88 protein-coding genes, 4 tRNA genes and 7 pseudogenes (2 of these 99 running past the window's edge) are annotated in these 115,343 nt (G+C 42.7%); 45 read left to right on the plus strand and 54 right to left on the minus strand.

What is annotated here, in order from left to right; all coding sequences use genetic code 11:
• The 7 genes from HMPREF9145_RS08140 to HMPREF9145_RS08165 all read right to left on the minus strand — a co-directional run.
• On the minus strand, nucleotides 1-2,371 hold the 5' portion of the coding sequence (locus tag HMPREF9145_RS08140) for a C10 family peptidase (protein ID WP_036907093.1). Its footprint begins 56 nt before the window's first position; the window shows 2,371 of its 2,427 coding nt (coding positions 1-2,371); its start codon is at nucleotides 2,369-2,371; its stop codon lies off the left edge, out of view.
• 173 nt (nucleotides 2,372-2,544) lie between these two features.
• Nucleotides 2,545-2,892: a hypothetical protein gene (locus HMPREF9145_RS13950; RefSeq protein WP_231369776.1), complete on the minus strand. Its 348-nt coding sequence runs from the start codon at nucleotides 2,890-2,892 to the stop codon at nucleotides 2,545-2,547.
• 17 nt (nucleotides 2,893-2,909) lie between these two features.
• Nucleotides 2,910-3,971, minus strand: a complete 1,062-nt coding sequence (locus tag HMPREF9145_RS08145) for a relaxase/mobilization nuclease domain-containing protein (RefSeq protein WP_021825847.1) — start codon at nucleotides 3,969-3,971, stop codon at nucleotides 2,910-2,912.
• Nucleotides 3,961-4,386 (minus strand): plasmid mobilization protein, encoded by a 426-nt coding sequence (locus HMPREF9145_RS08150; protein WP_036907095.1) that lies wholly within the window; start codon nucleotides 4,384-4,386, stop codon nucleotides 3,961-3,963. The genes HMPREF9145_RS08145 and HMPREF9145_RS08150 overlap by 11 nt, the downstream gene beginning before the upstream one ends.
• A 338-nt stretch (nucleotides 4,387-4,724) precedes the next feature.
• Entirely contained in the window at nucleotides 4,725-5,159 is a 435-nt protein-coding gene (locus tag HMPREF9145_RS08155) for a DUF3408 domain-containing protein (protein ID WP_021825819.1), read from the minus strand.
• Nucleotides 5,160-5,163: 4 nt separating this feature from the next.
• The gene (locus HMPREF9145_RS08160) at nucleotides 5,164-6,168 is read right to left on the minus strand and encodes a toprim domain-containing protein (RefSeq protein WP_021825861.1); all 1,005 of its coding nucleotides are present in this window, start codon (nucleotides 6,166-6,168) and stop codon (nucleotides 5,164-5,166) included.
• Between the two features lie 182 nt (nucleotides 6,169-6,350).
• Nucleotides 6,351-7,616 (minus strand): virulence-associated E family protein, encoded by a 1,266-nt coding sequence (locus tag HMPREF9145_RS08165; RefSeq protein ID WP_021825922.1) that lies wholly within the window; start codon nucleotides 7,614-7,616, stop codon nucleotides 6,351-6,353.
• 456 nt (nucleotides 7,617-8,072) lie between these two features.
• Here HMPREF9145_RS08165 and HMPREF9145_RS12905 point away from each other — a divergent pair, with 456 nt between their 5' ends.
• From HMPREF9145_RS12905 to HMPREF9145_RS08190, 6 genes and pseudogenes are all read left to right on the plus strand, one after another.
• Complete coding sequence (locus HMPREF9145_RS12905) at nucleotides 8,073-8,357, plus strand: helix-turn-helix domain-containing protein (RefSeq protein ID WP_081697712.1); 285 nt, start codon at nucleotides 8,073-8,075, stop codon at nucleotides 8,355-8,357.
• A 69-nt stretch (nucleotides 8,358-8,426) separates the two neighbouring features.
• Nucleotides 8,427-8,678, plus strand: coding sequence for a helix-turn-helix domain-containing protein (locus tag HMPREF9145_RS12910; protein WP_231369784.1), 252 nt, complete (start codon nucleotides 8,427-8,429; stop codon nucleotides 8,676-8,678).
• Nucleotides 8,679-8,766: 88 nt separating this feature from the next.
• Nucleotides 8,767-9,186 carry a VOC family protein gene (locus HMPREF9145_RS08175; RefSeq protein ID WP_007574371.1) on the plus strand — a complete coding sequence of 140 codons (420 nt, stop codon included), beginning with the start codon at nucleotides 8,767-8,769 and terminating at the stop codon, nucleotides 9,184-9,186.
• A gap of 13 nt (nucleotides 9,187-9,199) precedes the next feature.
• Nucleotides 9,200-9,469, plus strand: coding sequence for a helix-hairpin-helix domain-containing protein (locus tag HMPREF9145_RS08180; RefSeq protein ID WP_007574372.1), 270 nt, complete (start codon nucleotides 9,200-9,202; stop codon nucleotides 9,467-9,469).
• A 178-nt stretch (nucleotides 9,470-9,647) separates the two neighbouring features.
• A complete protein-coding gene (locus HMPREF9145_RS08185; RefSeq protein ID WP_021825926.1) occupies nucleotides 9,648-10,079 on the plus strand; it encodes an HU family DNA-binding protein in 432 nt (143 codons plus the stop codon).
• 108 nt (nucleotides 10,080-10,187) lie between these two features.
• Nucleotides 10,188-10,801, plus strand: a pseudogene (locus HMPREF9145_RS08190) (DNA alkylation repair protein).
• Nucleotides 10,802-11,063: 262 nt separating this feature from the next.
• Here the strand turns inward: HMPREF9145_RS08190 and HMPREF9145_RS08195 are convergent.
• Both HMPREF9145_RS08195 and HMPREF9145_RS08200 read right to left on the minus strand, forming a co-directional pair.
• A pseudogene (locus tag HMPREF9145_RS08195) lies at nucleotides 11,064-11,465 on the minus strand (hypothetical protein).
• Nucleotides 11,462-12,151, minus strand: a pseudogene (locus HMPREF9145_RS08200) (site-specific integrase); the annotation flags it as partial. The pseudogenes HMPREF9145_RS08195 and HMPREF9145_RS08200, both read right to left, overlap by 4 nt.
• A gap of 758 nt (nucleotides 12,152-12,909) precedes the next feature.
• Here HMPREF9145_RS08200 and HMPREF9145_RS08210 point away from each other — a divergent pair.
• Genes HMPREF9145_RS08210 through HMPREF9145_RS08225 form a run of 4 tightly spaced genes read left to right on the plus strand, consistent with a single transcriptional unit; the run spans nucleotide 12,910 to nucleotide 16,745 of the window.
• A complete protein-coding gene (locus tag HMPREF9145_RS08210; RefSeq protein WP_021825892.1) occupies nucleotides 12,910-14,286 on the plus strand; it encodes an AAA family ATPase in 1,377 nt (458 codons plus the stop codon).
• A 13-nt stretch (nucleotides 14,287-14,299) separates the two neighbouring features.
• Complete coding sequence (locus HMPREF9145_RS08215) at nucleotides 14,300-14,890, plus strand: hypothetical protein (RefSeq protein WP_021825876.1); 591 nt, start codon at nucleotides 14,300-14,302, stop codon at nucleotides 14,888-14,890.
• 2 nt (nucleotides 14,891-14,892) lie between these two features.
• A complete protein-coding gene (locus HMPREF9145_RS08220; protein ID WP_021825836.1) occupies nucleotides 14,893-15,744 on the plus strand; it encodes a hypothetical protein in 852 nt (283 codons plus the stop codon).
• Nucleotides 15,745-15,746: 2 nt separating this feature from the next.
• Nucleotides 15,747-16,745, plus strand: coding sequence for a virulence RhuM family protein (locus HMPREF9145_RS08225; RefSeq protein ID WP_021826017.1), 999 nt, complete (start codon nucleotides 15,747-15,749; stop codon nucleotides 16,743-16,745).
• Between the two features lie 212 nt (nucleotides 16,746-16,957).
• On the opposite strand, the pseudogene HMPREF9145_RS08230 reads toward HMPREF9145_RS08225, so the two are convergent.
• The 3 genes and pseudogenes from HMPREF9145_RS08230 to HMPREF9145_RS08240 all read right to left on the minus strand — a co-directional run.
• Nucleotides 16,958-17,218 (minus strand): annotated as a pseudogene (locus tag HMPREF9145_RS08230) (hypothetical protein); the annotation flags it as partial.
• Nucleotides 17,215-18,480 (minus strand): site-specific integrase, encoded by a 1,266-nt coding sequence (locus HMPREF9145_RS08235; protein ID WP_021825955.1) that lies wholly within the window; start codon nucleotides 18,478-18,480, stop codon nucleotides 17,215-17,217. The gene HMPREF9145_RS08235 and the pseudogene HMPREF9145_RS08230, both read right to left, overlap by 4 nt.
• A gap of 60 nt (nucleotides 18,481-18,540) precedes the next feature.
• Complete coding sequence (locus HMPREF9145_RS08240; protein ID WP_021825828.1) at nucleotides 18,541-19,770, minus strand: site-specific integrase; 1,230 nt, start codon at nucleotides 19,768-19,770, stop codon at nucleotides 18,541-18,543.
• A 939-nt stretch (nucleotides 19,771-20,709) separates the two neighbouring features.
• Here HMPREF9145_RS08240 and HMPREF9145_RS08245 point away from each other — a divergent pair.
• The 6 genes from HMPREF9145_RS08245 to HMPREF9145_RS08270 all read left to right on the plus strand — a co-directional run bounded on the left by HMPREF9145_RS08245 (nucleotide 20,710) and on the right by HMPREF9145_RS08270 (nucleotide 26,962).
• Nucleotides 20,710-21,933, plus strand: coding sequence for a site-specific integrase (locus HMPREF9145_RS08245; RefSeq protein ID WP_004354475.1), 1,224 nt, complete (start codon nucleotides 20,710-20,712; stop codon nucleotides 21,931-21,933).
• Between the two features lie 116 nt (nucleotides 21,934-22,049).
• Entirely contained in the window at nucleotides 22,050-22,253 is a 204-nt protein-coding gene (locus HMPREF9145_RS08250; protein WP_004354390.1) for a helix-turn-helix transcriptional regulator, read from the plus strand.
• Nucleotides 22,254-22,345: 92 nt separating this feature from the next.
• Complete coding sequence (locus HMPREF9145_RS08255) at nucleotides 22,346-23,950, plus strand: AAA family ATPase (protein ID WP_021825772.1); 1,605 nt, start codon at nucleotides 22,346-22,348, stop codon at nucleotides 23,948-23,950.
• A 24-nt stretch (nucleotides 23,951-23,974) separates the two neighbouring features.
• On the plus strand, nucleotides 23,975-24,802 hold the full coding sequence (locus tag HMPREF9145_RS08260; protein ID WP_021825849.1) for a GIY-YIG nuclease family protein: 828 nt from the start codon (nucleotides 23,975-23,977) through the stop codon (nucleotides 24,800-24,802).
• Nucleotides 24,803-24,817: 15 nt separating this feature from the next.
• Nucleotides 24,818-25,300, plus strand: coding sequence for a hypothetical protein (locus tag HMPREF9145_RS08265; RefSeq protein WP_004354433.1), 483 nt, complete (start codon nucleotides 24,818-24,820; stop codon nucleotides 25,298-25,300).
• Between the two features lie 117 nt (nucleotides 25,301-25,417).
• Nucleotides 25,418-26,962, plus strand: coding sequence for an RNA-binding domain-containing protein (locus HMPREF9145_RS08270; protein WP_021825953.1), 1,545 nt, complete (start codon nucleotides 25,418-25,420; stop codon nucleotides 26,960-26,962).
• 57 nt (nucleotides 26,963-27,019) lie between these two features.
• On the opposite strand, the gene mobV is transcribed toward HMPREF9145_RS08270, so the two are convergent.
• From mobV to HMPREF9145_RS08300, 6 genes are all read right to left on the minus strand, one after another.
• Nucleotides 27,020-28,336, minus strand: a complete 1,317-nt coding sequence (gene mobV, locus HMPREF9145_RS08275; protein WP_021825776.1) for a MobV family relaxase — start codon at nucleotides 28,334-28,336, stop codon at nucleotides 27,020-27,022.
• Between the two features lie 217 nt (nucleotides 28,337-28,553).
• Nucleotides 28,554-29,465, minus strand: a complete 912-nt coding sequence (locus HMPREF9145_RS08280) for a toprim domain-containing protein (RefSeq protein ID WP_021825885.1) — start codon at nucleotides 29,463-29,465, stop codon at nucleotides 28,554-28,556.
• A gap of 268 nt (nucleotides 29,466-29,733) precedes the next feature.
• On the minus strand, nucleotides 29,734-30,924 hold the full coding sequence (locus HMPREF9145_RS08285) for a primase-helicase family protein (protein ID WP_021825848.1): 1,191 nt from the start codon (nucleotides 30,922-30,924) through the stop codon (nucleotides 29,734-29,736).
• Nucleotides 30,925-30,928: 4 nt separating this feature from the next.
• Nucleotides 30,929-31,222 carry a helix-turn-helix domain-containing protein gene (locus HMPREF9145_RS08290; RefSeq protein WP_021825999.1) on the minus strand — a complete coding sequence of 98 codons (294 nt, stop codon included), beginning with the start codon at nucleotides 31,220-31,222 and terminating at the stop codon, nucleotides 30,929-30,931.
• A gap of 124 nt (nucleotides 31,223-31,346) precedes the next feature.
• The gene (locus tag HMPREF9145_RS08295) at nucleotides 31,347-32,267 is read right to left on the minus strand and encodes a hypothetical protein (protein ID WP_021825805.1); all 921 of its coding nucleotides are present in this window, start codon (nucleotides 32,265-32,267) and stop codon (nucleotides 31,347-31,349) included.
• Between the two features lie 235 nt (nucleotides 32,268-32,502).
• Nucleotides 32,503-32,587: transfer RNA gene (locus HMPREF9145_RS08300), tRNA-Leu, on the minus strand.
• A gap of 163 nt (nucleotides 32,588-32,750) precedes the next feature.
• On the opposite strand from HMPREF9145_RS08300, the gene HMPREF9145_RS08305 reads away from it, so the two are divergent.
• The 4 genes from HMPREF9145_RS08305 to HMPREF9145_RS13490 all read left to right on the plus strand — a co-directional run bounded on the left by HMPREF9145_RS08305 (nucleotide 32,751) and on the right by HMPREF9145_RS13490 (nucleotide 34,920).
• Nucleotides 32,751-33,845 carry a mannose-1-phosphate guanylyltransferase gene (locus HMPREF9145_RS08305; RefSeq protein WP_021825965.1) on the plus strand — a complete coding sequence of 365 codons (1,095 nt, stop codon included), beginning with the start codon at nucleotides 32,751-32,753 and terminating at the stop codon, nucleotides 33,843-33,845.
• Between the two features lie 34 nt (nucleotides 33,846-33,879).
• Nucleotides 33,880-34,332, plus strand: coding sequence for a hypothetical protein (locus HMPREF9145_RS08310; protein WP_021825902.1), 453 nt, complete (start codon nucleotides 33,880-33,882; stop codon nucleotides 34,330-34,332).
• A gap of 139 nt (nucleotides 34,333-34,471) precedes the next feature.
• Entirely contained in the window at nucleotides 34,472-34,606 is a 135-nt protein-coding gene (locus tag HMPREF9145_RS14140) for a hypothetical protein (RefSeq protein ID WP_021825815.1), read from the plus strand.
• A gap of 53 nt (nucleotides 34,607-34,659) precedes the next feature.
• Nucleotides 34,660-34,920 (plus strand): tetrahydrofolate synthase, encoded by a 261-nt coding sequence (locus HMPREF9145_RS13490; protein ID WP_155945291.1) that lies wholly within the window; start codon nucleotides 34,660-34,662, stop codon nucleotides 34,918-34,920.
• A 573-nt stretch (nucleotides 34,921-35,493) separates the two neighbouring features.
• Here HMPREF9145_RS13490 and HMPREF9145_RS14145 read toward each other — a convergent pair.
• Nucleotides 35,494-35,616: a hypothetical protein gene (locus tag HMPREF9145_RS14145; RefSeq protein ID WP_262502506.1), complete on the minus strand. Its 123-nt coding sequence runs from the start codon at nucleotides 35,614-35,616 to the stop codon at nucleotides 35,494-35,496.
• 126 nt (nucleotides 35,617-35,742) lie between these two features.
• Here HMPREF9145_RS14145 and HMPREF9145_RS08320 point away from each other — a divergent pair, with 126 nt between their 5' ends.
• A complete protein-coding gene (locus HMPREF9145_RS08320) occupies nucleotides 35,743-38,076 on the plus strand; it encodes a glycoside hydrolase family 3 C-terminal domain-containing protein (protein WP_021825976.1) in 2,334 nt (777 codons plus the stop codon).
• Between the two features lie 255 nt (nucleotides 38,077-38,331).
• Complete coding sequence (locus HMPREF9145_RS08325) at nucleotides 38,332-41,148, plus strand: M16 family metallopeptidase (RefSeq protein ID WP_021825907.1); 2,817 nt, start codon at nucleotides 38,332-38,334, stop codon at nucleotides 41,146-41,148.
• Between the two features lie 808 nt (nucleotides 41,149-41,956).
• Here the strand turns inward: HMPREF9145_RS08325 and HMPREF9145_RS12930 are convergent.
• The 9 genes from HMPREF9145_RS12930 to HMPREF9145_RS08360 all read right to left on the minus strand — a co-directional run bounded on the left by HMPREF9145_RS12930 (nucleotide 41,957) and on the right by HMPREF9145_RS08360 (nucleotide 50,298).
• Nucleotides 41,957-42,232 carry a tetrahydrofolate synthase gene (locus tag HMPREF9145_RS12930; RefSeq protein WP_155945292.1) on the minus strand — a complete coding sequence of 92 codons (276 nt, stop codon included), beginning with the start codon at nucleotides 42,230-42,232 and terminating at the stop codon, nucleotides 41,957-41,959.
• 229 nt (nucleotides 42,233-42,461) lie between these two features.
• A complete protein-coding gene (locus HMPREF9145_RS14150) occupies nucleotides 42,462-42,590 on the minus strand; it encodes a hypothetical protein (RefSeq protein WP_262502507.1) in 129 nt (42 codons plus the stop codon).
• A gap of 354 nt (nucleotides 42,591-42,944) precedes the next feature.
• On the minus strand, nucleotides 42,945-43,199 hold the full coding sequence (locus HMPREF9145_RS13735) for a hypothetical protein (RefSeq protein ID WP_196809765.1): 255 nt from the start codon (nucleotides 43,197-43,199) through the stop codon (nucleotides 42,945-42,947).
• 360 nt (nucleotides 43,200-43,559) lie between these two features.
• Nucleotides 43,560-44,477, minus strand: coding sequence for a hypothetical protein (locus HMPREF9145_RS08335; protein ID WP_155945294.1), 918 nt, complete (start codon nucleotides 44,475-44,477; stop codon nucleotides 43,560-43,562).
• A 77-nt stretch (nucleotides 44,478-44,554) separates the two neighbouring features.
• Nucleotides 44,555-45,562 carry a hypothetical protein gene (locus HMPREF9145_RS08340; protein ID WP_231369777.1) on the minus strand — a complete coding sequence of 336 codons (1,008 nt, stop codon included), beginning with the start codon at nucleotides 45,560-45,562 and terminating at the stop codon, nucleotides 44,555-44,557.
• 111 nt (nucleotides 45,563-45,673) lie between these two features.
• The gene (locus HMPREF9145_RS08345) at nucleotides 45,674-46,462 is read right to left on the minus strand and encodes an ADP-ribosylglycohydrolase family protein (RefSeq protein ID WP_021825837.1); all 789 of its coding nucleotides are present in this window, start codon (nucleotides 46,460-46,462) and stop codon (nucleotides 45,674-45,676) included.
• 54 nt (nucleotides 46,463-46,516) lie between these two features.
• Nucleotides 46,517-46,588: transfer RNA gene (locus HMPREF9145_RS08350), tRNA-Arg, on the minus strand.
• A 285-nt stretch (nucleotides 46,589-46,873) separates the two neighbouring features.
• Nucleotides 46,874-48,166 carry an L-cysteine desulfidase family protein gene (locus HMPREF9145_RS08355; RefSeq protein ID WP_007135067.1) on the minus strand — a complete coding sequence of 431 codons (1,293 nt, stop codon included), beginning with the start codon at nucleotides 48,164-48,166 and terminating at the stop codon, nucleotides 46,874-46,876.
• A 2-nt stretch (nucleotides 48,167-48,168) separates the two neighbouring features.
• Nucleotides 48,169-50,298, minus strand: coding sequence for a protein-disulfide reductase DsbD family protein (locus HMPREF9145_RS08360; protein WP_036907106.1), 2,130 nt, complete (start codon nucleotides 50,296-50,298; stop codon nucleotides 48,169-48,171).
• Between the two features lie 483 nt (nucleotides 50,299-50,781).
• Here HMPREF9145_RS08360 and HMPREF9145_RS13955 point away from each other — a divergent pair.
• The 3 genes and pseudogenes from HMPREF9145_RS13955 to HMPREF9145_RS12955 form a co-directional block, all read left to right on the plus strand.
• Nucleotides 50,782-50,889: pseudogene (locus HMPREF9145_RS13955) on the plus strand (tetrahydrofolate synthase); the annotation flags it as partial.
• Between the two features lie 141 nt (nucleotides 50,890-51,030).
• Entirely contained in the window at nucleotides 51,031-51,168 is a 138-nt protein-coding gene (locus HMPREF9145_RS13740) for a hypothetical protein (protein WP_196809757.1), read from the plus strand.
• 54 nt (nucleotides 51,169-51,222) lie between these two features.
• Entirely contained in the window at nucleotides 51,223-51,483 is a 261-nt protein-coding gene (locus HMPREF9145_RS12955; protein ID WP_081697716.1) for a tetrahydrofolate synthase, read from the plus strand.
• Between the two features lie 555 nt (nucleotides 51,484-52,038).
• Here the strand turns inward: HMPREF9145_RS12955 and HMPREF9145_RS08370 are convergent.
• From HMPREF9145_RS08370 to HMPREF9145_RS08400, 7 genes are all read right to left on the minus strand, one after another.
• On the minus strand, nucleotides 52,039-52,890 hold the full coding sequence (locus HMPREF9145_RS08370; RefSeq protein ID WP_021825846.1) for an endonuclease/exonuclease/phosphatase family protein: 852 nt from the start codon (nucleotides 52,888-52,890) through the stop codon (nucleotides 52,039-52,041).
• A 147-nt stretch (nucleotides 52,891-53,037) separates the two neighbouring features.
• Entirely contained in the window at nucleotides 53,038-53,937 is a 900-nt protein-coding gene (locus HMPREF9145_RS08375) for an alkaline phosphatase (protein ID WP_007135062.1), read from the minus strand.
• Nucleotides 53,938-53,976: 39 nt separating this feature from the next.
• On the minus strand, nucleotides 53,977-54,804 hold the full coding sequence (locus HMPREF9145_RS08380; protein ID WP_007135061.1) for an ROK family protein: 828 nt from the start codon (nucleotides 54,802-54,804) through the stop codon (nucleotides 53,977-53,979).
• Nucleotides 54,805-54,845: 41 nt separating this feature from the next.
• Nucleotides 54,846-56,450, minus strand: a complete 1,605-nt coding sequence (locus tag HMPREF9145_RS08385; protein WP_021826009.1) for an MGH1-like glycoside hydrolase domain-containing protein — start codon at nucleotides 56,448-56,450, stop codon at nucleotides 54,846-54,848.
• A 16-nt stretch (nucleotides 56,451-56,466) separates the two neighbouring features.
• Nucleotides 56,467-57,597: an alkaline phosphatase gene (locus tag HMPREF9145_RS08390; protein ID WP_081697730.1), complete on the minus strand. Its 1,131-nt coding sequence runs from the start codon at nucleotides 57,595-57,597 to the stop codon at nucleotides 56,467-56,469.
• Nucleotides 57,598-57,904: 307 nt separating this feature from the next.
• Nucleotides 57,905-59,638 carry a RagB/SusD family nutrient uptake outer membrane protein gene (locus HMPREF9145_RS08395; RefSeq protein WP_021825842.1) on the minus strand — a complete coding sequence of 578 codons (1,734 nt, stop codon included), beginning with the start codon at nucleotides 59,636-59,638 and terminating at the stop codon, nucleotides 57,905-57,907.
• Nucleotides 59,639-59,659: 21 nt separating this feature from the next.
• Nucleotides 59,660-62,842, minus strand: a complete 3,183-nt coding sequence (locus HMPREF9145_RS08400; RefSeq protein ID WP_231369778.1) for a SusC/RagA family TonB-linked outer membrane protein — start codon at nucleotides 62,840-62,842, stop codon at nucleotides 59,660-59,662.
• A gap of 866 nt (nucleotides 62,843-63,708) precedes the next feature.
• Here HMPREF9145_RS08400 and HMPREF9145_RS13960 point away from each other — a divergent pair.
• Nucleotides 63,709-63,813 (plus strand): annotated as a pseudogene (locus HMPREF9145_RS13960) (tetrahydrofolate synthase); the annotation flags it as partial.
• Nucleotides 63,814-63,979: 166 nt separating this feature from the next.
• On the opposite strand, the gene HMPREF9145_RS13500 reads toward HMPREF9145_RS13960, so the two are convergent.
• Nucleotides 63,980-64,093, minus strand: a complete 114-nt coding sequence (locus HMPREF9145_RS13500; protein ID WP_155945295.1) for a DNA-directed RNA polymerase — start codon at nucleotides 64,091-64,093, stop codon at nucleotides 63,980-63,982.
• A gap of 316 nt (nucleotides 64,094-64,409) precedes the next feature.
• On the opposite strand from HMPREF9145_RS13500, the gene HMPREF9145_RS08405 reads away from it, so the two are divergent.
• The 5 genes from HMPREF9145_RS08405 to metG all read left to right on the plus strand — a co-directional run bounded on the left by HMPREF9145_RS08405 (nucleotide 64,410) and on the right by metG (nucleotide 72,706).
• Nucleotides 64,410-66,482 (plus strand): TonB-dependent receptor, encoded by a 2,073-nt coding sequence (locus HMPREF9145_RS08405; protein WP_021825945.1) that lies wholly within the window; start codon nucleotides 64,410-64,412, stop codon nucleotides 66,480-66,482.
• Between the two features lie 19 nt (nucleotides 66,483-66,501).
• The gene (locus HMPREF9145_RS08410) at nucleotides 66,502-67,749 is read left to right on the plus strand and encodes an MFS transporter (protein ID WP_021825884.1); all 1,248 of its coding nucleotides are present in this window, start codon (nucleotides 66,502-66,504) and stop codon (nucleotides 67,747-67,749) included.
• Entirely contained in the window at nucleotides 67,721-69,085 is a 1,365-nt protein-coding gene (gene hemN / locus HMPREF9145_RS08415; protein WP_036907163.1) for an oxygen-independent coproporphyrinogen III oxidase, read from the plus strand. The genes HMPREF9145_RS08410 and hemN overlap by 29 nt, the downstream gene beginning before the upstream one ends.
• Before the next feature lie 20 nt (nucleotides 69,086-69,105).
• Nucleotides 69,106-70,491, plus strand: coding sequence for a protoporphyrinogen oxidase (hemG, locus tag HMPREF9145_RS08420; protein ID WP_021825981.1), 1,386 nt, complete (start codon nucleotides 69,106-69,108; stop codon nucleotides 70,489-70,491).
• Between the two features lie 151 nt (nucleotides 70,492-70,642).
• Nucleotides 70,643-72,706, plus strand: coding sequence for a methionine--tRNA ligase (metG, locus tag HMPREF9145_RS08425; protein ID WP_021825775.1), 2,064 nt, complete (start codon nucleotides 70,643-70,645; stop codon nucleotides 72,704-72,706).
• Nucleotides 72,707-73,409: 703 nt separating this feature from the next.
• Here the strand turns inward: metG and HMPREF9145_RS08430 are convergent.
• The 8 genes from HMPREF9145_RS08430 to pyrE form a co-directional block, all read right to left on the minus strand.
• Nucleotides 73,410-74,951 (minus strand): YifB family Mg chelatase-like AAA ATPase, encoded by a 1,542-nt coding sequence (locus HMPREF9145_RS08430; protein WP_021825967.1) that lies wholly within the window; start codon nucleotides 74,949-74,951, stop codon nucleotides 73,410-73,412.
• Between the two features lie 48 nt (nucleotides 74,952-74,999).
• Nucleotides 75,000-75,995, minus strand: coding sequence for a DUF4369 domain-containing protein (locus HMPREF9145_RS08435; RefSeq protein ID WP_021825865.1), 996 nt, complete (start codon nucleotides 75,993-75,995; stop codon nucleotides 75,000-75,002).
• On the minus strand, nucleotides 75,992-77,665 hold the full coding sequence (locus tag HMPREF9145_RS08440) for a tetratricopeptide repeat protein (protein WP_021825788.1): 1,674 nt from the start codon (nucleotides 77,663-77,665) through the stop codon (nucleotides 75,992-75,994). The genes HMPREF9145_RS08435 and HMPREF9145_RS08440 overlap by 4 nt, the downstream gene beginning before the upstream one ends.
• Nucleotides 77,666-77,688: 23 nt before the next feature.
• A tRNA-Leu gene (locus tag HMPREF9145_RS08445) sits at nucleotides 77,689-77,774 on the minus strand.
• Nucleotides 77,775-77,805: 31 nt separating this feature from the next.
• Nucleotides 77,806-77,878: transfer RNA gene (locus HMPREF9145_RS08450), tRNA-Gly, on the minus strand.
• A gap of 173 nt (nucleotides 77,879-78,051) precedes the next feature.
• A complete protein-coding gene (locus HMPREF9145_RS08455) occupies nucleotides 78,052-78,627 on the minus strand; it encodes a hypothetical protein (protein ID WP_036907166.1) in 576 nt (191 codons plus the stop codon).
• Nucleotides 78,628-78,673: 46 nt separating this feature from the next.
• Complete coding sequence (locus tag HMPREF9145_RS08460) at nucleotides 78,674-79,084, minus strand: SRPBCC family protein (protein ID WP_021825900.1); 411 nt, start codon at nucleotides 79,082-79,084, stop codon at nucleotides 78,674-78,676.
• Between the two features lie 247 nt (nucleotides 79,085-79,331).
• Nucleotides 79,332-79,964: an orotate phosphoribosyltransferase gene (gene pyrE / locus HMPREF9145_RS08465; protein ID WP_007135043.1), complete on the minus strand. Its 633-nt coding sequence runs from the start codon at nucleotides 79,962-79,964 to the stop codon at nucleotides 79,332-79,334.
• 566 nt (nucleotides 79,965-80,530) lie between these two features.
• On the opposite strand from pyrE, the pseudogene HMPREF9145_RS14305 reads away from it, so the two are divergent.
• From HMPREF9145_RS14305 to HMPREF9145_RS12975, 3 genes and pseudogenes are all read left to right on the plus strand, one after another.
• Nucleotides 80,531-80,614 (plus strand): annotated as a pseudogene (locus HMPREF9145_RS14305) (tetrahydrofolate synthase); the annotation flags it as partial.
• 221 nt (nucleotides 80,615-80,835) lie between these two features.
• Nucleotides 80,836-81,054: a tetrahydrofolate synthase gene (locus tag HMPREF9145_RS12970; protein WP_231369779.1), complete on the plus strand. Its 219-nt coding sequence runs from the start codon at nucleotides 80,836-80,838 to the stop codon at nucleotides 81,052-81,054.
• A 221-nt stretch (nucleotides 81,055-81,275) separates the two neighbouring features.
• Nucleotides 81,276-81,428: a hypothetical protein gene (locus tag HMPREF9145_RS12975; protein WP_155945296.1), complete on the plus strand. Its 153-nt coding sequence runs from the start codon at nucleotides 81,276-81,278 to the stop codon at nucleotides 81,426-81,428.
• Nucleotides 81,429-81,698: 270 nt separating this feature from the next.
• On the opposite strand, the gene HMPREF9145_RS08475 is transcribed toward HMPREF9145_RS12975, so the two are convergent.
• The 4 genes from HMPREF9145_RS08475 to pckA all read right to left on the minus strand — a co-directional run bounded on the left by HMPREF9145_RS08475 (nucleotide 81,699) and on the right by pckA (nucleotide 89,699).
• Nucleotides 81,699-83,657, minus strand: coding sequence for an alpha-L-arabinofuranosidase C-terminal domain-containing protein (locus tag HMPREF9145_RS08475; RefSeq protein ID WP_021825873.1), 1,959 nt, complete (start codon nucleotides 83,655-83,657; stop codon nucleotides 81,699-81,701).
• Between the two features lie 102 nt (nucleotides 83,658-83,759).
• The gene (locus HMPREF9145_RS08480; RefSeq protein ID WP_036907168.1) at nucleotides 83,760-86,945 is read right to left on the minus strand and encodes a glycoside hydrolase family 2 TIM barrel-domain containing protein; all 3,186 of its coding nucleotides are present in this window, start codon (nucleotides 86,943-86,945) and stop codon (nucleotides 83,760-83,762) included.
• 561 nt (nucleotides 86,946-87,506) lie between these two features.
• On the minus strand, nucleotides 87,507-87,707 hold the full coding sequence (locus HMPREF9145_RS08485; RefSeq protein WP_021825789.1) for a hypothetical protein: 201 nt from the start codon (nucleotides 87,705-87,707) through the stop codon (nucleotides 87,507-87,509).
• Between the two features lie 378 nt (nucleotides 87,708-88,085).
• Nucleotides 88,086-89,699 (minus strand): phosphoenolpyruvate carboxykinase (ATP), encoded by a 1,614-nt coding sequence (gene pckA / locus HMPREF9145_RS08490; RefSeq protein WP_007135031.1) that lies wholly within the window; start codon nucleotides 89,697-89,699, stop codon nucleotides 88,086-88,088.
• 243 nt (nucleotides 89,700-89,942) lie between these two features.
• Here pckA and upp point away from each other — a divergent pair, with 243 nt between their 5' ends.
• The 3 genes from upp (at nucleotide 89,943) to HMPREF9145_RS08505 (ending at nucleotide 92,771) form a co-directional block, all read left to right on the plus strand.
• Nucleotides 89,943-90,602, plus strand: coding sequence for a uracil phosphoribosyltransferase (upp, locus tag HMPREF9145_RS08495; RefSeq protein WP_021825790.1), 660 nt, complete (start codon nucleotides 89,943-89,945; stop codon nucleotides 90,600-90,602).
• Between the two features lie 417 nt (nucleotides 90,603-91,019).
• Complete coding sequence (rbfA, locus tag HMPREF9145_RS08500) at nucleotides 91,020-91,355, plus strand: 30S ribosome-binding factor RbfA (RefSeq protein WP_007135025.1); 336 nt, start codon at nucleotides 91,020-91,022, stop codon at nucleotides 91,353-91,355.
• A gap of 171 nt (nucleotides 91,356-91,526) precedes the next feature.
• Complete coding sequence (locus HMPREF9145_RS08505; RefSeq protein ID WP_021825832.1) at nucleotides 91,527-92,771, plus strand: FtsX-like permease family protein; 1,245 nt, start codon at nucleotides 91,527-91,529, stop codon at nucleotides 92,769-92,771.
• Nucleotides 92,772-92,874: 103 nt separating this feature from the next.
• Here HMPREF9145_RS08505 and HMPREF9145_RS08510 read toward each other — a convergent pair whose 3' ends face one another.
• From HMPREF9145_RS08510 to HMPREF9145_RS08525, 4 genes are all read right to left on the minus strand, one after another.
• Nucleotides 92,875-93,945, minus strand: coding sequence for a bifunctional methionine sulfoxide reductase B/A protein (locus tag HMPREF9145_RS08510; RefSeq protein WP_036907125.1), 1,071 nt, complete (start codon nucleotides 93,943-93,945; stop codon nucleotides 92,875-92,877).
• Nucleotides 93,946-94,012: 67 nt separating this feature from the next.
• On the minus strand, nucleotides 94,013-94,564 hold the full coding sequence (locus HMPREF9145_RS08515; protein WP_196809758.1) for an RNA methyltransferase: 552 nt from the start codon (nucleotides 94,562-94,564) through the stop codon (nucleotides 94,013-94,015).
• Nucleotides 94,551-94,967, minus strand: coding sequence for a SufE family protein (locus HMPREF9145_RS08520; protein WP_021825874.1), 417 nt, complete (start codon nucleotides 94,965-94,967; stop codon nucleotides 94,551-94,553). Before HMPREF9145_RS08520 ends, HMPREF9145_RS08515 begins: the two co-directional genes overlap by 14 nt.
• 88 nt (nucleotides 94,968-95,055) lie before the next feature.
• A complete protein-coding gene (locus HMPREF9145_RS08525; RefSeq protein WP_036907172.1) occupies nucleotides 95,056-96,318 on the minus strand; it encodes a peptidase U32 family protein in 1,263 nt (420 codons plus the stop codon).
• Here HMPREF9145_RS08525 and HMPREF9145_RS08530 point away from each other — a divergent pair.
• From HMPREF9145_RS08530 to HMPREF9145_RS08545, 4 genes are all read left to right on the plus strand, one after another.
• Nucleotides 96,317-97,363, plus strand: a complete 1,047-nt coding sequence (locus HMPREF9145_RS08530) for a C1 family peptidase (protein WP_081697718.1) — start codon at nucleotides 96,317-96,319, stop codon at nucleotides 97,361-97,363. The two genes, HMPREF9145_RS08525 and HMPREF9145_RS08530, sit on opposite strands and share 2 nt — an antisense overlap.
• Nucleotides 97,364-97,630: 267 nt before the next feature.
• A complete protein-coding gene (locus HMPREF9145_RS08535) occupies nucleotides 97,631-98,857 on the plus strand; it encodes a nucleoside recognition domain-containing protein (RefSeq protein WP_007135016.1) in 1,227 nt (408 codons plus the stop codon).
• 140 nt (nucleotides 98,858-98,997) lie between these two features.
• The gene (locus HMPREF9145_RS08540; RefSeq protein WP_021825980.1) at nucleotides 98,998-100,491 is read left to right on the plus strand and encodes an oligosaccharide flippase family protein; all 1,494 of its coding nucleotides are present in this window, start codon (nucleotides 98,998-99,000) and stop codon (nucleotides 100,489-100,491) included.
• 19 nt (nucleotides 100,492-100,510) lie between these two features.
• On the plus strand, nucleotides 100,511-102,622 hold the full coding sequence (locus HMPREF9145_RS08545) for a S46 family peptidase (protein ID WP_021825934.1): 2,112 nt from the start codon (nucleotides 100,511-100,513) through the stop codon (nucleotides 102,620-102,622).
• Nucleotides 102,623-103,334: 712 nt separating this feature from the next.
• On the opposite strand, the gene HMPREF9145_RS08550 is transcribed toward HMPREF9145_RS08545, so the two are convergent.
• Complete coding sequence (locus tag HMPREF9145_RS08550) at nucleotides 103,335-104,996, minus strand: nucleoside kinase (protein WP_036907128.1); 1,662 nt, start codon at nucleotides 104,994-104,996, stop codon at nucleotides 103,335-103,337.
• 128 nt (nucleotides 104,997-105,124) lie between these two features.
• Here HMPREF9145_RS08550 and HMPREF9145_RS08555 point away from each other — a divergent pair, with 128 nt between their 5' ends.
• Nucleotides 105,125-106,834 (plus strand): Na/Pi cotransporter family protein, encoded by a 1,710-nt coding sequence (locus tag HMPREF9145_RS08555; protein ID WP_021825792.1) that lies wholly within the window; start codon nucleotides 105,125-105,127, stop codon nucleotides 106,832-106,834.
• Nucleotides 106,835-107,266: 432 nt separating this feature from the next.
• Here the strand turns inward: HMPREF9145_RS08555 and aspA are convergent, their stop codons facing one another.
• A complete protein-coding gene (aspA, locus tag HMPREF9145_RS08560; RefSeq protein WP_007135010.1) occupies nucleotides 107,267-108,679 on the minus strand; it encodes an aspartate ammonia-lyase in 1,413 nt (470 codons plus the stop codon).
• An 871-nt stretch (nucleotides 108,680-109,550) separates the two neighbouring features.
• On the opposite strand from aspA, the gene HMPREF9145_RS08565 reads away from it, so the two are divergent.
• The 3 genes from HMPREF9145_RS08565 to HMPREF9145_RS08575 all read left to right on the plus strand — a co-directional run.
• Nucleotides 109,551-110,630: an efflux RND transporter periplasmic adaptor subunit gene (locus HMPREF9145_RS08565; RefSeq protein ID WP_021825841.1), complete on the plus strand. Its 1,080-nt coding sequence runs from the start codon at nucleotides 109,551-109,553 to the stop codon at nucleotides 110,628-110,630.
• 117 nt (nucleotides 110,631-110,747) lie between these two features.
• Nucleotides 110,748-113,936, plus strand: coding sequence for an efflux RND transporter permease subunit (locus HMPREF9145_RS08570; protein ID WP_021825784.1), 3,189 nt, complete (start codon nucleotides 110,748-110,750; stop codon nucleotides 113,934-113,936).
• Nucleotides 113,920-115,343, plus strand: the 5' portion of a protein-coding gene (locus HMPREF9145_RS08575; RefSeq protein WP_036907130.1) for a TolC family protein. Its footprint extends 1 nt past the window's final position; only the first 1,424 of its 1,425 coding nucleotides appear in the window; its start codon is at nucleotides 113,920-113,922; the stop codon is cut by the window's right edge — 2 of its three bases fall inside, at nucleotides 115,342-115,343. Before HMPREF9145_RS08570 ends, HMPREF9145_RS08575 begins: the two co-directional genes overlap by 17 nt.

Genomic DNA, 115,343 nt, shown 5'->3' on the forward strand with positions numbered 1-115,343 from the left:
TAGGACTGGCCATACGAATGCCTTGAAGATTATAAATTACAGGGACTTTTGAGTTTTTTTCCGTCACCGGAACAACCGCATCGGCAGACGAGGCAACAGCAAACTGCACACGAGGAGTTACATTATTCCACACATCTACACGTTGTCCATCTTTCATTATCTCTACATGTATCTCATAAGTATGGTTTAGTTTCAAACGATTGAGTGGGAATTCAACGAGCGTTGTCTTGGGGTTTATGTAGCTAAAGCGAGGGAAAGAAACATAAGATTTAGAACCAACGTCGACATATTTCCCCTCAGAAAGGTCCATCACACAATAATAAAGTGGACCTGAATAGCCTGTACTGCCACGCAATTCTGCCATTACCATCAGCCCCAACTTTGTTATTTTTTGCGGGTTAAACACTTGTAATTCGGTCTTCTTTCCATCAGAAAGGAAGTCAATTCCATTGATATTGAGTTTGAAAGGAGCTGTATTTGGCAGCACATTAACCTCAATCGGTGTATCCGTTGTAATGGGAATCTTCTCAAAAGTCTTGTTTCCTTTATCTACATTAATAAAGAAGTGCACTGCATAACGGCCTGCAAGAAGAGCATTACTGACGCCATTTGTAGCATAAGATGTTAATACTGGAGCCCGCATCGCAGTCGTTTCGAGCCGCTGAGCACATACAAACTCTGAGTTAGGAGCAGTGTATTTAATGCCATTCTCTTTGCCTTCAAACTCTACAATGAGGTTTCCGCGCACCTCTTCCCAGCCATCATTGCGGACAACTAAGCCTAAAACTCCTTGGTCTCCACTACCTTGATACAAGGGAGCAAGCTGATCTGGTTGCCCAACTAAAGAGAGAGGAACGCGTGCTGCAATATCTTTCACGAGGACTCTATTGTCAGTTAGTTCTACGGTTTGCGTGTTAGCATAAGCTATTGGCTGCCATCCTGAGTAGGTAGAAGGCTGCTTTATAAGCTCATTTGATAGTGGTTTAAGCGTATAAGTGCCATTGGGAAGTCCTGCAAAATCAAGGTTATTGAAATCTACCATGGTAGTAGTAAAGATGCTACTAAGACTGGTTTCTTTTTGAGAAGAACTGAAAAGCTTCACTTGTTCACCTTTATTATTATAGAGACCAAGCCCAACCTTTCCCGTAAAACGCCCAAGACTGCCATTAATTGGGCTATTGCTGCCCAACTTTTCTATCTTTGCATTCAACACCGTTCCACGCTCAACATCTTGTTCTTCGATAGTAAAAGCGTGCATACTTCGCGTTTCAAGTCCTCGTGTTTCGGCAAATTCTTTATGCTGACCATCCTTTGGATGCGCAAAAACGACTTCTATTTCTTCATAGAACTTGCCTTCTCTTAATCCAAAACCACTAACATTAAGGTAGATAGTATTAAGGTCAAAATAGCCATCAAACGCACCACCCCAGCCCCAATTAGCATGTACATAGCCGCGTCTATCATATCCATCGAAGACAAAAACGTGTGAACCTCCACAAACAAGTACAGGATATCCATCGGCAAGTTCATTGAGAAGTATTTCATGAAAGGTGCTTGCCAGCATATAATCTTTATATACATGGCGCACAGAATACCCAAATTTATTGCGCAAAGCCTCCATAGCGTAGTGTAGATTTGAACTACTTCCCAACTTAAAATAAGTCATATGAACAGCCTTACCAACGTCTCTCATCAGCACACCTACAGCGTCTCCGCCTCTTGCATCCATTTCACTTGCTTGGTCTCGCATGTCTTTCCATAGATAATCGGCACTCTGTTGTGCCTCCGAACCATCTGGATTAACATAAGAAGATGGGCGCTCTTTCGGCCACTTATGATGGTATAAGAGTTGTGCCGTGGCTGTAGCGACACAGCCAGTTGGCGTATTTACCCCATCCTGTTTAGGCGTATACTGATTAAACGGATAGCTCTGCTCCCAATGACACGTGAGTAACGGCAGCACTTCTCGCTTCTTAGGAAGTTTCACCGAGGGCACCGTGACCTCCCCAGCACGTACTGCCAACACCACATTTTCATAGTGTTGAAGCATTGCTTTGAATTCTTTGGGGATAGGTTGGTGGGCATTCTTTGAGTTCAAAGTGCCATAACCAACCACTTCATTGAGTTTACTTTCTCCTGAAACAACAACAAATCGGTTGTCGTTTGCATTTGTAAAGAGATAATAAGCAGGCTGCTTTTCAGCCCCTGTTGCACGTGTCAAGGCTGTGGTCGACTGCAATTCAGGATTTGAAAGATACTTCGATGCTATCAATTTTGCGGCATTCTGTCCCACAGGTTCTGCCCACATTAAAGATGTTGCGGCGCAAAACACCCCAAGCAACGACATCCTAAGGATATAATTCTGTTTCACTTTTGTATTTAGGTTTAATGCTTTAGATTCTTGTTTTGTTATAAGGTAGCTAAATCTATGATGTGCAAAGGTACGTGTTTTATTTGTAAAAAAAGAATTAAATCATTCTAAAGTTAAATTAAAGGATAGCCCAACCGCCTTTAATATCCTTTGAATAGTCGTGAAAAACATTTCTAACAGCGTTCTAAACTCCTTGCCTTTCTGAAACTATCCGTGGTCAATGAGCGTGAAGGATGAGGAAGATAGTTTGAGGACTCATTAGGAAGGGCAATGTTGTTGATAATAAAGAGCAAAATGAATTGCGTCAATTTACACGATAAGATAATTATTAAAATGTATCTAATTGAAAATAAAGAAGTTACATTGTTTGTCCAACTAAGCTGGTAACGATTTAGAAACGAGCGAGCTACTTGGCTTCGCTGTTTTCTGCCTGACAAAGAACGCTTGTTATTCTGTTTGCAAAGATAATACTTTGTTACCGAATAACAAGCGTTCTTGATGAGATATCCTTCTTTCTGCATTTTTTCTTAGGCGTGAGTTATAATCCTCTTCCACGTTTTTTCTTTCTGTTGGCTTGGTTCCTGAGCTTGCGCTGCCACGCTGTTTCAGCATAGTCATTGCCCTGTGTGGATGGTGTAATCAAATCACCTAACCCTTCCACAACTTCACCGGCTGCACTAACAATGGTGTCTGCCACTGCACCAATGGAGTTCTGCGCTCGTGGAGTATCATTGTCTCGTAAGACAGTGAAACGGCTTTTGGGTACAAGCTGATAACCTGTATCAGGCTGTTCTTTCTTTTCAGTTGCCTCCTGCATTGCTTGGTGTGGTTTCTTTGGTTCTTTCCTGTTGGTTCCTTCAAAGTTCTTCTGCAAGGAGCGGTAGCCGAACTCCCTGCCAATTTCGGAAGTCTTGAACGATTGTCCACCAAATGAGAACCTCAAGCCATAGACATTACCTTGCTTGTTCTTCATACGCTCTATAATAATGCTCTTCTTGTTCAACTCGTAAAGGAACATGGAGTATCCCGTGATACCTCTACCTTTGTATTTTTCAAGTAGGGCATAGCAAATCTTCTGTATCTGTTGCTTGGTCTGTTCTCTCGTAGGATTGGTCTTTGCTTTTTGGTGTTGTCTTTCCGCCTTTACTTCCTTTGCGATGGTCAAGCCTTTCTCTCTGCTTATTTCCTCCGCCACTCTTGCTGCCCTGTTGCTCACAAAAGTGGTATCATAGACCTCTCCGCAGAGGCTGATACGGTTAGCAATGATGTGAATGTGTCTGTTGTCGGTGTCCTTGTGCGTTACCGCCACCCATTGGTGGTTGTCAAGTCCCATTCGCTTGGCAAACAGATGAGCTATTCCCATAAGCTCGGATACAGGCAGTCTTTTCTCGTCTTGTGGTGCGATGCCTATTTCGATACGGAGGAACTTGTTCCTGCAACGGCTGTTATGGTCGCTGACCACTTTCATTTCTTCATAAATCGTCTTTGCCTCCCTGCTGCAAAGATTGTGAAAAGCAAGCCGATAACCGAGTTTGCCTTCCCTAAATATATAGTCCAGAGCTGTGCTTCCATGCGCTATTGCTTTGCATTTACCTATCATCTCTCTTCATATTTAAGACCTTATATATTTCATCGTTCACACGAAAATGAGGGTCGTAGAATCTCTTAAATGCCTCTTTGGCACATAGGGAAAGGTTCTTTGTGATATGTACCCACCTTTCATCCTTAACCTTGATAAGGTTGGAAACCTGCCCATAGAACCGTCCTGTATGCTGAAGAATGGTAATGGCTTCCCTCTCGTTGTCGGTCATCTTGGGGACGGCTATTATCTCGCCGTTAAGGAGTATCTCACGGCAGTAATCCGAGAACTTACGCCCCGCGCTTTCCGCCTTTGATTTGATACGCAGCTTTTCCTCTAAGGTGCATCTTACCTTGATGAACTCCGTCTTGTTCATCTTCTGTTCTTTCTTATCCTTTGGCTGCCATCGGGCAGCTTTTCCTTTGTATCTATTCATATAAGTTTCCTTTGAAAGTTAATCATTGCAGATGATTCGTTGTTGCTTAATTCCCGAACACTGACCGATGAGAACGGAGTGATTACGGTCTTATCTCCCCGATAGTCTGACGAGGGGAGCAAGAGCAGTTTGTGGGTACAAACTGACGTCTTGCAATGTCAGCTAACGAAACGTTTACGTACAAGGCGTTTTACAGCCGAAAAGTGAGTGCCGTGCATTCTATGACTAACTGCATTCGTGGCATTCTCATAGAGAACTAAGTCGAAGAAGAAAAGGTAGACCTATTTTGAAGAAAGGGTAGACCTTTTTCCAGAAAACCGTCTACCTTTTCTTACGGCTTACAGTCTTCTCCATTTCTCTATGTCCTCACCATATTCCTCCAGATGCTGACGCACGATGTTCTCCACAAAGCTTGAAAGGTTGCTACCCCTGTCGCCTAATCTACGCACAATAAAGTCGGCACGCTCCTGTGTCTCCCTGCTCAGATAGACCGCCTTTCGGTTGCTCAATTTTATCGGGACAAGGTAGGCTTGCTTGTAGGCTTCGAGCGTTTCCTTTCTCATCTTGGCACTGATGCGCCTTTGAACGGTTGCGTTCTCGGTGTGCTGTGCAGGTTCAGAGTGCTCGCTACTCTCTGTTTCCTGTTCGATAGTTGGACTTTCCGTTTCAGGAACCGCAGTTTCCTCTTGTGAAATAGATTCGCCCTCTGTTTCATCTTCCATACCCAAATACCATGAAAAGTCTTTGTCTATTATCTTTGTTTTCTTTTCCATATCTTTATTTCCTTTTATATTTAAATTGTTTTGATTTCTTGCTCTCATTTTGTTCAGTAACTGGTATCAATGTCTGTTCTTGTGCTTTTTGCTTCTTCTGCTCACGCACACGACAAATATGAAACTCGTTGAGGTCTTTGAAGTTCTTGTAATATATGGACATATCTTCTACCTTGAAACCTGCTCTGATAAGTTCCCCAACTGCTTTTCTTCCAGCATCGTCATTGTCAAGGAAAGCACGAATATGAGTTAGGTGTCGATCGTTCAGATAGCGGACAGCCCTTGCCACATTGCTCACAGAGTTCATTACAAGGCAGTGGAAAGTGATTTCCTCTTTCATTGAAAGGAAAGAAAGAAAATCTATGAAGCCCTCAAACACACATACAGGCTGCCTTTTGTCTGTTGTGTGTTCTGATTGTTTGTTCGTAAATATCGGAGTAATATCCTTTGGTGCTATCGTCCCCTTGAACGAACCGCTATCCCGAAGCTCATAGCCGCCAGAGAGATTGGCAAAGCCAATGGCTTGATAGCGCCTGCCCCTTACCTCATAGCTGATACATTTGAGGAAAGGCATAGCCTTTTCCAAGTTGATGCAACGCACCTTTGTAAGGTACTCCTGAAAATGTGGTGGCAGAGTGTCTGATATTTCTATCAGTCTCCTTGCTCCATTTACAGCCATCACAGGCTGGGAATTATTTGGCACGAAGTCATTAAGAAAACTATATGTGCCATTATCGGAAGCGTTCTGTCCCAAACGACGGATAGCTTCCGATAGCGTGCATCCCTCCATACGCATACAGAGGTCGATGATGCTTCCGCCCCTGCCTTCGGCATAGTCTATCCAAAGGTTCTTCTCAGTGTCCACCTTAAAACTCGGATGCGTTTCCTCTCTGAGTGGTGAGCGGTACAGCGCATAGGAAGGTGTCCTACGTACAGGCTTGATACCCCTCCTTTCGAGATACTCCACAATGGGGTATCGCTTGATAAGTGATAAATCTTCTTCTTTCATTGTTTTGATACTTTAATGGGTTGAATGATAATTATTTATGTTTGTCTGTTTTTATGGTTTTACCTTTTCCAAAGTTTTTCCCCTCCAAACTTTTTCATCTTTCTTCTTACTACATACTATTCTGTGATAAGTGATTGATAATCAGTGTTATTTTGTAGTATAAGGCAATACTACACATTCTACTACATTTGGCTACTACAAGTTTGAAGGAGCGGGCATGGCAAGATTTTCCTAATCTTATAGACATAGATGGGCCTACCACCATTTCTTCGTTTGCTCACCTTTATGTATCCTGCTTTCTTCAAGGCTTCACCCATACGCTTGGCAACAAGTGGATGGTGAGTATAAATACCCAAATAAGTGAGTATCTCCGTAGTGGTCATTAACGAATAACTTTCATTCTCCGTTGGCTTTTCAAAACAACGCAACAAAAGCTCCATCTCTGCAGTCTGTACTTGAAAGTCCTCACTCTCTCTGTATAGTTCGGCAATCTCATCATCATCAAACCAATAGCGAAAGTCTGACTTTAACAGGGCTTTGGCTTCCGCATAAACATTGTTCATCGAGATCGCTTTTGCTCTCTCAATATCTATGGAAAGCACTTCAAAGGGCAGGAAGCGTCTGCTTCCTGTAGGGTCTGTAAGAAAGTCATTGCCGTTCACTGATTCCACAAAGCTTGCCAAGTGGGGATGCTCCTCTACATACTTGTCGTAGGGCATACGGTACTTGACCATCGGACAGGTGATGAGGTTTTTGAGTTCGTTCTCGTCCCGCTTATTGAGGGCTTTGAGCTGGTCATCTATGTTTACGATAAGGTTCTGACCGATATAGGTGAGCGTGTCCTTCTCCTGCGGATATATCTTGCCCGTGTAGCTATAGCCATGTAATGCAGGTGGGCAGAGCAAATCCAAAAACGTGGTCTTGAACTTGCCCTGCTCGCCCGTCAGCACGAGGCAGGTGTGGTTACGGCACTCACGGTCGTCCATTGCGTTGGCAACTACTGCCACGAGCCACTTAGTAAGATACGGCAACCATTTGTCGGAGTTGCGCACGACCACGCAACTTGCCAAGTGGGGAATGGCTTTCAGTGAAAAGGAGGAGCTGCTACTTACATCCACCAATGGCAATCCCTTGAAATACTCCTGTATGGGGTTGATGCGTGGAGAGAAGCTACTCTCGATGATAGAGTATAGATTTTCCGATGAGGTTATTATCCCGATGTCGTTGTCTATCTCTCTGCGGAGCGTGTTGATTTCATAGCGACCCACCTTTGTGAAATCGCTGCTATTCATTCTACGGTATTCGGTTCGTCCCAATACCATGTTGTATCTGAACTCATAGCGAGAGGAGAGATAGGTTTCTATCTCTGAGTTCTTGGAGGAAGCCTTTCTCGGTCTGAGTGTGCTGTACCCACCCTCCAATTTGCCTTTATCTGCGCTTGTTTTCATTATATGCTTGGTTTGGTTTCTGAGAGTGAAGTTATCAAGAGAATGTCAAAGTGCCAAGCATTCAAAGAGTGCTTGCATGATGTTGCGCACATTGGCAATGAATTTCTCACGGATTTCAGGTAGGAAACTGTCGGAAAGCATGGATTTAAGCCCCAAACAAGAGGATAAGTATAGAAACGATGCAAGAAAGGAATGTGTTTATTTGCTCCAATCCGAATAGCATTGCGTCAGATAAAACGGATATGATAAAATGGAGTATGGAGGCAAAGAAAGAGAGCGACAATCCTTTTGTCTTTTCCTTGTTTTTCCCTGTATTTCCTTGCTGCTCTCTCGTGCTTTGAAGTATGGCAAACACATCATATTTTTGCAGGCAGAAACGTGCGATGAAACGCAGAACAGACAAAGGTATTGTCAATACTAATAAGACAGAATTACAAACAAAACAATAATAAAACTATGGGATATTTTATCATTACGGATTCAAATTGGACAAGGCTCAGGAATGAGATTCTCAGCCTTGCCGAGACCTGCCACAAGACATTCGGGGAACAGAGCAAGCACACGGACTGGCTGCACAATGGTGATGTGTGCAAATTGCTTAACATCAGTAAGCGTACCTTGCAGCATTATCGTGATACAGGCGTGCTGCCATTCTCCCAAATCGGGCATAAGTGCTATTACAGGCGTGAGGATTTGGAGCTATTGCTCCAAATCAAATCAGAGAAATCAAAAAACGGATAAAACTAAAATCAACAGATAAATAGGAAGATTATGGAATAGGTAAGAGACTTGAACATAGAGGCGGACGATATGCAGGTGGTGCTGTCCGCTATCAGCAGTGTAAGTAGAAGGATAAAGGAAGTAGCACAAACCCACAAACCGTTGTTTGGTGGAGAACATTTCCTAACGGGCAAGGAGGTGTGCGAGCTGCTGTATATCAGTCCCCGTACCTTGCAGGACTATCGCGACCGAAAGGTTATCCCCTACACGCAGATTGCAGGGAAGATACTTTACCGATTGTCTGACCTACAGCGAATTTTGAAGGAGAATTATCGGAGATAAAGCATTTGCAAGAGATGTTTTTTGCCGTTTTCTTTGCCTTCCTCCCTATAAATGAGTAACTTTGTGCAAATTTTATAATGTATAACTTATGAGACAGAAATTCACTTTAATCACATTGGGAGTAAAAGACTTTCAAAAGGCATTGGCTTTCTACGAGGGCTTAGGCTGGAAGAAATCGCAACAAAGTCAAGAAGCCTACGCATTGTTTCCTTTGGGTGGGATAGTTTTAGGATTATATCCACTACAAGAATTGGAAAAAGATACAACGCTGAATTATCAGCAGGCATCCTTTTCGGGCATGACAATCAGCTATAATGCCACATCGGAGGAAGAAGTCAATGCTGTGATGCAGGAAGCCGAACGGTTCGGGGCAACCATTGTAAAGCCTGCGCAAAAAGTGTTCTGGGGCGGTTACAGCGGCTATTTCAAGGATTTGGACGGCTATGTGTTCGAGGTAGCCTACAATCCTTTTTGGAAGATTGACAATGAGGGCAACCTTGTCATGTAATTCGTCAGACGCAATGACCAAAGAGCAGACCATTAAGGAACTGACGATAATACCCGGAATAGGGAAATCGCTTGCAACCGACTTATGGAATATAGGGATAACCTCCATTGACGACTTGAAAGGCAAAGACCCCGAAGTTCTCTTTACTTTGTCCAACGACTATGCCAGAGTGGTGCAAGACCGTTGTGTGCTGTATGCTTTCAGATGTGCGGTTTATTTTGCACAGACGCCGCCAGAGCATCGGGAAGAAGAAAAACTTAACTGGTGGTTTTGGAAAGACTGAAAAAACAGACGTCATATTCTCGCAAATATGATGTCATATTTTATTGGGAATGACATCATATTTTTGTATCTTTGTCCGTGAAAGCCTAAAAGCATGCCAGCCGACAAGGAAAAGCCCCTCGCCTTGACGGACTGTAAAGCAATAAAACAGAGGAGCAAAACTAAAAACCAAACAAACCATGGCAAACAGACCTTTAGCCTACACGCTCACCGAGCGCAAGGCAACCATCGGAGCGATGGCAGGAAAAAAAGTGCTTCAGGCACGTCCCACAGGGCGCAAACGCATCGACCATCGCAGTTTCTGTGACGAGATGGGACACGCAACGACATTCACTGGTGCCGAAGTGGAAGCCGTACTGCGACTTGCCGCCGAAATTGCGAAACTACATGTGGAAAACGGCGACATCGTAGAGTTTGGCGACATCGGTACGCTCACGCCATCTTTCCAGAGCAAAATCGTGGAGAAGGGTAAGACGGAGTTCAACCCCAACATCCACATCACCAAGCCCATTGTCCGCCTATCTCCCTCGAAGAAGTACTTCACGCTCTCGGGTGTAAGCTATGAACGTGTGGAAGCACCGGCGAAGAAAACGGCGAAGCCTAAACCGTAGGTGGTGGCGGAGGAAACGTAAATCCGTAAAATATCCAGTTCCTGATTACTTGGCTGCGACGGGTTAAGCCTGTCGCAGCGATTGTTAAAAAGAAACAGTTGTTTAAGTATGAATGTAGATAATATTTTAAGTAGGATTTTAGAAATCGAACACGGTTTTCAGCATATTCTTGGTGGGGCTGATGAGGTATTTTCGGCATACTCAAAGGGACAATGTTTTGAACTTGCCCTCACGTTGTTTGAGCACGAAGCCTATCAAGCCCGAATGTTGGCGACAACGATATTGGGCAGATTGGCAATAACGAATAATAATGCACTTCGTTTTCTGAAAGAACAAGTAAGCACCGACGAAAATTGGCGTGTGCAGGAAATGCTTGCAAAGGCTTTTGATGAGGTCTGCAAACACAGTGGATATGAAACGTCCTTGCCACTTATCGAAGAGTGGATAAATGACAATAATCCGAATGTAATCCGTGCTGTAACGGAGGGATTGAGGATTTGGACAAGTCGCCCATACTTCAAGGAAAATCCATCGGTGGCTATTGCTCTAATTGCTAAGCACAAGGCACACAAAGCGAATATCTTCGGAAATCCGTAGGAAACGCTTTAAGGGATATAAGCAAGAAGCACGCAGAGTTGGTTCAAAGCGAAGTCCAAACATGGGACTTGTCTAATTCAAAAGTTCTGTTTACTTACAAACTAGCAACGAAGTTGTTGAAATAAAAGTTCGCACTATACACTTGGTGCTCTTTTCCGATACTCAAAATGAAGTTGTAATGTAAGAAGACAAAGTTAAATCACAAGAAACAAACGATGTTTTCTGTTTTTGCTGTGAAAAACCTGCAAGAAGATGGTAGCGTGTAGTCAGACTGTAGTAATAGCGATTTCTACTTCCTGACTACATGCTTAACCTTTTCCTTTCACCGTATTCCCTCTTTTTGTAGTTATGTAGTAAGATAATATCGGTGAAAGAGAAAGAAATGTTTCAGCTATTCGTCTTGTCGGTTAAGAATATCGGTGTTATGATGTTTGCCGGGCGGCATTTTTCCCTGCAAATGTACTTTCTGAACAGATAGGCTTCCGTGCTGTCCAACTGATAAGACAAGGCAATGATGATTGAAAGCGGATAAAGCAGTGTATAGCCTTTTGGTCATCCGTTCACAAAAACTTCTTCCTCACCTGCATTCCTTTCGTCAGGGTGCAGATGAGATGTTTTCAGAAGCAGTTGCAGGTGATAATTGAGTTTCTTCCATGTTACACCGAAGAAATCTACGAGTTCACTCTCCGTCATGGCTATATCGCCATTTCCCTTGCGAACGATTTGTATATTGTCGCTCCATTCAAAATAGCTGCGGTCTCTTTTTGCTTGATGATGATTGACGTTCATATCGCTTCCTCCTTTTGATATTTCCTAATCAGCCTGTCCATATCCTCTGAAATCTTATTGTCAGTTACTTGCGCATAGATTTGTGTGCTGGCGATAGATGCGTGTCCCATCATCTTGGCAATGCTCTCAATGGGAATACCGGCACTCAGACTCATCGTGCCGAACGTATGCCTTGCCATATGGTAGGATAACCTTTCTCTAATGCCGCAAGCTTTGCCCACGATGCTTAGCTTTGCACTCATTACACTTCGGCTGCAATCACAGGGAAAGACAAGGTGATCTGTCATTGTTTCAGTTTTACCTTCTTCTTTCACCGATTGCCCTCCTCCGTTTCTCTCCTGTTCGGCCTTGCAATGTTTGATAATGACTTCGGCTATCGGATGCAGGGGTACGACAAACTCCACCTTTGTCTTCTGCCGTTCCTTGCGGATATACTTCTGCCCGTCCGCTGCCGTTTGGATATGTCCATATTGCAGGCATTCCATGTCGGCAATAGCTAAACTTGTAAAGCAAGCGAAGATGAACATCAGCCTTGCCTGTTCTGCTTCCTTGTCGTTTACTTTCAAAACCATGAGTCTGGCCACATCGTTCTTTTGCAGAAAGCGTATCTTCTGTTCCGTTTTCTCGTACTTGGCATTTTCAAAGGGATTACAACGAATGAGCCTTTGGCAGACTGCACGGAACATCGATATATCTGGCCGACATATGCCTTTATCATCTGCCTGTTGATATGGAATATATAATGAGGGTGTGTCAAAATAGGCACACCCTCACATCCTAAAGCTTCAAAATTACTTCCTGTGCTTTGTCGGGCCAACTTTGACCTTTTCTACTATAGTTGTGCTCGGGTGCTTTTGTGCATATTCGATAGATACAAATTGCCCCGTTTTAGCACTTCTTCCTTTTTCTATTGTCTTAGCCATCTTTTGATTTTTTTAGTTAATACTATGCGGTAATCTTCCGTTTCCGCTACGGTACACTTAGGTGTTGCATACCATTCACCGTTCATTCCATCAAGTGTTTACCTTGTATGTGCCTCAGGGCAGCAAAAGAAACATCCGTCAACATTGCTATAGTGTTTCTTTGCCTCTCTTACAGCATCCTTGCCATTTGCAAAGAAACCTAAACAAATTCGGTTTTCTACCGATGGCAAATATCTACAACTCGATGCATGAACTTCATGTTCCCCCGTAGGCTGGGCAATTTTGTTTACGTAGTAAAAGTCACTCATAATAAAGATTGTCAACTCTCTGGTCCATTATCCAGGGTCTTAATTTCGAATTGACGCAGCAAAGATATGAACTTTTTCTCTTTAAACAAGAGTAAATGTGAAAAAAACTCATTTTATAGCATAAAAAGCTGGATTTGCATCGAATTATTTTGTTTTATTGAGAATTTATCTCTATATTTGCACAAGTTTATTGTATAATCAATGAGATAGTATATGTTACAGCAATTTATAGTTGAGAATTTCCTCTCATTTAAAAACAGGGAAATCTTTTCTCTTCAACCCAGCAAGGGTACTTTGAAAAAAGAGCATAAGATAGAACCCATTAAAGGACAGTGGGTATTAAAGTCTGCTGCAATGTTTGGAGCAAATGCTGGCGGAAAAAGTAATTTCGTCAAAGCAATTGACTTAGGGAAAAAACTTGTTTTAAGAGGGACAAGAACAGGTGACTTAATAGACTTCTACCCTTTTCGGTTGAGTTCCGAAAATAAAAAAAAGGATACAACTATTATTTATCGTATGCTCTGTGGTAACAAAAAGTATGAATATGGGTTTAGCTACAATGCAGAGCAGATAAGTACGGAATGGCTAAAACAAATAAACAAAAACAGCGACAGCGTTATTTTTGAAAGGGAAACAGAAAAATCGAAATTCGAAATTTCATATCTTCTTAAACTCAATCCCAAAGAAGAAGAATCACTGTTCTTGTCTTTCCTAGCAAAGGCAACGCCACAAAGGCAATTGTTTCTTCATGAGGTTATGAGTCGTAACATTCATGAGAATGTATCAAATATTGAAGATTTGGATATTGTTATTAACTGGTTTGTAAACTCTCTAAAAATTATATTTCCTGATACACCGTACAAGCAGGGTGTGCTACTTAAAGCGGCGGATGATGATGACCTCAAACGCGGTTTCGGGGCACTTTTAAGGTACTTCAATACAGGAGTTGATGGCGTAAAATTAATTGAAGTACAATTTGAAAAACTTGGAATTTCTCAGGATTTACAACGTGCAATAAAAACAGATTTGTCAAAATCCAATACCGACGAGGCTTTTGGAGCATTGCATTTTGATGATAATTTGTATTTAATCAACTTGATTAATGGCGAAATTAAAGCCAAAAAATTAATGACCGTTCATAAAAAAATCGATGATACAGATGTAGAATTTTTCTCTCTTGGCGATGAGAGTGATGGTACAAAACGTTTATTTGATTATATTCCACTTATCTTGGATTTGATTCAAGGGGGAAAAGTTTTTGTTGTTGATGAAATGGAACGTAGTTTACATCCTTCACTTATTCAGCAAATAATTATATTGTTTTATAAGTATTCAAAAGATGTGTTCAGTCAACTCATTTTTACCACTCATGAGAGTTCCTTAATGAGTCAAAAAATATTCAGAAGGGATGAAATATGGTTGATGAAAAAAAATAATAAAGGAATTAGTTCATTTGGAAGGATGGATGGTTCGTATAATGTGCGTTTTGATAAGATGCTCCAAAATAGTTACCTCAATGGTGAGTATGGAGCAACACCCATATTTGAAACAGAAGAGGAGATAAATAAATTATTTTCATCTTTTAAATAACTGGCGATACAACATGGTAAGTTTTGTTTCTAAATTTTTGTTTACAGCTACGGTAACGGCACCAGTATTCTTGTCACTTGGATTAATTGGCATCATAAAGGATAGTAAGAATTATTTTCAATATTGGAATAAGCTGCTAGAAAATAACATAATCCCTAATAGTTTTGAATGGTGGAGCATAAATATAAGTTTTGCATTTATGCTAATATGCCTTATTGGCATTAAGATATTCCTTCGCAAAAAATCTTGTAAATGTGGGAAAGGAAAAACGATTAAGGCACAGTTTTATTCAAATCTGTCTCAAAACAGTGCTGAGCAGGTAATATCATCAATAATTCCTTGGCTGACTATATTTGCTGACAGACTTGATTTTATGGTATTATTTGTGTGTATAATACTTCAATGTTGTTTTATTGCAATTGCAAGTTATAATAACAATAACTATAATTTACTGTGTTCAATATGGGGATATCGTTATTATGAGGTAAAAACGGAAGAAAATACATATATTCTTATTTCCCAAAAATGTATTAGAAATAAGAATGAAATCAAAACGTTTGTTGAGTTGACAGATTATATGGGTCTAATCATTAATGACAAATAATTATGAGTCAATTTTACGCATTGATGCACGACAATACTGTAAAGTATATATCTCTAAAAGAAGAGATTGTAACCGATGTTAGAAATCTCTTTATAAACGGAGGTGCTATATTAAAACCTGAAGGTATAGAAGAGGATGTATTTGATGGTAATATCTTAAGCCGAAATGGAGAAAATATTACGTATGTCAATTATAACTTACCAGAAGATTTTATTCATATACCAGATAATCAAGCTGACATGTCTGAATATAATATAAATGAGGACATACCTAAAAGTATATTTTATTACAATGACGGGAAAATTTATTTTCAGGTTTTTAACAAGAAGAATATGTTACAACGTAAAATGGTCTTACAGTTTGAGCATGGGAACGTATTTACTAAAATGAATAACACAGCTTTTATTGTTGAGGATAAAGTTCATGCTATATACGAGGATGGGAAGTTGTATTTCCAGAATTATACAATTGCAAATCAGATATTCTCATTAATAGATTTCATCACCGAAGCCACAAATACTGAAATTGAATCCTTTGGAGAGATAGAAGGCATCAATGTAAGTACAGAAAACATAAAACATATTGCGAATATAAAGACTCGTCGACTTATAAAATTATTATCCAATACAGATAATATTGCAACTTTTATGAGAAAGGCATCTCGAACAAGAACTAGTCTTTTAAGGAAATATGGAGTAAACGCACAAATCAACGAAAACAATGAATTAGTATTACTAACTAATAATGTTGCAGATTTGAATCGCGTCTTGGAATTTCTTAATGAAGATATATTTAGAGGAGTAATCACCGATAGCCTTTACCGATCAAATTCAAAGAAAAAAGATAATCATTAACTATGATCGATGAGAATAAGATAATACTCTATCAGGACGATAACGAAATAACTCGTGTATCGGTACGTTTTGCTGATAAAGATCTGTGGCTTACACAGAATCAGTTGGCGGAAATTTATTGCACTACACAACAAAACATTAGCCAACATGTGGACAATATATATAAGGACGGAGAACTTGCCATAGAAGCAACTAACAAGAAATTCTTGTTAGTTCGACAAGAGGGAAATCGTCAGGTAAAACGTAACATTGACCACTATAATCTTGATATGATAATTGCCCTTGGCTATCGTATTCAATCGCAAGTGGCTACTCGTTTCCGCCGCTGGGCAACACAGCGGCTTCACGAATACATTCAAAAGGGATTCACTATGGACGATGAGCGGTTGAAACAAGGAGGCAACCGCTACTTCCGTGAATTATTGCAACGTATTAGGGATATTCGTAGCAGTGAGCGCAACTTCTACCAACAAATTACAGATATTTACGCCACAGCCACAGACTATGATTCTCGTGACGAGATGACAAAGATGTTCTTTGCTACCGTGCAAAACAAGTTGCACTATGCAGTTCATGAGAATACGGCCGCGGAAGTTATCTACAATCGGGTGGACAATGAAAAGCCGTTTGTCGGCATGACAAACTTCAAAGGTTACTATGTAACTAAGGACGATGTGAAAATCGCTAAAAACTACCTGTCTGAGATTGAACTCCAACGTTTGAATCTGCTTGTTTCCGGGTTCTTGGATTTTGCAGAGTTCCAAGCATTGGAAATGAATCCCATGACAATGAAAGATTGGATAGAAGCATTGGATAACCAGATTATTGCTCATAAACGGAAGGTTTTGATTGGCAAGGGAAACATTTCGCATAAACAGGCGATTGAAAAAGCAGAAAAGGAGTTTGCCATCTATCGCAAACGCGAAATGGATTTGCTTGAAAGCGATTTTGATAGGGAAATCAAAAAATTGAAAGACAATGATGGCACTAGTTCAAAATAATTTTTTAAATTTGTATCAAGAAATCATCTGCTTCCACGATGTGCAAAACGCAGAAGTCTGACGGTAGAGCAATAAGAGGAGAATACTGTTAGGGTGATTCTGAAAAGTAATGATATTGAGCTACTTGGGAAGAGATTACGATTCATGGTGGCACCACAAATGAAAATTCATAAAAGAGGTTGTCCGGTTTTTAGGATAACCTCTTTCTTTTTATACTCTCGCGCATAGCCTTTTGGTCTTCCGTTCACAAAAATTTCTTCCTCACCTGCATCCCTTTCGTCAGGGTGCAGATGAGATGTTTTCAGAAGCAGTTGCAGGTGATAATTGAGTTTCTTCCATGTTACACCGAAGAAATCTACGAGTTTACTCTCCGTCATGACTATATCGCCATTTCCCTTGCGAACGATTTGCATCTTGTCGCTCCATTCAAAATAGCTGCGGTTTCTTTTTGCTTGATGATGATTGACGTTCATATCGCTCCCTCCTTTACTTTCTCCTTTTGATGTTTCCTTATCAATCTGTCCATATCCTCCGAAATCTTATTATCGGTTACTTGCGCATAGATTTGTGTGCTGGCGATAGATGCGTGTCCCATCATCTTGGCAATGCTCTCTATGGGAATGCCAGCACTCAGACTCATCGTGCCGAACGTATGTCGCGCCATATGGTAGGATAACCGCTCTCTAATGCCGCAAGCTTTGCCCACAATGCTTAGCTTTGCACTCATTACGCTTCGGCTGCAATCACAGGGAAAGACAAGGTTATCTGTCCTTGTTTCAGTTTCACCTTTTTCTTTCACCGATTGCATTATTCCTCCATTTCTTTCCAGTTCAGCCTTGCAATGTTCGATGATGGCTTCCGCTATCGGATGTAAGGGCACGACAAACTCCATCTTTGTCTTCTGCCGTTCCTTACGGATGTACTTCTGTCCGCCCACTGCCGTTTGGATATGTCCATATTGCAGATGCTCCATGTCGGCAATAGCCAAGCCGGTAAAGCAAGCGAAGACGAACATCAGCCTTGCCTGTTCTGCCTCCTTGTCGTTTACTTTCAAAGTCATGAGTTTGGTCACATCCTTCTTTTGCAGAAAGCGTATCTTCTGCTCCGTTTTCTCGTACTTGGCATTTTCAAAGGGATTACAACGAATAAGCCTTTGGCTGACCGCACGGTACATCAACCTGCTTAGCCAGCAAAGATAGCGGTTGATGGTTGCAGCTGCCAGCTCTTGCTTTTTAAGAAAGAAACGATATTCTTCAAACAGATCTTCCGTAATGACAGTAATGGGTATATCCTCGTTTCCTCTGTCCTTGACAAACTCCGTGAGCATCTTGGCAGAGTAATACAGGTTCTGATAAGTTCTCTCCGTCTTTGACTTCCCCACGCATTCTTTGACGGATTGCAGTTCTACCCTGCTCATGGCAAGCAGCGTTGTCGGATGGGTGGCAATGCCCTGCAAGCAGTTCTTGATTAGCTCCACGCTGACCACTCCGCCCCTCGTCAGTAAATCCTGATAAGTCTTTTCTACAAGTTCTTTGAACTCTGCAAGCCTTTTGTTTATTCTTTTGTCGGTAGCCTGTCCTTGTTTGGCGTTCCACTCTGCCAGCGGACATTCCTCTCCTGTGGTTATAGCGGAACTCTTCCCATCTATGGTAATACGGCAGAGAATGGTAGTCCTTCCGTCTGACTTTGTCTTCTGTCTGTTGATATAGAACAATATCTTGAATGTACTCCTCATTGTCTTGATGGTTTTGTATGTATATTTTTATCCAAAACGATGTCGAATGAAAGCAATTGGTCAAATCACCAACTGCATATCTTCTGTGAAAGAAAGGAAACGGTTAAACTCCTCAAAGAGTTTCTGCGGTGTTACCTTTGCATAACGTTCGGTCATACTTACGTTCGTATGTCCAAGCATCTTACTGACTGTTTCAATAGGAACGCCCTGCTCCAAGGTGATAAGCGTGGCAAAGGTATGTCTTGCAGTATGCGATGTAAATGGAAAAGAAATACCTGCCCGTAATCGCAAGGCTTTAAGACAGGACTGATAAGTGGGATATTTGATGAAAGGCAGCAGTGTTTCCCTTTCATCGCTGTGCATCTTCTCTATTAACCGAACAGCTTCCGGCAACAGCTTGATACGACAAAGCACACCCGTCTTCTGCCGGTTGAACTTCAACCACAAACTGCCTGCATCAGCACGGACAAGATGCTTCTTGCTTAGCTCCATCAAATCGCAATAGGCTGCACCGGTATAACAGGCAAAGAGAAACACATCACGAACTGTTTCCATTGCCTCTTCTAACTCATCAAAGCAGATTGCCTTCAACTTGTCCAATGCCTCTTTGTCAAGTGCCTTGGGTGTTTTCTTGTCTCCTCGTTCTATATGGACTTTATCAAACAGAAGCGTATCAGCCAACCCCTCACGATAAGCCAACCTGCAGACAGTCTTCAAATCTGCTGCAACTCTGAAAAATGTGCTTTGCTGATGACCGAGTTCGCCAAGACAAAATGCTTGTAATTCGTAGATAAAGTTTTCTGTCAACAGTGAGAAAGCCAAGTCCGAAACATGGTATTTCTTCTGAATGAACTCCTGTAATCGTTTCCGAGTGGAATGATAGGCGGACATAGACTCTTCCTTGATGTCTATACCGATATGGCTTTCTTTCTCCTTGATGAGCATATCCAACCTTTCGATGAGCCTGCATCTTGCCTGTACGCTGCCTTGAAACAGTTCCTTTACATCGGTTGCATCAAATGGCTGTCCTTTGGCAATCAACGACTGATAGGCAGATTGAATGGAAAGCAACAGGTTCTCCAACTTGCCGTTAATTTCCACCGCCTCACGGCTCTTGCCGTCCATCCTGCTCTCACGTGAATTCCATAAGTCAGGATTGCAGGAGAGTTTACAACTAAACTGAGCAATGGAACGCTCAATGGTAATACGCCCCATAATCGGAGCTCTCCCCGACTTGTCCAGACCGCTCTTTTTAAGGTAGAGCAACACCTTCATTTTCTCTGTTTTCATACGCTTTAATATTTGTGGGTAAAATTACCCGAATTAAAGCGTTCCTCACATACGCAGAAAACTGCCGACCAAAGCAACAGCCACACGAGCGAAAATAATTCAGTTACCGAATACTGCACCATCGTTACCTACATCAAAACAAGGTAACACTCTGGTAACTGAACCTCTGCCTAAATCTGCATATTTCTGCCCTTTACAAATAGAGCAGTATTATGCAAATCTATTTCTTTTCCCTCTCATTATCAGTTAGTTTACATCAACCTCAACATTTCTTCATTTTCAGCTATTAGTTACACGATGATTTGCCGTATTTTATGCCATGAAATGACGCAGTTTATCACGTAAAGTGACGCTGTTTGCAACACAAAGTGATATATACTACTTTGCGGATGATTTGAGTCTATGTCGTAGTCCGTGTATTTCCTTTGCGCAATCTGTTAATAGTCTCATTCTGAAAGCAGTTTCATCTTCTTCAACTTCATATGATAATAAATCCCAATTCTTCACAATTCATCAGACAAAATCCAAGAGAGCATCCTTCCAAACACATTGAAACAACTCAATATCTCTCCCACTTTAACGATAGAAGTTCAACAAAGTAAGAATCAATTTGATTTAACGAGGAAGTCAATAAAAAAGGAAAAGCCAAGCAATGAATAATCATCCGCTCAGCTTTTCCTTTGTACCCAGACCCGGTACAGAGTGGGTAAAACAAGAGAAATGAAAAGAATATATTATATTGATAATCAGCTATTTATAATTTTCTTATATTTGGCTACTTTGCCCATTTTTACCTGTTTTTAGTTAGATAGTACACTTTTAGTACACTTTGGCATTCGGAACTTTTTAGTATCTTTGCAAAATAAGAAAACATCTGAAAATAAACGAGTTAATGATTTTACTCGGTTTGATACACATTTAGGTACATAACTATCAATTATGGCAAAATTAGAAAATAAAGCAAAAGAAAACCCGAAATTGGAGCAAAATGTGCTATCTGATGGTCGGATAAGTCTTTATCTGGAGTATTATCTCGGTAGAGAAGAAACACCGGTTTTAGACGAAAACGGCAAGCCCGTTTTGTACGAAACAGGCAAGATGATGGGCAAGCCAAAAGTACATATTAAGCACAACAGGCGAAAAGAAAATTTGCAGTTGTACTTGATAGCTAAGCCTCGTACTCCAGCGGAACGACAACAGAACAAGGAAACACTTAAATTGGCTGCCAAAATTCGTGCAGAGCGGGAACAACAGTTTAAGGAGAGTATGCTTGGTTATCGCCTGAAGAAAGACAGAAATGTCAATTTCTTGGACTATTATCAGGCTTACATAGACAGTTATACGAAGAAAGACTTGCGGATGATAAAGATAGCCTTGAATCGTTTTAAAGATTTTCTGAAAGAGCAATATCCAGTTTATGAGTTTGGCATTAAGCCCGACTTGATAACCAAGGATATGATGGAACAATTTGTTGAATACCTACAATCGAGAAGTGTCGGCGAAGGAGCAAAGAGTATCTATCAGCGTTTCAAGAAAGTTGTTCGTTATGCCATCGATCACGAAGTGATGTTGAAAGACCCTTGTAAGGGAGTAGTGTGCAAGGTGGATGAGCAGATTTTACGCAAAGATGTGTTGTCAATGGATGAGATTCAATCACTGATTCAATGCCATTATGATAATGAAAATCCCAATGTCAGGCGAGCCTTTATCCTTTGTCTGTATTGTGGTCTGCGCTTCTGTGATGTAAAAGACCTTACCTATAAGAATGTAGATTATACCAATCGCCTACTGAAGTTTGAACAGAATAAGACCAAAGGACATTCTGCACATAGTGGTGTTATTATTCCTCTCAATGACGGCTTACTCTCTTTAATTGGCGAAGCTCCTGAAGATTTAAATTCTTCTATCTTCAACCTCCCCTCGTATGAGAGTTGCAGCAAATCTGTGAAACGATGGATAAAGCGTGCAGGTATCAATAAACACATTAGTTGGCATTGTGCTCGCCACAGTTTTGCTGTGAATATTCTGAATAATGGTGCCAACATCAAGACCGTTGCCAGCCTATTGGGGCATAGCGGATTGAAACATACCGAGAAATACACTCGGGCGGTGGATAAGTTGAAGTCGGAGGCAATCAATAGTTTGCCAGAATTGAACATTTAAGATGAAAAATGAATTGAAAAACATTTTTTTGATTGAATAAGACAGTTTTTTGCTTGAAAAAGCATGTGCTTTAAGAAATAATGAATAACTTTATAGCGTAATCAAGTTACATAAGCATGGAACGGAAGAAAATCAATCGCCTAAAGGTGGTACTTGCCGAAAAAGGTATGACAAATAAACAACTGGCAGAAATCCTTGACAAAGACCCTGCCGTTATATCAAAGTGGGTTACAAATGTTGCTCAGCCCAATGTTGAAATGTTCATCCAGTTGGCAAAGATATTGGGAGTGAGAGTTGATGATTTGTTGTGGATAAAATAGAACTGCCAAATATTATTACATCTATGGATATCCACGTTAACTCTATATGTTAGTTGTCATTTTATTATAAAATTTTAATTTTTTAGGAATATATGAAGATTAAGGAAATAAAACTAAATAAATTTAAGCGTTTTACAGATTTAACAATTACGGAACTACCTGAAACTGCAAAACTTGTTATACTTGTAGGTCCTAACGGCTGTGGGAAGACTTCCGTTTTTGAAGGTCTTTACTATTGGTATAGATATTATGGGTTCAATACTCTTTGGGAAAAAGACTATTATATAAAAGTCGCAAATAAAAACGAAGCAGGCAGTAGCTGGTTTCGAGATTTAGTTACTCTTTCTACCTATGACACAAATCTTAATAGTAGTAATGAAATCCATGGTCGTTTTTATTTTAGAACTGCACATAGAAATGAACCAGATTTTACAACATCTAGTCTTTCAAGGCAAAATGACCCTAAAGAAGTTACTAAATATAATTCTTTAATGCAAACGGATACAGTCGTATCTGAAAATTATCAAAGATTAATTTCTAGTACTTTATCAAGTCTTTTTGACAATCAAAATAATGATAAATCTGTCAAAGATTTAAGGGAAGAGCTAATTGGTAAAATACAGACTTCTTTAAGTCACGTTTTTGATGATTTAAAACTATCCAGCATAGGTGACCCATTAGTAAATGGTTGCTTTTATTTCACAAAGGGGGAGTCAGAAAACTTCCATTATAGAAATCTATCGGCAGGAGAAAAATCAGCCTTTGATTTACTTTTGGATATGATTATCAAGTCTGTTTATTTAAATAATACAATTTATTGCATAGATGAACCTGAAACTCATATGCATACAGCTTTGCAATCCAAGCTAATAGCTGAAATGTATAATTTGGTTCCTGATAACGGGCAACTTTGGCTTACAACTCACTCTATCGGTATGCTGAAGGAAGCAAAGAAGATTGAAGAGCAACACCCTAACACTGTATGTTTCCTTAATTTCACGGATATAGATTTTGATGTACCAGTGATAATAAAACCTTCAACTATAGACTCTACTATTTGGAATAAGTTTTTAGAACTAGCATTTGGAGATTTTTCAAAGTTAATTGCTCCAGAAAGAGTTGTGTTTTGTGAAGGTTCTGTAAATGGAGCTTCTCGCAAAAATTTTGATGCCGATATCTATACTAAAATCTTTTCTGCAAAATATCCTGGGACGTCTTTTGTTTCTATTGGTTCGTGTTCTGAGATTGAAGATGAAAGCAATATTAGCATGCAGATTATTTCTCGTGTTCTAGAACATTCAAATATAATAAAGTTAGTAGACCGCGATGACAAGAGTGAAGAAGAAGTAAGCAGCCTTCACGATAGAGGTATTAAGGTATTAGCCAAGCGCCATATTGAATGTTATCTTCTTGATGATGAAATAATAACTAAATTATGTATAGTGCAGGGAAAAAGAGATAAAATAGAAGAATGTTTAACTGCTAAAAAGACAGAGATTGATCGAAGTATTAGCCGTGGAAACCCCAAAGATGATATAAAATCAGCAAGTGGACAAATATATACGGATCTTAAGCGTATATTATCACTTACTCAATGTGGAAATGACACTGCTTCTTTTCTAAAATTTACAATGTCCCCTCTGATAACACAGGATACTAAAATATATACGGAATTAGAAAGTAATATTTTTGCTTAACAAATTATTTTTTTAATTATTTCTATGGGAAAAACTGTAACAACATATTTATTAGATGCTGATCCGAAAGGAACACAGTATGTTTTTATCAGTAATAAGATTTGTCAAATGTATGTAATTCCTCGCTCACATCTTTCAATCTTGAATGAGCGATACGAGTTACAGACACCAGCTTTTTACATTCTATTGGGTGAAGACGAAGAGACGAAACCGAAAGCATATATTGGAGAGACTGAAAACTTTCGTGAACGAGTGAGAGACCATGAGAGCAAAAAAGCTTTTTGGCAAAAAGCCTTGCTTTTTATTTCTAAAGATGCAGCAATGACTAAAGCCGATGTGCAATACTTAGAGCATAAAGCGATAGCGGAAGCGAAAGTTTCAAATTCTTTCGTATTAAATGAAAATAAGCAAACGTCTAAAGCACCTAATCTTCCGGAATATCGTAAGGATGATATGGACGAATTTTTCGAGGATGTAAAATTTCTCACATCTTTCATTGGTTGTGGTATATTTGATATTGCCAAACCAAAAGAAGAACATCTTTTCTTTACAAAGGGACGTGGTTGTGATGCAAAAGGTTTTTATCATAGTAAAGGCTTTACTGTGCTGAAAGGAAGCACGATAGTGAGTTCTTCTTCTCCTTCCTTTAAATGGAAAAATAAACGTGAAAAGATGTTGAGCGAATATACGCACTCTTCTAAAGGGAAATTAGAATTGAGTTCAGATACAACTTTTAATAGCCCGAGTACTGCTGCTGATTTCTGTATAGGGAGTAGTAATAATGGTTGGCTTGTTTGGAAAGATAAAGATGGAAACACTTTAGATTCTGTGTATAGAAAACAATTAGAGTAATATAAAACTATCGGAATGGACGTGAATGTTATATTAGGTTTTATAAGTATAGTAGTTACTTTGCTGTGTGCCTACTTAGGTGCTTTACTTCATCGTAAAACAGAAAGAATAAAAATCATGGAGGGGCAATTATCTGAAAAAAGATACTCTGCTTATGAGAAACTTTATGATTTCTTTTATGATATGTTTAAAAATGCGAAGGATAACAAGACTGTTAATAATAGAGAAATGCGTAATAGACTTCTTGAAGCAAAAAAGGAGTTGATTATGTATGGGACAGACGAGGTTGTTTTTGCATTAAATAGTTATTTAAGTTCTCTTACTGAAGAGAATATCTATAAACAAGTTGATAGTTTCTTGGATGTTATGTTATTGGCAAGGAAAGATATGTGTGGAGAAACAAAGATAAATAGAGATGAAATTTTGTTAAATATAATGCAGGATAAGACGGAAGTACAAAAATTTAAATATATGAAATTAAATAACTTAGAACTGTAGAGAATCTGTAAAAGTACCATAATATAATGATATATAATAGATCTTTATCAAAATCTCATTTCTCGTTTAGTATAATCTACTAAAATTATTTCTTAAAGCATCTAACAATCGAATAATATGACCATACAAGAAATAACAACTCGCAAGGAAGACCAGACTTTTGATTGCAAAAGCATTCAAGTTGATCCGAAAGCATTGGCTATTACCATTGTGGCGTTTGCTAATGCTGACGGTGGTGCTATTGCTATCGGTGTGTCTGACAAGACAAGGAAGACAGAAGGAGTTGACCAGCATGCGGAAAAGTTGAATGAGTTGCTTCGTGTTCCTTTGGATTTCTGTAATCCTTCTGTGTCTATTACCAGCGACTTGTTACCATGCACGGATAAAGATGGAAACGAAAATCATATTTTATTGATGCATATTCCTGCAAGTTCTGAACTACATGCTAATCAGGCAGACGAAGCCTATATGCGTGTTGGCGATAAAAGTAGAAAATTGTCTTTTGAAGAACGCATACAATTGATGTACGATAAGGGAGAGCGCTACTATGAGGATACGGCTGTGTATGGTGCTACGGTAGATGATATTGATATGACCGCTGTCGAAAGATATACAGAATTGATTGGTTATGCCAAGTCTGCCAAGCAATATCTACATGAGAATAATAACTTCATAACTACCAATGCAAAGGGAGAGGAGCAGGTTAGTGTAGCTTGTATTCTGTTGTTTGGTAAATATCCTCAAAAATTCTTTCCTCGTGGGCGTACTCGCTTTATCCGTTATAAAGGTACAGAAGAGAGAGTGGGTGCAGAAATGAACGTGATTAAGGACGTAACCTTTGAAGGAACCATACTTGATCAGGTGAAGGCCACGATAGCTTATCTTGAAACCCAAGTGGAGGAACACACTTTCCTAGGACAGCATGGGCAGTTTGTAACCAACAGAGATTATCCAAAGTTTGTTATTCAAGAAATGGTTGTCAACGCTTGCTGTCACCGCGCCTACAATATTAAGGGTACGGAAATCCAAATAAAGATGCTTGACGATCGTCTTGTATTCGAGTCGCCCGGTAGATTACCCGGAACAGTCAAGCCTTCTAATATTCGTCATACCCATTTTTCACGGAATCCTAAAATTGCTCAATTCTTAAAAGCATACGACTTTGTAAAGGAGTTTGGCGAAGGGGTAGATCGTGTGTGCAGGGAATTGGAAGCTAATGGTACACCACATTTATCCCTTCATCTTGATGATTTTATTTTGAAAATTACAGTACCAAAGGTTAAGTCAGTACAAGAGAAATCTGTGAAAGGGAATGAGGATAACGTTACTGATAACCACTTAAAGGTATCTGAAAAGGTGACTGATAGCCAGTCAAAGGTATCTGACAGGGTGTCTGATATGCAAACTAAGGTGACTGATAGGCGAAAAGAAATAATAGAAAAAGTAGTAGAAAAGGCATTAGAAAATGGTGATAAATTAACGTCAAATCGTATTACCATCTTGCAATTAATGGCTGAAAATCCTTATATTACCAAGATAGAACTTGCTGCTGCCGTAGGAATCAGTGCCACCTCTATCATGCGTAATATCGAATATATGCGTAATAAGTACCTCCGTCGTGTTGGACCAGATAATGGCGGATTTTGGGAAATTATAGAATAGACAATATAACAAGCCCAACCAAATTTATGATTGGCTGGGCTTGTACGTTCTAATATTTTACATTCTCCTTCCTCTCGAAGTCCTCTGCGCTCGTTCAAGGGCTTCTCTCTGTTTCCTGTCAAGATACCATTGATTACGCCTGTTCCGTATCATATCATCGATGGATACGTCATTGATAAACAACTCACGGTAGCCTTGCTTCACCTTTCGGGAAGAGAATATGGCAGAATCGAACTCAAACGGGACTTTCTCACCCATTGGCGTGAACTTACCTGAACATACCACTCTTTTGTCATTCAATAACTGTCTGACGATCTCATCGCTGATCCGATAAGTATGTGAACACCTATTGGCAAAAGCCACATTCATACAAGTATCAGGATACCATTTCTCAATATCCCGCTTGAACTGCTCCAAATCCTTTTCTGCTGATTCCACGTTTTCTCTCTCCGTTTCAATCACAGCTTCACGTTCACGGATGGTATTCTTAAGCGTAGTGATTACTGCGTTTTTCTCGAAGAGCTGTTTGTTAAGGTCCGCTATTACCTGTTGGTCTTTGCTTGTGAAAAGAGAACCAATGGCTCGGGCTACATGGGAACCTGCATTGCTGATGTCTTTCTTCAACGTAGCTTGTTTGAGTTCAGACTTCGCCTTTGAAAGGTCTTCTGCTGCTTGCTCCTTCTGCTCTGCCAAAAGTACAATATCCTCCTTGAGATTCTCTGCCTTGCGGTATTGCTCGGTATAATACTCACGAGTAGAGATATGTCTTGCTTCCGACCCGTCAATACCACGTTCCAAACCAAAGGACTGCATCGCCTCGGCATACGATGATTGATAGTTCTTGAGTTTTGCCTGTGTCATTACATCATCGGCACACAGACGGGAGCCTTCGGCTTTCTTGCGATAGTGCTTCTTCACGCTGTCCTCTGATTTCTTCTTTCTGCGTGCAGCGGTGACGATAGGAACTACCGTTGCATGGATATGAGGAGTCTGTTCGTCCATGTGTAGAACAGCAGAGACCAGATTCTCTATCCCAAAGGTATCCTGCATCCACTTCACCGACTGCTCACACCAATCGTCAAGCCTTCCTTCGTGCTGTATCCTTTCCATTGCTTCGGGACTTGCTGAAAGCATCACGCGGATGGCATGCACTTGGTTCTTTCCCACTTTGCGCTTGAGGTGCGCATTCTCTATTCGATGCTCAATAGCTGCCGATCGTGATTTCACACCTTCGGGAAAAGCAATCATTTCTCGGTCGAGGTGTATGCGACTTTCATCCACGTTGCCTGCAATGAAAGTGCGTTCAATATGGGCAGACATCTTGGTATCTGCCCCCTTTGCTTTCTCCAGATGGAGAACTACAAAATTTGCCATATCATGAAAACTTTTAGTTCATTGTAGAGGTACTTGCATCATCCACTTGACAAGATGATGTAAGTACCGATTTTTGAAACAGGGAGTCCAGAGGGGTGTAACGCCCTTGGCTCATTGGGAATTTTTAGCATTACTTGTATTGCAGCTCGAAAAATTCCCTAATGAGCTATGGCATTTTATTGCCATAAAAACTCCGTAGGCAAGAGGAACGAAAGTCTCAAGGCTTGAGCCCTCTTCGTTGTTCCCTAACAGGCTTCTGCAGGAGACTGTCCTGACGGCAAAGGAACTCGTTGAGATCCTTGCAGTCAGCGTATAGACCTGAAGAGTCAATGACGGGTATTTTTAGTTCCGTGAGCAACTCTTGGTATGCCTTCCGTCCTGCATCATCATTATCCAAGAAGCATTGTACTTTGTCATAGTGCGACAAACGCTCTAATGACTTACGGACATTCGCCACAGAATTGAGCACCATATAGTCCTGGCGTATCAGTCCGTTGTTCTCCCTTCTTCGAATCGTAAGGAATGATAGGAAGTCCATAAACCCCTCGAAAAGAAAACATACATTCTTCTGCTCTCCCATACAGAAATGACTGATATCTTTTGGCGTCATGCATCCCTTGAAGAATGGATTGCGCAATTCATACCCACCAGAGATATTGGGCAAACCAATAGCAAAGTAATGTTTACCTCTAATATCAAAGTGCATTTCCTTGCACACCGTTTTGGCCATTTCTATGTTGATGCATCTTTTCTCAAGATATTGGATAAGGGCAGGATGCGTGAGAGGAAGTACTTGTAGATGCTCAAAGGAGTTCTGTGGTGTAGTCGACTTGACTATGGGCTGACAGACCGACGCACAGCTTGGCGCATTGCGTTCTATCTGATGAATAAGATACGACACGTCCGAAAAGTTGTAGAGCAACGCTGCAAGGTCGATGATGTTGCCACCTTTGCCAATGCCGAAGTCGTACCATAGATTGAGTTCGGTGTTTACCTTAAACGATGCGTGCTTTTCCGTTCTGAGTGGAGAGAGGTACATGAGGTTGACACCATACTGTTTTACAGGCTTACAGCCCATTGCTGCAAGAAAGTCCTGCAACTTTATCTGTTTTATTTTTTCAGTATTCATGATTATGTAAAATTTAAATTGATAATAAATTTGATGAACTGATGAAATTGCTTTTATCTATATGGTTATCAGAGAGTTGAAAACTCATCATGCCCTCATCATACTACTTTTCAAAATGGAATCGCTGACAAAAAGAAAAATACCTTCCTTTTCTTTTTTCATCAGTAGTATATTAACGATGAGTAAAAGATGAGAACACAAATGACTTGTACTGAATACTTTATATAGCTTATTCATCATTTCATCAAAATAATGGATATAAAATTGTTTATAAACTCTTGAGCTGCTCCTTGGTGATTGTATAAAACCGTCCTGTCCTTCGGATGGGAGAATAATACTGCGGAGTATTGTAGCTGAGTTGATAGGTAGTGTAAGTCAGCGTATTGGACGCTGGAGTCAGTTTCCAAATATCCTGTACGATTCTCCTAATCTGTCCCTTGTCGTATTTGCACTGCGTATTACTCATGAGCGGCATCATGTCATTGATGCAGAAGGACAATTCCTCTACATTGTTCATTTCCATGATGTCAAGACAGAGTTCAGCCAACTCAAGCTCCAACTTGTTGCGATTGCTGCGGATGATGCGCTGCAGAGCTGGCGTAAAGGTCAGTTGAGGCGCAAACCACATGCGACTTTCCTTTTGGGTAGATAAGGGGCGGTGCTGCAGGAAATAGAGAAAGGCTGGAATTTCGGCTTTCAGCTTTTGCAGAAAGTCGGTATCATCGCTTTTAAGGCGTTCTATCTTCCTAACCCAATATCGGGTTTCTCCCACGTCTATAATGACAGGGAGCAACTCGTTATTGGAACACAGCACGAACTTGGCAAAGAAGGAGATTTCGTCTCGGTCTTTTCCCTTGGCTTCCACCTTGTAAGAAAGCGTTGTGCTGAGATTCTTCAATCGTTCACTGTCTTCTCTGCGGTTGAGCAATACTTCGTCCACAACGATAAGCAGTTTACCTGCCCAATCTGCATTGAACTGACTACGGAAGTCCTCGTTGGTGTTGAAGGTTACGTTGTTCTGGAAAACGGCTTTGAGAAAGTTTAGGAACGTACTCTTGCCTGTATTGCGCTCTTCAGATACCATCAGTAGGATGGGTAGTTTCTGAACAGGGTCAAGGTAGAGTAGTTCCAGATAGTCCATGCCCATTTCATACTGTTCCCCGAAGATGTGGCGTATCAATGAGTCCACATGAGGGAAAGCTCCCTCGACAGGCTGATGGTCTATCGGCTCATAGAGATTAAGGAACTTATCAACGATAGGTTGATAGTTCACATGACTTGGTACGGTGCAGAAACCGTCATACTTGGGTACGGTGGCAATAAAATCCTTGCCATAGTCCTGTCGTAGCGTTTCATTGTTCCATACGATACGCTTCTTGACAAAACCACCATTAAGCCGAGGTTGGTTCACAATCTTGTACAAGGTTGTGCCAACTCGAATGAATTTCTCGTTCTCCATAACCTTACTTCTGCATTAATGGTTTATTACCCATAATGTATCGCTGGGCTTCTTGGGCTATTTGTGCCGAAGTTTTGATTGGATTCTGCCGTAGCCACGCCTCAAGCTCAGCTTTCTCAAAGTAAAGCATCTTTCCCTGTGGCTTGTAATGCGGTATCAGATTGCCTGATGTGAGTTTGTAGAGATAACTCTTAGAGAGGTTTAAGAACCTGCTGGCTTCTTCGAAGCTCAACACATTCTTATTCATGAAAACCATTTGTTCGAGTTCTTCAACTCGAGTTTCTAATGTCTTGCTCATATTGAAAACATTTTAAATTAAACAATATGAAGGTGCACCTTCGTTAATTATTTGTTAACGAGGGCAAAATTAGAAACGATAAAAGTAAATGACGTTGAGCAATGTTTGAGGTATCAACCTATGCTCAACCTTTTTTCAGTTGTTTGATGTAGTTATCAATGGTTTCCCATCCTTTCGGTTGCTTCATATTGATTTGGTCTGTTGCGGTGGAAAGGTCGGTGCGTGTCAGTGGTGTATCTTTTGTTTTCCCCAAGACAAGTTCATTACGAGCAATCGCAGATTGCCATTCATCAGTAATGAACCTTCGAAGATTAAGGCTTTGCATGAGATATGCCAACTGGCGGTTGTTATTTGATTTTAGAACACCTTTTAGCTTACAAGCAAAGAAGTCTTTGAGTATCTTGGAAGATATGCAAGTTGTAAATAATTGAATTTCGTTGATGCAAGCGGTAAGAATCTCAATTTGCTCGTCTGTAAAATCAGATTGAAATAGATTTGTTCCTTTACCAACGATGACAGGTTTCTTTTTCTGCTCACATGGTTCATCGTTTACCAAGACAGAAGAGCGAGACCGATCGGTTTGTACCTCTGTCAATTCAATTCGTTCTATTTCTGCCATGAGATATTTTGCGTATCGTTCATATAGAATTGCATCAACAAGATACGAGAACATCGGCAGGACATCATTATATAAGGTGTGTGTCTCAATGTATTTCGCATATTCAAATGAAGATACGGAGAAGGAGATATATTTCTGTTTTTGTTCTTTGGTCAGTGATTCAAAGAAAGTACTTTCCCACAAAAAGTCATCATCGTTGTAATATTCCTCTACACATGCAAGAGCAGGATGATTCAGATAAATGGAAGATAGTTCATCGGTTATTCGGATATATTCTTTTTGCAAAATCTCTTTGAACTGTATATTGTTGATGCAACCTTTCTTCCTCAGAATATTTCCAATGAGCACATCGTTGGTCTGAGTAATGCAATAGCTTAATATTCGTTGAATACTGTCAAGCTGTATCTTTAGATTGTCATTTTCCATTTTTACAATTTTCTAAGATAGGTATTGTTTACAAAGATAGGGCATTCGTTGGAGAAAAAGCCAAGAAAGGGAAATAAACAGAATAAAAGGGAAGAGTTGTCGTTAATTAAATATAAATCTGAGTGGCGAGAAACTATAAAAGTATACCTTTCTCATTATATTGTTATATAGTACACTTTTAGTACATGCTGAAAAAGAAAAATCCCTTATAAATCAAAGACTTACAAGGGATTTGTGGTACCCAGACCCGGGATCGAACCGGGATGGATTGCTCCACTGGTGTTTGAGACCAGCGCGTCTACCGATTCCGCCATCTGGGCATGGCCATTTTATAAGACGATGCAAAGGTACATATAATTTCGAAACTACCAAATATTTTGGTTATAAAAGTGTTCTTTTTGTGTAAGGAATCCATAAAAAAGTAAAAAGGCTTTGTCGTTCTGTTTTAATTTCATATCTTCGTAGGAGATAAAGAAACTGACAATGCACAATACCTTAACCGACTTCTACTGTGTTATTCTTGCAGGTGGTAAAGGACGTAGACTCTGGCCATGCAGTAGAGAGCACCTTCCGAAACAATTCATTGATTTTTTTGGCGTGGGACGTACACAGCTTCAACAAGCTTACGACCGCTTTTCAAAGATACTTCCTCAAGCAAATATCTTCATCAACACCAACGAAACCTATCTTGATTTGGTTCATCAGCAATTGCCACATGTATCTGATGACCACATCATGGCAGAGCCAATCTATCGCAATACAGCACCAAGTGTGGCATGGGCCAACCACAGAATTGCTCACATTAACCCTAAAGCTTGCTTGGTTGTTGCACCATCTGACCAGACCGTTCTTAACGAAGAAGTGTTTAAAAACGACCTCTTGGAGGCCTTGTCTTTTGTTCGTGACAACGACTGTTTATTGACTATGGGCGTTAAACCCTCACGACCCGAACCAGGATATGGCTACGTTCAAATTGGTGAACACAGCGGACAAGACGATATTTTCAATGTAAAATCGTTTATAGAAAAGCCAGAACGCGAGTTTGCTCATATGTTAATGGAGAGTGGGGAATGGTATTGGAACACGGGAATCTTCCTTTCTAACGTCAAATTCTTAAAGGAAAGTCTTTGTCAACACCTACCGGCTGTGCTGCGAAACTTTGATAAAGATAACCCCGAATGGACCATTTCTGCCGAAGACGCCTATATGAAAGAGAACTTTCCCTCCTATCCTAACGTCTCAATTGATTACAGTATACTCGAAAAGTCGGACCATGTTTACCTGAAAAAATGTGATTTTGGCTGGGCCGATATGGGCACTTGGCACGGCATTTACGAAGCCATGCAGAAGGCAGATGACGATAACGTGGTCATCAACTCCGACGTTCACTTAGAAAATTCGCATAATAACATTATCAAAGTCCCCAAAGATCGATTTGCTGTTGTCAGTGGATTGGATGGTTATATCGTTGCAGAAGAGGGAAATGTATTGCTCATTTGCAAGAAAGAAGACTCTTCGGCACTCATCCGAAAGTATGTTGCCGAAGTGCAAATCAAGAAGGGAAACGACTTCATCTAAGCCATTCCATTCATCGATATCCATTCTTCTACAAATGATTTCAACGTTTCTTTCATCCATCTTTTGGCTTTTCATCCGCCTGATTACTATTCATACAGGAGCCACATGGCGCTATTTCATCCACCGATTCCTATTGAATGAGCCGTATAGCTATCATGCATTCATGGTCAATGCCCCATTGCTCGACCATGCGAACAGGCCTTACAGAGAGGCTTTTATCACATGGAAAAATCAACAAGATGAACGCAATCGCAAGGCCTTTACACACTTAAATGCGCATCAACAGCATATTCTTGAAATGCTGAAAGCTGAAGGATGTTCCCACGAAGAGGCCATTCAAGACATGGTTTCCGCTGAAGATATCAAAGTTATAGATACAGATGTCTTCCCACGTAACCCCGAATATTTTAGCAATCGGGCTCTCAATGCGGTCATTGGCCTACTCTTTTGGCTCATCCTTTTAGTGATAACAATTTCTATGTGCTAAGCATTCAGCCTCTCATCTCCTCTCCATTTGAGCCTAAAACATGCTTTCAAACCATAGTAAATTAATAGAAAAACAAAGTATTTTTCAAATGGTTATTAGCAAGAAACATAAATATAACAACGAATTTAACGGCTGAATAGTGAAAGAAAGCGCAACACCTACGGCGTTGTTCCCCGCACAACATACGTTAACGCAGGGTAGCCTGCACTATGGTTTGGCAACCCTGGGCTATCAAAGGCGCAACACCTACGGCGTTGAAACGTGCATTTCATAATACAATTAACGCCAACATACGAATAATAAAGAGCAAAATATGCCAATATTTCAATGGATATATCCACTATGATGAGTGCGCTCATCATGCAACGCCGTAGGTGTTATGTCTATCTTCTAATGAGCGTATTTGTCATTATGAATATTTCCAACCCGCAACATCGTATGTATTATGATGCTTACTCGATGAATGTGTTTAACATTGTGAATGTTCTCATCTCGCAACTCGGTACGAGTTGTGTTTTTGATAGCCCGGGGTTAGCGAGGAACGAGCCTACCCCGGGTGAGCGTTCGCAAGGAGATTCAACGCCGTAGGTGTTGAGCTTTTTCTATGAAGGCATTGTTATAATGAAACATTTCATGGTGGATTACGCTTAGAAAGCGTAACACCTACGGCGTTGTTCCCCGCAAACCATACGTTAACCCAGGGTAGCCTGCACTATCGTTTGGCAACCCTGGGCTATCAAAAGCGCAACACCTACGGCGTTGAAATATGCATTTTTCGATACGATTTGTTTCGTCTTACAACTTGATTTAATAGCTTGTCACGCGGAAATAACCATTATCTACGACGTTGATTCAAATAATTTGTGAAACAATATGTATCGGGGCGTAATTTAATATCCAATACCTCGTGCAACAATTTGCACCATTTCACGCGATAATCTGCGTCATTTCATCGTGTAAAATGCGGCAAATTACGCAATGATTTGCCTCAAATCATTTTACCCTTCATTATCAACAACATCACCACCCCTAAATAACCCCATAACCAATTCCTCCATTTCCATGGCTAACCACTCCCCTCTCTCTTCGGAGAGGGGCTGGGGGTGAGGCTTTGTTTCCCATTCTCTATTCTGCAAAAGGGCTGGGGGTGAGGCTTTATTTCTATGCAAGCAATCCATCAATAACCTCACCTTGCGCGCTAATAAAGGGGAAATGGAGGATAACATGAATAGCATAAGTGTAAGGTTTGTTATTTTCTATGGCATAATATGTTATTGAAGGCATAGAATTTAACGTTTGGTTGTAGGATTGCTTCATAAGAATTTTATATCTTTGTCATACGAAATAAATTGCGGATAGATTGGATTATCCCCGCTGAATGAAACGAAACAAACCTAATAACAGCCTAATATGAAAATTAAAACGTTAGCATTAGCAATGACAATGAGCATTACAGCAACGGCACAAACACCGAAGTTGTCGAAAGACAACATTGAGAAGGTGTTGCAAGCCATGACACTTGAAGAGAAAGCCTCACTACTTGTAGGAGGCGAATACGACTTTTGGTCGACCACAGCTGTGGCGGGTAACTCCTCGCATACAGTGCCGGGAGCGGCAGGTTCGACGATAGCTATCCCGCGACTTGGTATTCCTGAGACCATTCTTACAGACGGACCGGCTGGTGTTCGCATTAATCCCACGAGGCCAGAAACCAACAAAACGTTCTATGCAACGGGCTTTCCTGTGGGCTCATGTATTGCTGCTACGTGGAACACGGAACTCGCTTTTAAGGTTGGAAAGGCTATAGGCAGCGAAGTAAAAGCCTATAATTGTGATGTGATTCTTGGTCCGGGAATGAACATTCACCGTAATCCTTTGTGCGGAAGAAACTTTGAATACTACAGCGAAGACCCTCTTTTGACGGGTAAAATCGCTTCGGGCTATGTCAAAGGTGTGCAGAATGAGGGTGCAGGAGTAAGCATAAAGCACTTCGCAGTGAACTCACAAGAGACGAACAGAACGTTTGTTGACGAGATTGTTTCACCGCGTGCAGCTCGCGAAATCTATCTACGTGGCTTTGAAATTGCCGTGAGAGAGAGTCATCCTTGGACTGTAATGTCATCGTATAATCGCATTAATGGGGTCTTCGCTCAAGCCAATCATGACCTCCTAACCAAAGTACTTCGCGACGATTGGGGCTTTAAAGGCATCGTCATGACAGACTGGTGTGGTAAGCGAGAGCAGGCAGGTCTCTACACAATTAATGAGGTAAAGGCTGGTAACGACTTGTTAGAGCCGGGGAGTAAAGAGCAGATTACGGATATTGTTGAAGGCGTAAAGCAAGGTAAACTGAGTATGGAAGACGTGGATAAGTGCGTGCGTCGCATGCTCGAATATATTGTTTTGACTCCTCATTTCAATGGGTATAAGGCCGATAACAACCCAAATCTCAAGGCGAACGCTATCGTAAGCCGAGAAGTTGCAGATGAAGGCATGGTGTTGTTGAAGAACAATGGTGTGCTGCCTCTTGGGGGAAAGACGAAGAAACCGACGCGCGTGTCACTCTATGGCACAGGCTCTTATAACTTCCTTTCAGGCGGAGTAGGTTCTGGTTGCGTGCATACACCTTATATTATAGACCTTGTTCAGGGGCTGAAGAATGTTGGAATCGAAACTACTTCCGACCTAACGGAGATCTATAAAAAGTATATTGACTATGCAAAACTTAAGTTTGAAGCCGATCGTTCGGGTTATCGTTGGTTCGAAGCACCATTGATGGGCGACCAAAAGATGCCCGAAATAGACATCACTCACGAGCTTTTGAAGAAACAACTAAAGCAGTCTGACATGGCAATCATCACGATTTCGCGTCAGGCAGGAGAGGGAATCGACCGAAAGATAGACGGAGAATTTAACCTCACCCCACAGGAAATGAAGATGATTCAGGATGTTTCTACCGCCTATCATGGCGAAAATAAGCCTGTGATTGTTGTCATAAACTCAGGTTCGGTGATAGAAACAACAAGCTGGAGTGCCTATCCAGACGCCATTCTTTTAGCATGGCAGCCTGGCGAAGAGGGTGGAAACAGCGTGGCAGATATATTGACTGGTAAGATATGTCCATCTGGAAGACTCACTATGACCTGGCCTCTTGCAGCCACAGATCACCCATCTACGAAGAACTTTCCACAGGATATAGACCTCTTTACGTATGAAAACCTGGGCTCTGGTGGGGCACCTATTCCTACAAGAAGCTTCACAAAGCACGAAGAAGGCATTTGGATTGGCTACCGATTCTTCGACACTTTCCATCGTCAAGTGGCTTATCCTTTCGGGTATGGACTTAGTTATACGACGTTCGAATATCATGGAATGACCGTGAAACGCAATGGAAACAAGCTCGTGGTTTCAGTCAATGTGAAGAACACCGGCAGTGTAGCGGGAAAGGAAGTTGCCCAAGTTTATGTCGCAGCTCCTAAGGGACGACTCGAAAAACCGGCCAAAGAGCTCAAGGCGTTTGCCAAGACACGTGTGTTGAAGCCCGGCGAATCGCAGACGCTGCAAATGGTGCTTGAGGTGAGAGATCTTGCAAGTTATGATGAAACGAACAATCAATGGTTGGCTGATGCAGGCACTTACACCTTCTTTGTAGGTAGTAATGTTGAGGATATCAAAGGCAAGTCAACCATCAATTTACCACAATATACAGAGAAAACCAGTGCAGCGCTGGCGATGAAAAAATAAGTTTCTTTTACGAAACAAAATCAAAATATAATCCTTTATCCCACCTTTTCTTATTCAATATGAATGGAGAAGTGGGATGAAGGATTTTTATTTACTTACAAAAATCAAAAAAAATCTTTATAAATTGTACAACGATACATTATTTATACTATCTTTGTACTGATTTTCTACAATGGAGTTAATCGGCAAAACGATTCACATCAGCTCGTCGGTTGACTTGACATATCGATTATTTATTAACAAAAACACTTATAAATGAAACTTAAGAATTTATTGGTTGCAGTGCTGTTAACGCTCGCTGGCAATGCTCAGGCGCAGCTACAGATGGCGATTCCAGTAGACAAAGATGTCAGAATAGGTAAGCTTTCGAATGGACTTACCTATTACATCCGCCACAACAACTGGCCGGAAAACCGCGCAAACTTCTACATTGCGCAAAAGGTTGGCTCGATACAAGAGGAAGAAAGCCAGAGAGGTTTAGCCCATTTCTTAGAGCATATGGCTTTTAATGGCTCGGATCACTTTAAGGGTAACAGCCTCATTGAATGGTGTCGGGCAAATGGAATAGAATTCGGTGCAGACTTAAATGCCTATACCAGTATTGATCAAACAGTCTATAATATAGACAATGTGCCTACACAAAGACCCGGAGCTATTGATACTTGTCTTATCATTCTACGCGACTGGTCTACTGGTTTGACACTCGATCAGAAGGAAATCGAAAATGAACGTGGTGTTATTCATGAGGAATGGCGTCTCCGTACAAGTGCTTCGAGTCGAATGTTTGAGCGTAACTTACCCGCTCTTTACCCTGGAAGTAAATATGGTTTGCGTTATCCTATAGGACTAATGAGCGTCGTAGATAACTTTAAACGCAAAGAACTTGTCGACTATTATCATAAGTGGTACCATCCTGATCACCAAGGTTTGATCATCATAGGTAATGTAGATGTTGACAAGGTTGAAGCCCAAATAAAGAAACTTTTCGGTGGAATTAAGAACCCAGATAACGAAGCTCCTATCATAGAAGAGCCTGTTCCAGACAACGCAGAGCCTATAGTTGTTATAGACAAAGATAAGGAAGAGCAAAGCTCCAGCGTTGAAGTGATGTTCAAACATGACGTATTCCCCGATTCACTTAAAGGCACAGTGAACTATCTTGTCTATGGTTTTGTGAACGCAGCTGTAGCTACTATGCTGAACAATCGATACGCAGAAGCCGCTCAAAAGGCTGATTGTCCATTCATAGGTGCCCAAGCTGGTGATGGAGATTATATCTTTGCTAAGACTAAAGACGCTTTTTCCATCAGCGCTTCTCCTAAAGATATTAGCCAAACGGCAGACGCTTTGAAGGCTGCAATGATAGTAGCGCGCCGCGCAGCGGAGTTTGGTTTCACTCCAACAGAATACAATCGATTCAAAGAAAGCTATCTAAGTGGCTTGGATAAGCAATATAGTAACAAGGACAAACGATACAATTCACACTTCTTTTCACAGTATCTTGGCAACTTCTTAAACAACGAACCAATCCCTGATATCGATTATACATATCAGACAATGAAGCAACTTGTGCCGATGATTCCACTCGAAGCAGTGAACCAACAGATTAAAGAACTCATCCCAAGTAACGACAGTAACATGGTCATTATCAACTTTAACAACGAGAAAGAAGGTAATGTTTATCCAACAAAACAACAGTTACTCGGCGCTATAAAGGCTGCACGTGCAGAACAAATCACGGCATACGTTGACAATGTTAAGAACGAACCGCTCATCAAACAATTGCCTCAAGCTGGTAAAATCAAAAAAGAAACCAAGAGCAAGAAGTTTGATTACACTACACTTGAACTCTCCAATGGCGTGAAAGTCATTCTAAAGAAGACCGACTTCAAGAAAGATCAGGTGCTCTTGAATGGCAATGGAGGCAGTGGTTCAACCACCTATGGCTTGAAAGACTTTGCAAACTTCACTACATTTAATGACGTTATAGGCATCAGTGGCCTTGGAAACTTCTCAAGTACTGAACTCCAAAAGGCACTCGCAGGCAAGATTGCAAACGCTAATCTGACTATGGGCGAACGCAAAATGGGCATCAGTGGTAGTGCAACACCTAAGGATGTAGAAACCATGTTGCAAATGGTTTATCTCTATTTCACTAATATAAAGAAGGACAACGATGCCTATAATACGCTCATTCAGCAATATGAAGTAGGATTAAAGAATAGAGATCTCTCTCCCGAAACAGCCTTTAGTGACTCTCTTACGGCTACACTCTACGGACATAATCCAAGACTTGCCCCGCTGGTTTACAAGGATTTGAAAGACATTAACTATGACCGCATCCTGCAAATGGCTAAAGAACGCACCGCAAGTGCACGTGGATGGGAGTTCATGATCATAGGAAACTACGACGAGAATACTATCCGTCCGCTCATCTGTAAGTATCTCGGCGCCTTGCCAGCAAAGGCAAACAATGTCGCTTCTAAACGTGAAAGTAAGATGGTAACTGGCCAGATTGAGAACATCTTTACACGTAAGATGGAGACACCAAAGGCCAATGCTTACATGGTATGGCATAACGAAAACCTTCCGTTTACACTTGAAAAGAGCATCCAAATGGATATGGCTGGTCAGGTGCTTTCAATGATTTATTTGAAAGAAATACGTGAAGAAGCGAGCGCAGCTTACTCATGTGGTGCATATTCTGGAGCCTCTTTATCAGATGATGGCTATAAGTCTTACCAGATGATTGGTGTTTGCCCAATGAAGCCAGAGAAGCGAGAGATTGCCTTAAAGATTATGACTGACGAGGCAAACAAGCTTGCAACGTCTTGCAATCCAGAGATGTTGGCAAAGGTAAAGACCTTGATGTTGAAGCAAATCGACGACAAAGTAAAGACCAACGGCTTCTGGAATGGCACAATTCATAACTATGATAAGCTCGGAATTGATACTTATACAGACTATAAGAAACTTGTCGAGGCACAGACGCCTGAAAGTGTTTCTGCATTCGTTAAAGCTTTCTTAGCATCTGGAAGCAAGATTACCGTTGTGATGTTGCCACAAGAATAAACCATTCTTTCATAGATATAACAAAAGGTCGGGCATGAAAATGCCCGACCTTTCCTTTTTGTTGGGGGGATGGAATGGGAGAAATAAAGCCTCTCCCCCAACCCCTCTCCGAAGAGAGAGGGGAGTAATTAGCCATGGAAATGAAGGGAGTTGTTTGGGGGTTATTTAGGAGTGACGATGATGTTGATAATAAAGCGTAAAATAATGTAAGGCAAACAAAGCCGAGACACCAGCGCCTTTCAGCCTCACCCCCAGCCCTTTGCTTTCCTCGTTTCGCAAGCTTCACGAACAGCGACCTATGGTTCCCCGAAGAGGGAGGGGAGTAATTAGCCATGGAAATGGAGGAGGTTATTTGAGGGTTGATTGTGGATGGTGATATGGTTGATAATAAAGCGTAAAATGATTCAATGTAAATCATCGCGTAATATGCCGCGTTTTACACGATGAAATGACATGAATTATCGTATAAAATGGTACAAATTGTTGCATAAGGTATTGGATATTGAATTATGCCTCGATGCATATCGTTTGACAAATCATTTAACCCCATGTTGTTGATAATGTTTATTTCCACGTGACAAGCCCGTAAATCATGTTGTAATACGAAAGAAATTGTATCGGAAAATACATGTTTCAACGCCGTAGGTGTTGCGCTTTTGATAGCCCAGGGTTGCCAAACGATAGTGCAGGCTACCCTGGGTTAGTGTGTGGTTTGTGGGGAACAACGCCGTAGGTGTTGAGTTTTTTCGGATTAATCCGCCATAAAAAGTTTCATTGGTAGCATGCCTTCACAGAAAAAGCTCAACACCTACGGCGTTGAATCTCCTTGCGGTCGTTTACCTGGGGTAGGCTCGTTCCTTGCTAACCCCGGGCTATCAAAAACACAACTCGTACCGAGTTGCGAGATGAGAACATTCACAATGTTAAACACATTCATTGAGTAATCATCATTATACACACGATGTTGCGGGTTGGAAATATTCATAATGACAAATACGCTCATTAGAAGATAGACATAACAACTACGGCGTTGCATGGTGAGCGCATTCATATGGTAGATGTATCCATTGAAATAATGGTACATTTGGGCATTTATTTATTCGCATATTGGCATCAATTGTTTTACAAAATGCACGTTTCAACGCCGTAGGTGTTGCGCTTTTGATAGCCCAGGGTTGCCAAACGATAGTGTAGGCTACCCTGGGTTAACGTATGTTGTGCGTGGAACAACGCCATAGGTGTTGTGCTTTTTTTGATTAATCCGCCATAAAAGGTTTCATTATAAGCGTGCCTTCATAGAAAAAGCTCAACACCTACGGCGCTGAATCTCCTTGCGAACGTTGACCTGGGGTAGGCTCGTCCCTCGCCAACCCCGGGCTATCAAAAACACAACTCGTACCGAGTTGCCCCATGAGAACAGTCACAATGTTAAACACATTCATTGAGTAATCATCATAATACATACGATGTCACGGGTTGGAAATATTCATAATGACAAATACGCTCATTAGAAGATAGACATAACACCGACGGAGTTGCGTGGTGAGAGCATTCATCATAGTAGATGTATCCATTGAAATATTGGTGCATTTTAGCGTTAATTGTATTATGAAATGAACGTTTCAACGCCGTAGGTGTTGCGTTTTTGATAGCCCAGGGTTGCCAAACGATAGCGCAGGCTACCCTGGGTTAGCGTATAATTTGTGGGAACAACGCCATAGGTGTTACGCTTTCTAAGCGTAATCCGCCATGAAATGTTTCATTATAACAATGCCTTCATAGAAAAAGCTCAACACCTACGGCGTTGAATCTCCATGCAAATGTTTACCCGGGGTAGGCTCGTTCCTCGCCAACCCCGGGCTATCAAAGGAACAACTCGTACCGAGTTGCAACATGAGGGCATTTATATTGCGAAATTCATCCATTGGGATAATGGCGCAATACCAACGCAGTTGCGAGATGAAACAATTGTGAGGGTGGCGTGGTTGATAGTGAAAGGGGAAATGGTGTAAGGCAAACAAAGCCGAGACACCAGCGATTTTCAGCCTCATCCGCAGTTACTTCGTGGAATGGGGAGAGGGAAATAAAGCCTCACCCCCAGCCCTTTGCTTTCCTCGTTTCGCAGACTTCACGAACAGCGACCTATGGTTCTCCGAAGAGAGAGGGAAATAGTTAGCCGTGGAAATGAAGCGAGTAGTTTTAGGATTATTTAGGGGCAATGATGTTGTTGCTAATTAAATGTAAAATGATTTGCGTCATTTCATTGTGTAAAATACGGCAAAACACAGGGTCATTTGACGCAAATTACCGCCTAAAATGACGCAAATCACAAGGCGAAATGGCGCAGATGGCGAGGCTTATTGTGTCACTTTGCGTTCTCTTTTGCCTTTACTCATGTAACAATCTGATTCTCAATCTGATATAGAATAAAAGATTCCGCGTCTGAATTGAATGTTCTTCTTACTGATAACGACTTCCTTTCCGTTGTGAACGATTGTTTTATTGAGCGTGATTTGACCGCCTTTATTGACCTTGAAATGTAGAAAGCTGTTCTCTTCTTTACCTTTCCACAGGATGGTTTGGGCCGAGTAAATAAGTAAATTCTCTGTAAGTTTGCCTTGCTTATCTATCGAACATAAGAAGAAACGCCCCTCGCCAACCGCATTATTGCCACAAACCAGGAGGAGACGATAGCCATCTACCGCAGGCAGTTGAGCCACATGGCAGTTTGAAAGGTCTGTTTCGGCGTCGACATAGGTCTTTAACAACGGCATAAGCGCCTTGTCGGGAGTGGCTGTTCCGTTCATATCCATGATGAAATCATAGCTATATTCTAATGGAAGCGATAGCATTGGAAGCTGTGAGAGCAGTTTTTCTGCACGCTCATGTTGGGCAGCTGTAGACTTTATTCCTAAGCAGTTGGTCACATAGTCCTCATATTTTGCCTTGTCATATCGCAATAAAGTGGGCGTGTCGGGGTCGTTAGTGATATCCTTTAAGCATCTGTTCTTCGTGTCAAGCAATAGCCAACCTTGCGTGCTTTCGCTGTTCGCGCCGTGTTCTTTGGCATATAAGCGGATGGCATAAACACCATTTTGTCGCTTTTCGGCTATCTCGGCATGCATCGTTTTCTTGTTGAAAGGCGTGTTGAAATTGGGACATGAGCGCACCAACTGCATGAGTTTTTCGTCACAAGAGAGAGGTTTTGCTGTTTGTTGCTGCACCTTTGGTGTGCTTGGTGCAGTCGTATTTTGCCCTAAGTCCATACAGGTGGCGCTTAGGAATAGCACTGAAAGTGAAATCAATCCCATCATTTTATAAGCTATCATAAGTTTATTTTAGGCTTTGTTTTATACTATATGGCTTACGTTTACAGGCTTATCATGGTTTCATAAGCCCTCATTCACTACTTCAACATATAGAAATCTCCCTGTTTGTTGAGGCGATAAACGAGGATTTTAGCTTTCTTTCCTTCAGTTGTTTTAATGTAAATAGTGCCATCAGAGAAGATAGCGAAGTCTTCTTTTGTGTCATTATACGAACAGAAAGCGTCGACTTGAAGACAATTGTCATAATCTATCACACCACGTTTCATGGCATAAATCAAGAACTCATCATCCTCATTATAGTTGTAACAAGCAAAGATGGGGAAGCTGTTAAAGCCGGGTAACTTCTCAAAGAAGAAGCCGCCATCGACTGGCATGTCTTCAATTCGGTCGAAAGATGCCATTTTCAGAGGCTCTTTCCATTGGCGAATGTGGTATGTTTTGGCACGTTCGCTACTGCCTTCTTTTTCAAAATCCTTATACATGTCGGCCATTGTATAGACCAATTTAGCCTTAGCATCGGGCTTTCCCTGGTCTTTTTGCCGAATATATTTATAGATAGCAATCGACCCTTTGTGGTAGAGTGTGAGATAATCTCCCGTGTAAACATATTGCAGTTTGTCGCTATAAAGGTCGTGCTTTGAGGCCTTTAATTGCAACACAGGCATCGTTTTAGAAAATTGAAGGCCTCGATAGGTGAGATACTTATACAGGAAGTTGAAGCAAGAAGACTGCTTATTCATCGTTTGCAGACTGCATTCTGCACGCTTCACCCTAAACTTTCGTCCATTCAGGAAAAGCAAACTATCGCCTGAAAGCTGAATCTTCATGTTTTGAAATAAGCGTGTTGTCGCCTCGTTTGCTTTATCGTTAGGCGAATAATCGGTAATAAAGTTCCAACAATCTTTAGGTTGATAGGTTTTAAGGGCATAGGCTGCATGCACCTTTTCCCATTGTTTGGCTGTCATGTAATGCTGTTGTTGCTGTGGGGTTTCAGCCTTCTTTGCGGTTGAAATCATATTCTTTCCATGACCAACCCATGGCATAAAAAGGCTCACAAGGAGCAAAATAATACTTTTTCTTATCATGTTTGTTGAGTAAAAATTAATATTCAAGTTCATAAAATTATGTGTTTCATCTCCTGTTTAACGTCAAACGAGGGCATTGAAGAGATGAGTTGATGCGCGAAAGCTATGATTTTAGAGTTCACTTTGTATTCTATCATAAAACTGTGTGATGACATCCAGCATGTCATCCGGTAGATACGAGTAGGCCTTTTCTATCATTTCTTCTGGTATTTCATAGTAAGATTCCGCGATGGATCCACATATATTTGCCTTGGTATCTGTATCTCCTCCCACGGCAACGGCATAGCGAATAGCGTCTTCAAAGCTATTACTTTCGAGGAAACAACGTATGGCATAGGGCACCGTTTCATTGCAAAGACCGTCAAAGTGGTTTTCACTTCCAATCTTATAGATGTCTTTTAACGGCATCATTCGATAGCCGAAGTTACGCTTTACGGCACTTTCTATCTCGTCTTTTGTAATGCGACACGTGCGAAGCCAATAGATTAAAGTCGCTACACACTGTGCTCCGTTGATGCCATCTGGGTGATTATGCGACACGGCGGCACATGCTTCGGCCTCGCGAAGTACGTCTTTGTATTCGTCAAAGAGCCAGCCAACAGGACTCACTCTCATAGCCGATCCATTGCCACTACTGCCATATGGTTGCGGATTTTCACTATCAATCCAGCGCTGAAACAGGCTTCCATAGCCTCCCTTTGGCGTTGGATAACGTCGACACCACTCATGAATCGTTTCACGATATGGCTTATTATTGAGGATAGCATCAGCCACTGCTACGGTACAAATTGTGTCATCTGTGAAGTCACAATCAGGCGTAAATAATTCAAAATCGAATGTAGTTTGCTTTGAAAACTCAAAGCGTGAACCAACAATATCACCTATAATAGCTCCAAGCATGATATTAATGATTGTTTGGATTAAACTGATTTATAGAGCCAAGGCTCAAGAAAGTGGTCTCACCGAGAATCGAACTCGGATCTAATCTTTAGGAGAGACTTGTTCTATCCATTGAACTATGAGACCCCATTACCTTTTATTCATGGTGCAAAGAGATTGCCAATGAGTGCAGAGTGAACTTGTTCAACTATGCCGAGTGCAGCTATCTCTTATGCAAAGAGATTGCCAATGAGCGCAGAGTGAACTTGTTCAACTATGCCGAGTGCAGCTATCTCTTATGCAAAGGTACAATAATTTGGAAAAAGAATGCCACTTTCAAGCTATTAATTTGCACTTTCCCATGATCAAATCCCTTCTTTATGATTGAATGTTTGGTATGATATCGCACTATATGTGCTTTGCCTTTACCACCTAACAGCCTTGCTTACTCGTCATGATTCGAAGCACCATATCGTCTGTTGTGCACATAGCTTCCTTGCCAATACTGGTTAAATTATGGATGCTTCGGTCCACACATTCGTCAATAATGCCTTCAGCGGCGGTGACATGTCGGCCTTCTCGTGCTAAGAGAGCACTCAAAAGAGCCGTACTTACGCCTGAACATATCTTCAAAGAACAGCTTGGTTTCGCTCCATCGCATATCATTCCAGTAAGATTTGCAATCATATTCTTCACGGCATGGCATACATCTTGGTAGGTGCCTCCCATGAGATAAGTGATTCCACAGCTACTACCTATACTGGCAACTACGCATCCACATAACGCACTTAGCTTGCCAAGACTTTGTTTTATGTATATAGCGGTGAGGTGACTTAACGTCAAAGCACGAATCAATTCCTCTTCCGTGTTCTCGTTTTCTTCGGCATATATGGCCACGGGATTAGTTGCACAGATGCCTTGATTGCCTGAACCTGAGTTACTCATCACGGGAATCATCGCCCCACCCATACGCGCATCACAAGCTGAAGCGGTTGTAGCGATGATGTGAGAAAAGATACTATTGCCGAAGATTCCATGGCTTAGAGGACGATCCATGGTCTTACCGAGGCAATGACCATAGTTCCCTTTGCGGCTCTCTTGAGCCGCACGAAGGTTATATTCCTTTGTCTTTAGGATGAAACTCAATTCATTTATGGGGCTCGTCATAGCGAAATCCCACACCAATTTCATGTTAAGTTGGATGTCGTTTTCTTCGCTTTCGTCTCCACTTTTGTGGCGTTTGTCAAACAAGACTTCATCATCTTTCGATGCAAAGACAAAGCAGGTATGTGCTCCCGAGATAATGGTTGTAGCTTGATGTCCTTCACTTTCTACTGTCACTTCCACATAAAGTTTCTCTGTATTGTTCTCTTTCAGCCCAATACAAATGCGGTTTTCGGCCACAAACTGCTTGCCGGCTGCGAGTGATTCGGGTGTAAGGTCCTTGATAACTTCAAGCTGATAGGCGCTCTTTCCTATCAAACTACCGAGTGAAACAGCGATAGGTAACCCTATCATTCCAGTGCCGGGAATCCCCACTCCCATTGCGTTTTTCAGGATGTTTGCGCTTAACAACACCTTGATGTGTGTGGGCTTGCACCCCAAAAGCTCTGTAGCCTTCGCCGTACATAAGGCAACTGACATTGGCTCTGTACACCCAACAGCCGGTACAACCTCACGATTGATGAGGTCAAGGATAGCTTTACGCGTTTCGTTTTCAAGCATATTTAATTGTTTTTCTGCTCTTTTTTGTAAGCGTCAAGACCCTTTTGCAGGAACTTTATGTATGCAGGTATGTCCTCATTATATGAATAACTGCCCACAAGAGGATTGCCTTCGTTGTCTACTGGCACATAGAATGGTTGCGTGTTTGCACCGAACTTACTGCGTTGTAGATAGCTCCACTTGTCGGCAATCGTACGGAGTATGCGTGTCTCTCCATTCTCTTTGACACTTATTTCTTCAGGAAGTTTCGTGTGATCATCTACATAAAGTGAGATAAGCACATAGTCTTTCTCCAACAATTCCATAACGCGTGGGTCGGTCCAAACGGCAGATTCCATCTTACGACAATTCGTACAACCATATCCTGTGAAGTCAATTAGCACGGGTTTATGCATGGCTTTCGCCGCCGCCATACCTGCTTCATAATCTGTATACTGTGCCTTTACCACCTTAGTATTAAGATTAAAGTCCTGAGTTTCCATTGGAGGAGCGAACGCACTGGCTGCCTTGACGGGCGCACCCCATAGTCCCGGCACCAAATATACAGAGAAAGCAAGTGAACAAAGGCCCAACATGATGCAAGGAACTGGCATTGGTTTTTGAATATCTCCACCGATTGCATCGCTTTGGAACTTAAGTTTTCCAATGAGATATAGGCCAAGTGCGGCGAAGAGTACTATCCAAATAGCCAGGAAAGCCTCACGACTTAGCAGGTGCCAATGCGATGCCATGTCGGCAACGCTTAGGAATTTAAGAGAGAAAGCCAATTCAATGAAACCGAGAACTATCTTGATAGTGTTCATCCATGAACCCGACTTTGGAGCGCTTTTCAGCCAACTTGGGAACATGGCAAATAGTGTAAACGGCAAAGCTAAAGCCACTGCAAAGCCAAACATGCCAAAGGCTGGACCAAGAATCGAACCAGATGTGGTAGAGGCTACAAGCAAAAAGCCGATGATTGGGCCTGTACATGAGAAGCTAACCAACGTCAATGTGAACGCCATTAGAAAGATAGAGAGCAGTCCTGTGGTTGAAGATGCCTTCGAATCAACCGCATTTCCCCACTTCTCGGGTAGCTTAATCTCAAACCATCCGAAGAAACTGAGGGCGAAAACCACAAGCATCAAGAAGAAGAACACATTGAAGAAGGGCTTTGTTGACCATGCATTCAGCGCCGAAGCACCAAAGAGTTTCGTCACCGCTAAACCCAAAATGAGATAGATAACGACTATAGATATACCATAAGTGATGGCATCTCGTATGCCTTTTCGACGGTCGTCTTTTGCTCGTTTGAGGAAGAAACTCACGGTCATCGGTATAATCGGCCACACACAAGGCGTGAACAAAGCGAGCAATCCGCCCAAAAAGCCCATCATAAAGATATAGGCCCAGCTCTGGTTTTCAACGCCTTTGTCTCCGTTTAACGCCTGAATCTCCTTGATAACAGGCTTCCACAATGCTGCTTTATCAGCCTTAGTGAGCGACGAAGAGGCTGCAGCAGCTACACGAGCCGCACTATCTTGCTGCATCTGTGCAATGCTATTAACCTGCGATTCGGCCACATTGCCCATCTCTTCTGCCTTTCCTGGGTCTGCAGTTTTTGACATATCACTCAAAGCTTCTCCTTGAGTAGCTCCCTTTTCTGCTTCAGCTTTGGCATCTTTTCCTGCTGCTACAGCCGGACTTTTGCCCGATTTTGAAATGTCAACACTTGTTGGTGGCATGCAGTTTTGGTCGTTACAAGCCCCATATTCCAAGTAACCTTTCAGCACAAAGTCAGGCTTTGTAAACCTCACTTTCTGTGTAAAAGTCACGCTATGTTCAAAATATCGCAGCGTCGTTTCAAAGTTCTTGTCGTATGCAGAGATTTCATTTCCGTGGGCTTGAAGCTTTCCTACAAGCTCAACGCCATCCATTTTGGTCGCTGTATACGTAGCCGATGTCGGTCCATCTGCCCCAAGTCGCGTGGAGTATACATGCCAACCGGCTGCTATTTTCGCTGTAAACACAATCTCAGCTTCAGCCGTTTTGCCCGTCTTTAGTTGTGCGGTGAACTTCACGGGAGACTGAATCTGCGCACTCGCTACAATGACCATCAGTAGCAAAATGCCTGTAGATAATATTCTTCTCATATCATTTTTCAATCTAAGTATATTGTGCAAATATAATAAAATTTTTTCAATTGTTCTTCAAAACCAATTCTTTTTCATGAGATAAAGTCTTTTTTCGCTTTCTTGACAGACTTAAAAGGTGAAATCATCTGTTTGCAAGTAGAGTATGTGTTGAAGCCTATCGTGAATATTTACATATCAAGTTGCATGACGAAACGAATTGAAAACCATCGGACAATCACTTCCCCTACTTTCTATTTTTTATCCTCTCACAAATTATTGTCCGTCAGACGATTAGCCGCTTCCTATCCATCCACGCCATAATTTCATATTCATGGCGCTGTGAAATGCGTCAAACAACGCCACAATCTGCGTCATTTTACCCAATGATTTGCGTCATTTTACGCGGTAAAATGCGTCAAATGACCGTGTGTTTTGCCGTGTTTTACACGATGACATGCCATAAACCATTTTAACTTTAATTATTAACAACGCCACCCTCATAATTGTTTCACCATGCAACTCGGTACGAGTTGTGTTTTTGGTAGCCCGGGGTTGGCGAGGAACGAGCCTACCCCGGGTAAACGTTCACAAGGAGATTCAACGCCATAGGTGTTGAGCTTTTTTTGAGAAAACATGGTTATAGTGAGGGGATTCATGGTGGATTACGCTTAGAAAGCGTAACACCGATGGTGTTGATACGTTCTTTTTATATCATGATTGTCGTTTTTTTATGCCAAAATTTATGGCAAATTGCGCCGAAAAAGCGCAACACCTACGGCGTTGTTCCCCACACAACATACATTAACCCAGGGTAGCCTGCACTATCGTTTGGCAACCCTGGGCTATCAAAAGCGCAACACCTATGGCGTTGAAACGTTTATTTTATAATACAATTAATGCCAACATACGAATAAATAAACGCCAAAATGCACTAATATTTCAATGGATATATCCACCATTATAAATGTTGTAACGACGCAACGCCATAGGTGTCATGCTGGTATTCCAATGAACGTGTTTGGCAATATAAATTTGCTCATGGCGCAACGCCATAGGTTTTATGCCGGTATTCCCATGAATGTATTTGGCAATTGCAATGCCCGCATGGTGCAACTCGGTACGAGTTGTTCTTTTGATAGCCCGAGGTTGGCGAGGAACGAGCCTACCCCGGGTGAGCGTTCGCAAGGAGATTCAACGCCATAGGTGTTGAGCTTTTTCTATAAAGACACGCTTATAATGAACTCTTTTATGGCGAATTAATCAAAAAAAGCGCAACACCTACGGCGTTGTTCCCCACACAACATACCCTAACCCAGGGTAGCCTGCACTATCGTTTGGCAACCCTGGGCTATCAAAAACGCAACACCTCCGGCGTTGAAACATGCATTTTTTGATACGATTTCTTTCGTTTTTCAACATGATTTAATGACCTGTCACACGGAAATAACCATTATCAACGACGTTGATTCAAATAATTTGTGAAACAATATGTATCGTGGCATAATTCGACATTAAATATATTATGTCACAATTTGTGTCATTTCATGCGATAATCCGCGTCATTTTGTTGTGTAAAACGCGACATATTACGCGATGATTTGCATCAAATCATTTTACGCTTCATAATCAACGACATCACCACCCACAATTAACTCTCAAACAACTTCCTCCATTTCCATAGCTAACTACTCCCCTCCCTCTTCGGGGAGGGGCTGGGGGTGAGGCTGAAAGATGCTGGTGTCTCGGCTTTATATCCCTTTATTTCATCTGCAATTTCACCATAACGGGGTAGTGATCAGAGATGTTTCGGCGTGTTTTTCCAAGCCAATAGCTGTTTGTAAAGATGCCATAGTGCTCGATGTTAAAGTCATTTGAGACAAAGATATGGTCGATACGAGCCATATCCCGATAGTCTTGCATGTAGTCGTTCCATGTTCCTATGGGCGCCATTCGTTGCTTGGCATTGGCATAACAGTCGCGTAAGAAGCCCGAATCTGAAAAGATTTTATAGATTTCATCCGTCTGATCAACGTTAAAGTCGCCTGTAAAGATGACATGATTGTTTTTGGCTATGGCTTTGATTTGATTGAGAATGAGGTGTGCACTCTCTCTTCTTGCCTTCGTTCCAACGTGATCCATGTGGGTATTAAAGAAGAAGAACGTCTTCTTTGAAGCCTTATCTTCAAACTTTCCCCATGTACAGATGCGGATACATGCCGCATCCCAGCCGAGAGATGGCTTATTTGGCGTCTCAGAAAGCCAGAAATAACCGCTATCCAAGCATTTAAGTGCATCGCTCTTAAAGAAGATTGCCGCATATTCTCCTGCCTCTTTACCATCTTCTCTGCCTACTCCTAACGTGCTGTAATGGTCTAATCCTTTTTGTAAGTCATGGAGTTGGTCGACCAACACCTCTTGCGCGCCGAAGATAACAGGCTGTTCAAAGTTGATGAAGTCGCAGAGATGAGGGCATCGTTGCTTCCAAGCGTTGCCTTCAGCAATATCATCTGGGGTGTTATAACGAATGTTATAAGTACCTACATAGAATGATTGTGCCATGAGATTACAGCCTAACAGCAGTGTGATAGCGAGGAAAGTGATTCTTTTCATTGGTTGTTTTGTGTTTATGTTTTATTCGATTTACGTTGTTGTTTATTTGTGTTTATTTCTTAATCCGATAGATGTCAAACCATTATTTGCTTTGAACAGGCGCACAAGATTCTTACTGTGGTCTATTCACGGCATTGTAGCGAGCTTTTATTTTTTAAAGACCTGCGTCATGGATTGACCGCGCCAACACTGTGGCATCTTAAGAGAGAAGATGTCAGCAATAGTTGCTGCGGTGTCAAACTGCATCATTGTTTGTTTGAATTCGCCTGTGTTTTTGACGTTCTTACCAAAGATAATGAATGGAATCTCAAGCTCAACGAGAGATTTTCCGCCATGTTTCTTGCCTATTCCCCCATGATCTGCGGTGACAATGATAATGGAATCGTCGTATATTCCGGCATCTTTCAGCGCCTGAATGATTTGTCCTATGTAGCCATCTACACGGCTTAAAGTCTCATAATAGGCTGGAGTGTCGTGGCCAATAGCGTGCCCCGTGTGGTCAATCTGGTCGAAAATGATAGCCATTAAGTTAGGTTTCTTTGCCTTAATATAGTCTACTGACATGCGACATAGCTGCCCATTGTCTTTCTCATAGTTAGAAGCTACGGCCTCATAGTCTACAGAAAGCGTATCAACAAGGTAGCGTATGCCGTCCCATTCGGCAAGACAACCGATGACAGCCTTAGGATATTGGCGCCGAAGTTCATAGAAAACAGTTGGGAAAACGCCATGTTCGTTGAGCTCCATTGACGGGATTTCGGGCACGCGTGAATTCCAATTGGTGTATCCATGCATTTCAGGTGTTGCGCCACAAAACATAGTATACCAATTAACGGCAGACTCAGAGGGCAACACACTGCGTTTCTTCAAGGTGTAACATCCCCCTTTCATTAAGCTTTGTAGATTGGGAATGTTGGATGCTTTGGCTACACTGTAGGCGCCCCAACCATCAAGTCCGATGAGAAAAACATGGTTAGCTTTCCATTTTCCCCATGTAGTCAGACAGCATAATAAAGCTATCGACAGCATAATTAGTTTCTTTTTCATAGTTTCTTGGTTTGTGTTTTTATTCTATGTGCAATTCATTTATAATCGAGAAGCACCCAAAAGGCCACAATCTTCGAGTGTAGAGAAGTGGACATGGATATGCTCTATCTCTTTCGGATAAGGGAAATTACTCGCCATCGACTGCATCATTGCGGTCTTAAAGAAGTCAGATCCGCCCGTGATTCCACCGCCAATGATGATTGCTTCGGGGTCGTAGGTGAGCAAAATTGCCTGTAACAGTTTGCCAAGATGCCTGCCAAACTCTTCCCAAATGGCTATAGCCTCAACGTCGTTCCTTTGTGCCCGTTCAGACAACTCAAGCGCATTGAGCCCTCGTTTGTTCATCCATTGGCAGGAACAATAGTGCTCATAGTCGGAGTTTAGATAGGGAAGACATCCTATTTCGCCTGCTCCCGTGTTACTTCCACGGTAGAGTTTGCCATCAATAACAATGCCTGCACCAATCCCTGTGCCTATCGTTATGCCTACAAAATTACGATATTGTTTTCCAATTCCAAAATGTTTTTCGCCTAAAGCGAAACAATTGACATCATTATCTACTGCCGATGGGAGGCTAAACTCTTTCTCCATGAGTGCTTTTATCGGTACAATGTCCCAGGAAGGAATGTTTTGTACGTCGTAGACTACACCCTTTTCATGGTCTATAATCGATGGAACGCCGATACCAATCTTTTCAGTTTCTGGCGTCATTAGTTGTCGAACGAGGTCGAAAAGCTGTTGAACAACGTCGTGTTTCTGGCCATTAGCCTTACACTTTACGGCTATTTTCTGTTTTATTTCATAGCCTTCTATCCTGGCAGCTCTTATGTTTGTTCCGCCAAGGTCTATTGCAATTGTCGTAGACATGATATTAATGGTTGCTTTATTTGTTTTGTTTTGAATGAAGATTAGAGGGTGGTGGTGCCCGACTTTACCTTAGTTGTCTGCTCCTTTTCACCCCACATAAGCTGCACTTCCACAGGTTTATTCGTCTTGATTGTTACCTTTGGCTTCTCGTTTTGTGATGTTCGCTTAGCCACTTTGATATCCATCAGCCCGTCTTGTCCAAAGGGATAGCGGCTAATGCCATAGCCGTCGGTCAGGTTTACATCAATAGTTAGCTTATTATCTGCGGCATTTGCGCGGATGCCAAAGATGTATTCTATCAGTATTGCAATAGGAGGAAGTCCGGTCCATCCTACGAAATCACGGCGTGCCATGAAGCCCGGTGCAGCGTCTTCTGGGGCATAATATTCCCAAAAGGTATTCGTTTTCTGAAACACTTTGAATACATTTTGATAATGATTCAGGGCAATATCCCACGCCAACCGGCGGTAACCTTTCTCTACAAGACCCGAGATGACCATATAGTTTGTGCCAGGCCATACGCCGCCGAGCCAGTAACGACCATTCGCTTTGTATTTAGGATGGCTGTAAGATAAGGAAGGTATGCGATGAGGACGATTGAATTTGGTAGTATCTTTGAGGTGGTTCACGAGCCGATCAAGCCTATCTTTAGAGAGAACATCAGTGTGAAGAGCCCAAAAAGCGTATATACCTTGCGTGGAACTAAGGCTATCATTGGCGAACAAATCATAGAGAAAACCATCTTTTTCGCTCCACATGTGCCGGTTGATATAGTCAGAAAGGCTCCTAATATCATCTTCAAATTCTTCTATTTCCTGCCAACGCTCTAAGTAAAAGCCCATTTTCAAGAGGATGTTTGCAACCATAATCTGTTGTAAACAGGCATCAAGCCAGACCATATGTCCATTACTATAGATGGTGTTATAGCCCTCGGGAACGCGTGGCATGTTATCCATTCCCGTGCCCCAACCGCTACTCCAGTAAGTGCCATTACGCCAAGTGCGGTTCAATTTCAGCCATTTGTAGTAGGCAGCAAGCACAGGAAACACCATGTTTAGACGCGAGTCGTCGCCAAACTGAATGTAATAGAGCCATTCCGACCATGGAAGTAGGTTGGGACCTGTACTGGTTGGGTCGTAACGTCCAAAGCAATCGCTGCCATCGGCACGTATTTCACGACATATAAAGCCATCAGGATGCTGCTTAGAATAGAAGTTATTGAGGGTGTTTTGAAAGGGAAAGTAACGCCGTCCGTAGCGACAGAACATCGTAATAAAGGCATCATCCCACATGAAGATATTGCCATTATAAGCCGGAGCGATATAACTGGAGACGAAACCTGACTCATCTAAGGGTTGACATACATTCTTAATACCGAGTTGCCAGGCTTTCCAATACATGTCAATCTCCTTAGAATGGCCCTCCCAATAAGGCTCTGGAAGCACTCTTTTGGCGTGTTCAAACGACTCGGGGATTTGTTTTTTGGGCTTCATTGTACGGAAAGCGTTCTCTGCAACGAGGGTTTCCATGACATAAGTATTCTTATAAGGCAACTTATAAAGCGGCGAACCAGACGGCATTAGGTTTTGTCCTGTTGCAGTGATTGCCATGAATGACGCGATGAAGCCAATGGTTTTTCTGTGCATTTGGTTTGTAATGGTTTTATATTTTCAGTAGTTTCTTAATCTTCCAGAATATCTCTGTGTTGTCCATAAAGCCTGTAAAGTCTTGCGATCCCGGTCCAAAGGCATAGACAGGGACAATAGTTCCCGTGTGGTCTTTTGTCGAAAAGTTGGCTGTTACGGTTCCCGTTGCCAAGTCACCTCCATGGATTGTCATGCCGCCTGTCTCGTGATCAGCCGTAATTATGACAAGCGTTTCACCATCCTTTGCTGCCCACTGCATGACCTTTCCAATCGTTTGGTCGAAGTCTAAGGTTTCTTTCATCAGCATATCCAACTGATTAAAGTGTCCATAATCATCGAGTTGAGACCCTTCTATCATCATAAAGAAGCCATTCTTATTTTGATTTAACAGCGTGATTCCAGTCAAAGAAGCACGTGCAAGCAGGTCACCTCGTTCGTCGGGTAGTGGCGTATCGACCTCAAAAGGCACACAATAAACCTTACCGTTTTTTACGTTTTGCTGAACGTCTTCAAGCGAACGGGCGATGTAGTAGCCTTTCTTCTGAAGCTCATCAAAGAGGTTTCGTTTGTCCTTTCGATGCTCAAAATACTTTGATCCGCCTCCAAAGACAAAGTCAACTGGGCTGTTTATCATCTCCGAAACAAGCTCTTGTTCGTTATTTCTGTCGTGATTATGGCTGATGAAATCACAGGGAGTAGCATCCCAAAGACGGCAAGTTACGGCAATGCCAGCACTCTTTCCCGACGCTTTTGCATAGTCAACGAGCGACTTTAACGGTCGCCCTTCGTCATCAACTCCCACAGCATGATAGGCCGTTTTATAGCCTGTAGCCAATGAAGTGCCTCCTGAGCCCGAGTCAGTAATAAGCCGATTGCTCGCAGGAGTAAAGGAAAGACCCGTCGTTTGAGCGTTCTCTATCCATAGATGGCCTCTGTTCACGGTCCAGGCTGCCTGAATATGCATCAAACTCATGCCGTCTCCAATCATCAAAATAACATTTTTCACCTTCTTACCCTTGGGAGGTTGAATCCTCTCTACGCTGTAAGGGTGGGCTAAAGTGAACGTCTGTAGTGCGCTGTTCTGGGCATATACGACAAAGGTATTCAACAGAACGGCAGCAGAAATAAAGCATTTTCTTATCATCATGGATTGTAATTTATAAACTTTCTGGGCTATGTCATCTAAGTGTTTGATTTCTAACATCTTGTAATTTGCGGCATCTCACTTGATGATTTGCGTCAAAACATGCGGTGATTTGCATCGAATTGTAACATCATTTGCGTCAAAACACATTATCAAAAGCACCATCCTATTCAACTAACTGACTCTTAACACGTTACGAGTTGTTTCGATTGAAGAGCAAACGCATTCATGCAGAGGTAATGTTTTGACGCATTACACTCTGCATGTTGGTTTTTAATGCTTTATGTTTTGAGGCGCATCACTTGCTGCATCAGAAGTTAGAAGCATATCCTTTGTTTTGTTTTAACTTGCCATTCGACTTAATCACCTGGTTGATTTCATACGGCAAAACGCTGTAAGTGCCCCCCGGTTCATAGTCTTTGGCATCACCTTGCCCCGCCCCTATGGTGATAACACCATGATAAGTCTTTCCGTTTATCGTGAGCGTAGTGCCATTTGTCACATCAACGGGCGAGTCGGGATTAGTTCTATCCACGTGCTTGATGCCGTGTTTTGCCCCTCTTATCTTTGCAAGTGCATCGAGATTCCAAGCCGCATTGCCTCCTGCTGCCCATCGTTTGAGGTCCATCAGTCGGTCGGTCCATTCAAAAGCCAACTCACAACGACGCTCATGCATGAGTTCTATCATTGTAGGTGCAGTGTAAGTAACGCCTTCCTGAGCGCGGTTTGCAATCCTGTTGAGCACAACGGCAGCCGCATTGTTCTGTCCTTGCATAATTAATGCCTCGGCTTTGAATAGCAACAACTCAGAGAAACGCATCAAAGGAACATTCAAATCGGTTGTAGGACGGTCGCCGTTTGTTGAGATATGGCTGTTCTCATACCCCGTAATCTTTCCATTTCCGTCGCGAATGATCTTGCCATAAGAGAATGGTTCCATATACTTCTTAAAGGCAAAGCCCACTTCAATGTCAGAGTTTGAATACCATTTCCAGTTTTCTCCGAAGTATTTGAAGCTGTCTCCATAAGCCAATAAGGTAGCATCGCGGCGCTGATCTTGGTCATTGTATTCCGCATAAAGCTCCAAAGTAGGCTTCATATAACCCCATCCGTTGAACACACCCCAGCCTTTATTCTCTAATGAAATGCCTGGAAAGATGCTGCCAGCATAGTTACTTCCTCTTGAGTTTATAGACCAAATATACTCTTTACTCCATTCATTCTCGGCCTTAAACACGTCAGCATAGCTATTGAGCAAGCCTCTTCCGCCCTCATTTTCAATTTTATCCACGAGCGCAGGTATCTTTGCCCACTGGCTGTTATCATGCTGTGCCCAGTATGCATAGGTTTTAACCATGAAACCTAATGCCGCATCTCGTGTGGCTCTTCCATAGTTATCAGCCGTATAATTCTTAAACCAGTCAAGACAATCGGCTGCTTTCTGCAAGTCTTCTACAATCAAACGATAGTTATCCATGACGGTGTTTTGCTGCTGAGGAACCTCATTTATCTGCCTCTCATAGTTCGAAAAGTCTTCATATTTCACGAAAGGCACGCCGTTATCTGGGCGTCCATAGCGATAGGCTATCATGTAATGGGTGAATGCTCTCATGAAATATGCCTCGCCCAACGACCGCTTTTGCACCGCTGTTCGTTCGTTTTCAGGAATCAAAAGCGCGTGATAGATGATGTTGTTTGCGGCAGACATCGTCTCATACATTTGCTTATAGAACCACTTTATGGAGCCTTCTGAGGAGCCATCCATCTTGAGTTTCGCCAAGTTCATTTGGCTATTGCCTCGGTTTCTGCCGTAAACGATGTCGTCACCAGCACCTTGTTCGTAGAACAAATCACGTCCCCAGGTCTCTTCATAAGCGTAACAATCATATAAAGTGGTTACAGCTTTGATGTAATCTGCATCATTTTTCCAGAAGTTTCCCTCGTTAGGAGTTCCTTCTTTCGTAGTTTCTAACCAGTCACCTGTACAGGAAGAGAGCGTTCCTGCAATCAAAAGGAGAGAAAAGAATATTTTATTTATCTTCATAATTGTCTGAGTTTTCGATTCTTAGAATTTGATTTTAACACCCAACGAGATAGTTCTTGAAACAGGATATTGGCCACAGTCCAATCCCACTCCACCTACTTCGGGGTCTATTCCGCTATAAGGCGTGATGGTAAATAGGTTATCACAGCTCAAGGTTAGGTCGAGTGTGCTCTGTCGTTGGTTAAAGAACGCGAGCTTACGCAATAGGTCTGAGAACGAATAACTAATGGAAATGTTCTTCATTCTAAGGTAAGAACCACTCTCAAGATACCAATCTGATATCCTGCCGAAGTTGTCGTTATCGTCTGTCATGGATATACGTGGCACGTCATATGTAGGACCTTTCAACGCCTTTAGAATCTTTTCAGAGCGGTTAAAGCTTCCAACGGCTTCATTTAATGTGGTATATTTATAGGCATTGAATAGCTTTGCACCATACGATCCCTGTAACATGAAGTCGAAAGAGAACTTCTTGTAGCTGAAACCTGCACTGAAAGCGTAGGTCATTTTAGGCATTGCATTGCCTCGGAACTCATAGTCTCCCTCACCGATTGAACCATTTTTGTCGATATCTACAAACTTTAAGTCTCCTGCTTTGGCTTTAGGCTGCAGACGTTGTCCGTTAGAATTCACGTAAGCGGCAGCCTCTGCATCTGTTTGAAAGACGCCATCCGTGCGCAAAAGATAATAAGAATAGAGTGGCTTTCCTTCCGCACTGCGATACGGAGTGAGTTCTTTGTAGTGATAATCATCCTCATATGTCCACACAGGTTTACTGCCGTCAGGGTTGGCGGCACCGATATTAGTGAGTCTATTGCGTAGGGTTGCAACGTTAGCACTTACATAATAGCCGATGTCTTTACCTATTCGGTCTTTCCACAAGGCTGAAATCTCAAGGCCACGGTTATTTACTTGTCCGTCGTTGATAAGTGGTGACGCGATGCCTATAGTCGTTGGCCAGTTCACATCCTGTGTCTTGATGAGATTCTTTGTATTCTTATTGAAGAAGTCTACACTCAAATTCAGTCGGTTATTGAATAAAACGGCATCCAAACCAACGTCTACTTGCTCTGAGGTTTCCCATGTAAGATTCGGATTAAAGGCATTAGCGAGGAAGATTCCTGCCATCACTCGGTTGTTAATTCCTATCTGACTGCCCACATCAGGCGAATCGTTTGGATAGCGAGTCGATAGTGTTGCCACACCATATCCATAGCCAATAGACCCTAAGTTGCCTATTTTTCCCCAGCTGGCACGTAGCTTTAACATGCTCACTACATTGTTTTTCTTAAACCATGGCTCTGAAGTTATCTTCCAAGCTGCCGTTACTGACGGGAAATCTCCATACTTCTTGCCCCTCGGTAGACGGCTTGCATAGTCTCTTCTCATTGAAGCTGTGAAGAAATATCGGTCAGAATAGCTGTAAGCTCCACGTGCTACATACGACACATTGCGGTCTTTGTAGTACAGATCGTTTGGATTGATGACCTGGGTTCCATTGGAAAAGTACATCATTGAATTGATTTCGTCTTCGAATCCGCGCATAGTTGCGTCATTAAATCGGTAACTATATTGCGAGGCGGTAGTCGAAACCATCAGTCCTAAGGTATGTTTCCCGAAGATACGGTCGTAAGTTAAGGTGTTCTCCCAATCCCATTGAGGCTCCCGATAGTTACGATAATAGAGCTCGTTCGTTAGATTTGGCTTCCCAATCTCTGTGCGTTGAGGACGCCAATAGCGTTGCATATAATTGGTTTGCATCCAGGTAAAGCGTGAAGTTACATTCAAACCATTGACTGGTTGCACGACATCTAAGAACGTTGTTGAAGTGAAAGTGGAGGCGTGATTGTTATCATACGCGGCCTGAAGGATACGCATTGGGTTAATGGCATCACCATGAATATTGGCATATTCGGCATACTTCGTCGGCACAGTACCCATATATCCGCCGCCCTCATAAGGGAAAGTGTTTCGTGGAAACATAATAGCGGCGAGGATAACTCCTGATTCTGCACTCGTCGTATTAACGTCTCTAACGCGTCGATCTTTCCAACTTAGGTCCTCACGGATACGTAAGAACTTCGTGATATTCCACAAAGAATTCAGTCGTGCGGTAACTTGTCTGTTGTAAGTATTAACAAGTGTGCCCTCAGCATTATTGATTTCTAAGGACAAACGATTAGAAAACTCGGCGTTACCTCCTGATACTGCTATGTTATGTCGATTGAAAGCAGCTGTTCTGAAGACTTGTTTCACCCAGTCGGTATTGGTCTTTCCGTAGACAGGATCACGGCTAATAACGTCCCAACCGGCCGGAAGGGTGCTGCCAGCTTGCTGATAAGAGAAGGCACGCACACGCTTTTCGTCTTCCCACCCGAGTGACTTAGGCAGATGCTGTGCGGTAGAATAGCCAAATACTCCATTGTATTCGATAGAGGGTTTGCCTGCCGTGGCCTGCTTGGTGGTTACGAGTATGACACCCGCCGAACCTGCATAAGCACCATAAATGGCTGCCGAGGCGGCATCTTTCAATACGGTTATTGATACAACATCACTCATATTAAAAGGTGCACCGGGTACACCGTCAACCACATATAAGGGAGATTCTCCGTTGGGCGAGCCCATTCCACGAATCGTAATCGTTGGTTCGGCGTTGGGATGACCACCATTTGCAACAACCGAAACCCCCGGAATCTGACCTTGAAGCATTTGAGACACATTGCTTACTGGGCGCTTTTGCAGTTTGTCTACATTGTCAACAGTCGCTACAGCAGCTGAAAGATCGCCTTTCTTTGCCTTGCCATAGCCAATGGCTACTACCTCGCCAAGCAGCGAAGCGTCTTCTTCCATCGTGAAATTAAGCTTTCCTCCCTTCTCAATCTTTTTCGTTATATTCTTATAACCGATTGAAGAAATCTGCAGTGTACTGCCTGGTGATATCATCAACACATAGTTTCCGTCTAAATCAGTGACTGTACCATTGCTCGAACCCAACTCTCTTACTGTTGCATTTAGAATCGGATTATCGTCAACATCAACAACCCTTCCTGTTACTTTCACCTTGTTTTGCTGCACAATTCCCGAGACTTCAGCTCCTGAAATGCCTCCCATGACAGGTGAAGGAACTAAAAAAGACAAAGCAGATAAGGCTGCTACCGTCATGATTCGGTATCTGCAACCCAGTAGTGTTTTTTCCTTTTCCATTCGTTTAGATTTTAATTTATAAATTTTAGGCTTAACATTCCTACGCGTATTGAGACAAAACGTGAGCCGATGAACCATAAAGCAGCACCTTTCCTGCGCTTTGTCATTAGCCGACCAACGTCAGTGTGTCTTGTTTTTCAATGTCTGTGAACGCTCGTTTTCCACGCCAATGCTGCATCGTTTCAGTGAGGCTAACCCACCATCTACAGCCATTCGCGATGCCATCTGATTCGCGGTGACTCGTCCGAAGAATACGTTTTCATCATGGTTTCATACAAAGCGGAACTTCACCTCTTAGGTTTCATGTTTAGGTTTACAAATAAGCATCGGCCACAAAGATATATAAAATAAAAGAATATATTGTTCTTTTTGCACAAATAAATTTCCAAATAGCACACAATTTCATTACATTTGTAATGTAAGCAGGCTGTTTTCGCCTCTTCTTTCAGAGATAAACGCACATGAAACACCCCTATCTTGTCCGTTAACAAGCACGATATTAAAGCGTTAACCAAATGTATCTATGAAATGCTTTCCCTAAAAACATTCTTTCATATCCCAATCCTCATTTTTCAAAGTGATACAAATGGTGTTGTAAAATGACACAAATCACACGGTAATTTGTGCTATTTCATCGTGTAAAGTGACGGGAATCATTTTACGCTTCATTATCCACAACATCATCACCCCCTATTAACTTTCAAACAACTACCTCCATTTCCACGGCTAACCACTCCCCTCCCTCTTCGGGGAACCATAGGTCGCTGTTCGTGAAGCCTGCGAAACGAGGAAAGCAAAGGGCTGGGGGAGAGGCTTTGTTTACCTCACACTATTTCACGCTTTATTATCAATGATATCAGCATCACAATTACCTCACCACGCAACTCGGTACGAGTTGTTCTTTTGATAGCCCGGGGTTGGCGAGGAACGAGCCTACCCCGGGTAAACGTTTACAAGGAGATTCAACGCCATCGGTGTTGAGCTTTTTCTGTGAAAACATGGTTATAGTGAGGAGATTCATGGAGGATTACGCTTAGAAAGCGTAACACCGATGGCGTTGATACGTTCTTTTTATATCATGATTGTCGTTTTTATATGCCAAAATTTATGGCGGATTAATCAAAAAAAGCGCAACACCTACGGCGTTGTTCCACGCAAACCACACGCAACCCCAGGGTAGCCTGCACTATCGTTTGGCAACCCTGGGCTATCAAAAACACAACACCTACGGCGTTGAAACATATGTTTCATGGTGTGATTAATACCTATACACACATGGATATATGGTGGATTACGCCGAAAAAGCACAACACCTATGGCGTTGAAACATGTATTTTGTAAAATCATTTACATCATTTCGCACCATGGTTTAATGATGATTTTCAAGGGAAGGCATAGCACCTGTGGCTTTGAAACATGCATTTCATAATGCCACTAACAACAAACCTGTCTGTCATTCGCCGTGTTTCATGCGATGATATGCATGTTTTCATTTCCTAATAAATGATGATTGTGAAATTTGTTAAAAGCTTGTAACTTTGCAAAATATTTCATATAAAACAAAAACATGAAGTCATTTCTTTTCCTATGTGCGGCATTTCTTCCCTTAAATGCGCTGGCAGAAACAGCTGATTCGACTATAGTTCAACACCATACGCTATCAGAAGTGCTTGTAAAGGGATTCAAACAAGACAATCTGAACAATGCTCCCATGTCGGTTTCTGTGGCAGGAAGTAACTTTCTTCAACACAATGAGCTGAATGGTTTGCGTGACATGAGCTCCGTTTTTCCTAATCTTTTCATCGCCGATTATGGCGCTCGACAGAACACTCCGATTTATATTCGTGGCATAGGCTCAAAGACTAACGCACCATCTGTAGGCTTATATGTCGATGGTATGCCTTATTTCGACCGGTCAGTTGTCGACTTAGAACTCGCTGGAATCAGTGGAATTGAAGTGTTGAGAGGCCCGCAAGGTACGCTCTATGGACGCAATTCAACAGGTGGACTCATTAATATCTACACCTATTCGCCTTTAGATTACCAGAACACTATAGCCAAAATCAGTTATGGTTCGCGTAATGATGTGCGCTTGGGTGTGGCACATTATCAAAAGATTGCACCGCGTTTAGGACTTCATGTGGCTGGAAACTACCACCACAACGATGGATTTTTTCGCAACCTTTATACGGGAAAGAAGGCTGACGACTTGCAAGATGCCAACGCAAAGATAGGACTTGCCTGGCAGGCGGCACCGCTTTGGACGATGCGTTTGAATGTGCTTTTCGACCATTCTACCCAAGGTGGCTACCCATATGGCGTCTATCATGCCAATGATAACACTGCCGATGCCGTGAATTATAACCGCAACAGCGACTACAGGCGCAATGTGTTGTCGGCTGGAATGAACTGGCTTTATCGCGGAAATGCCTTCCGTTTCAATGCGCAGACATCGTTTCAACACAGCAATGACAAACAACACATCGACCAAGACTTCACTCCTCAGGATCTCTTTTTCGTCACAACACAACTGAAACAAACGCTCGTGAGCCAGGAATTCACGTTGCGTTCGGCCGACATTAAAGGCAGATATCACTGGATTGTGGGTGCATTTGGCTTCTATCAAAAGGCGAATAACTCGGTTGAAACACAATTCATTACACGCAGTTTTGCTACACCTAAGTACTATAACAACCCCACTTGGGCAGCTGCTTTATATCATCAGTCAACGTATGACCTAACAAAGAGCACGCACATTGCAGTGGGATTGCGTTATGACTACGAGCGTGTTGGCGAAAACTATGAAGCAAACAAATATACATTGACTGCCGGACCATCGAGTAAAGTACAGACAGCGACGTTCGAAGCACATAAATATTTCAGGCAGTTTACACCGAAATTTACACTCAGTCAGCAGCTTTCGGCCGACAAAATGGTGTATGCTTCAATCGCAAGAGGATATAAAGCAGGAGGTTATAACCTTACTTCGACAACGAATGAACTACCAGCTTATGACCCCGAATATAACTGGAACTATGAGATTGGGACAAAGATGGCGTTCTTGAATGGTACACTTCAAACCGAAATGGCACTCTTCTATATTGATTGGAAGCATCAACAGGTGACCTCAACTGTACCGGGTTTGGGCAACATTATCAACAATGCAGGCCACTCTAACAGTAAAGGTGTGGAGCTTTCTGCCACATGGCGTCCGACAACACAATTCGAACTGCAAGCCAACTACGGGTATACCTATGCAAAGTTCCTGCGTTATGAAAAGAGCAACACCATTAGTTTTACAGGCAAGATGTTGCCCATGGTGCCACGACAAACCATGGCTTTGGTGGCCAACTATACCATTCCGCACATCATTGGCTTAGACAAACTCATGCTGAATGCAACACTTCTCGGCACAGGTAAGATTTATTGGACCGAAGATAACCGTCTGATGCAACCCTCTTATGCCCTACTTAATCTCAAGGTTGCAGCCACTAAGGGATGTTTTACATGGGAGATTTGGAGTAAAAACACTACAAACACGCACTACATGAGCTATGCTTTTGCCTCTTCAGCAACGTATGCTCAGCGTGGAAAACCATTCATGTTGGGAACTTCTTTAATCTTCAAACTCCACCCATAAGCTTCAAATCATTCAATACATGCATCAAGAAAACGTCAAGAAGACAGCCTATTTGACTGTCTTCTTTAGTCTATATATCGCGCAAGCTGTGCCGATGAGCTTCTTCACTACAGCCCTTCAAGTCATCATGCGCGAGCAAGCTGTGCCGCTTTCTATTATTGGTTTGCTGCAAGTTATTAAGCTTCCGTGGATATTAAAGGTGTTCTGGGCACCAGCAGTAGACCGCCATTGCAACACGATTCGTGACTACAAACGCACCATTGTCGGTGTAGAGATTGTCTATGCCCTATTGGTTTTGCTGACGAGTATCTTCAATTTGGGGGCTATAGTGCCGTCATCTTTCCACTTCTTAATCGTCATTATTCTGCTCGCTTTGATGGCTTCTGCAACGCAAGACATTGCTACTGACGCCTTAGCCATACGCACTTCGTCGCATAAACAGCGTGGATTGTTGAACAGCATGCAGTCAATGGGCAGCTTCGGAGGTAGCCTTTTAGGAAGTGGAGTGTTGCTCATGGTGCTCCATAAGTATGGTTGGAGTCGTGTGGCGCAATGCTTAAGTGTGTTTGTTCTCATAGCCCTGATTCCATTGTTACTGCATAAGAAGCTTGCATTTCAGCAGGAAAGCAAGGTCAAGCAACGTGCCACGTGGAAGGATTTTGGGCTGTTTTTCCGTCAGAAAGGAATCTCTCGACAAGTCATTTTCTTAGTACTTTATTACACAGGGATTATCGGTGTCATGTCAATGTTAAAGCCTTTTATGGTCGATTTGGGTTATTCGATGAAGGAGATAGGCTTTCTCTGTGGCATCGTTGGCATTGGGTCGGCCTTTGTAATGGCCTATCCGGCAGGACTCTTTGTGCGCCGTTGGGGGTATAAACGCATGCGAGTGGTCTTTGCTTTCATTATGTTTCTCGCGACAATATCCTTTGTATTACTGTCCTTATCCCATCCAACGACCTTGCTGTTAACGCTTGCCATTGTCGTGCTTTGGGGCAGTTATGGCATGGGAACAGTAGTCGTTTACACGTCATCTATGCAACATGTGCGTGCAGGAAGGGAGGGAACAGACTTCACAGTGCAAACCGTTATCACACATCTCATGGGGATTCTCATCTCCATTATTTGCGGAATCATCGCCAATAGCATAGGCTACACCGGCATGTTTGCCCTACAAGGCGCCATCGCTTTGGCCTCTTTCTTTTATACAATGTACATGAATGAACAATCAAAAGACAATGAGCGAAACACTATTCAAGAAATATAACGTTCCCGTTCCACGCTATACGAGTTATCCAACGGCCAATTCTTTCGGCCCGTTTGATGAGACTGACTATTTGAAGGCTGTTGAAACATCTAATGATGCCACTGCAGACAACATCTCATTCTATATCCATGTGCCGTTCTGTAGGCATCTTTGTCATTATTGTGGGTGTAATTCCGTGGCCATGGCAAAGCCAGATCGCATCACAGAATATTTTGAAACACTGCACAAAGAGATTGATTTGCTGTTGCCACATCTAAGAAAAGACCGCCGAATTAGTCAGATTCATTATGGTGGAGGCAGTCCCTCTTCAATGCCGTTGCATTTCATTCGTAGCATCAATGAACATTTGTTGTCGGCTTTTGAGACGATAGATAGGCCAGAAATTGCCATAGAATGTCACCCAGGATACCTGAAAGAAGAAGATTGGCACTATCTACTTGACAGCGGATTTAACCGCTTTAGTCTTGGAATTCAAGACTTTAATGACGAGGTTTTGCGTTGTGTGAATCGACAACCAGCCTTACTTCCTGTTGAAACCATCATGAGAATACTGCGTGAAGGCGGTGCAAAGGTGAACTTTGACTTTATCTATGGCTTGCCAAAACAATCCGTATCAGCGTTTGTTTCGACAATAAAGAAGGCGATATCTCTGCGTCCCGACCGCTTGGTTACTTTCAGTTATGCGCATCTTCCAAGCCTTTTTAAACGACAAATGATATTGGAAAAGGCAGGTCTTCCGAGTCAAAACGAGAAGTTAAAGATGTTTGGAGAGGCCTCAAAAACATTGCAGGCAGCGGGTTATGTGCCTATCGGCATGGACCACTTTGTGTTGCCCGACGACGACTTGAGTGTGGCTTTACAGCACCATTCGCTTCATCGTAACTTCCAAGGATACTGCCCTCGCCGCATCACGGCACAGGTATATGCTTTTGGAGTGTCGGGAATCAGCCAGTTGGATGAGGCTTATGCGCAAAACACGAAAGACATTTCAGAATATGTTTCGCGTGTCAATGCAGGACAATTGCCTATTCATCGTGGCTATGCTTTAATGGAATGGCAGCGCATAACGCGTGAAGTCATCGAATGTATCATGTGTAACAACAGCATCAACTGGCGTGACATGGCAACGCGATTGCAGTGTAGTGTTGAGACAATTAAGCAGGCAATTCATTATGATGAGCAACAATTGACAACGCTTCAAGACGATGGTTTGATTGTGTTTGATGATGAGTCATTGCACGTTTTGCCAGAAGGCATGCCGTTTGTACGCAATGTTGCCGCTGCGTTTGACCCCATGATGCGAGACAATCACAAACAATTCTCAACTCCTGTTTAATGAATTTATCCAAAGTTTACATGCAAAACGAAATACAAACAGAGCTTGATGCCATTGTCATTGGTGCTGGATTGACGGGCTTAACGACTGCACACACGTTGAAAAAACGTGGAAAACGTGTCGTTGTTATTGAGAAAGAGCAACGTGTTGGCGGTCAGATTCACACCTACCAACAAGGAGATTACACGTTCGAAAGCGGCCCAAATACGGGTGTTGTGAGTTATCCTGAGGTGGCAGAACTATTCCATGACCTTGCCCAATGGGGGTGTTCACTCGAAGAAGCGCATGAAGAGGCACGGCAAAGATGGATATGGAAGGGCACAAAGTTCCACGCTATACCTTCTTCTTTGATAGGGGCCGTGCGCACTCCACTATTTACTTGGCGCGACAAATTCGGCATCTTGGGAGAGCCTTTCCGTCGAAAAGGAACGAATCCTGATGAAGATGTGGCCTCAATGGTGGTCAGAAGACTCGGCAAAAGCTATTTAAACTATGCCGTAGATCCCTTTGTTTCGGGCGTATATGCGGGCAATCCACACACACTTATCACGCGTTTTGCATTGCCAAAGCTATATAACTTAGAGCAAAACTATGGCAGTTTTATCCGTGGAGGGATAGCAAAGAGCAAGGAAAAGAAGTCAGAACGCGAGCGGTTAGCTACAAAGAATGTCTTTTCTGCAGTGGGAGGACTGAGCCGTTTGACTGAAGCACTGGCACAATCGGTAGGAGAATCAAACATCATCTTGGGTGCAAAAGAGGTTGTTGTGACGCCTATGAACGGCCAATGGCAGGTAAGTTATAAGACAGCTACGGGCGAAACAATCAGTCTTTGCAGCCAACACGTCATCACTACTGTGGGAGCTTATGCGCTGAAAACAATGCTTCCATTTGTTGAAGAGGCTGATATGGCAGCGATATCTGCCTTGCGTTATGCCCCAATTATACAGGTAAGTGTCGGCCTTTCTGACGCACATGGGGTAGAGAATAAAGCCTTTGGAGGACTCATTCCGACGTGTGAGAAACAACCATTCTTGGGGATTCTTTTCCCTTCGGCTTGCTTTTCACAACGTTGTCCAACTGCAGGCGCACTCTATTCTTTCTTTATTGGTGGCACGAATCACACCGAAATGCTCGATAAAACCGATGCCGAACTCCAACAAATGGTTTGTAAAGGTTTGACAACAATGCTTGGTTTGCCAGCTAATGTGCAACCCGATATGATACGAATCTTCCGTCATGAGTGTGCCATTCCACAGTATGAGTTGTCAAGTGGGGCACGATTTGAGGCCGTAAATCGTATAGAACAGGCACACAAAGGCCTCATTATCGGAGGTAATCTGCGTGATGGTATCGGCATGGCCGACCGTATTCGTCAGGCCGTTCGCATGGGTTCGCAGCTTGCATAAAGCCTTTTTATCGCGCGAAAACCTCTCAAAAAGTTGAAAATAACATAGGTCTGACCTTGTCAAGAGCCTTTGATAATTTCGTTTAATTTCTTTGATTTACGCATGATTTATTGTAATTTTGCAAGCAAAGAAATCATAACCAACGATTGAGATGGAACAAAAGAAATTCAAACGCACAACAGTTACCGCGGCATTGCCTTATGCAAATGGAGGTGTTCACATAGGACATCTCGCGGGAGTATACGTTCCTGCCGACATCTATGTACGCTATTTGCGACTTAAAAAGCAAGAGGTGGTCTTCATTGGCGGTAGTGATGAGCACGGCGTGCCAATCACTTTGCGTGCCAAGAAAGAAGGAATCACGCCACAGGATGTTTGTGACCGCTATCATAAACTCATCAAAGAATCTTTCAAAGAGTTTGGAATCAGCTTTGATATCTATAGCCGTACAACGAGCAAAACCCACAGTTTGATGGCCAGCGACTTCTTTAAGAAGCTCTATGATGACGGGAAACTCGTTGAGAAAGAAAGTGAACAATATTATGATGAGGAAGCAAAACAGTTCCTTGCTGACCGATATATCATGGGCGAATGCCCGCATTGTCACAATCAAAACGCTTATGGCGACCAGTGTGAAAAGTGTGGAAGCGACCTTAGTCCAATGGAATTGATCAATCCCCACTCTACAATCTCTGGGTCAAAGCCTGTGATTCGCAAGACAAAGAATTGGTATTTACCTCTCAACGAATATCAAACCTGGCTCAAAAAGTGGATACTTGACGAGCATAAAGAGTGGCGTCCCAATGTATATGGGCAGTGTAAGAGCTGGCTTGACATGGATCTTCAACCACGAGCAATGACCCGTGACCTCGACTGGGGAATCCCAGTACCAGTTAAAGAGGCTGAAGGCAAGGTGCTTTATGTTTGGTTTGACGCCCCCATTGGATACATAAGTAATACCAAAGAGCTATGCGACAAAGAACCAAATAAGTTTGGTTCGTGGGAGAAATGGTGGAAAGAACCCGACACACGCTTAGTACATTTCATCGGAAAAGATAACATTGTGTTCCATTGTATCATATTCCCGACGATGTTAAAAGCCCATGGTGGTTACATACTTCCAGACAATGTACCCGCAAATGAGTTCTTAAACCTTGAAGACGACAAGATATCGACGAGCCGAAACTGGGCAGTATGGCTCCACGAATACCTGAAAGAACTTCCTGGAAAGCAAGATGTGTTGCGCTATGTACTTACTGCCAATGCGCCAGAAACTAAGGATAATAACTTCACTTGGAAAGACTTTCAAGAGCACAATAACTCAGAACTTGTCGCCATTTATGGCAACTTCGTTAACCGCGCCTTACAGTTGACAAAGAAATATTGGGCAGGTGTGGTTCCGGCTTGTGGCGAATTGCAAGACGTTGACCATGCAACCCTCGAAGAGTTTGAGGGAGTTAAGGACAAGTTAGAAGCCTATTTGGATGCCTTTAAGTTTAGAGAAGCCCAGAAAGAAGCCATGAACTTGGCACGCATTGGCAATAAATATATCACCGAATGTGAGCCTTGGAAGGTATGGAAAACAGACCCAAAGCGCGTTGAAACGATTCTATATATATCGCTACAATTAGTTGCTAACCTCGCCATTGCATTCGAACCATTCCTTCCTTTCTCTTCAGAGAAGCTCAGAAAGCTTATCAACATGGAGTCGTTTGACTGGAACGAGCTTGGCAGTACAAACCTATTGAAGGCTGGACACCAACTCGCTGAGCCCGAGTTACTATTTGATAAGATTGAAGATGACGTCATTCAGTATCAACTCGACAAGCTTGCGGCGACCAAAAAAGCTAATGAAGCCGCTGCATTCAAGGCCGAACCAATTAAAAAAGAGGTGGCTTTCGAAGACTTTGAAAAGTTAGATATTCGCGTGGGACATATCAAAGACTGTCAGAAAGTGAAGAAAAGTAAGAAGCTGTTGCAGTTTACTATTGACGATGGTAGTGGCGAAGACCGCACCATTCTCAGTGGAATTGCAGCCTATTATGAGCCAGAACAACTGATAGGAAAGGATGTACTCTTCGTGGCAAACTTTGCTCCTCGCAAGATGATGGGCATCGAAAGTCAAGGTATGATCCTAAGCGCGGTGAACTTTGATGGTAGTCTTAGCGTCACAACAACACTCGGAGAGGTAAAAGCTGGAAGTCAGGTGGGCTAAAGGTTTGAGGCTCCAAATGATGAAGTCTCAAAGTAAACAGCATTGCATCTGAACTATTTCTGTTCTACATTTGGTGCAATCTTGACGCACCTTTGATTCAAACTTGATTGACATTCCCTTCAATCATCCCTTGGATTCAATTTGATGTAGATGAGTGTTCAATTCAGTTTAGCCTCGCTTTCGACATTAAAAGTCATGATATACCTAAAAAGGAAGGCCCAGTAAGGCCTTCCTTTTTTTCGTCCCTCCTGCTTACCGATGTAACGTTTCATTAATTATCGTAATGTAATTTGCGTCAAACGACCGCGCAATCTGCCTCATTTCACACGATAATTCGTGTCATTTCATTGAGTAAAATACGGCAGATTACGTGATGATTTGCCTTACATTATTTAACCTTTAATTATCAATCATGTCGTCACCTTTAATTAACCTTCAAACAATTCCCTCCATTTCAAAGGGTAACTACTCCCCTCTCTCTTCGTAGAACCATAGGTCGCTGTTCGTGAAGCCTGCGAAACGAGGAAGGCAAAGGGCTGGGGTGAGGCTTTGTTTGCCCCAAATCATTTAACCTTTAATTATCAACCACGTTCACATCCCTAATTATCCTTTAGACCAATTCCTCCATTTCAAAGAGTAACCACTCCCCTCTCTCTTCGGAGAGGGGCTGGGGGTGAGGCTTCCTTTCCCTCGCATCACACACTCATCGCTCTCCCCAATCGCCGCGATCAAGCTGGCGATAGCTTATCGCTTCAGCCAGGTGGTCGGCTTCAACGCATGGTGCCCCTGCCAAATCGGCGATTGTTCGCGCCACCTTCAGAATGCGACTATAGGCTCGGGCCGATAGACTTAGTCGCTCCATGGCCATTCGTAGCATCGCTATTCCTGCGTCGTCGGGTTCTGCATACGTATGAATCATGCGCTCAGACATTTGTGCATTGCAATGCACACCCTTGATTTCTCGAAAACGTTCGGTTTGAATTTCACGCGCTCGGATAACACGTTGGCGAATGGTTTCGCTGCTTTCGCCCGGCTTTCCGCGGCTGATATCCTTAAAAGGAACTGGAGTTATCTCGCATTGTATATCTATTCTATCGAGCAAGGGGCCTGAAATCTTGTTCATATAGTGCTGGATTTGTCCCGGCGTACATACGCAATGGTGCGTCGGATCACCATAGTAGCCGCAGGGACAAGGGTTCATACTGGCCACAAACATAAATGAACAAGGAAACTCTATGTTGTATTTTGCCCTACTAATGGTTATCTTTCGGTCTTCTAAAGGCTGTCGAAGTACTTCAAGAGTATGCTTATTAAACTCAGGTAATTCATCACAAAACAAGACACCATTATGGGCTAACGAGATCTCACCGGGCATGGGATTTGTGCCTCCTCCGACAAGCGCTACCTCGGAAATGGTGTGATGTGGTGACCTAAAAGGACGCTGACTGATGAGCGATGTGCCACAACCCAACTTACCAGCAATGCTGTGTAGTTGCGTTGTTTCAAGGCTTTCGGACAATGAGAGCGGTGGAAGTATGGAAGGAAGTCGCTTGGCCATCATCGACTTTCCACTGCCGGGAGGACCTATCATGATAAGATTGTGGCCACCAGCTGCGGCAACTTCGAGCGCACGTTTAACGCTTTCTTGGCCCCGAACATCACTAAAGTCGAGATCAAACTGCGTTTGTTGTGCATAAAACTCCTTTCGTGTGTCGATGATTACAGGCTCAAAGTGGGCTGACCCCGTAAGAAACTTGATGACTTCTACGATGTTTTCCATGCCATAAACATCGAGATTATTGACCACAGCAGCCTCTCTGACATTGCTTTTGGGTACGATGAGTCCTTTGAAATGCTCTGAACGAGCTTTGATAGCAATAGGAAGTGCACCCTTGATAGGTTGAAGTTGGCCGTCAAGGCTTAGTTCTCCCACCATCATATATTGGTCAAGACAAGCTGTTTGGATGCTTCCATTGGCGGCAAGTAAGGCAATTGCCAACGGCAAATCAAAGCTACTACCTTCCTTTTTGAGGTCAGCGGGAGCCATATTCACGGTGATATCGGCTTTGGGAAACTTGTAACCACAATATAAAAGGGCTGCAGCGATGCGGTCACGCCCCTCTTGAACGGCCTTATCTCCAAGTCCAGTGAGGTGGTAAACAACGCCAGGATTCATGCTCACTTCAATCGTTACAGTGGTTACTTCGAGTCCGTTGACAGCGGCACAATAGGTTTTTACAAGCATGATTAGAAAGAGTTAAGGTTATTGTAGGAGTGAAATGTCCACTAAAAATCAAATCATCTTTTCGACGCGGGCAATGAGATCATCGGTCGAAAGCCCACGAGCAATGATGCGACCCCGCTGTAACAAGAGATTATCTGGTACGGAAGTGAGTCCTAATTTGAGCACCAATGGTCCCTTAAACAACTGTTCATCACATACAACGGGCCATCGAACACCCTGACTTTCAAGGTTATCTTTGCAAGATTTTCGGCTTGCATCGAGGTTGATTCCAAGCAATTGGAGTTTTCCATTGGCACGCGTTTGCATATCAAGCAAGCGCTGTTGCAGTGTGGAACTCTCATAACTCCACGATGCCCACGTATAGATGATGGCAAGAGGAGCCGAAGAATAGGTTGTGGAAGAAATGGAATTGCCCTGTATATCCATAGCCGAGAATGCAGGAAGTCTATCAGAAGAGGCATCGGCAAGCGGCTTTATTTGAGCTAAAAGATGGTTCAAATAGCCATTGCGAGCCTGTTCTTTTTGCAATGAAAGCAACAAACGATAGGCTTGTTTGTAATTGGGCTGGGGCTTACGAAGTAGATATTTGTCAATGAGATAAGGGCCAACAGCCGATTCAGGATGATCATTGACAAAATATTTCACGTCTTTTTCAATCTCGGGGGGCGATGAATTAGCAATCTGATGACGGAACTTCGTCATCAGTTTATTGTCATCTGTTCCCGTGATTTCAAGTTCTTTGAGGTGTGAGGCGTCGCCTTCTACGTCGACAGAACCACCAGGTTGTGCAAAGATGGGTTGCTCAGAGAAGTTTGGAAAGACTATAACGAGCACGCCATTCTCTTCACATGGAAGCTCATAAGAGAAGCGTCCACCCTCTACTTTTATGGTATCTAAGCCTGTAATTAGGCCGTCGGGACTGTATACATAGAACTCACCTTGGTTGAGATTAGTTAGTCTTCCGTCGATTTCGAAATGGTGTTTATCGGTTCCACAGGCTGCCAACACCAACGTGAGTACTATGAGAATACAGAGTTTTTTCATCGATTTACTTTAGCAAATTCAAGGTCGTTCTTGGCATATTCGGCCAAAGAAGGATCCTTTTGCAATGCATCTTTCAAGTAGGTTGCAGCCGCATCATTCTTTCCTTGGCGTGCATTGAGCACGGCAAAGAGATAATATGTCAGTCCATTTGGCTGCTGAATAGCTTTCAATGTCTGTTCAGCTGCGACATAATTCTTGTTCATCAACTGCGCAAGTGCAGCGCTATTGTTGTTATTAAAGAGTTCATCCGAAGCGTTAGCATAGTTTCCTCGTGCGATATGTAGATTGCCAAGAACCTCATTAAAGCCGTTCGCCTCAGTGGCATCTGATAGATGTCGTTCTGCATCGGCAATTCTTCCGTGTGTCAAATCAATATAAGCCTTGTTGGCAAATGCCTCTGGTGCTTTGCGGTTTACTTGCAAAGCTTTCTCCAAATAGCTTTGAGCCGTCTGCTCATCACCATCGTTTAATGCCAAGGCTGCAAGGTTGTTATAAGCTCGGTAATCGCGATCATAGAGCTCAGTAGTCTTTTTATAGATGGCCTTCTTAGCGTTCTTGTCGTTTGTTAACGATGCCGCATAGAGCAATTCTTCAAGACTTAACTTCGTAGGATCAGCCGCATATTGCTGTTGAATCTGGTCATCGCTGCGACCAATTGTTTGATAATTGATAATCAAACGACTGCGACGGAGTTCTGGAAGGATGCCATCGGCGAGCTCACGGAAGCCTTCACTCATGTTACGTATTTGCTTTTCACGCTCTTGTGGGTCTTTATACATGGACAGAACGCGTAAGATTACGTCCTTATCTTGTATCTTACTCGCCTGAACGAGTTTCATAAAACCATCCCAATCCTGTGCAGTGTAGTGGGCATCTATGTCTGTTTTTAATTTCGTTCCTTTGAGTTGTTGCTTCACATAGCCTTCGCTGACGTTCTGACGCTTATTGGCTAACTTATCGTTAAAGCTGAAACCACCTTCTGGAGAGGCATAAGCTTTCACCTCAACATTCTTGATTGCCAGTCCCTCTCGGTCTGAATTGATGCGCTTAAGCATGCTAACAAACTCGCGAACACTATTGTTTTTTAACTCATTACTACGTAAATTAGCTTGGTTTATGAGGAATTTTACGTTGGCTTCTTGCTTGCGATCTATCACTCTTTGAAACGAATCGAGCGCCAAACAAGCACCGCCTTGGAGCATAGCCTTACGATAAAGTTCTGCTGTTGCAATGACTCCAGTGGCAACTTTGATTGCCGGGACATTGACTTTTGAATTTCCTATGCGTGCATTGAATGTCAAATACATGTCGCTTTTCTGCATGGCTGGCACATAATCAAATGAAGTTTTCATCGTGTAACGACCGCCAAGACGATAAGAAATCACCTTATCGTTGCCCATAACTTTCTCTCCTTGGAATGTCATTGGTTGTCCTTTGGCTACTTCTCCGCCTGCATATCTGAGCTCAGGAACCACAGTTACTATGGCCTTTTTATTCATAAATTTCTCTGGAAACTGTCCTTCCACTGTTGCAGGAACCTTTCCTCCAACCGTCTCTAAAGGGTTTGGACTAACTGAAAAGCTATCAGAAGTGAGCTTACCTAACTTAGAACATGATGTCATTAAAGCCAATGAGCACACTGAAAGAGTAAGAATAAGATTGTTGCGCATATCTATGAATTAAATTAAGGGTGTGCCGCGAGCGGGACTCGAACCCGCACAGCCATTACTGGCCAAGGGATTTTAAGTCCCTCGTGTCTACCAATTCCACCATTGCGGCTTTGGAAATAAGAAATAGTTTGTAACTATTGAGCGGAAAACGGGACTCGAACCCGCGACCCCGACCTTGGCAAGGTCGTGCTCTACCAACTGAGCTATTTCCGCAATTCAGGTTTTGCAAAGGTATATTCTTTTATCGAAACCGCCAAATAATTCTTCATTTTTGTTCATGAAAAAAAGCAAAACCTTTCGTGAATCGGTTCAAAACCTTTCCCTTTCAAGGTGTAAAAGTGAGTTAATTCTTTTCATTTTGTAAGACAAGGAATATCTGATTGCAATTAATTTACGCTTAAAATGCCGTATGGTCCCGTAGAAGATGCACGATAACGCGTTAGTTTTTTGCCACGCTCTCCACTGATAATAACTCCATTATTGTTAAGATTGTAGTGACGATGGCACACGTTGCAGATCGCAATCCCACCCGAAGCTAAATGCAACGGCTTACTACGCACTGGCAAAGATGAGGCATCAAAGCAGTTAGGACACTCCAAATCATAGGCATAAAACACTTGAGGATCACTCAGGTTTCCATAGCCAACAATGAGTCCATTGTTATATCCGAGCACATAATGTCCTTGTCTTTCGCGGTCGTTTTGAATGATTTTCTGACTCAATCCATCACTATTTGTGAACACATAATATGTGGCTCCACTGATAAATTGCTGTTGAATGATGCAAAAGATTCCACTATTTGGCGTCATGGCTTCAGCCAAACGAGCACATTGTCGCACGTTATTATTATACACGAAATAAGGACGAAAGTCACTATATTCGTTTTGAATCTTACCACAAGAGCAAACCAACAGCAAAGCCAACACTATCCAAATGCCTCGCCATTGATTAGGCTTTATCATTCGTATTCTTTTCAAATCGTCAAAAACAAGCCTCAAACCGCCTTGCTTACTCATAGTGAATAGCTTGCAAAGCATCAGCTATCTTCTCGATACCTTCGGTTAATGGTTTTGAAACCATCCCCTTAATGAATGGATTTAACTCGGCCTTGATGGTAAGTTTCATCTTACTTGTGGTTTCGGATACGGGCAAAATCTGAATCCAAAAGTTAAAAGGCAGCGGACTTTCTGCTGTTTCAAACTTAATACATTTAGGGGCTTCACGCTCCACAATGACTAATTTTACAGCACCCATTGGCGTGTTGATACCTATCGAATTGGTATCAAATGTAAGACCGTTTGCCTTATCTTCGGGGATACGATCCTTCACTTTATCTATATTATTCATGTCACTCAACAGGGCATAAACACGCTCTTGAGGATAGTCTATCTGTCGAATACTACTTTCAAATGTTGCCATTTAGTTTAATTCATAATTCATAATTCACAATGCATCATTACATATCACGCTTCACTTCCTCTCGCTTCAAAGCCTTCAACGCATGGGATTGCGCAATGCATCATTGCATATCACGCTTCGCTTCCACTCGTTTCAAAGCCTTCAACGCATGCTTTCACACAACATTTCATTGCATATCACGCGCTATTTCTCCCCTGTTTGGAGAGGCTGGGAGAGGCCTTTACCTCATAAGAAGTTTTATTTTATCTTATTTTTTCCACTTATCGGGAGCCTGACGCCAGTCATGTAACACCTCAACATCATGTTCACTGATGTAGCCAGTAGCTAATGCTTCTGCCACCACATGCTCGTAGTCAGTCAGTGTTTCAAGTCTAACATTGGCCTCACGAAAGGCATTTTCCGCCACAGGGAAGCCATAAGTGTAGCTCGCTACCATGCCAATAACCTCACACGCATTGCTTCTGATAGCCTCAACAGCCTTCAAACTGCTGCCACCTGTAGAGATAAGGTCTTCTATAACGACCACTTTCATGCCGGGTTTCAAGTCACCTTCTATCAAGTTCTCTAAGCCGTGATCTTTTGGTTTCGACCGAACATAAACGAAAGGCAAGTTGAGTTCGTCGGCCACTAAAGCGCCTTGAGCGATAGCCCCAGTCGCAACACCAGCTACTACCTCTGCTTCGGGGAAACATTCCAGCACTTTATGCACAAGCTCTAACTTCACATAATTGCGCAATTCAGGGTAAGACAGCGTCTTACGATTGTCACAATAGAACGGCGAAAGCCATCCTGAAGCCCATGTGAAAGGATTGTTTGGCTGAAGTTTAATGGCTTTTACCTGCAGCAATCTTGATGCAAAATCTCTCTTTAAGTTGTCCATTATGTTGAAAAATTAATGATATCGTATTGCAAAGTTAGGTTTTTTATCTTATAAAACAAATTTTTATGCCTTATTCTTTCGTTCGCTTGCCGTTTTAGAATGTGTCTATAAATACAATAAATCCCAACAACAGATAACATCATTTTAAGGTGGTTCGCAACCCTCTTGAAATCCTTCTTCACATCATCTAAATTAAAGTAATGTATATAATAAAAGATTTCACGCATCAAACAAAATGATTTTTCATGAAGAATACATTTGAAATGCAATCAACTCTCTACCTTATCTTCTGTAAGCCTCACGCTTTTCTGAACATGCTTATAATCAACCGATTATATTGTTCATGTCAAAGCATGATGAAAAATCGCATTATTCACCATATAAGTTGGTACAAATTGTTGTGTAAAATACGGTAGATTATACAATGATTTGCGTCATTTTACACGCTAATTTGCATCAAATGGTCGTGTGTTTTGCCATGTTTTACGCGATGAAATAACGCAAATCATTTTACGTTTCATTATCAACGACATCACACCCATAATTGTTTTATCTCGCAACGCCGTAGGTGTTGTTCTTTTGATAGCCCGGGGTTGGCGAGGAACGAGCCTACCCCGGGTAAACATTCGCAAGGAGATTCAACGCCATAGGTGTTGAGCTTTTTCTGTGAAGGCACGCTTATAATGAACCCTTTTATGGTGGATTAATCAAAAAAAGCGCAACACCGATGGCGTTGTTCCACGCCAACCACACGTTAACCCAGGGTAGCCTGCACTATCGTTTGGCAACCCTGGGCTATCAAAAGCGCAACACCTACGGCGTTGAAACGTGCATTTTGTAATACAATTGATAGCAATATACGAATAAACAAATGGCAAAACGGGGCAATATTCCAATGAATATACCCATCATGATGAATGTTGTAACTACGCAACGTCGTAGGTGTCACACTAATATTTCAATGAATACATCTATTATCATGAATATTCTCTTCTCGCAACTTGGTACGAGTTGTTCTTTTGATAGCCCGGGGTTGGCGAGGAACGAGCCTACCCCGGGTAAACATTCGCAAGGAGATTCAACGCCGTAGGTGTTGAGCTTTTTCCACGAAGACACGCTTATAATGAAACATTTTATGGCAAATTAATCAAAAAAAGCACAACACTTACGGCGTTGTTCCACGCAAACCACACATTAACCCAGGGTAGCCTGCACTATCGTTTGGCAACCCTGGGCTATCAAAAGCGCAACACCTACGGCGTTGAAATATTCATTTTATAATACAATTACGGACAACATACGAATAAACAAATGGCAAAACTGAGCAATATTCCAATGAATACATCCACTATTGCGAATGTCGCAACCACGCAACTCGGTACGAGTTGTGCTTCTGATAGCCCGGGGTTGGCGAGGAACGAGCCTACCCCGGGGAAACGTTTGCAAGGAGATGCAACGCCGTAGGTGTTGAGCTTTTTCTGTGAAAATATGGGTATAGCGAGGGAATTCATGGCGAATTACGCTTAGAAAGCGCAACACCGATGGCATTGAAACGTTTATTATATAATACAATTAATGCCAACATTCGAATAAATAAATAGCAAAATGTGGAAATATTTCAATGAATATATCCGTCATGTCGAATGTTATAACGGCGCAACGCTGTAAGCGTTGTTCCTTTGATAGCCCGGGGTTGGCGAGCAAAAGAGCTGGCAACCCTGGGTTATAACCAGCTTAAAAGCGATAAACAACAAACGATTTTGCTGGCACTTTCATTGAAACGACATTGCCATTTGCTTCTATCTCACTTGTTTGGGGTACGACATTGGTTTTATTTTCCAATGAGTTCACGGCACGTGGATTGTCACTGTGCAGGGTGATACACTTTCCTTTACCAAGCGTTTTCAATCCTTCGAACGTGACATTCACCTGCTTTTCGCGGTCATCTACATTGACAATCTTCACGACATACGCCTTTTCTGCCTTATCATATACGGCACTGGCATAGAGCTTTTCTTTGCCTTCAACAGGCTTTCCGTCTTCGGTCAGACGAAGAACATTCGTACCTCGGTTTGTAGCATAAAGCATTTGCACATACCAATTGACTGTACGCACACTCTGAAGATTGTCAAACCAGATGAGATCGGGACGCCATTGCCAACCCTCAACGTGTGCAAACAGAGGGGCATATGTAGCTTGCCACACGACATCGGCATTGCGTTCAAGTCCTGTCATGAAGGCCGCTTCGGACAAAGCTGCCTCAAAATTGTTCATCGCTACATTTGGTTGCTTGTCAAGTCCACGCACATGAGCTGCATATTCGCCTGCAAACACCTTCGGACCCTTACGATTATAGTGATCATATCGACCTGCATTGTTCAAGAACCAATCAGGAGACATGTAGTAATGTTCGTCAACAAGGTCGACACCGAGCTTGCGCATTTGTTGCCATCCATAGTCAAACTCCTTGCCACTTGCCGAAGGTCCTGATGAGCCGCATATCTTTATGTTTGGATATTTGGCATGAATCTGCTTCATAAATGCCTCTAAGCGTTCGGGATATAAAGGTCCCCATTGCTCATTTCCGATACCAATCTGCTTGAGGTTAAACGGAGCTGGGTGGCCCATGTCAGCGCGGACGCGTCCCCATTTGCTTGTAACGGGACCATTGGCAAACTCAATCAAGTCGAGCGCATCATCGATATAAGGTTGCAAGTCGGCCATAGCGGTGTGTGCATTTCGGTCGTTATCATCATTCTGATACTGGCAAGCGAGCCCACAACTCAATACAGGAAGCGGTTCGGCTCCTATCTTTTCAGATAGGAGAAAGAACTCAAAGAAGCCCATGCCTAACGTCTGATAGTAGTTTGGAAAGAGGCGATGTGGGAAGGTATAATTCCATCTATTCTCGTTCAAAGGACGCTCTTCTACGGGCCCGACTGTGTTCTTCCACTGATAGCGTGTAGCCAAATCAGTTCCTTCAATGATACAACCTCCGGGGAAACGGAATATCCCTGGGTGGAGTTCTGCGAGGTCTTTTACAAGGTCAGCACGCATCCCATGCCAGCTATCTTCAGGGAAAAGACTCACATGATCAAGGTCTACTGCCTCACCTTTTTCAAGGAAAATGCGAAGCAATCCCTTTTCAACGGTCTTATCAACCGTCAGCGTTGAGGTATATTTCTGCCATTGATTGCTCTTCACAGTGATTCTTGTTGAGACAATAGGTCGGTCTTCTTCATCAACAAGTTCAACGCGAAATCTTGCTGAATCGCCTTGCAACATGTGCAAACGAGCATATACAGAGAAGTCATAACACATGCCTTTCTTCAGTCCCATGCCGAAAAAGCCACGATTTTCCAAGCCAGTTCGCTTCTCACGATGCCCCGCATCAGAGAGTGTTATGTAGTGAGGATTGCGCGCAAAGGCAGGCTTTTGGTCGTTCACAGTGACATTACCGAAGGTGTTCCAACCCATTAATCGGTCGGGAAACTCAAACGAACGATTCTCTATCATCTCGGCATAGAGGCCGCCATCTGCCGCAAAATTGATATCTTCGAAAAAGATACCATACATTGTTGGCTGTATGGTTGCGCCGGGTTTAGTGTTGACAGTGAACTGATGTTGTGCGTTGATGCTGACAGATGTTAGTGCCGTCATCAATAAGGTGGATAAGATTTTCTTTGTCTTCATATTAGGTTATTGTTGCATTATCAATGGTTTTATAGTCGCAAAAATAAGAAAATCCACCTCATTGGAGGTGGATTTTATGGGTTAAAAGGTGGATAAACCACGTTATTTCACAATAGGACGCAATGAGAACTCATAAGTTCTGTCACCATAGTGCAGGCGATAACGCTCCAAAGGCCACTCACCCCAGCTATTGGTTCCACCCACTCCAGTTTGTTCTTTGTCGATACAAAGGTTGGTGAAAGATGACTTTTTAACTTGATAACTATGGCGTTGTCCCTTCTCAAGTCCATCATCAAGGTCGGCAATCGCATAGTGGAGAGCTGACATAGAGAGGTCACCAAGCTCACCATGTATTTCAAGTCCTGTACCCGAAGCATTGGTCTGTTGCCACCATTTGACATCTTGTTTCGTGCCATTTTCCTGTGGACGGATGTAAGGGAAGAACTGATTGTCGGCTGTTTGCTTATAGATGCCGATGCGTTCTGAAGCTTTTCGGTCGCTATAGTTCTCTATTGGACCACGTCCAAAGTATTGAATCTGGTCCATGTTATACGGCATTTGCATCACCATTCCGAAGCGAAGCATATCGCTAACCTTGGCATTCTTGTCAGTGATCATCTGCATCTTGACGTTCAATTCACCACCATCAAGTACCATATAGGTTAGTTTCAACTGAGCCTTCACAGCTGGCATATCGTATAAAGCAGTGACTATGGGATCTTTATGTTCCTTGTCTCGTGCAACCATCTGTACGTTTAGCGACTGCAATTTCATTTCAGGATTGCGCCAAACACCAAGCTTATGCTGGAAGTTAGCACCCATATCATTGTCTGTAAGCGCTCTCCAGAAGTTGGGTTTCAACGTGCCGCCATTGCCTAACATGTTAGTTCCGCCAACCTCATACTGGGTCAACCAGCCTGTTGTTCGGTCGAAGCCAAAGGTGAAGTTGTTGCCAGTGATACGTATTACAGATTCATTTTTCTTATCGATAATCTTTGCTTTTGCAGATAAAGGCTCACGCATTGCGTGGTCAGCTACAGCATCTGATTCCAATTGTTGATATGCAATCGTCTGACCTTGTGCCATTAATGGCTCTGCATTCTTTAACTGATAATCAACATTAAGATATTGAACGAAGTCCATATTCTCGGCAAAAGGCAACTGGATTTCGGCCGTTTGTTGGGGCTGAACATTCAAATTGTCAACATAACCAGAGGCAAGTTCCCTTCCGTATTCATCCAAAGCCGTCCACTTCAAGCGGTAATCAGAGAGATCACGGAAGAAGTTTTCGTTCTTAACGCGTAGCTTTCCAGCCTGTAAGTCTATGGGGTCTGTCCATATATTTTGATACTGATAAGCCAGTTCATAGGCATGAGGATTGAGCTGACGGTCAGGACCTATGATACCATTGCAGTTGAAGTTGTTGTCTGAAGGGTCATAATTGTTGTAGTCACCACCATAGCAATACTCCTCTTGATTACCCGTTCCAGGCTCTAATGAAGCAGCTTTAGCCTCATAATCAGCTAAGGTTCGTGATGCCTTAAAATTGAGATTCTTGTGCAATCCCTGGTCAACGAAGTCCCAATCAAAGCCTCCTTGATACTTAGGATACTTGCGAATTAGGCGCCAATATTCGGCAAGATTTCCTCCCGAATTACCCATTGTATGGTTGTATTCACACTGGATAAGCGGCATGGTTTTAGTCGAATCAAGACAATATTTCTCACAGTTTGCAACAGAATAATACATCGGACAGAAGATATCTGAAGCTCTTGAACCCTTCCAAGCAGCCTGTTCATACTGCACAGGACGTGAGGGATCATATTGCTTTATCCAATCATACGCCTTATCGAAATGGTCACAATACCTACTCTCATTACCCAAACTCCACGTGATAATGCTTGGATGATTGAACTGCATCGCTACATTATGCTGATTGCGTTGCATCACAGGAGTAGCAAACTGAGCCTGTATCATCAGCGAATTATCATCATATCCGAGGCCATGGCTTTCTTGATTAGCCTCAGCAACGACATAAAGGCCATACTCATCACAAAGGTCATACCAGCGAGGATCATCGGGATAGTGGCACGTTCTGACGGCATTGATGTTCAAACGCTTCATGATTTTGATGTCTTGAATCATGCGATCGAGCGTCACAACATAGCCTCCATCGGGGTCAACTTCATGGCGGTTGGCACCCTTTATGAGGATAGGCATACCATTAACAAGCATTTGCGAGCCTTTGATTTCAACCTTTCTAAAGCCCACCTTCTGTGTGATAACCTCTTTTACCTGGCGTTTTTGGTCTTTCACCGTAGCCACAAGAGTATATAAATAAGGTGTCTCTGCTGACCATTTCTTTACGTTACGCACCATGAAATGCACGTTTCCGCGTTGTCTTCCCTTAAAGTTTGACTCACTCTTTACTATGGTTTTACCATTCGCATTGAGCAATTCGAAGTCTATAATTGGGTTTCCTTTCGCAGTAACCGCTATCATAGCGTCTCCATCTGTGTAGTTATTTGTGAGATCAGGAGTAATGCGAATATCATCAATATGCACGTTTGCATCACGAGAATACAAGTAACATTCGCGTGCAACTCCACTTAAACGCCAGAAGTCTTGGTCCTCACTATACGATCCATCACACCATCTGAAGGTCTGAAATGCTATGAGATTCTCTCCAGGTTTGAGGTATTTTGTAATGTCATATTCGGCAGCTACCTTACTATCTTCAGTGTAACCAACGTATTGTCCGTTTACCCACAGGTACATATTTGACGTTACCGAGCCGAAGTGGGCTATCACTTGACGTCCTTTCCACGTGTCAGGAAGCGTTATGGTTCGACGGTAACTACCAACATGATTGTCTTTAATGGGCACCTGAGGAGGATTATTTTTGAAGTGTCCTCGCCATGCAAAACCGACATTTAAGTATACAGGATCTCCGTAACCATTGACTTCCCATATACCAGGTACAGCCAACTTGCCCCATGAAGCGTCGTTAAACGTCGTCTTAAAGAAGTCGGTTGGGCGTTCATCGGCATTAGGAACCCAATTGAATTTCCAGTCGCCTTCGAGCGAAAAGTAGTTGTTTGATTGCTTCTTATCACCCTTCATTGCTTTATCATTAGACTCAAAAGCGAAGAAGTTTGTATGCAAAGGAAAACGATTTACCTCATTAACGGCACAGTCATGCCATTCAGTAAAGGTTGGTTGTTGTTGTGCATGGCTGCATAATGGACTTGCCATCGCTACCAGTGCAAACATTAGTTTTGTATTCATATCTTTATGGTTTGAAGTTCTTAGGTATTTGGTTATGTGCACAAAGATACGTAAAAAAAACATACCCTGCAAATAATGGTGATGAGAAAAGTATCTTATCAACTCGTCTATGGCAGAAAGTTAGAAACTTTTTCCTATGAAAAGAAGATTGATTTATATCAAAAATTCACGAAGGTTTTTATTGAAAAGTCATGTCGCTACAATCTATTTTTGAAATAATTTATACTTTCGCGCCCACAAACAACAATAGGTTTTTAGGTAAGCAAGATTTATTTTAAGAAACGAAATAGGTTTAGCTAACGAAAGGAAAAGGATTAGTGTTCAGGCAAAACGATTTGAAAATAGGATTAGTCAAAGGTGAAAGTAAGATTGTTTTAAGGGATAATCTATTTAAAGTTTTAGGTTTTTAGTTATTGAATTTAGGTTAAAGGTTGTTTGTAATGACAAGAAAGGTGGTGTCGAAAGTCGGCCCACCAATGACAATCGGGGTGAGAAATCAACTCCGATTTTTTCATTTTATAGAAGGTTATGTTTGTAATAGTGCGCAAAAAAGTCTGCGTTCTATTCAGAAAGTAGCATATTTGCCGTTTCTTCGGGTGTGTTAAAAGGCATCCCAAAGGCTAAATCGTCATCTGAAAATGAGGCTAACCGCGCGTTAACTTCTTTTTCTGTAAGCTGCAATTCACCATTATCTTTCGTTGCAGACAACATGCATTGTCTCACCGCCTCGCGATATTCGTCTATTAATTTCTTTTCTTCCATATATATAAATAGGTGTAACTCGTAAATGTTTTGTTCCTGCTAAGCAGATAACTTAAATTATTCTGTAATGTCAAAACCCTGAGAAAATGACATAAGGCAATACCATTCATGAGGTAAAGACTATAGGCAAAATTACTGAAATATTTGGGAAGATTTATGCTTTTCCCTCATATTTTTCTTTAGAATAATAAAGACTTCTCATTCTATGCTATTAAAATAGAACACAATGCAGATGTAGGAAGATAAATAAAAACGACCAAAATCCTCACAAAATGGCATAAAAAAACCTTGCAACACATTTGCATTGCAAGGTTTATTATATTCTTCCGACTCATACACCTTATATATATAAGGAGAGAGTCGAGTCGGATGCGATGATTAAAGCTGTGGACCAGCAGCAACAAGTGCCTTACCAGCCTCATTGCTTTCATACTTCTTGAAGTTCTTAATGAAGCGAGCAGCCAAATCCTTAGCTTTCTCTTCCCACTCAGAAGCATTCTTATAAGTGTCACGAGGATCAAGAATCTCTGTAGCAACACCCTCCAACTTCGTTGGAACAACAAAGTTAAAGTAAGGAATAGTCTTTGTAGGAGCGTTGTCAATTGAGTGATTTAAGATAGCATCAATGATACCACGTGTGTCACGAATTGAGATGCGTTTGCCTGTACCATTCCATCCAGTGTTAACCAAGTAAGCCTTAGCGCCACTCTTATCCATCTTCTTTACCAACTCCTCTGCATACTTAGTTGGGTGCAATTCGAGGAATGCCTGACCGAAACAAGCTGAGAATGTTGGAGTAGGTTCAGTGATACCACGCTCTGTACCAGCCAACTTAGCGGTGAAACCAGAGAGGAAGTAGTACTTCGTTTGCTCTGCGTTGAGGATAGAAACAGGAGGAAGTACACCGAAAGCATCAGCTGAAAGGAAGATTACTTGCTTAGCAGCTGGACCCTGAGATTCAGGACGTTGGATGTTCTTAATGTGGTAAATAGGATAAGAAACACGTGTATTCTCAGTGATACTCTTATCATTGAAGTCAATCTTTCCATCCTTATCTACGGTTACATTCTCAAGAAGAGCGTCGCGAGTAATAGCGCCATAGATGTCTGGTTCAGACTCTTTGTCAAGGTTGATAACCTTTGCATAGCAGCCACCTTCAAAGTTAAATACGCCCTTGTCGTCCCATCCGTGCTCGTCATCACCGATGAGTTTGCGCTTAGGATCAGTTGAAAGAGTTGTCTTACCCGTACCAGAAAGGCCGAAGAAGATAGCAGTATTCTCGCCGTTGAGGTCTGTATTAGCAGAGCAGTGCATAGAAGCCATGCCCTTAAGTGGCAAGAAGTAGTTCATCATTGAGAACATACCTTTCTTCATTTCACCACCATACCATGTGTTAACGATAACCTGCTCTTTAGATGTTACGTTGAACATTACACAAGTTTCTGAGTGCAAGCCGAGTTCCTTATAGTTCTCAACCTTTGCCTTAGAAGCATTGTATACGATGAAATCTGGCTCTTGATCGAAGTCAGCTTCATTCTTTGGACGGATGAACATGTTTGTAACAAAGTGAGCTTGCCATGCAACCTCAACGATGAAACGAATCTTCATGCGAGTATCTTTGTGTGTACCGCAGAAACCATCTACTACAAACAAGCGCTTGTTTGAAAGCTCTTTCTTAGCTATTTCCTTAACAGCTTTCCATGCTTCTTGACTTGCACGATGGTTATCATTGTGGTATTCCTCTGAGTCCCACCACACTGTATTATGAGATGTTTCATCATCAACGATGAACTTATCCTTAGGAGAACGGCCGGTATAGATACCTGTCTTAACGTTGATAGCGCCAAGTTCTGTCTCCTGACCTACCTCAAAACCTTCGAGACCTTCTTTTGTCTCTTCATTAAACAACACCTCATACGTAGGGTTGTAAAGTACTTCTGTAGTACCTGTAATGCCGTACTTCTCAAGTACTGATTTGTCAAACTTTGCCATTTCTTAAATGTATTTAAGTTGTGAAATTAAATTTGTCGTTATGTTATTCTTGAATTTCTTGACGGCAAAGTTAAGGAAAAAAATATATATATCCCAACTTTCGAGCTCTAAAATTCAGTCGATTTAGGTCGTTTCTTAGTTAAAGTTGTTAAAAAGAATCAGTCAATAAACACATTTGTAAGACTCACTTTGCAAAAGAAGATAGAATTAAATACCTTTGCAAAAATTAATTCGAAACAACCTATGAAAATTGTAAACTTCTCCGAGAAAAATAGTATTATTAACCAGTATCTGGCCGAAATGAGAGACGTTGACTATCAAAACAATCGACTACTCTTTAGGAACAATATCATGCGTATAGGCGAATTTGAAGCTTTCGAGATATCAAAGACGTTGCATTATGAGGCAAAAGACATCACTACTCCATTAGGAATCTCACGCGTAAATGTGCCTACTGACAAGATTGTTTTAGCCACTATCTTTCGTGCCGGCCTACCTTTTCATAATGGGTTTCTCAACATCTTCGACCATGCTGGCAATGCTTTCGTGAGCGCATATCGCGAATATAAGGACGCCGAACACCACGAAGTGGGTATTCATATCGAATATCTTGCCACACCAAATATTGATGGAAAGACGCTGATTATTGCCGACCCAATGCTTGCAACAGGTGGAAGCATGGAGTTAGGCTTTAAGGCTTTCCTCACAAAGGGCACGCCTAAACAGATTCATGTGTGCTGTGTCATCGCCTCACCTGAGGGCATTGACCACATCAAAAAGACCTTCCCAGAAGATAAAACCACAATATGGTGTGCTGCCATTGACCCTGGAATGAATGAACATAAGTATATCGTCCCGGGATTTGGTGACGCTGGTGACCTCTGTTATGGGGAGAAACTATAACCCCATTACCTCTCTACAACCTGCTTCCGATAACCTCTTTGCGAGCTACTATCGGAAGCATCACGCCATGACAAACCACCTTTTTAAACATCATCAGCCCATAATGCATGCGTAAAGTGACGCATTTCACACGATGAAATGACGCAAATCACCGCATGAAATGCATCAAATTGCGCGGTCATTTAACGCAGTTTACACCTACCCTCCTTTTCCTTTATAGGATAAAACCATGCATCATGGCTCATAAGGTAATGGGGTGTATAAGAACATTCGACTAAAATAGGCAATTGTCTCACGGCTATACGCAAAGCCTTCAGCACCATTATATTTCGCGCTTCATACGTAAAAATCTTGTGGATTGCTGCCCGATGAGCAGAAAAATAAGTATCTTTGCAACAAAGATTAATTCGAATTATTATGCAAGAAACAAGACAAAACCGCATATCAAGACTGTTACAGAAAGAACTTGCGACTATCTTTCAAGAGCAAACTCGCCAGATGCATGGCGTGATGGTTAGTGTTACGCGCGTTAAAATCAGTCCCGACTTGAGCATTTGCACGGCATATCTGAGTATATTTCCAAGTGAGAAGAGCGAGGAAATTCTAAAGAATGTCACCGCAAACACAAAGACTATACGTTATGATTTGGGTTGCCGTGTGCGCAATCAACTGCGTATTATCCCCGAACTTCGATTCTTTATAGACGATAGTTTGGACTACATTGAGCGCATAGACGAGCTTTTGAAGAAATAAATCCAAGTGTAACCTCCTCGCCGCCGCCCCTAAACCATTGTGTCACTGCTGTGTACAAACAATGCAAACGAAGGTCGGCTGTTCTACCCAACAAGCTGTTTTGAGTCAAAACAACCGCTGTTTTATGTCATTAGAACAAAGGAGTGAGGAGACGAAGTGAGTTTTTCTTTTATGAATTTTCCTTTATATATTGCCAAGCGTTACCTCTTTTCAAAGAAGAGTACGAATGCAATCAACGTGATATCTGTTATCTCGGTGATTGGCGTTGCCGTGGCAACGATGGCCCTTGTAATAGTGTTGAGTGTCTTCAATGGCTTTCATGACCTCGTGGCTACATTCTTTACGAACTTTGATCCACAACTCGAAGTGGTGCCAACCCAAGGAAAGACGGCTCCGAGTGATGACCCTTTATTGGCAAAGATGAAGGCTTTGCCGGCGGTAGATGTAGCCACCGAGAGCGTGGAAGACCAGGCTTTAGCGCTATATAAAGGTCAACAGGCGATGGTAATTGTAAAGGGTGTCGACGACAACTTTGACCAGTTGACGCACGTTAAAGACATATTGTTTGGTGACGGCACGTATAGTTTGCACGCAGGAAACCTGCAATACGGCATCATGGGCATCAGATTAGCGGCTGCTTTGGGTACAGGTGCGCGCTTTGGAGACTATCTTCGCATCTACGCTCCACAGAAAGAAGGACAATTTGACGCTGCAAACCCAACCCAAGCCTTTGTGGTTGACTCGCTCTTATCCCCCGGAGTGGTGTTTGCAGTCAATCAAAGCAAATACGACAAGAACTATATCATCGCGCCAATTGCCTTTGCCCGTAACCTGTTTGGACAGCAAGGACGATTGTCTTCGCTTGAGTTCAGACTGAAAAATGGCAGCGATTTAGATGCTGTTAAGAAAGAGATGCAGTCAATAGGTGGGTCAAAATACAAGGTAATGGACCGCTTTGAACAACAAGCCGACACGTTTAAGATCATGCAGATTGAAAAGTATATAGCTTATATTTTCCTTACTTTCATCCTCATAGTAGCATGCTTTAACATCATAGGTTCACTCTCAATGTTGATCATCGACAAGAAAAACGATGTGACAACGCTGCGGAATCTCGGTGCAAACGAGCACCAAATATCTCAAATTTTCCTATTCGAAGGCTGGTTGATTTCGGCATTTGGTGCGATTATCGGTATTGGATTGGGACTTCTGTTGTGTTGGTTGCAACAGCAATATGGCTTTGTTTCACTCGGAAACAGTAGCGGAACCTTCATCGTAAACGCCTATCCTGTCAGCGTACATTATACAGATGTGTCACTGATTTTCGTCACTGTGCTCATCGTTGGCTGGCTGGCGGTGTGGTATCCCGTAAGGAAAATCCTTGCGCCTGCAAAGTCTTTGAAGAAAGAAGTCTAAGAACTTGTGTTCTATCGGCAATGTAGTGGTCGAATCACTACATTGCATAGTTTTGAAAAACACTGTCGGAAAGCAAGGTAAGATAGCCGATGATGCCTGCCAACTATGGTTGTTTCATGCGCGCTTTTCGTGCCATTTCAAACAAACTTTGTGGCAGATGACAATATCCTGTGGGGTTCTTGTCGAGATAATCTTGATGATATTCCTCAGCCGAATAAAAGTTTTTCAGCGGCGAAACCTCCACTCTGATAGGCTGTTTGTAATGCTTTTGTTGCGCCTTTATAACGGCTTCAATCATCGATAGGTCAGCTTTGTTGGTGTAGTATATGCCTGTTCGGTATTGCGTTCCGCGGTCGTTGCCCTGCTGATTGACTGAAGTGGGGTCGATAGCCCTAAAATATAAGTCTAACAAAAACGCCAAACTAACTTCTGAAGGGTCGTATTCCACCTTTACAGTTTCGGCAAATCCCGTTGTGTCGGTACACACTTCGTGGTATGAAGGATGTGGCGTGTGCCCATTGGCATAGCCAACCTGCGTAGCCTTTACCCCATGAACCTGTTTAAAAAAGTGCTCTGTTCCCCAGAAACAACCGCCTGCAAGACAGATGGTTTGCAACGGATGAAGCAGTGAGAGATAAGCTCCGTAGCCCTCTTTTGCCATGTCTTGTTCGGGAATGAAACGCAAAGCACCACTATTAATGCAGTAGCGTTGGCCGCCTTTTTCACGTGGTCCATCGTTAAAAACATGTCCTAAGTGAGCGTCACCAAGCTTACTTTTCACCTCGGTGCGCGTCATTCCGTGAGACAAATCGGTGTTTTTGACAATCAAATGTTCGTCAATTGGGCGCGAGAACGCTGGCCATCCACAACCTGAATCATATTTATCGGATGAGAGAAACAAAGGTTGTCCTGTGGTAATATCTACGTAAATGCCTGGTCGAAACTCATGGTCGTAGGCATTAACAAAGGGGCGTTCAGTCGCCGCTTGTTGCGTTATAGCAAATTGTTCGGGCGTAAGCGTCTTCCGAAGTAGCTCTTCACTCGGCTTGCTATAATGGTTTGTGTCGTTAATTTCCATAAACTTTGCATGTTCATTTGTTTGATTTTTACTCATATTCTGACAAGAAAAGAGCAATGAAATAAGTACAATAAAAAAATAAATTCTCTTTTTCATACGTCTCAATAAAATGATTTTAAGCCATAAAGAAAGGCTTTCTATTCCACTATTAACTTGTTTTTCCCTACTCAAACAATAGTTTTCGCGTAAATTCCCACATCACAATACCGGCTGTTGTGCTTACATTGAGACTGTGCTTTGTACCAAATTGAGGAATTTCAAGGCAGCCGTCACTCATGTTAACAACCTCTTGTTTGACACCCTTCACCTCATTTCCAAAGACAACAGCATAGCCTTTAGCCTCTGAAGTCTTATCTATCGTGAGGTTTTGTAGCTTTATACTGCCCTCAACTTGCTCTATACTATACACAAAGTAATCGTGACTTTGCAACTCCGTTACAGCGTCTTCAGCACATGAAAAATATCTCCACGCAACACTATCTTCGCCTCCAAGCGCCGTCTTATGAATCTCAGCATTCGGCGGAGTGGCTGTAATACCGCAGAGATATATGCCTTCTATGCGGAAAGCATCACCCGAACGGAAGACACTTCCCACGTTATATAGGCTCCGAACATCATCTAAAACAACGACCAAAGGAAGCTTTTTAGCCTCCTTAAACTCGTCAATTGAGAGACGATTCATCTCTATTGTGCGCAACTTTCTATGCATTTGCATATACTAAAGCGTATGACTTTATGCGCTTAACCATGGCGAGTAAACCGTTACTTCGCGTCGGACTTAGGTGGTCTTTCAAGCCAATTCGATCGATGAAATAAAGGTCAGCATCGAGAATTTCCTTTGCAGTATGCCCACTAAATACCTTGATTAGTAATGCAATAATGCCTTTTACGATGAGTGCATCGCTATCAGCCGTGAAGAAAAGCTGGCCATTTTTCACGTCACATTGAATCCAAACACGACTCTGGCAGCCATCAATGAGGTTGTCATCGTTCTTATATTGCTCACCAAGCGCATTCAATTCGCCGCCCAAGTCAATGAGCAGTTGATATTTATCCATCCAATCGGTGAAGTCATTAAACTCTTCAATCACTTCATCTTGAGCTTCGTTGATTGTCATAATTAATCATTTATCAATATAATCCTTAGCTTTACATCGAAAGCATTCGTTCTCTTTTCCAACAAGCTACACGCTTCTTACAGGTTGATTAGTGCGTTGTGGAAGGCTGAGTCTTTACTAATTTGAAGATTTTATCATTGGGACGAACCTTCCCTGTGACGGGAATTGAGACACGAGTTCCTTGTTCTGCCTTCTCAACAGGATTGAGATCATAGCGTATTTCATCTGCCGTGAGATACATAACTCCCGTGGTTGGTCCCGTGATTAATAGCTTATCACCATGCTTAAAGTCGGTAGCTTCCACGGCAATTTCAGCCACATTGAGCTTTGAAAAGTATTTCATCACCTTGCCGATAAGCACCTTCTTCTCCGTCGCGGCACTGCCATAGTTTCGATTCCACTCTCCAAGTGTCTGGCCTTGATAGTATCCATCCCAGAAACCTCGATTGAAAACAGTAGCCAATCGCTTATCCCATTCGTCCTTCTTCGCTTCTGAACACGTGCCGTTTAGAACCGACTCTATGGCCTCTTTATAACATTTCACGACGGTATATACGTATTCTGGTCCTCTGGCTCGACCCTCTATCTTAAACACTCTGACGCCCGCCTCCATCATTTTATCAATGAATCGCACGGTCTTTAGGTCCTTAGGACTCATAATATACTTATTATCTATCTCCAATTGGTTGCCAGTTTCCTTATCCGTTACAGTGTAAGAACGCCGACATATCTGTACACATTCCCCACGATTTGCCGACCGATTGGTATCCGAAAGGCTTAGATAACACTTGCCACTAACGGCCATACACAACGCACCATGACAGAACATTTCAATCCGAACAAGTCTACCCATCGGCCCAGTAATATGTTCTTGGAGGATGGAATCACAGATTTTACGAACTTGTTCCATGTTTAATTCGCGCGCAAGTACACTCACATCAGCGAACCGACTGTAGAACTTTAGCGCCTCAATGTTCGATATATTGAGTTGTGTTGAGAGGTGAACTTCCTCGCCAACCTCATTACAATACGCCATAACGGCTACGTCACTGGCAATCACTGCGCTTATACCTGCGTCCTTTGCAGCGTCAATAATCTCGCGCATTGTAGGCAAATCTTCATCATAAATGACTGTGTTTACAGTCAAATAGGTCTTGATTCCATGCGCATTACACGTGGAAGCAATCTCTCGTAAGTCGTCTATGGTGAAATGATTGGCCGAATGTGACCGCATGTTCAGCTTGCCTATACCGAAATAAACAGAATCCGCTCCAGCCTGAATTGCTGCAACTAAGCTCTCACGTGAGCCTACTGGAGCCATTACTTCATAATCAGTTATTTTCCCTTTCATGCCTGCAAATTTAATCATTTTCTTTGTAACTTTGCGGAATATGAATAAAATTAATGTTTATATCATAAGTCTTGTGCTGATGGTTTCAGCCTGTTCGCGACCTCAGCACACAACAAAACATGACCCGTTTACCACGGAGATATGTCTCAAAACAACTCCCGTGAAAGACCAAGGGCGTAGCAGTCTCTGCTGGGTTTATGCCATGTTGGCCACCATAGAGACTAATCATCTCATGCAAGGTGACTCTGTTAACCTCAGCACCGATTACGTTGCACGTTGCCTTCTCACTGAAACAACGCGCCGATACTACCTTTCCCATGGCGCTGTTCCAGCCAATTTGCGAGGCATGGGCACACGACTTCTCACGCTGATTCAAACCTATGGAGTCGTTCCTTTCGATTCATATCATGCCCAAGACCCCGTGAATTATAACGTCGTTGCACGCAAATTGCAACTTTGTACGCGTTCAACAACCGACTTCCCAGGCCTTGACGACCGCATGAATCGTGTGCTTGATGCAGCCATCGGCTATCTTCCCGGCCCGAAAGTCCACATGCTTGGTGCCGAATATACGCCCTTAGAGTTTGCTCATAGCGTATGCCGTGACGACGAATATCAGGCAGTTACGAGCTTCACTCATCATCCTTTTGGCAGTCGTTTCATTCTCGAAGTGCCCGATAATGTCAATGACGACCGCGTACTTAATGTGCCCTTAGACACCATGATGCACTTTATCGTCAACCGAATACGCAGTGGTCGCGCCGTGTTTTGGGAGGGAGATGTCTCTTCTTCGGGCTTTCATGCCAACTCAGGAATAGCAAAATTAACACAAAAACACGTCACCCAGCAACAGCGTCAGCGTGCATTTGAACGGCGAGAAACCACAGATGACCACGCACTTGAACTCATCGGACTGGCCCATGACCATCAAGGCAGGCGCTATTTCATTGCGAAAAACTCATGGGGAACAGCCTGTGGATTTGGTGGTTTCTTTTATCTTAGCGAAGACTATGTGCGCATGAACACAATATTGGTGATTGGATGACCGCACAATCTGCGTCATTTCATCGTGTAAAACAAGGCATTTCACACGACAATTTGCGTCATTTCACACGGTGAAATGACGCAGATGACAACATGAAGAAAGGGGAAGGAGAAGCTTATTTACATCATTTCACATCATTATGCGCCAAAAACCAGCGCTTTATCCTTTATGCCCCACATCGTTTAACGATTGAAATCACGCTGAGTTTCATGTTTTTTCGTGATTTTCTTTTATATATAATGGTTTTCCGTTAACTTTGCATCTTGTATGGTTTTGAATTATATTTGGGTGGCATTCTTTGCCATTGCCTTTCTGTTTGCACTCGTTTCATTGTGTTTGGGAGATACAACCGTCTTCCAAAAGATAGTGCAAGCAACCACCGATTCATCGAAAAATGCCTTCGAAATATCGTTGGGCTTGACGGGAGTGCTATCACTTTGGCTCGGGATTATGAAGATTGGAGAGCGTGCCGGCATCGTAAACGTGTTGGCAAAAGCCTTGAGTCCTATCTTCACTAAACTCTTTCCAGACATCCCAAAGAACCATCCCGTGATGGGAAGTATCTTTATGAACATCGCTTCTAATATGCTTGGACTCGATAATGCGGCCACGCCGACGGGACTAAAAGCCATGCAACAGATGCAGGAATTAAACCCAAAGAAAGACACAGCGACTAATCCGATGATTATGTTCCTTGTGCTTAACACGAGTGGTTTGACGATAATCCCAACGACAATACTGGCATTTCGTGCCTCAAATGGGGCCGCAATGCCGACTGATGTGTTTATTCCCATCTTGTTAGCTACGACAATTGCCACGCTCGTGGGCATCATTATAACCGCTCTTTGGCAGCATATCAATCTGTTTCAACCCGCACTTTTGGCGTTCATTGGAGGCATGACAGCCTTTGTTTGCCTTGTTATCTGGGGCTTTGGGCAGTTAGATCAGAAGACGATGGACACCATTGCAAACCTCAGCGGAAGTCTGATTCTCTTCTCAATCATCATGGCTTTCATTGTGGCGGGCGTCATCAAGAAGATTAATGTCTATGATTCCTTCATTGAAGGTGCCAAAGAAGGCTTTACAACGGCAGTCAAAATCATTCCCTATTTGGTTGCCATCTTGGTGGGCATTGGTGTGTTTCGTGCTTCAGGAGCTATGGATATGCTCATCAATGGCATTGCATGGTGTGTGGAAAAGTGCGGACTTAACACCGACTTTGTAGGCGCTTTACCGACCGCTTTCATGAAACCGCTGAGCGGAAGTGGTGCTCGTGGGCTTATGCTTGAAGCCATGAAGACCTATGGACCAGATAGTTTTGTGGGCCGATTGAGTTGTATGTTCCAAGGCAGTACAGACACAACGTTTTATATTTTGGCTGTATACTTCGGCTGTGTAAACATCAAATATACGCGTCATGCGGTAGCTTGTGGCTTGCTTGCAGACTTAGCTGGCGTGATTGCAGCTATCGGATTGGCGTATATGTTCTTTTGAATGGCGGGGTGATTGGAATACAACGAGACACCGATAAGGATAAGAATAAAATTAGAACTATAAGAAATAAGAAGGCCACGCCATTTAGATTTCTCCTTTCTTGGGGAGAAGTGGGGAGTGGAAATTAATTTGTTTATGTTATGGCAAACTTAAAATCATTAGCTAAGGACACTGCAATCTACGGACTAAGTTCCATTGCAGCCCGCTTTGTTGGTTATCTTTTAGTGCCCATTGAGACGATAAAGTTCAATTCAGCAGGGGGACAATACGGCATCATTACCAACATCTATGCCTATGTTGCCTTACTGATTATCGTGCTAACTTATGGAATGGAGACGACGTTCTTCCGCTTTATGAACCGTCAGGGCGAGCAACCCGAGAAGGTATATGCCACAGCTTTGCGTATGGTTGCCCTCACTTCGGTGTGCTTTGTCGCCTTAGTTGCCCTCTTTTTAAGTCCAATTTCCGATGTCGTTGGCTATCCCGACCATCATGAATTCATTATGATCATGGCGGCTTGTGTGGCAGTTGATGCCTTCATTAATATCCCAATGGCTTATCTTCGCTATGCACATCGTCCGATAAAGTTTGTCACTTTACGCATGATAAGCATAGTAGTTAACATCATAGGAGTGTTGCTTTACCTTGTTGTTTTGCCTTATTTCAAGTTGAATCTCTTTGGGATTTACGATGCAAACTTTAGCTTAAATGTTGTTGGAGTGTTTTGGATTGAGCTGGCAGGAAGCGTACTTACGCTCTTCTTCTTAGGCAAAGAATTGAGTGGTTTCCGTAATCCTTTCGACAAAGCCACCTGTAAACGTATGCTGAAATACACCTGGCCACTCCTTGTTATGGGTGTTGCGGGGCAGCTAAATCAATCCGCATCACAGATTATTTTCCCTTGGATGTATGACGGAAGTGCCCAAGATGCCCGCACGGAATTAGGCATTTATGGAGCTTGTATCAAGCTCGCGATGATCATGGTCATTATTACTCAGGCGTTCAGATATGCCTATGAACCCTTCGTTTTCAGTCAGACGAAAGAGCAAGACAACAAGAAAACCTATGCCAAAGCCATGAAGTTCTACATCATTTTCACACTTTTGGCCTTCCTTTGTGTCATGGGTTATATGGACATTCTACGCTATATTGTGGGTAAAAGCTATTGGGAAGGACTGCAAATTGTGCCGATTGTCATGGCAGCGGAAATCATGTTTGGCATCTTTTTCAATCTAAGTTTCTGGTATAAGCTAATAGATAAGACCATTTGGGGAGCCTATTTCAGTGGCATTGGGGCTGTAATCTTGATTGGAGTAGACGTGCTTCTCATTCCAAAGTTTGGCTATTGGGCCTGCGCTTGGGCTGGTTTCGCGTCGTATGCAGTTAGTATGTTGCTCAGTTATCGACTGGGACAGAAGTATTATCCCATTCGTTATCCACTCAAAGACATTGCAATTTACACCCTTGTTGCCCTCGTCTTGTTCGCACTTATCACGCTTTCCAACGCCCAACTCCCAATGATTGCGGCCCTTGCAGCCAACACTTTACTCATCCTTTGCTTTGCCTTTGTGATTATAAAGCGTGACCTTCCGCTGTCAAGTTTAGTCAAATTAAAAGATAAATTCAAGAAATAAATCAATAAAACTGAATCACATGAGAAAGAAACTACTTGGGGTTCTTATCCCCTTATACCTCTTTACATGCATCACTTCACGTGCAGATGAAGGCATGTGGACGCTTTATAACCTCCCAACTGCAGTCTTTAATCAGATGAAAGGCGAGGGATTTACACTGCCTTATGGTGCACTTTACAACAACGAAGATGCCATAAAGAACAGCGTTGTGAACTTTTCGGGCTTCTGTTCTGGTGTAGTTGTCAGCCCCGATGGACTCGTTTTCACGAACCATCACTGTGGTTTTGAGGCCATAAGAAGCCACTCTTCCGTCGAACATGACTACATGTTGAATGGTTTTGTGGCTCAAAACTACGCCGAAGAACTACCTAACAAGAACATGTTTGTAAGCTTTATGGTGAGCCAAAAGGATGTAACTCCCGAGGTAATGAAGTTGGGTTTCGCCGCAATGGACCGCCATCATCAAGCCAAACTCCTTGATTCCTTGCAGAATGTACTTAGTGCTGAGGCCAAGAAACAAGACTCAACACTCTACGTTGACATTAATGCTTTCTATGAAGGAAACCGATATTACGCCACAACCTATCAGGACTTTACCGACCTAAGGCTTGTGTTCACCGTGCCAAAGTCCATGGGTAAGTTCGGAGGAGAGACCGATAATTGGATGTGGCCGCGTCAAACTTGCGACTTTAGTGTGTTTAGAATCTACGCCGATAAGAACAACCGACCGGCTGCTTACAATAAAGATAATGTGCCTTATCATCCAAAACACTGGGCGCCTGTAAGCCTTCAAGGGTATAAACAGGGTGACTTCTCGATGACAATGGGCTATCCCGGCAGCACAGGTCGCTATCTTTCAAGTTATGGAATACGTGAACGTCGCGACGCATTAAATGCTCCTCGCGCGCAGGTTCGTGGCGTTAAGCAAGATGTTATGACGCGACACATGCGGGCAAGTGAGGCTGTTCGCATCAAGTATGACTCTAAGTTTGCCCAGAGTGCGAACTATTGGAAGAACTCAATTGGCATGAACAAGTGCATTGATTCGATTGGACTCATTGCACAAAAGCAACGTTATGAGGACATCATTCGCCACTGGCAAGACTCTACAAGCTATCTAAAAGGACAGTTAGATTTCGTCAAAATGGCTCGCCTTTACAATGAACGCTTTGAGACAAGAAAGGCAGCTATGTACTTCCAAGAAACCTTCTTGCGCACCAACGAGCTTACCGATAGGGCATTGAAAGCCTTGACCAGCATGACAAAGAAAGACAAAAAGGGCGATTATGTGACGTTTGCTGACAACAGCAACACATGGGATGCGTCTCTTGATAAGGATGTACAGGCCGCGTTGTTAAAGAACTATCGCGAGCATGTTGATGCCAAATATCTCCCTGCTTTCTATCAAATCATCGACCAAAAATGCCACGGTGACTACAAAAGATACGTTGACCACCTCTGGGAAACATCTGCGCTGATGCTTAACGACGAACGAGTTTACGTCACGAAAAAGGCCATTAAGAAAGATGCCGGCCTACAATATGGCGCACAACTCAAGGCAATGCGCGAGGTGTTTAACCATGCCCTTGATGCGACACGAGATAGCATTGACAACCAGGAACGAATGCTTTGTGCGGCTAAACTGCGTATGGAGGAAGACTTACCTCACTATAGTGATGCCAACTTTACTATGCGTTTATCCTATGGACAAGTAGGTGGTTTCGACCTCAGTGGACGCCCTTCAGGGTACTATACCACGGCAGAAAGCATCGTCGAAAAGATGAAACGGGGAGATAACGGGCTATTCGATTATAAGGCAGAACCTATTATGCAGCAGCTGATGAGTGAGAAATCATTCGGCAAATACCAAGATAAGACGACGGGAAAGATGCAACTTTGCTTCCTAACTAATAATGATATTACGGGCGGAAACTCTGGTTCTCCGATGTTTAATGGCAAGGGAGAGCTCATTGGTTTGGCTTTCGATGGCAACTGGGATAGCTTGAGTAGCGACCTCAACTTCGACAACCGACTGGCTCGTTGCATTGGCGTTGACATCCGTTATGTGCTCTATATGATTGACAAATGGGGCCATGCCGACCGCTTAATCAAGGAGATTGGGGCAAAATAAAGCCTCAATGCCGTGATGCACTGACGCCACAAACGGCATTGTTCAACTATAAAAAATCAATTTTTTTAGTCGAAACAAACCTGATATAAATAGGCATTACAACATATTTTGAAAGCAAAAACAAAGGGCGCGTATTTGAAACCATTGATGTTTTGGATTCAAATACGCGCTGTTTTTTATCTTATTTTGAAACACCTTGAATGTTGTTGCACGAAAAATACGCTTTGTTGGGCCTGTCATTTTGTAAAGATTATTATCCGTTTTTTAACACTTCACCGCGTCATCAAATAGAAACAGGAAAACCATTTTTGTGCTCTCATCTACTCTTTTCCTGTACCTTCTACCGCCATTTCCATCATTTTTCCAAGTCATTCCTATCATTTTATGCTGCCAAATGACGCACTTTGTCCCTTTCTTTGCGTCAAAACAGGCCATGATTTGAGGCAGATTGCATGAATTTTCCACGTGATTTCACTCGCTCTTTTGACTTCTTTCGTGAAACAAATTGACTCACAACAAGTTACGAACTCATTCAAAACAACGCGTGTTCAGCGCGAAAGCCTGAGGCGTTTCAAATGCATTCATGATGAGAAGGCTTTTGTAAATGCTTTTGTTTTGTTTTAACCCATATTCCGCTTACCCTCTTTTGGGTACAGAAAAGGGCTTAAAACGTGAACTAATAACCTTGAAGTCAGGGGCCAAGTTCGCGTTTTCAATACTTAAACGAGCTACCACCGAGGAACTCTCTCAATAGAGAAGTGGGGGGTATATCACGGTTACTGATAGGCTTAAAGTACTTTAAGAACTTCAGCAATCGATAGGCTTCGCTGTATTCTGGGGATGTTTCGGGCACCTGTTCCAATAGTGGTTCGGCCTGCGTTTTAAGCACAGCAAGTTCAAAAAGCATAGCCGTGTTGAAGACAGCATCGGCATTTTCCTGATAGGGGAATATCCATTTGTTCTCTCCTGCGCGTACCGATGGCCAGCGACGAATGGTATCTTGCGCCGAAATTCCACGATACTTATTGTCTCGAACGATGCGACGCAGCAGACGATTATCAGTAGTTGGGATATAGTTATGGTCGTCAAGGAGAATCGTTGTCAATGCCGATGCGTAGACACGGAACTTCTGTTGTTCTGGAATTTGAGCCGTAAGTTCGGGATTCAACGCATGGATTCCCTCAACAACCAGCACGTTATTATCCGTCATTTTCAGTCGTTTTCCACTCTTTTCACTCTTTCCTTGCTGGAAGTTATACTTGGGAAGTTCAACCTCTTCGCCTCGAAACAGTGCATTAAACTGCTTGTTAATGAGGTCTAAATTGAGTGCATAGATGCTCTCATAATCATATTCTCCCGAAGCATCCTTAGGCGTTTCATCTCGGTTTATGAAGTAATCGTCAAGACTAATCTGTAGGGGTTTGAGCCCATTGGCAAGCAGTTGAACAGACAAGCGCTTGCAAGTGGTGGTCTTTCCTGACGAAGACGGGCCTGCAAGCAGCACGAGTTTGACTCCCTTTCTGCTTGCAATCTCGTCGGCAATCTGGGCAATTTTCTTCTCCTGTAAAGCCTCACTGACGTTTATTAAGTCAGTAGCGTAGCCCAAAGTAACGGCTTCATTGAAATCGCCTACAGTGCGAACACCGAGTATCTCCTGCCACTTATGGTGCTCTTTGAATATCTCAAACATCTTGTCTTGAGGGATAATATCAGGCAAAACGGCTGGATTTTCAATAGAAGGGACGCGTAAGAGCAAGCCATCATAATACTTATCAAGCCCGAAAAGATAAAGTTTCTTCGTGTTGGTCAACAGCGATCCGTAATAAAAGTCAACGTAATCGTCAATCTCATAATAAGTAGTGTAGAGCCGACCAGCACTCTCCAAGAGCTTCGCTTTAGCCTCGTCACCTCGTTCTCTGAACATTGTTATCGCCTGTTCTGTGGGAACTTCGAAGCGCTTTATAGGCAAATGAGCGTCAATAATCTCTTGAATGCGCTGATAAATGCATTCAACATCGGTTGGCGTTACAGGGTGTCCGAGTTGCAAATTGACGTAATAGCCGTTGGAAACAGGTATATCTATGATGACATAACTTTTGGGATAAAGATCATGAACGGCTTTACAGAGCACGAAAAACAAAGTCCGTGTGTAGTTGCGTGAAGCCGAAGGAGCTTGCATATTCAAGAATTCCACGTCCTTACTATGGTATACTCGATAATGCATTCCCTCCACTTTGTTATTTACTTTGGCGCAAATAGGGCCATATGGTAGAGTCAGTTTAAATTGTGAAAAAACATCAGAAAGTGTACTTCCAATAGCAACTTTCTCCGTTTTTTTATTATTTTTGCAACGTATTTGCACTTCTTGTTTCATATCGTTAATATTTATCTGTGATACAATATGTGTTTGAGTTTGCCTAAGCGTGAGGCATATCAAGCCGTTCAAAGGTAGGAAAAAGTTGGCAGATTGTATAATTCTGGCATTACAAATTAAATTAAAATATGTCGATTTGGATATTTTTTAGGCTCATAGGTGCATTAGCTTTACTAATGTTTGGTATGAAATCAATGAGCGATAGCTTACAGAAGATGGCGGGACCTCAGCTTCGTCATGTCCTCGGAGCAATGACAACAAACCGCTTTACAGGTATTCTTACCGGTACATTTATTACTGCAGCAGTGCAAAGTTCGACTGCAACGACGGTCATGACTGTGTCATTTGTTAATGCCGGTCTACTCACTTTAGCGCAAGCAATCTCTGTAATCATGGGCGCAAACATAGGTACTACGCTCACAGCTTGGATTATGAGTGCAGGCTTTTCGTTTAATATTACCGACTTTGTTTGGCCTGCTTTCTTCATCGCTATTATCCTTATATATTCTAAAAAGCGTAAGATTATCGGCGATTTCATCTTTGGTGTCTCGTTCATGTTCCTCGGATTAGGAACTCTAAGGCAAACAGGCATCGACATGGATCTGGCACATAACCAGCCCGTTTTAGCCTTCTTTGCTTCCTTTGACCCTAATAGCTTCGTCACAACTATTGTATTTCTGCTCATAGGTAGCGTGCTAACGATGTGTGTTCAGAGTTCCGCCGCCATCATGGCGATAACAATGATCCTCTGCTCGAGTGGCGTTTTACCTATCTATCAGGGTATAGCTTTGGTGATGGGAGAGAACATTGGTACGACGGTTACATCCAATATAGCGGCTCTAACGGCTAATACGCAGGCACGAAGAGCGGCATTTGCCCACATGTTCTTTAATCTTTTTGGAGTTATTTGGGTGCTAATGATCTTCAAACCTTTCATCAATATGGTCTGTGGTTTCGTTGGTTTCGATGAATACATGACCAAAGGTGACCCCCACTTCTTAGCCAATGCAGCGAAGTTAAGCTTTGTACTTGCGGCATTCCACACCACATTTAACCTCGCAAACACATGTATTTTGGTGGGCTTTATCAAGCAGATAGAGAAGGTAGTTTGCTTTGTTATCAAACCTAAGAAGCAAGCCGACGAGGACGAATTCCGCTTGCGTTTCATCCAATCGGGTATCATGAAGACTCCTGAACTCTCTGTACTTGAAGCGCAAAAAGAGATTACCAGTTTCGCAGAACGCATCCAACGAATGTTCGGAATGGTTCGTTCGCTGCTCGAAGAGAAAGATGAGAAGGTGTTCTTAAAGACATATACGCGCATCGAAAAGTATGAAGGAATCAGTGATAACATGGAAGTGGAGATTGCAAACTACCTGAATGAGGTCAGCGACTCGCACTTAAGTGACGACACTAAGGCTAAGATTCGCGCAATGTTACGTGAGATTAGCGAGATAGAAAGCATCGGAGATAGCTGTTATAACATGGCCCGCACCATCAATCGACGCTTTACCAGCAAGGAAGACTTTACCGCTCAACAATACGATCACATTCATCAGATGTTCAACTTAACTAATAATGCGCTCGAACAAATGAACTATATGTTCAATCATAGCCGTGAAACGGTAGACGTGAACAAGTCATTCAACATCGAGAATGAAATCAATAACTTCCGCAATCAGTTGAAAAACGAGAACATCAATGACGTGAACTCGCACACCTATACCTATACTATAGGAACGATGTACATGGACTTGATTCAGGAATGTGAGAAACTTGGCGACTACGTTGTTAACGTTGTAGAAGCCAGAATGAATACAAAACAACACGATGTATAAGGTAAACATAAAACCACGACAATGCTATCCTCTCGCTATGTGCGGATAGTGATGTCGTGGATTTATGAAAATCGTCGTGTGATTTGCCCTGTTTTACCGCATGAAATGACACAAATCATCGTATAATTTGCCCTATTTTACACGATGATATGACGCAGATTATTGTCTCCTTTCAAAAGAACAATGGAATAAACTCCGTAACCTATTGACTTTCTTTCATTTATTTAGCAACAAGATTTTAGGCATATTCAGAAACAAAGTGAGGCTCTTTGGGCTTAGTTTCCATTGCCTTCATCGACCGACTAATTAAAACAGACACTTAGAATTGCATAACATAAGGAGATGATTTGGTTAAAGGGACGAGGCTATAACCATAAAAAAGAGGCTGCAGGGATAATTCCTTGCAGCCTCTTTTCTTTTGAAGCAGATGATTTATTTAATAAACTTATGCGATGCAAGCATATTCTTTGGATCGAGAGCTTCGTCAAGTTCTTCTTTCGTTAGCAAGCCTTTTTCGAGTACAATGTCGTAAACGGAGCGGTTAGTCTCAAGGGCTTCCTTCGCAACCTTTGTGCTATTCTTGTATCCAATGTATGGATTGAGCGCGGTAACGATGCCGATTGAGTTCTTAACCATTTCGTAACAACGTTCTTTGTTGACTGTAATGCCGAGCACACATTCCTCAGTTAACGTGTCAATAGCATTGTGAAGCCACCATAAACTCTCGAAGAGACACTCGGTGATTACAGGCTCCATAACGTTTAATTCAAGTTGACCTGCCTCGGCAGCAAACGTTACTGTGGTGTCGTTTCCTATGACTTTGAAACATACTTGATTAGTAACTTCTGGGATAACGGGATTGACTTTACCCGGCATAATCGATGAACCTGGAGCCTTAGGAGGAAGATTTATCTCGTTAAGACCACAGCGAGGACCAGATGCCATGAGGCGGAAGTCGTTGCAAATCTTAGAGAGTTTCACTGCCAAACGCTTCAAAGCACCACTGAAACTGACGTAAGCGCCGGTGTCAGGAGTAGCTTCTACGAGGTCGATTGCAGACACAAAAGGTTCTCCTGTGAGTTTACTTAGGTTGGCAGCACATAGTTTTGCAAAGCCCGGTACAGCGTTAAGACCTGTTCCAATGGCTGTACCGCCCATGTTAATCTCATGTAAGAGTTTGATGTTTCGTTCCAGATTGAGAATCTCTTCCTCAAGATTGTTGGCATAAGCATTAAACTCTTGGCCCGCCGTCATAGGCACTGCATCCTGCAACTGGGTGCGTCCCATCTTCAAAACATCCTTGAACTCTTCGCCCTTATAACGCAAAGCGCTGATTAATCCCGTTAGACTGGCCACAAGACTCTTATTCATTCGGATGAGTGCAAGACGTATAGTAGTGGGATAAACGTCATTAGTGCTCTGACCACAATTAACATGATCGTTAGGATAACAATACTGATATTCTCCCTTTTTGTGTCCCATTATCTCAAGAGCTCGGTTGGCTATCACCTCATTGGCATTCATATTAACCGATGTTCCGGCTCCACCTTGCATCATATCTATAGGGAAATCCTCGTGAAACTTACCGTCAATAATCTCTTGACAGGCTTGACTTATGGCACCAGATATCTCATCATTGATCACGCCTAAGCTGTGATTGGTTTGCACTGCAGCTAATTTCACGTAGGCAATTGCCACAACATAGTCGGGATAATCACGCATTTTCTTTCGTGAAATGTGGTAGTTGTTGATTCCACGCTGTGTTTGTACGCCATAATAAGCATCGATTGGCACTTTAAGTTCGCCCAAAAGATCGGACTCTACTCTAAATTTTTCTTCTGACATAGGTGTTGTTTTTGAAGTGTTTACTATGAAATGGAGTTATCTTTACTATCGAAAGGTGCTCCGATTCCGGTAAATAAATAAATTCTTTTGATAGCTAAGAAGTCGGCTCTTGCCGCAGTTTGTCGCACCTATTCTGCCCTTTCGCGAGGAAAAGTGAGGCATAGGGGCCGACAAGTTGATGAAAATGAAAGCCCCTATTATATATAAGGTATAGACGTTTTACTTTGATTGACTCGCTACTCAGCGCTGATGCGCAGCACGATTCACGTTGAAAAGCGCCCTTTTCTATCGTGAGAAGGGACGACACCGACAACGCATTCGGCAGAGAAATCAACTGAGATGATGCCATATAAGCAATGATAACGTTTTATAGAAACAAACTTTTTGTCTCGTTCTTGAATACAAAGATAAATGAAAAATGTCATAACTTATTTACAAAATCCTGCATTGTTTTTGTAAAAAAGCAAACAAATCATCTTCTTTTCTCAAAGGAGTTATAGAGATGCTTCTGCTGTATGATGCAACGCATAGTGTTTTATTTCAGCACGCTGAAAGCCAAATGATAACCCACGCCAAATCCAAAGACAAGGGGGATAAAATTGGATTAAAAAACACAACAAGTGAGATGTGCTCACAATTCCTATGACTTTGTAGCGTAATCTGGGGCAAAACGCACGATGAAATGAGACAGATTGCGAGATGATTAACCTCACTTTACATTATATAAAAAATGAGTTAAAGAAGCAATTAATTTCTATCTATTAAGTCTTTTTAATGATAGATTTACAACAACCTACTTAAAAAATCTATAAATTTGTATTTAATACTTGAATCATTAGTAAAAGATAATCGGATAACCCATTAGTTAGGTATGAAGAAAGAGATGCTGTTGATGGCTATCATCACGTTGATTGTAGTCACAGGATGCCGCAAAAACAAGGAAAACAGCGACCAAACGGTCTACGCAGTAACGTCTCCTTGGGTAACCAATACACAAGTTTCAAAGGACTATGTGGCCAATATTGAATCGCGAAAAAACATAGAAGTACGCGCGCAGCAGGAGGGAATCTTGCAGCAAGTCTATGTCACAGAAGGGCAACAGGTGCGAGCCGGTCAGCCGCTTTTCCGCATTTCGATTGTTGGAGCGCAACAGAATGTGGCGCGGGCAAAGGCAGAAGTCGAGCAAGCACGCATTGAACTGCAAAACACAACAACGCTAACGAGGGGGCAAATTGTTTCGCCCAACGCACAAAAGATGGCCAAAGCGAAGCTCAATGCAGCCTTGGCAGATTATAAATTGGCACAGATTCAAGCACGGTTATGCTTAATCAGCGCCCCATTTACAGGCGTTATAGGAAGTCTTCCGAAAAAGATTGGGAGCTTAGTGCAGGGAGGTGACTTGCTCACTACACTATCCGACAACTCGTCACTCAACGTATATTTCAACATCTCTGAACCCGAATATATAGACTATCAGCAACATTCTGCCGAACGAAACAAACTTCCTTTGACGCTGATTCTTGCCAATGGAAGCGCCTTTTCGGCTAAAGGCTACATCCAAAACATAGCTGGTGAGTTTGACAGTAGCTCTGGAAATATTGCTCTTCGCGCCCACTTTGCCAATCCGAAAGGCTTGCTTCGCAATGGCGAAACAGGCACAGTGCGCATCAATATGCCTTTACACAACGTGTTGGTAATCCCACAACAGGCCACGTATGAAGAGGAAGACCGCCGCTATGTGTTTGTTGTTGATGGCGCAGGCTATGCACATTCACGCGAGATTAAAGTGGCATTTGAACAACCAGAGGTGTTTATTATCGCCGAAGGGCTAACTGCCAACGACAAGATTTTATTGAGTGGAGTGCAGAAAGTGCATGATGGTCAACACGTAAAGACGCGTTATTACACACCAAGTGAAGCCATGAAGCGTGTTCAACTGAATGCCGACTAAGATTTTCAGGTGGCTTTTCATCACGCTTTACAACCGAGAAAAGTTCTCACACCATATTATTTCATGATGAGAACAACCATTTATAAGAAGAAAAAAAGACGCTAATAAACAGTCAATATGTTTCAAAAGTTTATTCGAAGACCAGTACTTGCCATCGTTGTTTCATTGGTAATCGTCTTCATTGGCATTCTTTCGCTGTTCAATTTACCCATTACTCAGTTCCCATCTATATCCCCTCCAAAGGTTAATGTGGTAGCCGATTATCCGGGAGCCAACAATGAACTGATGATTAAGTCAGTGCTTATACCTCTTGAACAGGCACTGAATGGTGTGCCGGGAATGAAGTATATCGAGTCGGATGCCGGCAATGACGGCGAAGGAGAGATAAACATTGTCTTCAAACTTGGTACAGATCCAAACGTCGATGCTATCAATGTGCAAAACCGAGTGTCGGCAGCGACTAACAAACTACCGCCAGCTGTTGTGCGCGAAGGAGTGAAAATATCTCGTGAGGAGCCTAATATCCTCATGTATATCAACCTATATAGCGATGATCCTAAAGTCGATCAGAACTTCCTTTTCAATTATGCGGACATCAATATCTCCCCAGAACTCGCCCGCGTTGATGGCGTTGGAGATCTTGATATCCTTGGAACGAGGAGCTTTGCCATGCGTGTTTGGCTCAAGCCTGATAAGCTTACGGCCTATGGTTTGTCTGCAAGCGACATCACAGATGCCTTACAACAGCAGAGCATTGAAGCCTCTCCAGGCAAGCTTGGGGAAAGTTCGGGCAAGCATGCACAAAGCTTTGAGTATGTGTTGAAGTATCCAGGACGTTATACAACGCCTGAAGAGTATAGCAATATTGTCGTGAAATCAACTCCTGATGGGCAATTTATTAGACTCAAAGATGTAGCAGATGTGAGCCTCGGGAGTGAGGTTTATGACATATATTCTACGTTGAATGGTCACCCGTCTGCAGCCATAACACTGAAACAAGCCTATGGATCGAACGCGCGACAAGTTATTCAGAACGTCAAGAAAACTATGGCTCACCTTCAAAAAGACATGCCAAAGGGCATGCATTATGAGTTGAGTTACGACATCAGCAGATTCCTTGATGCCTCTATAGAAAAGGTAATTCACACGCTGTTTGAAGCCTTTATACTCGTTGGTTTCGTTGTATTCTTGTTCCTTGGAGACTGGCGTTCTGCCCTCATTCCATGCCTTGCAGTCCCTGTTTCGTTAATAGGTAGCTTCGCAGTCATGAATGCTTTCGGCATAACGCTTAACATGATATCGCTCTTTGCCTTAGTAATGGCGATTGGAATCGTGGTCGATGATGCCATCGTGGTAATCGAAGCGGTCAATGTGAAGATAGCCCAAGAAGGCTTAGAACCTTTGGAAGCCACGCAAAAGGCAATGAAAGAAATCAGTGGAGCCATAGTAGCCGTGACGTTAGTTATGGCATCTGTGTTCATTCCTGTAGCCTTTATGGGTGGCCCAGAAGGCATGTTTTATCGGCAGTTTTCAATCACAATAGCTTCTGGAATCGTGCTTTCGGGCTTCACAGCCCTAACACTTACGCCCTCGCTTTGTGCGCTAATATTGACTCGGGAGCGTGATAACCACATCAAAAAGACGTGGCTTAATCGTGTACTTGATAAGTTTAATGCGGGCTTTGACAAAGGAATCGGCGGCTATCGCAACGTGCTTCAACGCACTGTTTCGAGGAAGATTATCACGCTTCCACTGTTACTTTTGTTCTGCATTGGAGCCTTCTTTATCAACAATTCGTTACCATCGGGCTTTATTCCTCAAGAAGATCAGGGCATGATTTATGCTGTAATTGAGACACCACCTGGTGCTACTATTGAGCGAACGAATAAGGTTGCACATCAACTTGCGAGTATAATTGCAAAGGAAGATGGCGTAGAAAGTGTGTCTTCTTTGGCTGGATATGAGATCCTTTCTGAAGGAACCAGTGCCAACTCTGGTTCGTGTTTGATTAATCTTAAGCCTTGGAAGGAACGTAGTCGGACGGCAAAAGAGATTATCAATGACCTTGAAAGTAAGTGCCAACAGATAACAGATGCCAACATAGAATTCTTCGAACCACCTTCTATTCCAGGCTATGGTGCGGCGTCAGGTTTCGAGCTTCGACTCCTCGATAAGACTGGAAGTAACGACTATCATGCTATGGAAAAGGTCAGCAAGAGCTTCGTTTCAGTTCTTAATAAGCGTCCAGAAATAGGCTCAGCCTTTACCTTTTACTCGGCCAGTTTCCCTCAATACATGCTTCGAGTAGATAATAATATCGCCGCACAAAAAGGCATTACACTTGGTACAGCCATGGATAATCTCTCCACATTGATTGGTTCTGACTATGAGACGGGCTTTGTTCGATTTGGTAAGCCCTATAAGGTCATCGTGCAAGCCGACCCAAAATATCGTGCTTTTCCACAAGACTTGATGCAGTTAAATGTTAAGAACAACCAAGGTGAAATGGTGCCTTATGCCGACTTTTTACACATGGAAAAGGTATATGGAATGAGTGAGATGACGCGGCATAATCTATATAATTCTGCCGAAGTTACAGGCTCAGCAGCAGCTGGATACAGTAGTGGTCAGGCCATCAAAGCAATCGAAGAGGTGGCTGCTTCGACGCTACCTCACGGCTATGATTACGACTTTGCCGGCATCACTAAAGACGAAGTAGACCAAGGAAACCAAGCGTTGATTATCTTTATTGTATGTTTAACGTTCGTCTATCTCATCCTTTCAGCACAATATGAGAACTTCCTTTTGCCGCTTCCAATCATTACTTGTCTACCTGCGGGCATCTGTGGAACGTTCATTTTCCTAAAACTCACGGGATTGGAAAACAACATCTACGCCCAAGTTGCTATGGTCATGCTGATTGGTTTGCTTGGAAAGAATGCAGTGTTAATGGTAGAATATGCCGTGCAACGCCACAACTTAGGCAAGAGTATACGTGCAGCGGCCATCGAAGGTGCGGCAGCTCGCTTCCGTCCTATACTCATGACATCGTTCGCTTTCATAGCCGGCTTGCTGCCATTAGTATTTGCTCATGGTGCAGGGGCTATTGGAAACCGAACCATTGGCACGGCAGCTGCAGGTGGAATGCTATTCGGAACATGTTTCGGACTCATTCTCGTTCCGGGATTGTATTATATCTTTGGGCGCATGGCCGACCATGTAAAGATGGTTCGTTACCAACGAAACAAGCCATTGACAGAGGAGAAAGACAAACAATATAAACTTGAAAATGATGAAAAGAAATAATATTTTCCTTCTTATGCTGCTTGCCATCGGAGTGTCATCTTGCAAGACTCCCCAAGCGACGCAAGTCAATAGCCGCACGCGTTTGCAGCTACCCACACAATATAATGGTGATACGCTGACGGCGAAGACTACGCCTACGTCATGGAAAATGTTTTTCACCGACCCACAACTCAAGGCACTTATCGACTCCGCTTTAGTCAATAATCAAGACTTAAAGATAACATTGCAGCAGATAGCTGTGGCAAAAAGCGGAATGATTGCAGCCAAAGGAGCCATGCTTCCATCGCTTTCCGTGGGAGCAGAAGTAGGAGTTAGCAAGGCCGGACGATACACAAGTGAGGGTGCCGGCAATGCTTCTACCGAGATGACTCCTGGAAAACTCATCCCCGATCCACTCATGAACTATCACCCGGGCTTTGCCTTTGACTGGGAACTCGACCTCTTTGGCAAGTTGAAGTCAAGCAAGAAAGCGGCTGTCGAACGTTATTTGGCAACCTTAGAAGGCCAGAATGCTGTGCGCGCTTCATTGATTTCACAGGTCGCAAGCAATTATTATACCTTGTTGGCCTTAGATAACAAGCTCGCACTTATACGCAAATACATCGATCTTCAGCGTCAGGCGGAGAAGATAGCAGAGATACAAAAGGAGGCCGATAGCGACACTGAACTGGCTGTTGAGAAGTTCAAAGCAGAGCTTGCAAAGGCGCGTTCGCAGGAGTTTGCATTGAAACAAGAGATTACCGAATGTGAAAATGCACTCAACTTACTGCTCGGTCGTTACCCAACGCCTATTCAACGAGATGCCAAACAGTTGTTGAATGAAGACGTGAAAACAATCGTTACAGGACTTCCTTCCAATCTCCTGAGCCACCGACCCGATATCCGTCAGGCTGAACATGAACTCGCTGCAGCGCATTGGGACGTGGAGACGGCGCGCAAAGCCTTCTTGCCTTCGGTAAACATTAGTGCCACTTTAGGACTTGAAGCCTTTAATCCTACCTACCTAACGCGTATGCCTAAGTCGCTCGCTTACAGTGTTGTGGGAGGACTAACTGCACCACTTATCAACCGAAAAGCTATCGAAGCGAACTTCCAACAGGCTGACGCCGCACAGCTACAAGCCTTATATGAATATGACAAAACACTGCTCACAGCCTATTCAGAGGTATGTACGCTGCTGTCAAAGAACAAGAATCTCGCCGCCTATTATGCGTTAAAAGAGGAAGAAGTGAAGACTTTGGAACACTCGGTTGAGGTATCTCGTCAACTTTATATGAACGGACGAGCTACTTATCTCGATGTACTTGAGGCCGAACGCGACGCACTTGATGCCCAAATGGAACTGCTTGAAACTCGCCAACAGCAGCTTTCCTGTGTCGTATACCTATATAGAAGTCTTGGAGAATA

It is taken from the genome of Segatella salivae F0493 (genome assembly GCF_000477535.1).
Taxonomy (GTDB): Bacteria; Bacteroidota; Bacteroidia; order Bacteroidales; family Bacteroidaceae; genus Prevotella; species Prevotella salivae.

What these genes read in the sequence shown, in the direction of transcription:
- HMPREF9145_RS08565 (WP_021825841.1), top strand. Translation starts at nt 109,551, where the DNA reads ATGAAGAAAGAGATGCTGTTGATGGCTATCATCACGTTGATTGTAGTC.
- HMPREF9145_RS13490 (WP_155945291.1), top strand. Translation starts at nt 34,660, where the DNA reads ATGGATATATCCACTATGATGAGTGCGCTCATCATGCAACGCCGTAGG.
- HMPREF9145_RS12970 (WP_231369779.1), top strand. Translation starts at nt 80,836, where the DNA reads ATGGCAAAACGGGGCAATATTCCAATGAATATACCCATCATGATGAAT.
- HMPREF9145_RS08245 (WP_004354475.1), top strand. Translation starts at nt 20,710, where the DNA reads ATGGCAAAATTAGAAAATAAAGCAAAAGAAAACCCGAAATTGGAGCAA.
- rbfA (WP_007135025.1), top strand. Translation starts at nt 91,020, where the DNA reads ATGCAAGAAACAAGACAAAACCGCATATCAAGACTGTTACAGAAAGAA.
- HMPREF9145_RS08430 (WP_021825967.1), bottom strand. Translation starts at nt 74,951, where the DNA reads ATGCTTGTAAAAACCTATTGTGCCGCTGTCAACGGACTCGAAGTAACC.
- HMPREF9145_RS08390 (WP_081697730.1), bottom strand. Translation starts at nt 57,597, where the DNA reads ATGATGATAAGAAAATGCTTTATTTCTGCTGCCGTTCTGTTGAATACC.
- HMPREF9145_RS08145 (WP_021825847.1), bottom strand. Translation starts at nt 3,971, where the DNA reads ATGATAGGTAAATGCAAAGCAATAGCGCATGGAAGCACAGCTCTGGAC.
- HMPREF9145_RS08525 (WP_036907172.1), bottom strand. Translation starts at nt 96,318, where the DNA reads ATGAAAGGGAAAATAACTGATTATGAAGTAATGGCTCCAGTAGGCTCA.
- upp (WP_021825790.1), top strand. Translation starts at nt 89,943, where the DNA reads ATGAAAATTGTAAACTTCTCCGAGAAAAATAGTATTATTAACCAGTAT.
- HMPREF9145_RS13500 (WP_155945295.1), bottom strand. Translation starts at nt 64,093, where the DNA reads ATGAAACATATGTTTCAACGCCGTAGGTGTTGTGTTTTTGATAGCCCA.
- HMPREF9145_RS08480 (WP_036907168.1), bottom strand. Translation starts at nt 86,945, where the DNA reads ATGAATACAAAACTAATGTTTGCACTGGTAGCGATGGCAAGTCCATTA.
- HMPREF9145_RS08325 (WP_021825907.1), top strand. Translation starts at nt 38,332, where the DNA reads ATGAAACTTAAGAATTTATTGGTTGCAGTGCTGTTAACGCTCGCTGGC.
- HMPREF9145_RS08455 (WP_036907166.1), bottom strand. Translation starts at nt 78,627, where the DNA reads ATGATAAAGCCTAATCAATGGCGAGGCATTTGGATAGTGTTGGCTTTG.
- HMPREF9145_RS08175 (WP_007574371.1), top strand. Translation starts at nt 8,767, where the DNA reads ATGAGACAGAAATTCACTTTAATCACATTGGGAGTAAAAGACTTTCAA.
- HMPREF9145_RS08185 (WP_021825926.1), top strand. Translation starts at nt 9,648, where the DNA reads ATGGCAAACAGACCTTTAGCCTACACGCTCACCGAGCGCAAGGCAACC.
- HMPREF9145_RS08260 (WP_021825849.1), top strand. Translation starts at nt 23,975, where the DNA reads ATGGGAAAAACTGTAACAACATATTTATTAGATGCTGATCCGAAAGGA.
- HMPREF9145_RS08485 (WP_021825789.1), bottom strand. Translation starts at nt 87,707, where the DNA reads ATGGAAGAAAAGAAATTAATAGACGAATATCGCGAGGCGGTGAGACAA.
- HMPREF9145_RS08510 (WP_036907125.1), bottom strand. Translation starts at nt 93,945, where the DNA reads ATGAAAAAGAGAATTTATTTTTTTATTGTACTTATTTCATTGCTCTTT.
- HMPREF9145_RS08215 (WP_021825876.1), top strand. Translation starts at nt 14,300, where the DNA reads ATGGTAAGTTTTGTTTCTAAATTTTTGTTTACAGCTACGGTAACGGCA.
- aspA (WP_007135010.1), bottom strand. Translation starts at nt 108,679, where the DNA reads ATGTCAGAAGAAAAATTTAGAGTAGAGTCCGATCTTTTGGGCGAACTT.
- HMPREF9145_RS08360 (WP_036907106.1), bottom strand. Translation starts at nt 50,298, where the DNA reads ATGAGAAGAATATTATCTACAGGCATTTTGCTACTGATGGTCATTGTA.
- HMPREF9145_RS08505 (WP_021825832.1), top strand. Translation starts at nt 91,527, where the DNA reads ATGAATTTTCCTTTATATATTGCCAAGCGTTACCTCTTTTCAAAGAAG.
- HMPREF9145_RS08355 (WP_007135067.1), bottom strand. Translation starts at nt 48,166, where the DNA reads ATGCTTGAAAACGAAACGCGTAAAGCTATCCTTGACCTCATCAATCGT.
- HMPREF9145_RS13950 (WP_231369776.1), bottom strand. Translation starts at nt 2,892, where the DNA reads ATGCAGAAAGAAGGATATCTCATCAAGAACGCTTGTTATTCGGTAACA.
- HMPREF9145_RS12930 (WP_155945292.1), bottom strand. Translation starts at nt 42,232, where the DNA reads ATGTACCATTATTTCAATGGATACATCTACCATATGAATGCGCTCACC.
- HMPREF9145_RS08550 (WP_036907128.1), bottom strand. Translation starts at nt 104,996, where the DNA reads ATGAAACAAGAAGTGCAAATACGTTGCAAAAATAATAAAAAAACGGAG.
- HMPREF9145_RS08165 (WP_021825922.1), bottom strand. Translation starts at nt 7,616, where the DNA reads ATGAAAACAAGCGCAGATAAAGGCAAATTGGAGGGTGGGTACAGCACA.
- HMPREF9145_RS08285 (WP_021825848.1), bottom strand. Translation starts at nt 30,924, where the DNA reads ATGGAGAACGAGAAATTCATTCGAGTTGGCACAACCTTGTACAAGATT.
- HMPREF9145_RS08395 (WP_021825842.1), bottom strand. Translation starts at nt 59,638, where the DNA reads ATGAAGATAAATAAAATATTCTTTTCTCTCCTTTTGATTGCAGGAACG.
- HMPREF9145_RS08180 (WP_007574372.1), top strand. Translation starts at nt 9,200, where the DNA reads ATGACCAAAGAGCAGACCATTAAGGAACTGACGATAATACCCGGAATA.
- HMPREF9145_RS08235 (WP_021825955.1), bottom strand. Translation starts at nt 18,480, where the DNA reads ATGAGGAGTACATTCAAGATATTGTTCTATATCAACAGACAGAAGACA.
- HMPREF9145_RS08305 (WP_021825965.1), top strand. Translation starts at nt 32,751, where the DNA reads ATGCACAATACCTTAACCGACTTCTACTGTGTTATTCTTGCAGGTGGT.
- HMPREF9145_RS08345 (WP_021825837.1), bottom strand. Translation starts at nt 46,462, where the DNA reads ATGCTTGGAGCTATTATAGGTGATATTGTTGGTTCACGCTTTGAGTTT.
- HMPREF9145_RS12910 (WP_231369784.1), top strand. Translation starts at nt 8,427, where the DNA reads ATGCAGGTGGTGCTGTCCGCTATCAGCAGTGTAAGTAGAAGGATAAAG.
- HMPREF9145_RS12975 (WP_155945296.1), top strand. Translation starts at nt 81,276, where the DNA reads ATGGCAAAACTGAGCAATATTCCAATGAATACATCCACTATTGCGAAT.
- HMPREF9145_RS08295 (WP_021825805.1), bottom strand. Translation starts at nt 32,267, where the DNA reads ATGGAAAATGACAATCTAAAGATACAGCTTGACAGTATTCAACGAATA.
- HMPREF9145_RS08385 (WP_021826009.1), bottom strand. Translation starts at nt 56,450, where the DNA reads ATGCACAGAAAAACCATTGGCTTCATCGCGTCATTCATGGCAATCACT.
- HMPREF9145_RS08515 (WP_196809758.1), bottom strand. Translation starts at nt 94,564, where the DNA reads ATGCAAATGCATAGAAAGTTGCGCACAATAGAGATGAATCGTCTCTCA.
- HMPREF9145_RS08155 (WP_021825819.1), bottom strand. Translation starts at nt 5,159, where the DNA reads ATGGAAAAGAAAACAAAGATAATAGACAAAGACTTTTCATGGTATTTG.
- HMPREF9145_RS08435 (WP_021825865.1), bottom strand. Translation starts at nt 75,995, where the DNA reads ATGAAAAAACTCTGTATTCTCATAGTACTCACGTTGGTGTTGGCAGCC.
- hemG (WP_021825981.1), top strand. Translation starts at nt 69,106, where the DNA reads ATGCAAAACGAAATACAAACAGAGCTTGATGCCATTGTCATTGGTGCT.
- HMPREF9145_RS14145 (WP_262502506.1), bottom strand. Translation starts at nt 35,616, where the DNA reads ATGCCTTCAATAACATATTATGCCATAGAAAATAACAAACCTTACACT.
- HMPREF9145_RS14150 (WP_262502507.1), bottom strand. Translation starts at nt 42,590, where the DNA reads ATGAATGTGTTTAACATTGTGACTGTTCTCATGGGGCAACTCGGTACG.
- HMPREF9145_RS08335 (WP_155945294.1), bottom strand. Translation starts at nt 44,477, where the DNA reads ATGATAGCTTATAAAATGATGGGATTGATTTCACTTTCAGTGCTATTC.
- metG (WP_021825775.1), top strand. Translation starts at nt 70,643, where the DNA reads ATGGAACAAAAGAAATTCAAACGCACAACAGTTACCGCGGCATTGCCT.
- HMPREF9145_RS08225 (WP_021826017.1), top strand. Translation starts at nt 15,747, where the DNA reads ATGATCGATGAGAATAAGATAATACTCTATCAGGACGATAACGAAATA.
- pyrE (WP_007135043.1), bottom strand. Translation starts at nt 79,964, where the DNA reads ATGGACAACTTAAAGAGAGATTTTGCATCAAGATTGCTGCAGGTAAAA.
- HMPREF9145_RS08320 (WP_021825976.1), top strand. Translation starts at nt 35,743, where the DNA reads ATGAAAATTAAAACGTTAGCATTAGCAATGACAATGAGCATTACAGCA.
- HMPREF9145_RS08340 (WP_231369777.1), bottom strand. Translation starts at nt 45,562, where the DNA reads ATGATAAGAAAAAGTATTATTTTGCTCCTTGTGAGCCTTTTTATGCCA.
- HMPREF9145_RS08290 (WP_021825999.1), bottom strand. Translation starts at nt 31,222, where the DNA reads ATGAGCAAGACATTAGAAACTCGAGTTGAAGAACTCGAACAAATGGTT.
- mobV (WP_021825776.1), bottom strand. Translation starts at nt 28,336, where the DNA reads ATGGCAAATTTTGTAGTTCTCCATCTGGAGAAAGCAAAGGGGGCAGAT.
- HMPREF9145_RS08540 (WP_021825980.1), top strand. Translation starts at nt 98,998, where the DNA reads ATGGCAAACTTAAAATCATTAGCTAAGGACACTGCAATCTACGGACTA.
- HMPREF9145_RS08150 (WP_036907095.1), bottom strand. Translation starts at nt 4,386, where the DNA reads ATGAATAGATACAAAGGAAAAGCTGCCCGATGGCAGCCAAAGGATAAG.
- HMPREF9145_RS08240 (WP_021825828.1), bottom strand. Translation starts at nt 19,770, where the DNA reads ATGAAAACAGAGAAAATGAAGGTGTTGCTCTACCTTAAAAAGAGCGGT.
- HMPREF9145_RS08555 (WP_021825792.1), top strand. Translation starts at nt 105,125, where the DNA reads ATGTCGATTTGGATATTTTTTAGGCTCATAGGTGCATTAGCTTTACTA.
- HMPREF9145_RS08380 (WP_007135061.1), bottom strand. Translation starts at nt 54,804, where the DNA reads ATGTCTACGACAATTGCAATAGACCTTGGCGGAACAAACATAAGAGCT.
- HMPREF9145_RS08475 (WP_021825873.1), bottom strand. Translation starts at nt 83,657, where the DNA reads ATGAAGACAAAGAAAATCTTATCCACCTTATTGATGACGGCACTAACA.
- HMPREF9145_RS08530 (WP_081697718.1), top strand. Translation starts at nt 96,317, where the DNA reads ATGCCTGCAAATTTAATCATTTTCTTTGTAACTTTGCGGAATATGAAT.
- HMPREF9145_RS08220 (WP_021825836.1), top strand. Translation starts at nt 14,893, where the DNA reads ATGAGTCAATTTTACGCATTGATGCACGACAATACTGTAAAGTATATA.
- HMPREF9145_RS08160 (WP_021825861.1), bottom strand. Translation starts at nt 6,168, where the DNA reads ATGAAAGAAGAAGATTTATCACTTATCAAGCGATACCCCATTGTGGAG.
- HMPREF9145_RS08405 (WP_021825945.1), top strand. Translation starts at nt 64,410, where the DNA reads ATGAAGTCATTTCTTTTCCTATGTGCGGCATTTCTTCCCTTAAATGCG.
- HMPREF9145_RS08250 (WP_004354390.1), top strand. Translation starts at nt 22,050, where the DNA reads ATGGAACGGAAGAAAATCAATCGCCTAAAGGTGGTACTTGCCGAAAAA.
- HMPREF9145_RS08460 (WP_021825900.1), bottom strand. Translation starts at nt 79,084, where the DNA reads ATGGCAACATTTGAAAGTAGTATTCGACAGATAGACTATCCTCAAGAG.
- HMPREF9145_RS08520 (WP_021825874.1), bottom strand. Translation starts at nt 94,967, where the DNA reads ATGACAATCAACGAAGCTCAAGATGAAGTGATTGAAGAGTTTAATGAC.
- HMPREF9145_RS08410 (WP_021825884.1), top strand. Translation starts at nt 66,502, where the DNA reads ATGCATCAAGAAAACGTCAAGAAGACAGCCTATTTGACTGTCTTCTTT.
- HMPREF9145_RS08370 (WP_021825846.1), bottom strand. Translation starts at nt 52,890, where the DNA reads ATGAAAAGAATCACTTTCCTCGCTATCACACTGCTGTTAGGCTGTAAT.
- hemN (WP_036907163.1), top strand. Translation starts at nt 67,721, where the DNA reads ATGAGCGAAACACTATTCAAGAAATATAACGTTCCCGTTCCACGCTAT.
- HMPREF9145_RS08400 (WP_231369778.1), bottom strand. Translation starts at nt 62,842, where the DNA reads ATGGAAAAGGAAAAAACACTACTGGGTTGCAGATACCGAATCATGACG.
- HMPREF9145_RS08535 (WP_007135016.1), top strand. Translation starts at nt 97,631, where the DNA reads ATGGTTTTGAATTATATTTGGGTGGCATTCTTTGCCATTGCCTTTCTG.
- HMPREF9145_RS12905 (WP_081697712.1), top strand. Translation starts at nt 8,073, where the DNA reads ATGGGATATTTTATCATTACGGATTCAAATTGGACAAGGCTCAGGAAT.
- HMPREF9145_RS08310 (WP_021825902.1), top strand. Translation starts at nt 33,880, where the DNA reads ATGATTTCAACGTTTCTTTCATCCATCTTTTGGCTTTTCATCCGCCTG.
- HMPREF9145_RS08570 (WP_021825784.1), top strand. Translation starts at nt 110,748, where the DNA reads ATGTTTCAAAAGTTTATTCGAAGACCAGTACTTGCCATCGTTGTTTCA.
- HMPREF9145_RS08375 (WP_007135062.1), bottom strand. Translation starts at nt 53,937, where the DNA reads ATGAAAAAGAAACTAATTATGCTGTCGATAGCTTTATTATGCTGTCTG.
- HMPREF9145_RS08210 (WP_021825892.1), top strand. Translation starts at nt 12,910, where the DNA reads ATGTTACAGCAATTTATAGTTGAGAATTTCCTCTCATTTAAAAACAGG.
- HMPREF9145_RS08440 (WP_021825788.1), bottom strand. Translation starts at nt 77,665, where the DNA reads ATGCGCAACAATCTTATTCTTACTCTTTCAGTGTGCTCATTGGCTTTA.
- HMPREF9145_RS08270 (WP_021825953.1), top strand. Translation starts at nt 25,418, where the DNA reads ATGACCATACAAGAAATAACAACTCGCAAGGAAGACCAGACTTTTGAT.
- pckA (WP_007135031.1), bottom strand. Translation starts at nt 89,699, where the DNA reads ATGGCAAAGTTTGACAAATCAGTACTTGAGAAGTACGGCATTACAGGT.
- HMPREF9145_RS08545 (WP_021825934.1), top strand. Translation starts at nt 100,511, where the DNA reads ATGAGAAAGAAACTACTTGGGGTTCTTATCCCCTTATACCTCTTTACA.
- HMPREF9145_RS13735 (WP_196809765.1), bottom strand. Translation starts at nt 43,199, where the DNA reads ATGAGGCTGAAAATCGCTGGTGTCTCGGCTTTGTTTGCCTTACACCAT.
- HMPREF9145_RS08255 (WP_021825772.1), top strand. Translation starts at nt 22,346, where the DNA reads ATGAAGATTAAGGAAATAAAACTAAATAAATTTAAGCGTTTTACAGAT.
- HMPREF9145_RS08280 (WP_021825885.1), bottom strand. Translation starts at nt 29,465, where the DNA reads ATGAATACTGAAAAAATAAAACAGATAAAGTTGCAGGACTTTCTTGCA.
- HMPREF9145_RS12955 (WP_081697716.1), top strand. Translation starts at nt 51,223, where the DNA reads ATGGATATATCCACCATTATAAATGTTGTAACGACGCAACGCCATAGG.
- HMPREF9145_RS08265 (WP_004354433.1), top strand. Translation starts at nt 24,818, where the DNA reads ATGGACGTGAATGTTATATTAGGTTTTATAAGTATAGTAGTTACTTTG.